Annotated in this window: 96 protein-coding genes; 39 read left to right on the plus strand and 57 right to left on the minus strand. The window is 38.6% G+C overall.

Features of this window, described 5'->3' with window-relative positions; genetic code table 11:
- A partial coding sequence (locus tag G466_RS21715; protein ID WP_034235158.1) for a transposase occupies positions 1–308 on the plus strand: 308 nt, incomplete at its 5' end.
- Positions 309–454: 146 nt separating this feature from the next.
- On the opposite strand, the gene G466_RS0109150 is transcribed toward G466_RS21715, so the two are convergent.
- Together G466_RS0109150 and hemN are read right to left on the minus strand one after the other, a co-directional pair.
- Entirely contained in the window at positions 455–1,276 is an 822-nt protein-coding gene (locus G466_RS0109150; protein ID WP_026813386.1) for a universal stress protein, read from the minus strand.
- A gap of 59 nt (positions 1,277–1,335) precedes the next feature.
- Complete coding sequence (gene hemN / locus G466_RS0109155; protein WP_026813387.1) at positions 1,336–2,697, minus strand: oxygen-independent coproporphyrinogen III oxidase; 1,362 nt, start codon at positions 2,695–2,697, stop codon at positions 1,336–1,338.
- A 240-nt stretch (positions 2,698–2,937) separates the two neighbouring features.
- Between hemN and G466_RS0109160 the strand changes: the two genes are divergently transcribed.
- Positions 2,938–3,828 (plus strand): nucleotidyltransferase family protein, encoded by an 891-nt coding sequence (locus G466_RS0109160; protein WP_026813388.1) that lies wholly within the window; start codon positions 2,938–2,940, stop codon positions 3,826–3,828.
- 12 nt (positions 3,829–3,840) lie between these two features.
- Positions 3,841–4,920 carry a phosphotransferase enzyme family protein gene (locus G466_RS0109165; RefSeq protein ID WP_026813389.1) on the plus strand — a complete coding sequence of 360 codons (1,080 nt, stop codon included), beginning with the start codon at positions 3,841–3,843 and terminating at the stop codon, positions 4,918–4,920.
- A 7-nt stretch (positions 4,921–4,927) separates the two neighbouring features.
- On the opposite strand, the gene G466_RS0109170 is transcribed toward G466_RS0109165, so the two are convergent.
- The 18 genes from G466_RS0109170 to G466_RS0109260 all read right to left on the minus strand — a co-directional run bounded on the left by G466_RS0109170 (position 4,928) and on the right by G466_RS0109260 (position 28,251).
- On the minus strand, positions 4,928–5,953 hold the full coding sequence (locus G466_RS0109170; RefSeq protein ID WP_026813390.1) for a LacI family DNA-binding transcriptional regulator: 1,026 nt from the start codon (positions 5,951–5,953) through the stop codon (positions 4,928–4,930).
- 156 nt (positions 5,954–6,109) lie between these two features.
- On the minus strand, positions 6,110–7,435 hold the full coding sequence (gene xylA / locus G466_RS0109180; protein WP_026813391.1) for a xylose isomerase: 1,326 nt from the start codon (positions 7,433–7,435) through the stop codon (positions 6,110–6,112).
- A gap of 4 nt (positions 7,436–7,439) precedes the next feature.
- Entirely contained in the window at positions 7,440–8,927 is a 1,488-nt protein-coding gene (locus G466_RS0109185) for a xylulokinase (RefSeq protein WP_026813392.1), read from the minus strand.
- A gap of 294 nt (positions 8,928–9,221) precedes the next feature.
- On the minus strand, positions 9,222–9,803 hold the full coding sequence (locus tag G466_RS0109190; RefSeq protein WP_026813393.1) for a precorrin-2 dehydrogenase/sirohydrochlorin ferrochelatase family protein: 582 nt from the start codon (positions 9,801–9,803) through the stop codon (positions 9,222–9,224).
- Between the two features lie 107 nt (positions 9,804–9,910).
- A complete protein-coding gene (locus G466_RS0109195; protein WP_026813394.1) occupies positions 9,911–10,438 on the minus strand; it encodes a hypothetical protein in 528 nt (175 codons plus the stop codon).
- A 279-nt stretch (positions 10,439–10,717) separates the two neighbouring features.
- Positions 10,718–11,917 (minus strand): glutamate-5-semialdehyde dehydrogenase, encoded by a 1,200-nt coding sequence (locus G466_RS0109200; protein WP_026813395.1) that lies wholly within the window; start codon positions 11,915–11,917, stop codon positions 10,718–10,720.
- A 40-nt stretch (positions 11,918–11,957) separates the two neighbouring features.
- Entirely contained in the window at positions 11,958–12,728 is a 771-nt protein-coding gene (proB, locus tag G466_RS23845; RefSeq protein ID WP_026813396.1) for a glutamate 5-kinase, read from the minus strand.
- A 3-nt stretch (positions 12,729–12,731) separates the two neighbouring features.
- Positions 12,732–13,535 (minus strand): pyrroline-5-carboxylate reductase, encoded by an 804-nt coding sequence (proC, locus tag G466_RS23850; protein ID WP_026813397.1) that lies wholly within the window; start codon positions 13,533–13,535, stop codon positions 12,732–12,734.
- Positions 13,536–14,003: 468 nt separating this feature from the next.
- On the minus strand, positions 14,004–15,314 hold the full coding sequence (locus G466_RS0109215; RefSeq protein ID WP_026813398.1) for a TRAP transporter large permease: 1,311 nt from the start codon (positions 15,312–15,314) through the stop codon (positions 14,004–14,006).
- Complete coding sequence (locus tag G466_RS0109220) at positions 15,304–15,792, minus strand: TRAP transporter small permease (protein ID WP_026813399.1); 489 nt, start codon at positions 15,790–15,792, stop codon at positions 15,304–15,306. Before G466_RS0109220 ends, G466_RS0109215 begins: the two co-directional genes overlap by 11 nt.
- On the minus strand, positions 15,792–16,787 hold the full coding sequence (locus tag G466_RS0109225; RefSeq protein WP_034235164.1) for a TRAP transporter substrate-binding protein: 996 nt from the start codon (positions 16,785–16,787) through the stop codon (positions 15,792–15,794). Before G466_RS0109225 ends, G466_RS0109220 begins: the two co-directional genes overlap by 1 nt.
- A gap of 146 nt (positions 16,788–16,933) precedes the next feature.
- On the minus strand, positions 16,934–18,142 hold the full coding sequence (uxuA, locus tag G466_RS0109230) for a mannonate dehydratase (protein WP_051315590.1): 1,209 nt from the start codon (positions 18,140–18,142) through the stop codon (positions 16,934–16,936).
- Between the two features lie 3 nt (positions 18,143–18,145).
- Positions 18,146–18,964 (minus strand): SDR family oxidoreductase, encoded by an 819-nt coding sequence (locus tag G466_RS0109235; protein ID WP_026813402.1) that lies wholly within the window; start codon positions 18,962–18,964, stop codon positions 18,146–18,148.
- Between the two features lie 86 nt (positions 18,965–19,050).
- Positions 19,051–20,361 carry a putative oxidoreductase C-terminal domain-containing protein gene (locus G466_RS0109240; RefSeq protein WP_229797195.1) on the minus strand — a complete coding sequence of 437 codons (1,311 nt, stop codon included), beginning with the start codon at positions 20,359–20,361 and terminating at the stop codon, positions 19,051–19,053.
- A gap of 227 nt (positions 20,362–20,588) precedes the next feature.
- Complete coding sequence (locus G466_RS0109245) at positions 20,589–21,965, minus strand: Gfo/Idh/MocA family protein (protein WP_026813404.1); 1,377 nt, start codon at positions 21,963–21,965, stop codon at positions 20,589–20,591.
- Between the two features lie 6 nt (positions 21,966–21,971).
- Positions 21,972–23,213, minus strand: a complete 1,242-nt coding sequence (locus tag G466_RS0109250) for a DUF6807 domain-containing protein (RefSeq protein WP_026813405.1) — start codon at positions 23,211–23,213, stop codon at positions 21,972–21,974.
- A 42-nt stretch (positions 23,214–23,255) separates the two neighbouring features.
- A complete protein-coding gene (locus tag G466_RS0109255; protein WP_026813406.1) occupies positions 23,256–25,106 on the minus strand; it encodes a RagB/SusD family nutrient uptake outer membrane protein in 1,851 nt (616 codons plus the stop codon).
- Positions 25,107–25,122: 16 nt separating this feature from the next.
- Positions 25,123–28,251 (minus strand): SusC/RagA family TonB-linked outer membrane protein, encoded by a 3,129-nt coding sequence (locus G466_RS0109260; RefSeq protein WP_026813407.1) that lies wholly within the window; start codon positions 28,249–28,251, stop codon positions 25,123–25,125.
- Between the two features lie 276 nt (positions 28,252–28,527).
- Here G466_RS0109260 and G466_RS0109265 point away from each other — a divergent pair, with 276 nt between their 5' ends.
- Positions 28,528–29,547, plus strand: coding sequence for a LacI family DNA-binding transcriptional regulator (locus tag G466_RS0109265; protein ID WP_026813408.1), 1,020 nt, complete (start codon positions 28,528–28,530; stop codon positions 29,545–29,547).
- A gap of 9 nt (positions 29,548–29,556) precedes the next feature.
- On the plus strand, positions 29,557–30,474 hold the full coding sequence (locus G466_RS0109270; RefSeq protein ID WP_026813409.1) for a ThuA domain-containing protein: 918 nt from the start codon (positions 29,557–29,559) through the stop codon (positions 30,472–30,474).
- 110 nt (positions 30,475–30,584) lie between these two features.
- On the opposite strand, the gene uxaC is transcribed toward G466_RS0109270, so the two are convergent.
- The 5 genes from uxaC to G466_RS0109295 all read right to left on the minus strand — a co-directional run bounded on the left by uxaC (position 30,585) and on the right by G466_RS0109295 (position 41,039).
- Positions 30,585–31,991 carry a glucuronate isomerase gene (gene uxaC / locus G466_RS0109275; protein ID WP_026813410.1) on the minus strand — a complete coding sequence of 469 codons (1,407 nt, stop codon included), beginning with the start codon at positions 31,989–31,991 and terminating at the stop codon, positions 30,585–30,587.
- Between the two features lie 92 nt (positions 31,992–32,083).
- Positions 32,084–34,339: a DUF7133 domain-containing protein gene (locus G466_RS21720; RefSeq protein ID WP_229797196.1), complete on the minus strand. Its 2,256-nt coding sequence runs from the start codon at positions 34,337–34,339 to the stop codon at positions 32,084–32,086.
- A 278-nt stretch (positions 34,340–34,617) separates the two neighbouring features.
- Positions 34,618–36,495, minus strand: a complete 1,878-nt coding sequence (locus tag G466_RS0109285) for a CocE/NonD family hydrolase (protein ID WP_026813411.1) — start codon at positions 36,493–36,495, stop codon at positions 34,618–34,620.
- Positions 36,496–36,748: 253 nt separating this feature from the next.
- Positions 36,749–38,080: a RagB/SusD family nutrient uptake outer membrane protein gene (locus G466_RS0109290; protein ID WP_026813412.1), complete on the minus strand. Its 1,332-nt coding sequence runs from the start codon at positions 38,078–38,080 to the stop codon at positions 36,749–36,751.
- A 10-nt stretch (positions 38,081–38,090) separates the two neighbouring features.
- Entirely contained in the window at positions 38,091–41,039 is a 2,949-nt protein-coding gene (locus G466_RS0109295) for a SusC/RagA family TonB-linked outer membrane protein (RefSeq protein WP_026813413.1), read from the minus strand.
- A 391-nt stretch (positions 41,040–41,430) separates the two neighbouring features.
- Here G466_RS0109295 and aspS point away from each other — a divergent pair, with 391 nt between their 5' ends.
- From aspS to G466_RS0109310, 3 genes are all read left to right on the plus strand, one after another.
- The gene (gene aspS / locus G466_RS0109300; protein ID WP_026813414.1) at positions 41,431–43,185 is read left to right on the plus strand and encodes an aspartate--tRNA ligase; all 1,755 of its coding nucleotides are present in this window, start codon (positions 41,431–41,433) and stop codon (positions 43,183–43,185) included.
- Between the two features lie 167 nt (positions 43,186–43,352).
- Entirely contained in the window at positions 43,353–45,161 is a 1,809-nt protein-coding gene (locus G466_RS0109305) for a chloride channel protein (RefSeq protein ID WP_026813415.1), read from the plus strand.
- 11 nt (positions 45,162–45,172) lie between these two features.
- Positions 45,173–45,424 (plus strand): hypothetical protein, encoded by a 252-nt coding sequence (locus G466_RS0109310; RefSeq protein WP_026813416.1) that lies wholly within the window; start codon positions 45,173–45,175, stop codon positions 45,422–45,424.
- Between the two features lie 34 nt (positions 45,425–45,458).
- Here G466_RS0109310 and G466_RS0109315 read toward each other — a convergent pair whose 3' ends face one another.
- Positions 45,459–45,908 (minus strand): nucleoside deaminase, encoded by a 450-nt coding sequence (locus G466_RS0109315; protein WP_026813417.1) that lies wholly within the window; start codon positions 45,906–45,908, stop codon positions 45,459–45,461.
- Positions 45,909–46,218: 310 nt separating this feature from the next.
- On the opposite strand from G466_RS0109315, the gene G466_RS0109320 reads away from it, so the two are divergent.
- Both G466_RS0109320 and G466_RS0109325 read left to right on the plus strand, forming a co-directional pair.
- Positions 46,219–47,997 carry a 1-deoxy-D-xylulose-5-phosphate synthase gene (locus G466_RS0109320; RefSeq protein ID WP_026813418.1) on the plus strand — a complete coding sequence of 593 codons (1,779 nt, stop codon included), beginning with the start codon at positions 46,219–46,221 and terminating at the stop codon, positions 47,995–47,997.
- Between the two features lies 1 nt (position 47,998).
- Positions 47,999–49,141, plus strand: a complete 1,143-nt coding sequence (locus tag G466_RS0109325; protein WP_034235173.1) for a DUF3078 domain-containing protein — start codon at positions 47,999–48,001, stop codon at positions 49,139–49,141.
- Positions 49,142–49,148: 7 nt separating this feature from the next.
- On the opposite strand, the gene dgt is transcribed toward G466_RS0109325, so the two are convergent.
- Positions 49,149–50,492 carry a dGTP triphosphohydrolase gene (dgt, locus tag G466_RS0109330; protein WP_026813420.1) on the minus strand — a complete coding sequence of 448 codons (1,344 nt, stop codon included), beginning with the start codon at positions 50,490–50,492 and terminating at the stop codon, positions 49,149–49,151.
- Positions 50,493–50,814: 322 nt separating this feature from the next.
- Between dgt and G466_RS0109335 the strand changes: the two genes are divergently transcribed.
- Positions 50,815–52,011 (plus strand): porin, encoded by a 1,197-nt coding sequence (locus tag G466_RS0109335; RefSeq protein WP_026813421.1) that lies wholly within the window; start codon positions 50,815–50,817, stop codon positions 52,009–52,011.
- Between the two features lie 74 nt (positions 52,012–52,085).
- Positions 52,086–54,353, plus strand: coding sequence for an inorganic phosphate transporter (locus tag G466_RS0109340; RefSeq protein ID WP_026813422.1), 2,268 nt, complete (start codon positions 52,086–52,088; stop codon positions 54,351–54,353).
- 194 nt (positions 54,354–54,547) lie between these two features.
- Here G466_RS0109340 and nadD read toward each other — a convergent pair whose 3' ends face one another.
- The 7 genes from nadD to G466_RS0109375 all read right to left on the minus strand — a co-directional run bounded on the left by nadD (position 54,548) and on the right by G466_RS0109375 (position 59,845).
- Positions 54,548–55,135 (minus strand): nicotinate (nicotinamide) nucleotide adenylyltransferase, encoded by a 588-nt coding sequence (gene nadD / locus G466_RS0109345; protein ID WP_026813423.1) that lies wholly within the window; start codon positions 55,133–55,135, stop codon positions 54,548–54,550.
- A gap of 79 nt (positions 55,136–55,214) precedes the next feature.
- Complete coding sequence (gene gmk / locus G466_RS0109350) at positions 55,215–55,799, minus strand: guanylate kinase (protein WP_026813424.1); 585 nt, start codon at positions 55,797–55,799, stop codon at positions 55,215–55,217.
- The gene (locus G466_RS0109355) at positions 55,799–56,656 is read right to left on the minus strand and encodes a YicC/YloC family endoribonuclease (protein WP_026813425.1); all 858 of its coding nucleotides are present in this window, start codon (positions 56,654–56,656) and stop codon (positions 55,799–55,801) included. Before G466_RS0109355 ends, gmk begins: the two co-directional genes overlap by 1 nt.
- A 94-nt stretch (positions 56,657–56,750) precedes the next feature.
- Positions 56,751–57,011 (minus strand): SdpI family protein, encoded by a 261-nt coding sequence (locus G466_RS23110; protein WP_189356676.1) that lies wholly within the window; start codon positions 57,009–57,011, stop codon positions 56,751–56,753.
- A 131-nt stretch (positions 57,012–57,142) separates the two neighbouring features.
- On the minus strand, positions 57,143–57,973 hold the full coding sequence (locus G466_RS0109365) for a 3-keto-disaccharide hydrolase (protein ID WP_026813426.1): 831 nt from the start codon (positions 57,971–57,973) through the stop codon (positions 57,143–57,145).
- An 18-nt stretch (positions 57,974–57,991) separates the two neighbouring features.
- A complete protein-coding gene (locus tag G466_RS0109370) occupies positions 57,992–58,774 on the minus strand; it encodes a 3-keto-disaccharide hydrolase (RefSeq protein WP_026813427.1) in 783 nt (260 codons plus the stop codon).
- An 18-nt stretch (positions 58,775–58,792) separates the two neighbouring features.
- Positions 58,793–59,845, minus strand: a complete 1,053-nt coding sequence (locus tag G466_RS0109375) for a sugar phosphate isomerase/epimerase family protein (protein WP_026813428.1) — start codon at positions 59,843–59,845, stop codon at positions 58,793–58,795.
- 502 nt (positions 59,846–60,347) lie between these two features.
- Between G466_RS0109375 and G466_RS0109385 the strand changes: the two genes are divergently transcribed.
- Positions 60,348–60,803, plus strand: a complete 456-nt coding sequence (locus G466_RS0109385) for an ASCH domain-containing protein (RefSeq protein WP_026813429.1) — start codon at positions 60,348–60,350, stop codon at positions 60,801–60,803.
- Between the two features lie 70 nt (positions 60,804–60,873).
- Here G466_RS0109385 and G466_RS0109390 read toward each other — a convergent pair whose 3' ends face one another.
- From G466_RS0109390 to G466_RS0109400, 3 genes are all read right to left on the minus strand, one after another.
- Entirely contained in the window at positions 60,874–62,010 is a 1,137-nt protein-coding gene (locus G466_RS0109390) for a Gfo/Idh/MocA family protein (RefSeq protein WP_026813430.1), read from the minus strand.
- A 20-nt stretch (positions 62,011–62,030) separates the two neighbouring features.
- Positions 62,031–63,260 (minus strand): nucleoside permease, encoded by a 1,230-nt coding sequence (locus tag G466_RS0109395; RefSeq protein WP_026813431.1) that lies wholly within the window; start codon positions 63,258–63,260, stop codon positions 62,031–62,033.
- A 424-nt stretch (positions 63,261–63,684) separates the two neighbouring features.
- The gene (locus G466_RS0109400) at positions 63,685–64,680 is read right to left on the minus strand and encodes a sugar phosphate isomerase/epimerase family protein (protein WP_026813432.1); all 996 of its coding nucleotides are present in this window, start codon (positions 64,678–64,680) and stop codon (positions 63,685–63,687) included.
- A 134-nt stretch (positions 64,681–64,814) separates the two neighbouring features.
- Here G466_RS0109400 and G466_RS0109405 point away from each other — a divergent pair, with 134 nt between their 5' ends.
- From G466_RS0109405 to G466_RS0109415, 3 genes are read left to right on the plus strand one after another with little or no spacing between them, the layout of a single operon-like run.
- A complete protein-coding gene (locus G466_RS0109405; RefSeq protein ID WP_026813433.1) occupies positions 64,815–66,527 on the plus strand; it encodes a GMC oxidoreductase in 1,713 nt (570 codons plus the stop codon).
- Positions 66,527–67,174 carry a gluconate 2-dehydrogenase subunit 3 family protein gene (locus G466_RS0109410; RefSeq protein ID WP_026813434.1) on the plus strand — a complete coding sequence of 216 codons (648 nt, stop codon included), beginning with the start codon at positions 66,527–66,529 and terminating at the stop codon, positions 67,172–67,174. Before G466_RS0109405 ends, G466_RS0109410 begins: the two co-directional genes overlap by 1 nt.
- A gap of 19 nt (positions 67,175–67,193) precedes the next feature.
- Positions 67,194–68,108 (plus strand): hydroxypyruvate isomerase family protein, encoded by a 915-nt coding sequence (locus G466_RS0109415; protein ID WP_026813435.1) that lies wholly within the window; start codon positions 67,194–67,196, stop codon positions 68,106–68,108.
- 1,118 nt (positions 68,109–69,226) lie between these two features.
- Here the strand turns inward: G466_RS0109415 and G466_RS23855 are convergent.
- The gene (locus G466_RS23855; protein ID WP_157373849.1) at positions 69,227–69,403 is read right to left on the minus strand and encodes a hypothetical protein; all 177 of its coding nucleotides are present in this window, start codon (positions 69,401–69,403) and stop codon (positions 69,227–69,229) included.
- A 312-nt stretch (positions 69,404–69,715) separates the two neighbouring features.
- Here G466_RS23855 and G466_RS0109430 point away from each other — a divergent pair, with 312 nt between their 5' ends.
- The gene (locus tag G466_RS0109430; RefSeq protein WP_026813436.1) at positions 69,716–70,450 is read left to right on the plus strand and encodes a LytR/AlgR family response regulator transcription factor; all 735 of its coding nucleotides are present in this window, start codon (positions 69,716–69,718) and stop codon (positions 70,448–70,450) included.
- 28 nt (positions 70,451–70,478) lie between these two features.
- The gene (locus tag G466_RS0109435) at positions 70,479–72,443 is read left to right on the plus strand and encodes a tetratricopeptide repeat-containing sensor histidine kinase (protein ID WP_026813437.1); all 1,965 of its coding nucleotides are present in this window, start codon (positions 70,479–70,481) and stop codon (positions 72,441–72,443) included.
- Here the strand turns inward: G466_RS0109435 and G466_RS0109440 are convergent.
- Positions 72,433–73,005, minus strand: a complete 573-nt coding sequence (locus G466_RS0109440; RefSeq protein WP_026813438.1) for a DUF3109 family protein — start codon at positions 73,003–73,005, stop codon at positions 72,433–72,435. The genes G466_RS0109435 and G466_RS0109440 overlap by 11 nt on opposite strands.
- Positions 73,006–73,124: 119 nt before the next feature.
- Here G466_RS0109440 and G466_RS0109445 point away from each other — a divergent pair, with 119 nt between their 5' ends.
- On the plus strand, positions 73,125–73,703 hold the full coding sequence (locus G466_RS0109445; protein WP_034235179.1) for a MarC family protein: 579 nt from the start codon (positions 73,125–73,127) through the stop codon (positions 73,701–73,703).
- Between the two features lie 22 nt (positions 73,704–73,725).
- Positions 73,726–73,926, plus strand: coding sequence for a hypothetical protein (locus G466_RS0109450; protein WP_026813440.1), 201 nt, complete (start codon positions 73,726–73,728; stop codon positions 73,924–73,926).
- A 78-nt stretch (positions 73,927–74,004) separates the two neighbouring features.
- Here G466_RS0109450 and G466_RS0109455 read toward each other — a convergent pair whose 3' ends face one another.
- From G466_RS0109455 to G466_RS0109465, 3 genes are all read right to left on the minus strand, one after another.
- Complete coding sequence (locus tag G466_RS0109455; RefSeq protein ID WP_026813441.1) at positions 74,005–75,633, minus strand: S41 family peptidase; 1,629 nt, start codon at positions 75,631–75,633, stop codon at positions 74,005–74,007.
- 16 nt (positions 75,634–75,649) lie between these two features.
- A complete protein-coding gene (locus G466_RS0109460; protein ID WP_026813442.1) occupies positions 75,650–76,087 on the minus strand; it encodes a deoxycytidylate deaminase in 438 nt (145 codons plus the stop codon).
- A 477-nt stretch (positions 76,088–76,564) separates the two neighbouring features.
- The gene (locus G466_RS0109465) at positions 76,565–77,302 is read right to left on the minus strand and encodes a TerB family tellurite resistance protein (protein ID WP_026813443.1); all 738 of its coding nucleotides are present in this window, start codon (positions 77,300–77,302) and stop codon (positions 76,565–76,567) included.
- Between the two features lie 136 nt (positions 77,303–77,438).
- Between G466_RS0109465 and G466_RS0109470 the strand changes: the two genes are divergently transcribed.
- The 5 genes from G466_RS0109470 to G466_RS0109490 all read left to right on the plus strand — a co-directional run bounded on the left by G466_RS0109470 (position 77,439) and on the right by G466_RS0109490 (position 82,152).
- Positions 77,439–77,849, plus strand: coding sequence for a BrxA/BrxB family bacilliredoxin (locus G466_RS0109470; protein WP_026813444.1), 411 nt, complete (start codon positions 77,439–77,441; stop codon positions 77,847–77,849).
- A gap of 82 nt (positions 77,850–77,931) precedes the next feature.
- The gene (locus G466_RS0109475) at positions 77,932–78,660 is read left to right on the plus strand and encodes a lysophospholipid acyltransferase family protein (RefSeq protein WP_026813445.1); all 729 of its coding nucleotides are present in this window, start codon (positions 77,932–77,934) and stop codon (positions 78,658–78,660) included.
- Positions 78,661–78,665: 5 nt separating this feature from the next.
- Entirely contained in the window at positions 78,666–79,322 is a 657-nt protein-coding gene (locus G466_RS0109480) for an HD domain-containing protein (RefSeq protein ID WP_026813446.1), read from the plus strand.
- Positions 79,323–79,411: 89 nt separating this feature from the next.
- Positions 79,412–80,836, plus strand: a complete 1,425-nt coding sequence (locus G466_RS0109485) for a Gfo/Idh/MocA family protein (protein ID WP_026813447.1) — start codon at positions 79,412–79,414, stop codon at positions 80,834–80,836.
- 41 nt (positions 80,837–80,877) lie between these two features.
- Entirely contained in the window at positions 80,878–82,152 is a 1,275-nt protein-coding gene (locus tag G466_RS0109490; RefSeq protein WP_026813448.1) for an MgtC/SapB family protein, read from the plus strand.
- A gap of 121 nt (positions 82,153–82,273) precedes the next feature.
- Here the strand turns inward: G466_RS0109490 and G466_RS0109495 are convergent, their stop codons facing one another.
- The 8 genes from G466_RS0109495 to hemH all read right to left on the minus strand — a co-directional run bounded on the left by G466_RS0109495 (position 82,274) and on the right by hemH (position 91,423).
- Positions 82,274–82,966, minus strand: coding sequence for a DsbA family oxidoreductase (locus G466_RS0109495; protein ID WP_026813449.1), 693 nt, complete (start codon positions 82,964–82,966; stop codon positions 82,274–82,276).
- 214 nt (positions 82,967–83,180) lie between these two features.
- Positions 83,181–84,263 carry a PA0069 family radical SAM protein gene (locus G466_RS0109500; protein WP_026813450.1) on the minus strand — a complete coding sequence of 361 codons (1,083 nt, stop codon included), beginning with the start codon at positions 84,261–84,263 and terminating at the stop codon, positions 83,181–83,183.
- 90 nt (positions 84,264–84,353) lie between these two features.
- On the minus strand, positions 84,354–85,925 hold the full coding sequence (locus tag G466_RS0109505; RefSeq protein WP_026813451.1) for a hypothetical protein: 1,572 nt from the start codon (positions 85,923–85,925) through the stop codon (positions 84,354–84,356).
- Positions 85,926–85,942: 17 nt separating this feature from the next.
- Positions 85,943–86,725 carry an enoyl-CoA hydratase/isomerase family protein gene (locus G466_RS0109510; RefSeq protein ID WP_026813452.1) on the minus strand — a complete coding sequence of 261 codons (783 nt, stop codon included), beginning with the start codon at positions 86,723–86,725 and terminating at the stop codon, positions 85,943–85,945.
- 105 nt (positions 86,726–86,830) lie between these two features.
- Complete coding sequence (locus G466_RS0109515) at positions 86,831–88,243, minus strand: sensor histidine kinase (RefSeq protein WP_026813453.1); 1,413 nt, start codon at positions 88,241–88,243, stop codon at positions 86,831–86,833.
- 111 nt (positions 88,244–88,354) lie between these two features.
- A complete protein-coding gene (locus G466_RS0109520) occupies positions 88,355–88,906 on the minus strand; it encodes a CopD family protein (protein ID WP_026813454.1) in 552 nt (183 codons plus the stop codon).
- A gap of 77 nt (positions 88,907–88,983) precedes the next feature.
- Positions 88,984–90,390 carry an MATE family efflux transporter gene (locus tag G466_RS0109525; RefSeq protein ID WP_026813455.1) on the minus strand — a complete coding sequence of 469 codons (1,407 nt, stop codon included), beginning with the start codon at positions 90,388–90,390 and terminating at the stop codon, positions 88,984–88,986.
- A 1-nt stretch (position 90,391) separates the two neighbouring features.
- The gene (hemH, locus tag G466_RS0109530) at positions 90,392–91,423 is read right to left on the minus strand and encodes a ferrochelatase (RefSeq protein ID WP_026813456.1); all 1,032 of its coding nucleotides are present in this window, start codon (positions 91,421–91,423) and stop codon (positions 90,392–90,394) included.
- 548 nt (positions 91,424–91,971) lie between these two features.
- Between hemH and G466_RS0109535 the strand changes: the two genes are divergently transcribed.
- Positions 91,972–92,853: an N-acetylmuramoyl-L-alanine amidase-like domain-containing protein gene (locus tag G466_RS0109535; protein WP_051315595.1), complete on the plus strand. Its 882-nt coding sequence runs from the start codon at positions 91,972–91,974 to the stop codon at positions 92,851–92,853.
- 72 nt (positions 92,854–92,925) lie between these two features.
- On the opposite strand, the gene G466_RS0109540 is transcribed toward G466_RS0109535, so the two are convergent.
- The 6 genes from G466_RS0109540 to G466_RS0109565 form a co-directional block, all read right to left on the minus strand.
- Entirely contained in the window at positions 92,926–94,719 is a 1,794-nt protein-coding gene (locus tag G466_RS0109540; protein WP_051315593.1) for an SGNH/GDSL hydrolase family protein, read from the minus strand.
- A gap of 363 nt (positions 94,720–95,082) precedes the next feature.
- A complete protein-coding gene (locus tag G466_RS0109545) occupies positions 95,083–95,541 on the minus strand; it encodes an FKBP-type peptidyl-prolyl cis-trans isomerase (RefSeq protein ID WP_026813459.1) in 459 nt (152 codons plus the stop codon).
- A gap of 143 nt (positions 95,542–95,684) precedes the next feature.
- Entirely contained in the window at positions 95,685–97,151 is a 1,467-nt protein-coding gene (locus tag G466_RS0109550; protein WP_026813460.1) for a Gfo/Idh/MocA family protein, read from the minus strand.
- Positions 97,152–97,606: 455 nt separating this feature from the next.
- Positions 97,607–98,035 carry a GNAT family N-acetyltransferase gene (locus tag G466_RS0109555; protein ID WP_026813461.1) on the minus strand — a complete coding sequence of 143 codons (429 nt, stop codon included), beginning with the start codon at positions 98,033–98,035 and terminating at the stop codon, positions 97,607–97,609.
- A 262-nt stretch (positions 98,036–98,297) separates the two neighbouring features.
- Positions 98,298–99,119: a ThuA domain-containing protein gene (locus G466_RS0109560; RefSeq protein WP_034235187.1), complete on the minus strand. Its 822-nt coding sequence runs from the start codon at positions 99,117–99,119 to the stop codon at positions 98,298–98,300.
- A 183-nt stretch (positions 99,120–99,302) separates the two neighbouring features.
- A complete protein-coding gene (locus G466_RS0109565; protein WP_026813463.1) occupies positions 99,303–100,193 on the minus strand; it encodes a helix-turn-helix transcriptional regulator in 891 nt (296 codons plus the stop codon).
- A gap of 202 nt (positions 100,194–100,395) precedes the next feature.
- On the opposite strand from G466_RS0109565, the gene hemA reads away from it, so the two are divergent.
- The 12 genes from hemA (at position 100,396) to G466_RS0109625 (ending at position 111,023) form a co-directional block, all read left to right on the plus strand.
- Complete coding sequence (hemA, locus tag G466_RS0109570) at positions 100,396–101,652, plus strand: glutamyl-tRNA reductase (RefSeq protein ID WP_026813464.1); 1,257 nt, start codon at positions 100,396–100,398, stop codon at positions 101,650–101,652.
- Complete coding sequence (gene hemC, locus G466_RS0109575) at positions 101,643–102,557, plus strand: hydroxymethylbilane synthase (RefSeq protein WP_026813465.1); 915 nt, start codon at positions 101,643–101,645, stop codon at positions 102,555–102,557. Before hemA ends, hemC begins: the two co-directional genes overlap by 10 nt.
- Positions 102,558–102,583: 26 nt before the next feature.
- Positions 102,584–103,288 carry a uroporphyrinogen-III synthase gene (locus tag G466_RS0109580; protein ID WP_034235196.1) on the plus strand — a complete coding sequence of 235 codons (705 nt, stop codon included), beginning with the start codon at positions 102,584–102,586 and terminating at the stop codon, positions 103,286–103,288.
- 90 nt (positions 103,289–103,378) lie between these two features.
- On the plus strand, positions 103,379–104,407 hold the full coding sequence (gene hemE, locus G466_RS0109585) for a uroporphyrinogen decarboxylase (protein ID WP_026813467.1): 1,029 nt from the start codon (positions 103,379–103,381) through the stop codon (positions 104,405–104,407).
- Positions 104,408–104,590: 183 nt separating this feature from the next.
- Positions 104,591–105,367: an EI24 domain-containing protein gene (locus G466_RS0109590; RefSeq protein ID WP_026813468.1), complete on the plus strand. Its 777-nt coding sequence runs from the start codon at positions 104,591–104,593 to the stop codon at positions 105,365–105,367.
- A 64-nt stretch (positions 105,368–105,431) separates the two neighbouring features.
- The gene (gene hemF / locus G466_RS0109595; RefSeq protein ID WP_026813469.1) at positions 105,432–106,334 is read left to right on the plus strand and encodes an oxygen-dependent coproporphyrinogen oxidase; all 903 of its coding nucleotides are present in this window, start codon (positions 105,432–105,434) and stop codon (positions 106,332–106,334) included.
- 16 nt (positions 106,335–106,350) lie between these two features.
- Entirely contained in the window at positions 106,351–106,527 is a 177-nt protein-coding gene (locus tag G466_RS24110) for a hypothetical protein (RefSeq protein ID WP_169720748.1), read from the plus strand.
- A gap of 29 nt (positions 106,528–106,556) precedes the next feature.
- Entirely contained in the window at positions 106,557–106,967 is a 411-nt protein-coding gene (locus tag G466_RS0109605; protein WP_308427533.1) for a YchJ family protein, read from the plus strand.
- A 65-nt stretch (positions 106,968–107,032) separates the two neighbouring features.
- The gene (hemB, locus tag G466_RS0109610) at positions 107,033–108,007 is read left to right on the plus strand and encodes a porphobilinogen synthase (RefSeq protein WP_026813471.1); all 975 of its coding nucleotides are present in this window, start codon (positions 107,033–107,035) and stop codon (positions 108,005–108,007) included.
- Between the two features lie 253 nt (positions 108,008–108,260).
- Positions 108,261–109,382, plus strand: coding sequence for a CNNM domain-containing protein (locus G466_RS0109615; RefSeq protein ID WP_026813472.1), 1,122 nt, complete (start codon positions 108,261–108,263; stop codon positions 109,380–109,382).
- Positions 109,382–109,855: a methylated-DNA--[protein]-cysteine S-methyltransferase gene (locus G466_RS0109620; protein ID WP_026813473.1), complete on the plus strand. Its 474-nt coding sequence runs from the start codon at positions 109,382–109,384 to the stop codon at positions 109,853–109,855. Before G466_RS0109615 ends, G466_RS0109620 begins: the two co-directional genes overlap by 1 nt.
- A gap of 454 nt (positions 109,856–110,309) precedes the next feature.
- Positions 110,310–111,023, plus strand: a complete 714-nt coding sequence (locus G466_RS0109625) for a 3'-5' exonuclease (protein WP_026813474.1) — start codon at positions 110,310–110,312, stop codon at positions 111,021–111,023.
- A gap of 67 nt (positions 111,024–111,090) precedes the next feature.
- Here G466_RS0109625 and G466_RS0109630 read toward each other — a convergent pair whose 3' ends face one another.
- On the minus strand, positions 111,091–112,059 hold the full coding sequence (locus G466_RS0109630; RefSeq protein ID WP_026813475.1) for an endonuclease/exonuclease/phosphatase family protein: 969 nt from the start codon (positions 112,057–112,059) through the stop codon (positions 111,091–111,093).
- A 77-nt stretch (positions 112,060–112,136) separates the two neighbouring features.
- Between G466_RS0109630 and hflX the strand changes: the two genes are divergently transcribed.
- On the plus strand, positions 112,137–113,348 hold the full coding sequence (hflX, locus tag G466_RS0109635; RefSeq protein WP_026813476.1) for a GTPase HflX: 1,212 nt from the start codon (positions 112,137–112,139) through the stop codon (positions 113,346–113,348).
- The last annotated feature ends 480 nt before the right edge of the window (positions 113,349–113,828 follow it).

The raw sequence follows: 113,828 nt of genomic DNA on the forward strand, positions 1-113,828 counted from the left end.
AATGGAACGACAAGTACTCCTATGCCATAAAGAGCTGGAGGGACAACTGGGAAGAGCTCACGGTATTCTTTGAGTTCCCCATAGAGATCAGGAAAATAATCTATACTACGAACCTTATCGAGAACCTGAACGGGAAGATAAGAAAGTATACCAAGAACAAACTTTCCTTCCCTACGGACGATGCGGTGATGAAATCCGTATATTTGGCAGTGAGGGAAGCGACCAAAAAATGGTCCATGCCAGTAAGGAACTGGGGAATCATCCTAAATCAGTTCCTGACGATATATGAAAAAAGGGTCAGACTTTAGATAAAAGTCAAACCCCTGTTATTTTAAACTTACACAGTTTACGGGATAGTGTCAAAAAATCCCGTGAATACTATCTTCACGGGATTTGTTCTGTTTAGGTTATATGAAAAACAAACCTATTCTTAAATATGCCAAAGTAGAATTACCTACAATTTAAAGGTCATAACCGGAGTTTTGGAACGGTTGGCAATATCTTCGCCTATACTGCCCATAAAAAAATGGTTAATTCCTTTTCTACCGTGGGTGGGCAGGCCTATAATATCGGCACTTCTACTTTCTCCAAAAGATAATATCCCTCTTTCTACAGAATAATCATTAAATATCTCTACCTCCAAACTGGCTTTAGCCTTGTGTAAAAACAGATTTATCTTTTTAAATGCATCCTTTGTGCTTAAGAAATTGTCTCCAGGAGTATTAACATACACCATTATCATCTCTGCTGCCAACTTATCCGTTAACGCTTTCGCCTTATGGAACGCGGGGAGGTTCTCCAGCCCAAAGTCACATGCAAAAACAAATCTTCTTACCTCAAAATCCACAATCTCATCTTTAATCACCAGTACTGGAACATGGGCATTCCTCACCATTTTCTCCGCATTGGATCCCACAAATACGCCTTTTATTCCAGACGTTCCATGGGAACCCATAATTATTAAATCGGCTTGGTGTTTTTCTGCAATGGCATTTACCTCGCTATATACCTTATGCCGTTTTACAATGGGGGTTACCTTTACCCCGTTTAAGTACGGCTTATCTAGAAATTCCCCGAATTTCATTTCGGCATACCTCATTAAGAAAACAGCCTGTTGCTGAACAACATCTTCATTACTGGTCATCCACGAATCGGACATTTCTAACATGTGTAGTACAAAAATCTCTGATCCAAATTTCTTAGCTATGGATGCCGCTGTTTTAAGGGCAACTTCAGAAGTTTCAGAAAAATCAACCGGTACAATAATTTTTTTCATAATGGCATATTTTTAAAATTTACTAATCCTATATTTTTATGATATCTCTTAGGGCTTCCCTAAATCGTCATGGAAAATAATCTAGTTTCCGGTGCTTTCCTGTGTAATAACAAATCAAAAGCCATACAAATATTCCGCACAAATGGCCTCCCCTTCTCGGTAACCACAATTTGGTTATCCTCTATTTTAACGAGCCCATCTTTCTCCATTTCAATTAATCTTTCCCGAACCTGAGGCTGTTCTGGAAATACCTGCTCCTTAATTTCCATGGCAGTATTAAATCTACACATTAAATCTAAGATATGCTTACGAATCATCTTATCTTCCTCCGTTAAGATATGTCCCTTAAAGATGGGGATGATATTATTTTCTATTAGATGGTCGTATTCCTCTATATTTTTTACGTTTTGAGCAAAACTATCCCAGCTATCGCTGATACTAGAAACTCCCAACCCAATCATCACCTGGGTTTTAGAAGCGGTATAGCCCATAAAATTTCTATGAAGGCTCCCCTTCTCCATGGCTTTGTACAAGCTATCGGAAGTTAATGCAAAGTGGTCCATACCAATCTCGCAATACCCCACTTCCGCCAGCAGTTCTTTCCCTGTCTCATATTGATTCCGTTTTTCATCTGCCGTAGGCAGATCGGCATCTTGGAAGCCCCGTTGACCGTTTCCTTTTAACCAAGGCACATGGGCATAACTATAAAATGCCAAACGATCTGGCATTAATTCCTTGGTTCGCATAATAGTCTCCTCTACATGGGCCTGCGTCTGAAAAGGCAATCCAAATATAATATCGTGACCTACGGAAGTGTACCCTATTTCCCTAGCCCATTCCGTAACGTTTTTTACATTCTCGAAAGGCTGTATCCTATGAATTGCAATCTGCACCTTCATATTATAATCTTGCACCCCATAGCTTACCCGCCTAAAACCAACATCATATAACGCCTGCAGATGCTCCTTGGTCGTGTTATTGGGATGTCCCTCAAAACTAAACTCATAATTATCAGCTCTCTCGGCAGTCCTAAATATCCCCTTTATTAATCGGGTTAGATTTTCGGGCGAGAAAAATGTTGGGGTCCCCCCTCCCAAATGAAGTTCTTTGATCTTTGGTTTTTCCGGTAGTAAATCACAATAAAGTTGCCATTCCTTTAAGACATTGCTTATATATGGATTTTCTACTTCATGCCTTTTGGTAATCCGCTTATGGCACCCACAAAAAGTACATAGACTTTCACAAAAGGGCAAATGGATATAAAGACTAATTCCTTCGGATTCATTGCTCTTTATAAAACTATTGATTAGTGTAGATTTCCACTGCTTTCCCGAAAAGCTTCCTAAGTCCCAATAGGGAACAGTAGGATAACTAGTGTAACGAGGTCCTGGTATATTGTATTTCTGAATTAAATTCGCCATTGCTCAATAATTATGAATGATTTATCAAAATTACCATCCTATCCTCACTTAAAATATGATGCTTATCAGGTTTATCCATCTCAGGCCCTCCATAGAAGCAAAAAGATTCAGTTTCCAAAAATTTAGATCAGAATTGAACGTCATAAAAGGGGTTTTGCTGCTGAAATTTCGTATATAAACTTTTCCCCTCTTCGATTTATATTATAATCCATATTTTTGCAGTCTTAAAAACAACTGATTATGACATTACTTTTAATGGCCGCGGGAAGTGGCAGCCGATACGGGAAACTTAAACAATTTGATGACTTGGGGCCAAAAGGCGAGTTCCTAATGGAATTTAGTATCTATGATGCCATAAAAAATGGCTTTGAGCATATTGTTGCCATAACAAAAAAAGAAAATGTAGATTTCCTAAAAGAACATCTTTCTCAGAGATTACCTAAAAACATTAAGATAGATGTCCTTGCACAAGAATTAAGCGACCTTCCTGAAGGAGTAACTTATACTGGAGAGCGCGCAAAACCATGGGGAACCGCACATGCCGTGTGGACAGCCAGAAATGTAATTGATGGTCCATTTGCTATTATAAATGCAGATGATTATTACGGTCAAAACGCCTTTAAAAGTGCAGCTGATTTTATAAAATCTAATAAGAGTGAATCTACTTACGGATTGGTGGCTTATACGCTAAAAAATACATTATCAGAACACGGTTCGGTATCCAGAGGCGTTTGTAATTCAGAAAACAATAAACTGACTTCCATTCACGAGTATATCCAAATAGAGAAAACCGGGGATACTATTAAAGATTTGGATAGTGGAACCGAATTTACCGGTGAAGAACTGGCTAGTATGAACTTTTGGGTTTGTCAACCTTCCATATTCCCTTTTATCACAGGATATCTAACAGATTTTATAGAGAATAATGACAATATAGCTAAAGGAGAAATATACCTTCCCTTCGCTATTAAGGAAATGATAGATCAAGAACTTGTTGATGTCGATGTACTTCCATCTAAAAGTCAGTGGTTTGGCGTTACTTATGCAAGCGACAAAGATACTGCCGTTGCCGAATTAGAGAGAATGACAGACAAAAATGAATATCCTTCCCCAGTATGGGAGACCCTCTAGAACTTTTAATTGATGATCGCAGACAAGGCTAGCATGCTCAACAAAATATTGGGCAATTTTAAAATAGACCAAAAAACCTATCAATTTCAAGAAATAACCCAAGGATATATCAATGATACCTATCTGGTACTAGACCAGAGCGGTCCACTGTACATTCTACAGCGGGTAAACCGGAATGTCTTTAAGGATATAAAGGGGTTGATGGGAAATATTGCAAGCGCCTTTAATTTCCTCATTGATACGGAATATACCCCTATTGCCCTGATAAGGACCCAAGAGGATGCCACCTATTTTGAGGAAGAAGAGAAGGGGTATTGGAGATTAATGACCTATATTGATAACACCACCGCCTATGATAATGCCACCAACGTTAGCATAGCTCATGAGGCCGGTAAGGTGGTTGGTAAGTTCCATCAACTCCTAGCCAAAGCGCCTTTAGAGAATTATGTGGATACTATTCCACAGTTTCATGATCTTTCTCTGCGGGAAGCTCAGTTTAATGACTCTTTAGAAACTGCACATCCCGAGAAACTAGAAATTTCTAAATCCGCTATAGCTTTCGCTAAAGCTACCTTGGAGAAATTAAAAGTAATTAACAACTCCAAATTACCCTTGCGTGTCTGTCATAACGACACAAAGTTAAACAACATCCTTTTTTCCAAGGAAAGTAATAAGGCCTTGTGCCTAATTGATTTGGATACCGTGATGAAGGGATACTTTTATTATGATTTTGGCGATGCTATACGAACTGTTGCCAACCAGGCCATTGAAGATGAGCAGGATCATAGTAAAATTACTTTTAAGCGTCCACTGTTTGAAGCATTTGTTGATGGTCTAGAGGCAAATGGTCCCTTCTTGTATCAGGAAGAGCTGGACACCCTGGCTTGGGGCGCCGTTTTTATGCCCTTTATCCACGGACTTAGAGCGCTTACAGATTACCTGAACAATAATATATATTACAAGGTATCCTATGAAAATCAAAACCTGGATCGCTGCCTTAGTTTGTTCCATTTTACAAATATGGCATTGCAGGAGATAGATTTTATGGAAACAGTGATCAAGCAAAAGCTAACACCATTAAGTAAGTCATAATCAATCCTTACTGGTCTAACCTTTTTTTGGTTGAATCGCGCATAACTAAACTTGTTTTGATAGTTAGGGTGGAGAAATCCCTATTGGAATTATCTTCCATCCTTTCTATCAATATATTTGCCGCAGCTTCCCCAATATAGGTTCCATGCTGACTTACAGAGGTAAGCGCAGGGGTTACGTAACGTGATAATTTGCCGTTGGTAAAACCAATAATAGAGATATCCTCTGGCACCTTGTAGCCTTTATTCTTCACTATTCTTAAAACCTCCACCGCGGTCATCTCGTCCAGTGCCATTATCGCATCTACCTTTTTATAATTCAATAAAAAAGATATCCTAAGTTCCAAGTCGTCCTTCTTATCAAGACGCACCACCAATTTGTCGTCATAGGGAATATTGGCTTCATCCAACGCCTTTTTATATCCTTCTACTCGGAGTCTACCCACACTAGAATGATCAATTGCTGTAACCACTGCTACGGTAGAGCACCCTGTGCTTAAAAAATAATTAGTAGTCTTATATCCGGCTTCATAATCGTCTACCACCACCTTATCACATGCCACCTCATTGGAAACCCTATCGAACATTACTAAGGGAATCCGCTCATCAACCAAATTTTGAAAATGGTCCATTTTATTTTTAAACTGCGTTTCCTCTGCCATGGATATGATGATGCCATCTACCGTATTACCCCCTAAAAACTCCAAGGTTTTCACCTCTTTATCATAAGACTCGTCACTGATACAACTCAACAGATTATATCCTTTTTCATTAGCCACTTTTTCTATTCCTGAAAAGACTTGAGTGAAAAAATAATTTAGGATATTGGGCACTACTACTCCAATAGTCTTTGTTTTCTTCTGCCGTAAATTTAAAGCTAGTTTATTGGGCCTGTATTTATTTTCTTTGGCGTATTGCTGAATCTTCCCCTTTAGATCATCACTTATTTCATGACTATCATTTATGGCCTTGGAAACTGTAGATACAGAAACATTAAATACCTGGGCTATCTTTTTTAAGGTTATTTTCTTCATAGTCCTACAATATAGCCCTAATTAAAATTAACACTAATCATAGATATCATATAGATTATGGTACGGATTCAATCCCTCCATCTTCGCTATGGCGAAGCCACCTCCCTTTGGCCAAAGGGAGGTGGCAAGGTCCATAATAATTTTAAGTACTAATCTTTATATATGCTGGTTGATGATGTTTTCAAACAATTCTTGCTTTCCACTGACTAACGGTAATTCCCCATTCTCCTGGGCAATTTGGTACAAGTCGGTAAGGCTGAGTTTCCCATTCTCAAAATCCTTGCCTTTGCCAGAATCAAAAGAACTGTATCGCTCTTGGCGCAACTTATCATAAGCAGAGGATGAAATAATTTTATCTGCTGTTAACAAGGCCCGTGCAAAAGTGTCTGCGCCTCCAATATGTGCATGGAAAACATCATCTAAATCAGTGGAGTTTCTTCTTATCTTGGCATCAAAATTTACGCCCCCACCTTGTAGTCCGCCTGCCTTTAAAAACACTAGCATGGCCTCTGTAGTTTCTTGGATATTATTTGGAAACTGATCGGTATCCCATCCATTTTGATAATCTCCCCTGTTAGCATCTATACTCCCTAACATCCCCGCTTTGGCAGCCACTGCCAACTCGTGCTGAAAAGTGTGCTGGGCCAAGGTAGCGTGATTGACCTCAACATTAATTTTAAAATCTTTCTCCAATCCATATTCTCGCAAGAATCCTATTGCAGTGGCGGTATCAAAATCGTATTGGTGCTTAGTGGGCTCCATGGGCTTGGGCTCTATAAAGAAAGTGCCTTTAAAACCCTGGGAACGAGCATAATCCCTAGCCATCCCTAAAAACTGGGCCATATGATCCAATTCCCTTCCCATATCCGTATTTAATAGGGACATATATCCTTCTCTTCCGCCCCAGAAAACATAATTCTCACCATCTAGGGCAATAGTGGCGTCCAACGCCAATTTTATCTGCCCGCCTGCTCTTGCCACCACATTAAATTCTGGATTAGTAGCAGCCCCGTTCATATACCTAGGGTTGGAAAAACAATTGGCTGTTCCCCAAAGCAGTTTAATACCCGAAGCGGCTTTCTTTTCCTTAATATAATCGGTAATGGCACGCAATCGTTTTTCGGATTCTGCAAAAGTGGCCCCTTCCTGAATTAGATCGAAATCGTGAAAACAGAAGTAGTCAAATCCCATTTTACTGATAAATTCAAAAGCCGCATCCGCTTTATCCTTAGCGGCCTGTAACGGATCAGCTGCTTGGTCCCACTCAAAACTTTGCGTTCCAGGCCCAAAGGGATCGCCCCCTTGTCCGCAGAAGGTATGCCAATAGGCAATAGCAAATTTAAAATGTTCGCGCATGGTTTTCCCTGCAACTACCTGCTCTGGATTATAGTATTTAAACGCCAAGGGATTATCAGACTCCTTACCTTCAAATTTAATTTCCCCAATACCCTTAAAATATTCCTTGTTTCCGATCAATGCCATTTTCTTATTTTTTGCTGTTAATAATTAACTCCAATTCTTTTTTCCACTTCTCAAACGCGCTTCTGTAACCCGATGTATCCCCACTTGGTTTAAATGTGTGTACGTGGTCATTATTAGTGATATAGGTGCTTAATTTTTCAAATCCGCCCTCGTAAATTCCAGCAGCACGTGCCGCTCCTATTGCACCAGTGGTATTATAGATCTCAATTTCCTGATCTATTAAACTTGCCAAGGTGTTGGAAAATATTTCCGATCGAAATAAATTATCATTCCCAGCACGCATGGTTTGAATGCTAATTCCGTCAGATTTTAATATTTCCATCCCGTAGGCAAACGAAAATGCAATACCTTCTAAAGCAGCTCTACAAATATGCCCTTTATGGTGATTATTTAGGTTTACATTCAGTAATCTAGACCCTACATCCATGTTGTTCAACATTCTTTCCGCGCCATTACCAAAGGGAATTAAACAGACCCCATCCGCTCCTACTGGAATTTCATTTGCTAGCGCATTCATTTCTTCATAGGATCCCACACCCAAATTTTTCAATAACCATCTGTATTGTATCCCTGCTCCATTAATATTCAATAATTTGCCAATCCTAGGTGTTTCCTTGCTGTAGTTAACATGGGCAAAGTTATTTACGCGAGTACTTTCCTTACCAGAAAGATTATCCGTAACCGCATACACCACACCAGATGTTCCCCCTGTGGCCGCCACTTCCCCAGGGTTAAATACATTGAGCGACAAGGCATTGTTAGGCTGGTCTCCTGCCCTGTAGAAGATGGGGGTTCCTTGGGCCAACCCACTTTCCTTGGCTCCTTGAGCATCTACTCTAGATTGTAAACCAAAGGTATCTACTAGGTCCGGAATAAAAGATTCTAAAAGACCATAATGCTCCAGCACTAAGTTAGCTACCGAATCTTCCTTAAAATCCCATAGGATTCCTTCCGACAAACCAGAAATAGTAGTATTCATCACATTGGAAAAGCAATAGGCAATATAATCTCCGGGAAGCATAAGTTTATGGGCCTTTTGGAAAACATTCGCTTCATTTTCTTTCACCCATTTTAGTTTTGAAGCGGTAAAATTAGCGGGGGAGTTTAGTAAGTGCGACTTACATTTTTCTTCTCCTATTGTAGCATACGCTTCCCTACCTATCACTACCGCCCTGCTATCGCACCAAATAATGGCATTACGGACAGGATTACCCTCTTTATCCAACAATACCAAGCCGTGCATTTGATACGCAATACCTATCCCCTTAATTTGATCTGGGTGGATATTAAACTTTTCCTTAATTTCCTTAATTCCCTTACATACATACCTCCACCAATCTTTTGGATCCTGCTCTGCCCATCCGTTTTTTAGAGCAATCATATCCATTTCAGACTCTGGCTCCTGCACTAACCCAACTAATTTGCCAGTAGCTATTTCAACTAAAGCTACTTTTATTGATGAACTCCCAATATCCAATCCCAAATAATACATACTCCACTTATTATAAAGGACAACGTCCTAATTTGAAACAGCCATAGAGGCCTCTCTCAAATATATTAAAATATAGGTCAATGACTACTATATACCCGAATGGGAAAAAGTAAGCGAAGTAAATTTGCTTGTTCCAAGAAATAAAAAATAATCACAAAAAGCTGTAAATCAGCCAACTACAACCAATCTTGTTCAAAATAAAATTTTCGAAAACGGTTTCGTAAAATATTTAAAAAGGAGTTCCACTTTACTTGGTATTCACGGATCCATAAAGCTAAAAGAAAGTAGCTGCGTTTATTCCTTTTTTTTGATCAGTCCTTTGGTGAATTCATTTAGCGTTTCCACCTTTTCCTCAAAATCTCCTTTAATTGTTTTTCGGAATTCGCTAAGATTTTTCACTAGGTCATCTATATTTTCTGGGATTACATCCTCAAAAAACTGCCGTAAACGCTTAGCTGTTGTTGGAGATTTTCCATTGGTAGAAATAGCCACTTTTACATTTCCTTTGGTAACTATACTCCCCATATAAAAATCACAGAAGGGAGGGTTATCCGCAACGTTCACCAGTATCTGTCGGGCCCTACAATCATGGTACACCCGCTGATTAACTTCAGTATTATCCGTTGCAGCAATCACCATATGGCGCCCTTCCAAATATCTACTATGGTAAGCATCTTTAATAATTTTAACGTGATGCTCTTTGGCAAGTGCTAAGGTATCTTCCAAATAATGAATTGCAATCATTTCTACCGTTGCCTTTGGGCTCGATTTCAACAAAAAGGTCAGTTTTTCTAACCCTACATTTCCACCGCCAATAATAAGTATATTAAGTTGGGAAACTTTTAAAAAAATAGGGTACAATTCATTCCTTTCCATAACACTGCAATGAGTTAAAATATAGATGTTCTGTTTAGAATTATAAATGGGATGGCTATTTCACAAACCTCAACATCAAATCCCTTTTATGGCATTAGTCGATAACTTTATAAACGCAATGCAACCCCTATACTTACATTCGCCACTCCAAACCCTAATTCAGTAAAGGCTCCAAAATTTTCTGTAAAGTACCATCTACCACCCACAAATGCACTTATAGCGAGCTCGTTTCCATACGTACCGGCCGCATAGTACGTATTATCATAGGACAACATATTGTATGCAAGCATGACACCTCCGTATACATCCAAATTGTCTATTTCCAAACCATTATAATGATATGCACCCCGTACTCCTAAAATAGTATAGTTCCATTTATCATTATTGTCAAATCTATATGATTTATGACCTAGATAACCTCCTAAGCTAACCACTCCCGGACCAGGAACATCCCACATCCCATATTCGTAACTAGCGCTAATGGAGGGTTTTTGGCTAAGGGATCCTACGGTATTAAAACTACCTCCTAGCCCAAATCCGACATTTACGACACTGGTTCCTTGGTTAAACTCTTGCCCAATAGCAAATGAGGTCAAAAAAAAGGCTATAACTACATAAAAAAATGACTTCTTCATTATTCTCTTCTAAGATTAATATCCAGCATTCGCTGGCTTTTCGGAGCGAAGATAATGAATAATTAGGTCGATGGTATTACATCCTATATTCATTTCAGCACTAAAATAGTGCAAGGCGGGTTTAAAAATAACCTGTAGAAAAACGTGATTTTCAATTGTAGTTGGCCGAAAATACGCTTCTATCCTTCTAGAGAAAGACCAAAGTAAAAACGGCAGTCCACAACACTTCTGCCTGTGAAACCGCCGTTTTAATACTAAAACATGACAACTAATGGATTCTTATTCCCTTATTTGCCCATTTCCGTACACGTAGTACTTATTGGTCACCAATTGCTCCAAGCCCAATGGCCCTCTATGATGTAATTTATCAGTACTAATCGCTAATTCTGCTCCAACACCCATTTGTCCCCCATCAGTAAACCTTGTGGAGGCGTTGTGGTATACCGCAGCACTATCCACTTGGTCCATAAATTCGCCGGCCGTATTCTCATCCTTGGACATGATAGTTGCAGAATGCCCTCCAGAATATTTGTTGATGCGATCAATGGCATCGTCCAAACTTTCTACTGGAGAAACCACACATTTCATAGCCAAGAACTCTTCATACCAGATGGATTCATCCACAACCCTCTCATTGTCTTTAAGTACTTTAGCAGCATCATTATCTACCAAGACGGAAACTCCTTGAGAGGAAAGCACCTCATTCAATTCCTTCATTTTATTAGGATAATCCTCTATATTGGCATTGATGAGGATTTTATCCAATGCATTACATGCCGAGATCTTATCGGTCTTAGCGTTGATGATTACTTTTAGACTTTGCGCCCAATCTGCTGTTTCGTCTACGTAAATAAAGTTGTTTCCACGACCACTTACCAAGACTGCACATTTAGCATGCTCCTTAACAAAGGCGATTAAACGTTCACCACCACGGGGAACAATTAAATCTAGCTTCTCGGTAGGGTTCCTAAGAAACTCTTGTGTTTCCTCACGGTTCATATGGAGTAACTTAATCCAGTCAGTGCCCAATCCGTTTTCTTTTAAAGCTTGGTGCCAACATGCTTCCAAGGCTATATTACTGTTAATAGCTTCTTTACCCCCTTTCAACAAAATTTTATTATTGGCCTTAAACGCAAGAACCGCTGCTTCTATAGTAACATCTGGTCTAGATTCATAGATGATCATAATGGTCCCAAAGGGAGCTGTTTTATTCTGAATCTTAAGCCCATTTTCTAGTTTTCTCTCCGATTTTATTTTCCCTACAGGGTCCTCCTGATTGAGGATTTCATCTATAGCCCCAATCATTCCATCTACTTTCTTTTCGTCTACAATGAGTCTATCGTACATTGCTCTATCGGATTCATCAAAGAGATCTAGATCTTTTTTATTCGCAGCTATAATCTCCTTTTTATTACGGTCCAAAATCTGCATCATGGACTGCAGTACTTTGTTCTTTATATCTGTATTTAATAGTTTCATATTTAAATTTTATCTTCTATTCTACTTCTTATCTTATTACTTATACGGTTACCTTGGTTCCAACACTTTTTCCTTCTACAATATCCAGGATCACCCGTTTACTTTTCCCATTTGCTATAAAGGTCGGAATATTTTTTGAGGCGGTCTGCTTTGCTATATTTATTTTAGAGCCCATACCTCCTCTTCCTTCAGCTTCACCTTTAACGATGGTCTTCACATACTTTTCTACGTTCTCATCTACACTTACATTTTTTATAACCTCGGTCCCTTTTTCATCGGGATGACCTGTGTAAAGTCCGTCTGTATCCGTCAATATAATCAGCTTATCGGCATTTATTAGTTCCGCTACAAGACTGGCCAATTCATCGTTATCGGAAAACATAGATTTAGTAAGTGAAACGGCATCATCTTCATTTGCGATAGGCACAACTCCCTCAGACATTAAACCTTCATAACAATTCACCATATTATCTCTGTGGCTCCCAGGATTAAAATCTCTTTTAGTCGCTAATACCTGGGCGCATTTCATTCCATAATCTTGAAAAATATTATAGTAATGACGCATCATTCGGGGTTGACCTATAGCTGAATAAACCTGACGCCGAGTTGCCTTATCTGTAATCTGGCTTTCTCCCATTACTTCCATTCCCGCTATTACGGAACCAGAAGATACCAAAACGGTCATAATATTACGTTCGTATAATTCTGCAATCTGTTGCACCAAATGATCAAGAACAGGCTTCACTATCCTATTGTCCTTATTGGTCATTACATTGGTACCTACTTTTATAACTACTCTTTCTTTATACATATCTTACTTTTCTTTACCTAGCTCAACTGCTCTGTTAAATGCAGAATATGCTGCTTCCTTTATAAGTTCCTTTACATTATTATCTTCCATAGAGTCCAAAGCTGCCCTTGTTGTGCCCCCTTTAGAAGCTACTCTATCCATCCACGAATTAGGAGAAAGATCGGACTGGTTAAACAAATCTACCGCCCCTTCAAAGGTCTTGCTTACTAAAACCTTGCTATCATTAGCGGTAAAGCCCATTTTTAAGGCTGCCTCCATCATACTTTGCATAAAGTAAAACACATATGCAGGACCACTACCGGATATTCCAGTAGAGGCATCAATAAACTTTTCGGTACTCACAAAAATGGATTTCCCTGTTGTATCCAATAAACTTTCAATGGTCAACAGCTCTATTCTAGACACTTCCGTAGACGCTGTGTACGAAGTTACCCCCTTGCCTATCTGTGCTGGCAAGTTAGGCATTGCCCTAACAATCTTCTGAATCCCCAAAGCCTCCTGCATAGTTCCTATGGTAACACCTGCCATAATGGAGATTATTATTTGATCCTCACTTAAAAAGGTTTTAATTTTCTTAAAAAGACCTTCGCAATGGTATGGTTTTACAGCAATGAAGATTAAATCTGCCTTAGGAAGGGCCTCCTCCAAATTGTCGTAAACATCAAAATGTGAAATCTTTTTTAAGGAGGTGGTCTTTTCAGAGGAATTGTCGAAGATCATTAACTTCTTCTTTAAAAGATTTGATTTCGACATAGACTCTGCATAGGTTAATCCCATGTTACCCGCTCCAATTACTAATACTCTCATGTAAAATTTTTAGTTAATACTTAATTTACACTACCATAATGCGCAAAAACAATGCGAAACCCCCTATTAAACAATAGAGTTTATCTGTTGCTAATAAATTATCATAGTAAAAGCTTATAGTCATCGTGCATCAACCACTATAGCTAAGATAAGGAGTTTGGATATATATAAAAGATTTGGTCAGATACCCTTCTAATGCCATTTTTCACCTGACAAAATGCGATAAAGGCGGAAAGCACTTATCATCAAATCACAATTTGGCACACACCTCTTGTTTTGACTTTTGATATATGAGATTTAAGTGTTACAAATTAGGCATACCAATGTATTCCTATTCCATTTTAAGAAGCTAAAACTATTACTCGTTGGGTATCGATTGGATTTAATCACCCATAAGTAAGTTTAACCTTATCCTTCTCTCAAAAAATATTTTATTGTTAATCGATTAGGGTATGGGCTGATAGCAGCCTATTCTATCAATCCAAATGCTCTTGGCAACCATAGGGATAACTCCGGAAAATAGGTGAGTAGCATTAAAACACCTGCCATCGCCCCCAACAGGGGCAATAATGGCTTTATTACTTTGGTCACCGGTACTTTGGCCACTCCACTACCAACAAATAGTAAAGTTCCTACAGGTGGAGTACATACCCCAATACAAAGATTTAGCACTATAACCATTCCAAATTGCACTGGATGCATCCCTAATGCCATTACCACAGGCAGAAAAATTGGAGTGAAAATAAGTACCGCTGGAGTCATATCCATAAAGGTGCCTACTACCAATAAGGTTATATTGATAAAAAGCAGAACCAATAACGGATTTTTCACAGATTCTAATAAGAATCCCGTTAAGGATTGGGGAATAGATTCAAATGAAAACAACCAGGACATAGCCATGGAAGTAGCTATTAGAAACATAACTATAGCTGTGGTCTTGGCACTTCGCAATATAACTGGCCTAAAATCGGAAAACTTTAACTCTCTATTTACAAAACCAAGTAATATAGCATATACTACCGCAATGGCGGCTGCTTCTGTAGCCGTGAAAATTCCCGCTACAATACCGCCCACCACAATAACCAAAAGGGTTAAACTTAATAGGGCATGCTTAAAATCTTGGAACAGCTTTTTAAAACTGACTCGTTTCTCTTTTGGTAATCCTTTTCTTAAGGCATAAACATAGACAACACCCATGATAGCCAACCCTACCAAAATACCAGGAATATAACCAGCAATAAATAGAGCTGCTACTGAAGCGGTCCCGCCACTGGCCAATGCAAAAATGATTAAAACATTGCTAGGCGGAATCAATAGTCCGGTAGTAGAGGAACTAATATTAACGGCAGCACTAAACTCCCTTGGGTAACCGTCTTTTTCCATTTTATCTGTTAACGTACTTCCTATAGCAGAGGCAGCAGCAATGGCAGATCCCGAAATTGCTCCAAATAACATGGCAGAAATAATATTTACATAGGCTAAACCTCCAGGCAAACTTCCTATTAAGGATTTAGCAAATTCAATTAACCGATTCGCAATCCCTCCCCTATTCATAATTTCCCCCGCCAAAATAAAAAACGGAATAGCCAAAAGAGAAAAATTATCTATACCTATTGTCATTCTTTGACTCACCGTAGTAGTCGCCGGCAGATAGGAAATATTAACCAATAAGGTTATGGTTGTAGAAATTCCAATGGCATAGGCCACAGGCACCCCATAGGCCAATAGTCCCAGAAAACTAACGAACAATACAAAAATACTTATAGTTTCAATGCTCATTGCTATTGGGGTTAAAGGTTATTTTGATATGATATATGGAAAAGAATATAATGATGAGACCACAAAGAGGCACTATAGCGTAGACATAGCCTAAAGGCACTAACAAAGCTGGTGACAACTGCCCTAATTTTAGGGTGATATACACCAAATTCCCACCGCCGATAACCATAACCACCAAGGCGAATATGGCCATTATGACTTGAATAACCCTATGTCTTTTAAACTGCTTTTTGGGAGGGAGTTTGGCCAGTAGAAAATCCATGGAAAGATGCCCTTCTTTTTGGCCGTTTATATAAGCAGCACCCAAAACCGTTAACCAGATTAGGGAAAAACGTGCAAATTCTTCCGTGAAAGAACTAGATTGTCCTACCACATACCTAGAAACTACCTGCCATACCACATCTAATACCAACAAACTAAATATAAGTACAAGCATTCCTTCAATGATCTTATTTAATGTATTATATATGGTTTGCATTAGTAGTCGTTAATTTGATCGATTATTTTTTTCATAGTTGGGTCTTTCAATAACGCTTCCATGATCGGTTTGGTTTTAGCTATAAACGGACTTTTATCCGGGTTATAGATTTTTACATTGGCCTTTTTCAAGACTTCCATATTTTCTTTAACCGTTTCGCTCCAAAATACCTTTTGTTTTGCAACGCTCTCATCAGCAGCGGCCTGGAGCCATTCTTTTTCTTCTTCATTTAAAGTGTCCCAAAACTTTGTACCAACTACCACAACATCAGGAGTCATGGTATGCTCATCTACGGTATAAAACTTACAAATCTCATAGTGGTTAGAGGTTACAAAAGAAGGTACATTATTCTCAGCTCCATCCACTACCCGTTGCTGTAACGCTGTGTATAGTTCCCCGTAAGCCATAGGCGTGGCAGACCCTCCTAGATCATTCACCATGTTTACGGCCATTTGATCGTTCATTACCCTAATCTTTTTACCTTTTAAATCTTCCGGTGTCTTTATAAACCCATCCAAGGTGTAAAAACTCCTAGCGCCAGCATCATAGAAACAAAGTCCCCGTAGCAGGTACTCACTACCGCCCTCTAAAATTTTCTTGCCTACCTCCCCTTCCAAAACACCAAACATATGTTTAGAATCCCTAAACAAATAAGGAATTCCCAACACCTTATATTCTGGTGCAAAACTAGACATGGAGGCAGCACTTACCTTGGTCATAGCAACACTTCCTATTTGTAAAAGCTCTAACATCTCCCTTTCCGATCCCAATTGGCCATCTGGAAAGATTTTAATCTGTAATTTTCCTCCAGACTTCTCGTTAAGTATCTCTTGCATGGATAGAATTCCCTTATGTACAGGATGCGTAATAGGTAAGGAATGCGCAAATAACAATGTTTTATGTGAGGTATTCTCGGAACAAGACATAATAAAAAGGCAAACTACAGCCCCTATTAATCCACACAATTTAAGTTTTACGATTTTAAATTCCCACATATTTTTTATATTACGTTGCTAAAGATAACATCCTTAGCCTTTTAATTCTATAAAAACACTAAAACCCTTTTTTTAGAAGAGCTAGCCCCTTTAAAAAACTGATAATATTTTCCTCCCCTTCAATTACAGTTTTATTTGAAATTTAATTACACCTCACCATCTGTCAACAACACCTCTCTAAGTCCCATTTCCAAACCATATAGCTGCGCCATTCCGATTCCACGACCTACAAGGGAGTACCCAGGATAAAAATCATCCATTCTTTTTTTATCATCCAATAATACGTGGCCGTGATCTGGTCTAACTGGTATGGCCACTTCACCAATTCCGCTTAGGTACCTTCTTTGCTGCTCTTTAATAAGTGCCCTCATAATCTTCCCCATAGGTATAGAACCATCCAAATGGGCTGCTTCATAAAATTGACCACCTGCTTCACGGGTGACGTTTCTTAGATGTAAAAAGTGAATTTTTGGTCCAAAATCCTCAATAATTTTCAACAAATCGTTAGAATCGGTTGCCCCTAAAGAACCAGAACAAAAAGTTAGTCCGTTACTGGGCGATGAAACACAATTCAAAATAAATTTTAAGTCTTCATAGGTAGAAGCGATTCTTGGAATCCCAAAAACAGAGAACGGAGGATCATCTGGATGTAACGCCATTTTTATGCCCAATTTTTCTGCCTCTGGGATTATAGCTTTTAAAAAATAAGCCAAATTATCCTTTAATTCATTTTTATTTATTCCACTTACCTCTTCCAAAGTAGACTTAAATAAAGAGATTGGAATTGCTTTTTTAGAGCCGGGCATTCCGGCTAAAATAGAATTTTTTAGCAAGGACAATTCCTGAGTTTCTAAACCGTTAAAATAGACCTCAGCGGCATTACATACTTCCTCACTGTACATCTCTTTGGCATTTTCACGTTTTAAGATAAATAGATCAAAGGCCGCAATAGCAATGGGATCGTACAATAAGCTTATAGCCCCATTGGGAAGCTTATAACTTAAATTAGTACGTGTCCAATCTATAAGTTGCATAAAATTATAGCAGACAATCTTAATTTCTTGAGCAGCTAAATGCTCAAGAGTTTCTATATAGTTCTGAATGTATTTATCTCTTTCCGGCAACCCAAATTTAATGGCCTTATGAATATTTACACTTTCTACCACCGCCCATTTCAGTCCATGGGACGCTATCTCGCTTTTAATGGCTTGGATTGTTTCGATAGGCCAAACTTCCCCCACTGGAATATTATGGCAGGCGGTTACCACTCCTTCGGCTCCAAGTTCTCGGATATCTTGCAAAGACACCCCAAAATCAGGACCGAACCATCGCAATGTTTTTTTCAGATATTCCATAGATTACACCCCGGAGAAGGAACTAAAACCACCATCAATATCATATACGGTACCCGTAACAAAGGAAGAAGCATCACTAAGTAGATAATGGACCATTCCATTAAGTTCCGAGGCATCTCCAAAGCGACCCATAGGTGTATTGCCAATTATTTTATTGCCCCTATCTGTGAAGGAACCGTCCTCGTTAGTTAAGAGGCGTCTATTTTGATTTCCAATAAAAAATCCTGGAGCGATAGCATTTACTCGGATCTTATCACTAAACTTAGAAGAAAGCTCGTTCGCCATCCATTTGGTAAATATATCTACACCTGCTTTGGCCAATGAATATCCTAGTACCCTGGAGATTGTCTGTTTGGCAGCCATGGAAGATATGTTTATAATGGATCCATGACCTTGGTCGGCCATGATCTTACTGAGCACTATTGTAGGCATAACCGTTCCCATAAGGTTAATATCGACTACTTTTTGTGTATCCCCAATTTCTATATCGTAGATAGTTTGATCAGGTTTTAAAGTGGCTCCTGGTATATTACCACCTGCAAGATTTATTAACCCGTCTAATTTCCCAAACTGGGATAGAATCTTATCCCGCAAATCGGTCAATTCTTTTTCGCTCATCACATCAACAACAAAATAATGGGCATTATCGGAACCTTGACTATTCAATTCCTTACATTTTTCTTCCAATTTATCTTGGGACCGACCTAATAATATCACTTTTGCCCCATTCTCTACCAAGTAGGTAGAAATGGATCCTCCTAAAGTTCCCGTTCCTCCGGATAACGCATAAATCTTATCTTTTATATTAAATAAATGACTCATTGAATGTTGTTTTAGTTTGCTATTCCATATCTAAATGGAAAATAATTTTTTCTTAAAGTTAATTCCTATTCTAGAGCTATAGACACCTATTTATCCTTTGCCATTTTATACCCTTCTATAGTGGTGTAATATTTTGCCAACATATTAGGTACTTCCCATTTTGGCAGCTGATCTTCTTTTAAATAGCGCAAATAATTTTGGGTCACCTGGGCGAAATGAGCCTCATGCCCAATTTTAAATTTTTGAGGAATGTTGATCCTCCAATACCCATCGCTTATTTTTTCCGATGTAGTTCCTGGATATAAAACTGCAATATTCCCCTGTAAAGCTGCTGTAATGTCTGACTCAATATCTCCTTTTTCTTTTTGTTTGATATATAATGTTGGCTTATAATCTTCTTCTTCTCCCTGCTTTATTATAAGATCACTCTTTGTTCCTCTCATGATACTATAATGCGTATCCCCGGTACCTTCGGGAGCCTGGTAATTCCATATCACTGAAACTTTGGCATATTTCCCTTTAATCTTATAAATCATCTCCCCATTGCAATACACCTTCAACTTATCTCCCGCGATATCCTTTTTAAGGTAATCGGGAAATGAATCCAAACCTGTAACCTTACTAAACTCTTCCAATGACAGATCTGTAGCCCATCGTTTAGCACTGATCATTTCAATATCCGACTGGTTTATTATCTGTTCAGGAAAAAGCTCCCATTGCACCAGATCTACCAAATGGGTAGTTACGTCCACAATTCCCTCCCCCTCCTCATTAACATCAAAAAACCAGGCAGGCCTTACCAAAGGCTCTCCTGATACATATTTAAAAAAGTGATGCACACTTTCCTTGCTAATAGCGGGCTCCTCACTACTCCCTTCCTTTATCTCTCCAAACACATTAGGCACGGCAGACAATAGACGTTGCATATCTGTAGTTACCTCAAAGCGTTCAGTCATGATATCATAGATCAATACTCCTTTTTCTTCTGCTATTTTAAAAGCTTCCTCCAATTTTTGAAATCCCTCCGGATTTATAACTAAGGGTTTATCGGCATATACATTTATACCCGCTTTTACTGCTTCAAGGATATAGTCTATTTTTTGGGAATTTTTTCCTGCTACTATCATTACATTCCCCGGTCTTTTGGCAATCATCTGTTCCAAATAGTCCTTCCCAAAAGAAGTTGCTACCTTCCAATGTGTAGGTGACTCAACTCTTGAATTATAAGATTCAATTTTATTTAGAAAGTCTTTTACCTCTGGCCCTTCAGGTGCAAAAACATAAATGGTAGAATCTACTTCCGGATACATGGTCTTTTGAACCAACGCTGCATGAAAATGCCCTGGATCTAAGGTCATTAAGGTTATTTGCGCATCCTCCTTCTGATTGTTTTTCATTTTTTTTGAACTTTCGGAACACGAGATACATAAAGAAAGTAAAAGTATGGTGGTTATTTTATTCATTATCATCCACTTATTAACGACTCTAATTTAACATTTTATTGATTAATAGCCTTCTAAATCAATGGGCTCTACTATCTTTCATTTTACTTAACCCACTAACAGTTATTCTATTGACCGTCTATCACAGAACGATCAATCGATTCTAAAATAGTTTAAAGTCCCTAAACCTTAACATAATTGGTACCATAAGGTGCTCTTTGCTCTCTTTGCAGTAACGCATTGGCTTCATCATCATTGATAAACATTTCTTTTTCATTGTCCCATTCCAGTTTTCTATCAAATTGCATGGCGATGTCACTGATTAAACAGATTACGCAGGCTTTATGTCCTTTTTCAACTGGTGAAATTGGAGCTTTTCTAGACTTGATACAATCCAGCCAATTCCCGTGTTGGTCGTCTATTTTATATAAATGAGTTTCGTTCGCGCCAATCACCGATTCTAAAATCTTTGGATCGGATGCGTTTAAAGCCTTACTGCTCTTTTCTTTATCCACAGGGTCTGATGCGGAGGCCTGATATGATCCACGAGATACAAATATCCAACCATCTTCACCAATATATTTTATCCCATTAGGATATCCACCACTGGTATAGACCGTAATATCATTGTCGTATTGATGTTTTACAAAAAAATCGCCGTGAACATTCCAGAGACCCGATTTTGGAAATTCTGCCAAGGCCTCTACAGAAATAGGACCGGAAAGTTCCGTATTCATTCCCCATGCTGCTGAATCGTAATGGTGTTGTCCCCAACCAGTAATCATCCCTGCTCCATAGCTTCTAAGTCTAAGCCATCCAGGGCGACCATAACCCTGTTGTGGGTGCACGCCGATCTCTGTATAAGGCACTTCTGGCGTTGACCCCAACCACATGTCAAAATTTAAATTGTTAGGAACTGGCATTGCAGCGGCTTCTGGTCCTGAAGGGTCTCCAGGGAGTCCAACTTTCACAGTATGCAATTTCCCAATCCTACCATTCCTAACCAATTCTGCAGCAATCCTAAATTGCGGCATTGCCCTTTGTTGGGTCCCCACTTGAAGAATAGCTCCTGTTTTCTGTATTACTTCTCGTAGCTGCTGTCCCTCTCTAACCGTTAGAGATGTAGGTTTTTGTAGGTAGATATCCTTCCCTGCCAAAGCGGCCTCCATTGCGGGTTGGGAATGCCAATGATCAGGAGTACTTATCACTACGGCATCTATGTCCTTGTTAAGGAGCATTTCACGATAATCATCATAAACCTTGGTATTCACATAGTTGTCTTTCCCTGTTTTCTCTTTGTAGAATTTATCTACCAACACTTTGGCATCGGCAGCTCTATTGGCATCTACATCACACACCCCTACAAAACGAGTCTGATCATAACGGATGGTATCACGGATATCATGGTCCCGTGCTATTCTTCCACAACCAATCTGCCCTATATTTATCATGTTACTCGGAGCATTTTTCCCGAATACACTAGCCGGCACAATTGTTGGGAAGGCTATTGCAGCAGCAGTACCCAACGATGTTTTTTTAATAAAATTTCTTCTTTGCATCTGTATTTATAATTTAGTTTTAGTTAGTTTAATTTGTGGCGGATTCGCAAAGGATTGCCAATACCCTTCTGCTTCTTCTTTGGTCAGTTTCCCTTCAAAGACCACCATTCTATATTTTAACTGATATTCTTTATTGGGTTCTATCTGCCATTCTTCATGACGAATAGGAGAAAACTCAAAAAACATATCACCTCTACCCCCGTTACCATCAATAGGCCAAACCCGCATTGGTTCTGGGTGCGCCTTATTTTCCGGATAGCTTAAAAATAAAATACCATTGGTTCCGTTGCCATCAGCAGTTTCCCCGGATACCATACACCAACGTGCATTGGTCCCGTCCGCTGTAAGTCGGTCATTGCCCTCTGAAGTAAGTACGGTGCAATTGTCCTTATGCCAACGTTCCGTAAAACGCATCCCTAATCCACCACCATAACGATAAGCTTCAAATAGAATCCCGGATTGCAGAGGCGTATTAAAAGTTGTAGTATAATCTACCATATATCGATCAGGCCTACCTAAATCCCACACCTTAACCTGCAGATCCTCGTTCAAGGCAATGCGTTTATCATCTTCGGTAGCTTTTAAGTTAATGTGCTCTTGATGCGCATTGAAGCCACCGTAAACTGCTCCTGAAAAAGCATTATTAAATTCTTTAAAATGCACGGTCCCTTGACCATCCCCTAAATTCCAAAAATCTACCTGCTCCCCCTCTATCTGTGTGCGCGTCCAGGGCCCCCATATACCATAATGGTGGTAATGGTCTTCTGGTTGAATTCTAGTAAGGGTATCCCCGGATGGGGAAAGCAAAGGGTGAATATATCCTGATTTTCCAAAGAGGGAATCTATTCCTTTTGGAGCATAGGTCATTCCGTATCTATAGGTAAGCACTGGCACGGATTCTTTTTCTAATTTAAGATCTCCATTACTTTGGCTCATGGTTATTCCCGAAAGGTCCCCGTTCCTAGCCTCGCCTTTTTCAAGTTTATAGTTCCCCGTGTTTTCTGGTGAATGTACAAACCACAATTTATTCTGACTTGAATCAATCTGAACAGGAATTTTCATTTTCTCATAGGATAGCATCAGTTCTCCGGGGTTATCCAAATTAACATTGTCAAAATTTTCCAATTCCACTTCTATAGGCAAGGCTTGGACTATCCTATCATTATCGGCTACTGTAAAAAGGTATCCTCCGTTATCATTACAGGATAGGGCAATAATCATAAAACAACCAAGGAAGATATATTTCATTTGTTTAGGTTTGTGTGATCGAATTTAAGAAAAAGCCGTTAATTATTGTTGCTCCGGAATAGTTGTCAGCGGCGGAATATTATTTTCCGCTCCTGGATATCCTATATTTTGGTTTATTATTCCTTGGGTATTAGCATTGATTGCGGAGGCGGGAATAGGCCAAAGTACGTGATATGGACTCATTGTATACTCATCACCGTGAATTGTTTTCACTCCTTTATTATAAAAATCTGTAACCTCCATAATTCTATCATACCAAAAATTACTGGTGGAGAAATTATCCAAAGTATAGGTTTTACCATTATATGCTGTTTTTCCTGTTTTCGCAAAAATGTAAGCAATACGCGTCAGTTCTGTTTTCCTTCCCTCTTCGTAATACAATTCCCGAGCACGCTCATCCAAAATATAGGAAATGTTTACATCTGCAGCAGTAATCTCATCGGCCTCTGCTCTTCTTCTCACCACATTAATATCTTCTGCAGCAGCCCCTAAATTACCTTTCCAGAAGTACGCCTCAGCCCGCAGCAAATACGTCTCAGCTATCCGGTAAACGTACCAATCACCATGACCTCCCTGCGGTTTAACATTAAGAGGGTCTGGAACAAAAAACTTATAATGCGGAAAGCCATACCAATTTCTGATTGTATCTGAACAAAGTGCGGTGCCATCGGGCAAATACAACTCTAAATTCTTTCCATAATATGAATTTCCGGAGCTTTGCAAACTAGGGGCATTGTAAACCAAATCTTCCATATCGTACCAGTTACCCACCTTATGACGTTGATCGTTATTTGAATTTTTCCAAATGGCCTTGGTACTATAATGTGTACCTCTATTTCTACCAATTCCCCGGCCTATTGTAGTAACTTGATCTATATGAATTCCTGGAGTATCAGACATGCCATTCTGACCGTCTGGGGTATTGATAAAACGCCACCATAAAGGCACTGCTTGCCTTTGAATACTTGTGCCGCCATTATAGTCGCCATTGTCCTCATAGCCTAACCTATCTACCACAATCAATATTCCCTCTGTATTCCCCGGGATACTTTTGTTCTCTACTCGGTGCAAATCCCAAGTAACATCTTTCTCCGGCTTAGCGGCGTCAATACCAAATCTATTAGTGACAAGAGAATGTGTACCTCCATTTATTATTTGTGTGGATGAGGCTATAGCCGCGTCAAAGTCGCCCAAAGCAAGATTAACTTTGGTTAATAGATGCAATACCGCATCCTTATTGACATCCCCGTTATTGGCTACTGCATTTACCATGGGAACTGCCATATTTAAATCTTCTTGCATTTTTCTTAAAATAGTTTCCCTGCTGGTGGATACAAAATTTAATCGAGGGGTTGTAATCTCCTCCAGTATCAGCGGGATATCTCCAAATTGTTGTGTTAACCTATAATACCTATATGCCCTGTGAAAAATGGCACGCCCTAAAATATCATTTTTCTGGGCATCACTTTCAAATTCAGCATCATCCAATCTTCCAATTATAGTATTTGCATATTTAATGCCTTTATAGAATTCCTCCCAAAACCAACCAATTCTATTTGCGTCCGCACTATTGAGTCTGGCATCGGGCAAAATCAATAAATTTAAGTCCTGGGCAGGACCTGATTTATCAGTTGTACCTTCTACAGCGACTTCAGAAAAGATATTCTCCGTAATCATAGGTGCACCATCTCCGTAGAATTCGGCTCTTAAGTTTCTCATGGCCTGAGACAAAAGACTGTTTAATCCCTCTGGTGTATTCAGGGCATTACTCGGTGTAAAAAAAGATTGCGGTTCTGCATCCAAAAATTCTTCCTCACAACCAATAAAGGTCATGGAAACAATAATGGCAAAGCCCATGAAGACTTTTCGAAAGTTATATATTATATTTCTCATCGCTAAAATTTTATTATTAAAGACTTAAATCTATTCCGAATGTGAAAAACCTCGGCGTAGGTAAACTTGGATCGGTTGACCCATTGGAATTTCTTCCATCTATATTGGTAGGCTCTGGATCATAAAAGTCCCAATGTGGTGCATAAACCGCAATATTCCTAGCATTTGCATAAACCCGTAAGCTCTGCAGGGACAACTTTTCTAGAATTGGTTTTGGAAATCTATACGCCACAGTAATATTACTTAACCTAATAAAAGAAGCATCTCTCCAAATAGCAAAATTGGAACCACCATCGCTTGAAAACAATCTGGCATAATCGTTTATTGGATTATCAGGTGTCCAGTAAGGAGTTTGAACAGAATTAGTCCTATCTATAAACCCATTTCTGTTTTTAGCTTCATTAAAAACTCTTTTTTGACCCCAATTGGAATATACCTCAAAGGAAAAATCAATATTCTTTAGCAGCGTAAATTTATTGGACATTGCCCAACTGAATCGCGGTGACCTATGCCCTTGGAAAACGTTATCATCCACGGTAAAATCCCCACTATTATCTACGTCTCTTATTTTCCAGTCACCTGGGAAAACACCATACTCTGCAGCTTGCGCAGCTTCATTGATTTGCCAAATTCCAATTGCTTCCTGTCCCCAAATAACGTCGGAGGCTTGTCCTATAAAACGCTGATTTGTAATATCATCCAACTCCTTCCCATCTTCACCAATATCGCCATATAGTTTCCTTATTTTATTTCTGTTCAATGAGAAATTAAAACTGGTGTTCCATACAAAATTTTCCCTATTGTAATTTTGGGTCGTTAATGTAAATTCTAGACCTTTATTTTCTATTTCCCCAAGATTTGTTACTACATTATTAAAACCAATAATATTTGGCAATTGTCTCGTAACAATTAAATCGTTGGTGATATTTTGATACGCTTCAATAGAACCTTCAAAAACGCCGTTAGCCAAACTAAAGTCCAATCCAAGATTGGTCGCTTTTGTTCGCTCCCATCTCAACTCCGTGTTTTCTTGGGTCTGATTATCAAATGTTGGGACAGTAATAACATTTCCTCCAGCGTCAACATTTAAATATTTGTCAGCACCAAGTCGCGATAAAGCGGTAAACCTACCAATATCCCTATTTCCATTTTCTCCATAAGACAATCTAAATTTTAAGAAATCCACAAATTCGGAATTAAAGAAAGATTCATTGGAAATGGTCCAAGCTGCAGCTACCGAAGGGAAATATGCTCTTTTATTATTGGCGCCAAAAGCAGAGTAACCATCCCTACGAGTGGTTAAAGTTAAGAGATAGCGGGAATCATAATTATAATTTAACCTTGTCATTATGGCATCACCTGTACTTGTTACATCTTCACTGTCCACTGTTTGCACAGTGCCAAGCTCCAATGCACTATACCCCAGTGCATCGCTAGGCTCAAAGGTATTTGCCTTAGCACGGGTAAAGTAACTCTGGTACTTCTCGCCATATACTAGTAACATTACATTAAAAGAATGCTTATCTATCGACTTTTCCCAACGTAGAATGTTATCTAATTGCCATTCATTTATTTTGGTCGTTTGCCTTTCAGCCGAACCTACTACATTTGCGGGACTGGAGGCAGAAGCGTGGTTGTAATATTCTTGAAACTCCAAACGATTGGTGTATCCTATTTCATAAGAAAACCCCAAAGGCAACTCTAATTTTGCATAAACTCTGGAATTAAAGGTATGATCTAAGTCTATCCGATCGTTAAATTTTTGGCCTAAAAATGCGTTAACAGCACCCGCACCATTATCATCCTGTGGACTTAAGCGGATATTGCCCTTATCATCAAATTCTGAACCCCATGGTGAAGACCTTTCAATTTGAATACGGTCTGCTGCAATGAAACCTTCATCGCGTTTCGCAAACTGGGTATTCATTCCAACGGTTAACCAATCTGTAATTTTGGCATCTAAGTTTAATCGCGATCGTAAAGCCTCAAATTTTTCCCCATTAACAATACCTTCATTAGAGGTTCGCCCAATAGACCAATAGTAGTTTAACCCTCCGTTCCGCCCAGAGATACTAGTATTTATATCATTACGAAAACCAGTCTGCATTATCCTGTCGTACCAGTTAATACTTTTCCCCTCTAAATAATTCTGTATTTCCACATCTTGAAATCCAATTCTATTCAGCCAGGCCCTAGTGGGATCACCCGCAGAACCGTCATAGGCTAACCACTGATCCAAGGTTACACCAGATGGCAAATTGTTAGGATTATTATATCTTCCTGGATTATCTATCGTATTCTGGGGATTTATACTTTTAAAAACCTCAGTTCTCCAACTTGCATATCCCTGAGCATCATAAGGTCTTTCCTTATAGGCATCCGTTGCCAACCCCACACTCGTATTTATGTTAATGGTTGGTTTATCACTAGTACCTCTTTTTGTGGTTACCAAAATTACCCCACTAGCTCCCCTTGCTCCATAAACCGCCGCAGAACTTGCATCTTTCATTACGTCAAGCTTATCAATATCCGATGGCGCTATATCGGATAAATCTCCATTATAAATCATCCCGTCCACTACAATTAATGGACTGGAACCGGCAGAAAGGCTGTTGTTACCACGTATCCTAATCTGACTTGTACCTTTTGGAGAGGAAGACAACCCTATACTCAGTCCAGCTACATTACCGCGCAACACATCAGTTACAGAGTTAGTGGACTGATCGGAGAGTGTAGCCGCATCCACCTGTGAAATGGCGCCAGTAAGATCCTTCTTTCTTACTGCACCATATCCCACTAAAACAACCTCATCCAAGGTAGATGCGGTAGAATGCATAATAACCTTAATCTCAGATTTGCCATTTATTGGTATTTCTTGGGTTTCGAAGCCTATATAACTAATAGTTAAAGTGGCATTTCTATTTGCCACCTCAAAGCTAAAATTACCATCAAAATCAGCTACTACACCATTGGAAGTGTTATTTTCAATAATTGATGCTCCTGAAAGAGGCACACCAGATTCATCCACTACAGAACCTGAAACCATAAAACCATCTTGCCCTAAAACGGACATTGAAAATAGTGTACACAGCAGTGTCGTAATAATTAGGGGCCTGCACCTAACTTTTTTTAATAAATTTCTCATATATAAATGTTTAAAGTTGGTTGGTTATTGATATGTAGTTAGTCCATGATGGGTCAAATCATACTTGCATACTAAACAAATCTAATTAATCGCACCCTAATACGCAACCGATTGCTCACAATAACTTATATAATTTAACCAATAAATCAATTATTACTAATAAAAATGGCGATGTATTCGCATATTACAATATATTTTCCTTAAAATTTACTCACAACTTTATTAAATACATATAATTGCGTAATATTGTTTCGGGGATTATGCAACAAAAACCACATGAGTAAAAAAATTACGATTTATGATTTAGCTAAAACTCTTGGCGTTTCGGCTGGTACCATAAGTAGAAGCCTAAACGACCATCCATCCATTAGCCAAAAAACAAAGGATCGGGTAGTTGCCAAAGCAAATGAACTTGGCTATAAGACCAATAAATTTGCCGCCAACCTCAGCAAGCAGCAGACCAATACCATAGGCGTAATTGTGCCTAGATTAAACTCCAACTTTATGTCCACTATACTAGCTGGGATAGAGAAAATAGTAAACGAGGCCGGCTATAATTTAATTATAAACCAATCCTTGGAATCCATGGAAAAAGAGAAATTAAATGCCAAGACCCTTTTTAATAATAGTGTTGATGCCTTAATCGTATCACTAGCATACGACACATCTAGTTTTGACCATTTTACTCCTTTTATCCAACATAAAGTCCCGCTGCTTTTTTTAGACAGAGTGCACAATCTACCCAATTGCGCAACTTTAATCATAAACAATAGGCTAGCCGGATATGAGGCAACGGAACATTTAATCCAACAAGGCTGTAAGAACCTCCTTTATGTGGGTGGCAACCAAAAAAGAAATGTATATTCAGACCGATTTAAAGGCTTTAAAGACGCTCTTGCCAATTACGAATTAGTGTTTAAAGAAGCTAATATTTTAGAATCTGACCTCAACCCAACTTCTATTGGTGAGGTAATTAATCACATAAAAAAATCAGCAAAACAAATTGATGGGGTTTTTGTAGCTAACGATACGCTTGCTGCACACCTTATAAAAAATTTAATCATAGAAGGCTATAATATTCCAGAAGACCTTAAAATAATCGGCTTTAATAACGATCCAGTTTCAGAATTAGTTACCCCTAGCCTTAGCACCATAGACTACCCTGGATATGAGATGGGAGTTTTGGCAGGCCAAAGTGTTATAAGTCATTTAAATGGTAGCATCAATTTTCAATCTGCCAACACTATCACGCTAAGACACCAATTAATAATACGAGAATCTACTCAAAAACAATAAATACCAATTATGAAAAAAACAATCTTAACTAGCTTAACCCTTCTTTTTATCGGCTCACTATGGGCGCAAAGCTTGGAGTCTTTTCCTATAACCGACCAATGGCTAGCCAATATAGAACGTATGGCTCCTACCGCTCCCCGCGTTAAAGCAAGTACAAAAAAAGTGCTTGTCTTTTCACAACATACCGGCTTTTATCATTGGACTACCCCACACAACAATGAAATGCTAAAAATTTTAGCAAATAAAACAGGCGCCTTTGAGATTACCATTGCATACGACATTGATAGCTTTGACAAAAGAAACCTTAAAAAATATGATGCCATCGTCCTAAACAATTCCAATCCTGCCGGTCCTAAGCGCGATTTGTTCTGGGACCTTTTAAAAAAGAACAGTAGCCTTTCCGAGCCAGTGATAGCAAAATTGGCGGCTGATTACGAGAAAAACCTAATAGATTTTGTAGCAAAAGGAGGTGGACTAATGATTCTACATGGAGCAATCACAGTTCAGAACAACTCTGAAGAATTTAGCGCAATGACAGGAGGAAGTTTTGATTATCACCCCAAACAACAGGAAATGCACCTAAAAGAAGTAGACCCCAACCACGTATTGGTACAAGCTTTCAAAGGAAAGGGATTTATCCACGAAGACGAACCTTATTTTTTTAAGAATGCCTATTTTGATTATAACTTTCGACCGCTTTTATATATAGAAGCAGATAAATTGGAAGATGTAAGACATGAAGTAAAACATAATAAAGTATATGTTTCTTGGATAAAGCGACATGGAAAGGGAAGGGTATTTTATAGCTCTCCTTCCCATAATGCGCAGAGCATGGACAATCCCGAACTACTCCAATTCTTTCTGGATGGCCTGCAATATGTTGTTGGAGACCTAAAAGCTGATGACAGCCCAATTGGCAAACCTTGATGATTTAACTAAAAATAGCTATTTCAAAAAAAATGCGCATCTAATTTGGATGCGCATTTTTTATACTACCCTAACATACAGTGCCCTATTAGAGACCACAGTAGTTAGGTCTATTTATTAAATTCGAAATAGGACTTTGCATTATAATAAGAGATATCCGAAACAATCTTGCCCAGCCACTTTTCATCCGCAGGCAATTCGCCGTTTACCACATCCTTGGCAATAAGATTACACAATATCCTTCTAAAATATTCGTGTCTAGTGAACGATAAGAAGCTGCGTGAATCGGTTAACATCCCCACAAAACAGCTTAGCAGCCCCATGTTAGACAAGGTATTCATTTGGTCTTCCATGCCGTCTTTTTGGTCCAAAAACCACCAGCCCGATCCAAATTGCACTTTTCCCTTTACGGATCCATCGTTAAAATTACCTATCATGGTTGCAATAACCGGATTATCGGCAGGATTAAGATTATAAATGATGGTCTTCCCCAATTGATCAGTACTATCCAAAGCATTTAAAAATCCACTTAAAGCCCTCGCTTGGGAAAAATCCCCAATGGAATCAAACCCAGTATCGGGCCCCAATTTTGTTAAGAGTCTTTTATTATTATCACGAATGGCCCCGAGATGAAACTGTTGCACCCATCCCATTTTATGATATGTTCTTCCTAAGAATAACAATACCTGGGCTTTAAAATAATGCACCTCTTCTTGAGAAATAGTTTGTGCATTCTTAACCTTTAGAAAAATATCTTTTAAATTATAGCTTCCTTCTTTAAAGAAGTACAATTGTTCCAAACCGTGGTCTGCCAATCTGCAGCCATGATCATGAAAATATTGAATCCTATTATCCAAAACAGATAGCAAATCCTCATAGCTATTAATCGCTATCCCAGAAGCTTCAGTCAACTGCTCCAAGTACTGCAAAAAAGCTTTTCCTCCTTCTATTGCAAAAGCCTTATCCGGTCTAAAGGTAGGATAGACCTTTGGTGAAACTCCCTGCTCCTGAATACTTTTATGGTATTCCAAGGTAGCTATTGGTTCATCCGTAGTGCAAAGCGACTCTACCTGCTGTTGTTGCAATAAGCCTTGTGTGAAATGGGATTTATTTACTAATTGCGCATTGGTTTTTTCATAAATACCTTCTGCTGTATTAGGTCCCAACAATTCCTGGACACCAAAATACCGCTTCAACTCCAGATGTGTCCAATGATACAATGGATTTCTAACCGTAAAAGGAACGGTAGCGGCCCAATGCACAAATTTCTCCTTGTCAGAAGCGCTTCCTGTAATATATTTTTCATCTACACCTATTGTACGCATGGCCCTCCATTTATAGTGATCACCAGCCAACCACGCCTCACTTATAGTCTGAAACTGATGATTATCCGCTATTTCCTTAGGCGACAAATGGTTGTGATAATCTATAATAGGTAAGTCTTTGGCATAATCGTGATATAGTCTTTTAGCGAAATCACTCTGCAATAAAAAATCATCATCCAAAAAATTCTTCATTTCATAAGGGCGTTAAATGTGTTTTATACTATCTTATAATACGCTATCTCATAACTATCTTGCAGAACAGCAGTAGATCTATCAATATTTTGCTAATGATCAGCATCGATCAAATCTCTTAATTCTGCCTCCGTAAACTCCATACCACTTTTTGATTTTTGGTCACGAAGTGATTTTATGTTAGAAGCCTTCAAAGATCTAGGCCTATTAGAAAAAGCATTGGTTACGTACGAAATCATATCTGCAATATCCTGATCAGAAATATCCCGATTGTTAACTAGGCCAGGCATTTGATGCCCCTCATCATAGGTTTCACCATTTATTAATAATGGTCCTTTTAGACCATGTAGCATTATTAATCCCAATTGCTCCAAATGCGTAGAAATATATTCGGAACCCAATAAAGGAGGTGCTAATCCGGCAATACCCTCCCCACTAGGAGAGTGGCAAGAAGCACATATTTGCCTAAAAAGGGTTGCTCCCTTGGTTCTAGAATCCGTTTGCGGTAATTTTTTAGAATAAATAAAATTAGGCTTGTCATTAATTTTCCGCTCCCTTGTCACAGCTATCATTGAACTCATATCCGACTCCTCATTAACACCTTTCTCCCCTAAATAAACCTCTAATGGATCTATCACAGCTTCGGCACCACTTATTATAGCTTCATGAACTATTTTATTTTCCTGGTATTTTTTTATTAATTCATCAATAATTGGGAAAAACAGCTCTTTATTTTCCTTAGCCCAAATACCTACAGTGGAGGCCAGGTACATGTCCAAAGCAACCTCATCCCTTTTTAAAAGTTCTTTAAAAAGATCATAAGCCACAGGTAGATTTCTCTCCTCTACAAAATTCTCCATCAACACCAAACCATGTGCCGCTACCTCAGCACTAGAACTTAACACCACTTCGTGCAACACATCAAAATTAAGCGCATCCAAACCTTCCAAGGTATATAGTGCGTGTATCTGACTCAGAGGGTTGCTGCTATCCTCTATCAGTTTCTTAAGTTCAGGAACAAGAGCTAAGTTGCGCCTATGAATCAATAATTGTTGGGCACGGTCTCGGATCCATCCATTACTACTGCCCAATAAATTCACTAGATCTTTCTCCGATAATGTACTGAGGTCCACAGTTTTGGTTTCTGGCGCATTGGAATTTTTAATCCTAAGAATCCTACCGTAATCCAAAATCGTATCCAACTGTTTTTCTGCCGATATTTTTTTAAGGTAGGGGGTTAAAAATGCATAGTGTTGTATTACTCCCCGATGCATATCTACCACATACATATTTCCATCTGGCCCATTGGAGAGGTTTACGGGTCGAAACCCTTCATCAACTGAAGCTAAAAACTCCTTTCCCTCCCATGCCTGTTTAGCCTCTACCATGCCATCTTTAAAGGTAGTAATATTTCTTTTGATGGCATTTATTTCTGGGATACACACAAAAACATTTTGGTCATAACCATCGGGAAACAACCCCCCTCTATACACCAAGGGGCCACAAGCAGCTGTCACATGCATCAGCAGACTATCTTGGTTTAGCACCCCTTTCTCATAACCCCTGTTTACCGATGCAGCATGTAGCGGATATACACGCTGGTCTTTGGTAAGCACTTGATTTACACCATGTCTTGGCACCATATACTTATTACGCACCAATCTATTTGGCAGAACATGATCTCCCATTAATTGGGTAGAATTATTGTTGTAATAGAGTCGGCCAAAATTATCATGGGTAATTCCCCACTGTCCCCTTTGGGTAGTAGGTTCTTTCTTCCAAACTCCGTTTTTTCGCTGATATCTGAAGTTAGATTTAGCATTATATATCCAATTGTCCACGTTCATCATTAACCCATTGGGTTGATGCTCTGGATTCCCTACGGTTGCATATAGTGAATCTACTAATACCCTGTTAGTAGGTTTATCCTCTTCAATTTCCACGAACCATAGATTGGGCGACTCTACATATAATAGCCCCCCATAAACCAAAGCCAAAGCCCGCGGCATAACTAGACTGTCTAAAAAGGGTTTGGCATGATCCATAATCCCGTCCTTATCCAAATCCTCTAATATCGTAATAGACCCTGTAGGCAACTCTTCTCCGGTACCATCCAAATTTTGCATAAAACCAGGCATCTCTGCTACCCAAATTCGACCTTTATCATCAAAATCCAAGGCCACAGGTGCAACTAGGAGTGGCTCTGAGGCTACAACCTCCAACGAAAAACCATCTTCCAGAGTATAATCGTCAAGAGAAATGACAGGCTCTTTAAATGAGGGTTTACAAGAAATTATGACAAGAAAAAGTAAAAAATATCGTGCTAAACCCATGAATTGTGATGACATTGTAATTTGAATATTTGTACTGCTTGAGCAATGAACTTTTTAGTAATAGCAAATTAGGGTCATTAAAAATTCCTGACAATTCACTATTAATTTTAAAATCATTAAAAATAGCACAGTACCTCTTAAATTACTAACCTAACAAAACATTTTTAAATAGATTTAAAAAATGAGGTAAGTTATAAATGTTAAATTTAGGCCCCTATTTATATTTCATATAAGCTTAAGCACCAATATTCATCAAAAAAAACTAATTCTGAATAATACTATTATTGATTAAATCATCTGATAGGCAACCGTATTTGCGAAGGATATTTTTTAGAGTGATGCACTTTATTTTTGGCTATAACGCCTTCGGATTCATCATAATTATTTCCACCGGTGTTTAGATTGCGTGCAAAACGCGGAAAATTACTACTTGAAATCTCAATTCTAATACGATGGCCTTTTTTAAAATAGTTACTTGTGGACATTGGTGTTAAATCTACTTTATATACTTTTCCTTCTTCCATGAATACTTCTTTATCATAGCCTTCCCTATACCGCACACGCTGTATAGTTTCGTCAAGGTTGTACGCCGTACCGTCGGGGTATACATCTATTAGCTTAATAGTAAAATCTGTATCCTTAGCATCCGAAGAAACGTAGAGGGTAGATTCAATAAAACCGGTCACTTCTGTCCCTTCTTTAAGAACGTCGGTTGTATACACAAGGATATCGGAGCGTTCTTCCAACTTCTGCTGATCAAAAGCACCACCTTCCACGGCATTTCCAGTGCAACAAACATTGCCGCCCAAAGAACTCACTGGGTCCATGGGATCATAAATAAAGGCATCGGGGTTATCATTGGAAGCCCGCTTCCTTGTTAGGGTGCCATTGCCATTAACGGTATTGGCATCCCCGTTGCTATTTAGATAATACGTAACCATTTTAGAGTCTGCCGGCGGCCATTCATCTGCCGACTTCCATTCGTTAGCACCCATTGTATAATATTGCACTCGAGGAGTTTTTGCCTTAAAATCGTTCTTTTCTCCTTTAAGCCAAAGATCCCACCACCCATAGATCTGTTCCTCATAATTTAAACGCGCATCACCTACACTGCGTTGTCCTACTATAGTGTTTTCAGTTGCACGGGTAAAGGCACAATGCAAAGTGGGTGCAATTACTAAATATTGATTTTCACGGATCTCGGCGTCTTTTGAATTATTGCGAACATGGTTAAACAATGCCAAATTTGGGGTAATGGAAACATCGTACCAAGAGGCGAACCAAAAACTTGGGGCGCCTATTTCCATAGTATCGTGATAAAGGCCCCCTTCATACCAGGCTGGATCGTTTGGTTTCCGAACCACCATTCTATCAAAAATTTCGCGTTTCCCATTCATGTTTTTTACGATATCCTGAAGAGGCAAATGCTTAAGTGCCTCTTCCATGTCTATCACTGGGTTTTTAGGAGCTAGGTCATAAAATCTAGAAATTCGGATTAAATCTTCCTGGGTAGCCCCCTCGGGTATCCTAGGTTTAAATTTATCATGCTCTACACCGTATAACCAAGAGAAAAACAGAAGCTGTTCTACACCCCCACGATACCAGTTCCCCTGTTCCTGGATGTTACCGACAGTGCCAATTCCTGCTCCAAATCCCTGTGGTACCATAGCGGCATGTGATGGATGATCAAGAGCAGAAACTGCCATTTGCCATTCAGCTGTTGAAGAACAGCCATAAGTTCCTATTTTTCCATTAGACCAAGACTGATCTGCCATCCAAGAAAAAGCATCATATCCATCTGTGAGCGGCAGTCCCAAAATATCCCATTCCCCTTCGGAGAAAAACCTTCCACGTTCATTTTGTACCACATAGGCATAACCACGTTTAACCGCTTCATAAGCTTGTTCGGCAGTTCGGGTCCGGCGTTCGCCATCTACCCAAGTATTAAAATTGTACGGGGTACGCGAAAAAATAACAGGCACTTTTTCATTCATTTTAGGTCTGTAAATATCAGTTGCCAGACGAACACCGTCTCGCATGGGCATCATTACCTTTTGTTCAACAATTGCGATTTCATCCAGTTTTTTAAAAATATCGGAAGCCTCTTGTCCATAGAATATTTGCAAAGAAAATATGAGGAATAATACGAAAGGAATTCGGTAAAGTTTCATTAATCAAAGTTTTATTTATGGTTTTACCTTTTTCCTCTCTTCTAGTGGAATAGGGCGTAATTAAAATTTCTTGAGCTAAAAAATTTATGACTACAAAAGTGAATTGCCTTTTTAAAGAGACAGACTAATTTAAAGAAATTAATTATATCCTAAGCGCTTATACTTCTGAAAGTCAATAAAAAAACCCGATAATAAATCATCGGGCTTTAATTAGGGTCTGTTTATCCCTATGCTATATAAAATTGATAGTACTTTAATTGTTCTCAGGTAAAGGTATTGGCATAACATTGAACACCTGATCCCCAGCTCTATCGATAGGCAATGTATTTGATAAACCATATCGTCTTAAATCGAACAGTCTATGGTTTTCTGCCCATAATGAATACCTCCGTTGTTTTAAAAGTTCCGCAGTCAATGCAGCTACGGTTTGGGCACCTGTATAATCTGGAAGACTAGCTGAGTTCCGAATAACGTTTAAGGCATCCTCCGCATCCTGAAGGTTATTGGCAAGAATATTTGCTTCGGCATACACCAAAATTAATTCTTCGTTCCGAAGGAAATCTATAGGGCTAGTATCAGATTCATATAATAATGCTTCATGAGTTCCACTAAGATCATCTTGGGTTGTTGGGTTTGGTCTTAAAGCTGTTTTCTCCGCTACCCTTGTATCCCCATTCTCTGCATCCGCTATCCAAGAATTATGGACTATTATCTGGTCTCCATTATTTGGCTTATCAACGGTTGAAGGAACTCTAAATACGGGGTTGCTTTGATCTCCACCGCCCAAACCAAAAATATGCTTAGGCCCAATTTCTAAATCTCCAGCTAAATCGAAATAAGAGTTAGTTAATGCAGTCAAGGCAGCATCGCCCTCACCAGCATATACCGCTGCTACACCTGCCAGTGCCCTATTAAACTCAGAAAAAGTAGAAGGAGTATCAAAGCCCTCAAAACCAGTACTTAATTCAAAAACAAAATTGTTCCCAGCATTGGAGAGGTGCTGTTCACCTTCATCTAATAGGGTGCGGACTCTCGCTAAACCTTCGTCAAACTCTACTATTGGCCCCATATTATCTGGATCGGATACATCTAAACGCGCTTTTCCATACGATTTAAGCACTTGTATTAATTCTTCTGCCATCATGGTCTTGGCAAATCCGAGATAGCCATTCATTTCTGTTTCGGTTACGGCATCAGTATTCATAACAGCTTCTAACAAGAGACTTACGTTCTTGATACATCTATAATTCCCGTTCCATGATCCCGTGCTATAGAAAGAGTTATTATCCAAGGTAAGACCTCCCTTACCCAGCATATCTCCAGTATACCTAGGCTCTGCATTAAAAAGATAAAGTTCTCTGGCCATGGTGCCATTGGCCATCACCTCTGTAGCCATACCATTACGAGAAGTAGATTCAATGCCCACCACTAGTTCGTTCAATTGACCTTTGGATGCCCCCTTTAGTACACCATCCACACTGGGTCCGTTGGGGTCTATCACTTCATCAAAAGTACAAGAAACCATAAGGAAGACTATTGGGATCATGAAGGTCTTGATCACTATAATTTTTATATTATTTTTCATGTTATATATTTTAGAAATTTACATTTAGGCTAAAGAAAAACTGCCGTGCACTTGGGAAAGGACCTACTTCAATACCTGTAGATAATCCAGAACCACCATTAACGGACACCTCTGGATCGTAACTACTGTAGTCCGTAATGGTGAAAATATTTTTTCCCGAAAATCCAAATTTAACACCCTCTACGGTACTTCCAAATAGGTTCTCTACCGCATTCCTAGATAAAGAATAGTGAATTGCAGCTTCGCGTAATCTTAAATACCCTGCAGGTTCCACAAAACGAACGGCATTTGCAGTGGACACAAGTCGCGCTTGGCCATCTGGAGTATCCAAGTCTGGAGTAACTTGTCCCAAATCACTAAGATATGTAGATAAGTTTAGGTTTTCCCCTCCCTTCTTCCATTGGAAGAGGAAAGAAACGTCAAATTGCTTAAAAAAGGTAAGGTTATTGCTCCAAGCCATTTGAAAGTCGGGCTCTACATCCCCTACCTTCGTAGGTTTTGTTCCAGTACCATCTAGGTTTAAATTACCTACCAATTGAGTGGCCGACTGTCCTTCTTGGATAAAGAAAGTCCCAAGTCCTAGACCAAATCCTGCACCTGGCTGCGGAAAAGCGGGTACCTCTAAACGCGTGACTTCAGATCGGTTTCTATACCATTGTACGGCAGAGTTCCAACTAAAATTTTCATTATCAAACACAAAAGCTTTTAACGCCAATTCTACCCCAGAATTCTTAAGGTCCCCAAGATTAGTGGTTTCTTGGGTAAAACCAGAAGAAGAGGGCAGTGCCCTGGTTAAGATTAAATCTTTTACTTTCTTATCATAATAGGTAGCTTCCAAAGAAAGTTTATTATCAAAAATTCCCACATCAAAACCAAATTCCAGCTCACTGGCTGTTTCTGGCTTTACTAAGGCATCACCTTTACTTCCTACTACGCTTTGACCAATATTACCTCCAATATTATTAGCACCTAAACTTGTAAAAGTAGAACCATAATTAGCAGGACTTCCCGTCTCTCCATATGCGGCCCTTAATTTTAGTTGGGATACAGATTCCAAACTCCAGAAATCAAAATTTGCGATGTTAAGAGCTAAGGAAGCCTTTGGAAAACCATAAAACTTGTTGGGATCACCATTTCTGGTAGATTTATCAACTCTATATCCAACAGTAGCAATAATTTGATCTTTATAATTTCCTTCTACCTGTCCGAAATATCCAAAATCCTTTTCTTCCGAACGGAATTGATCGATAACTTGGTTCACGGATTGATCCACACTGGTCTGACCAGCTGCCAAAAGGGAGCCTCGGCTGTTCACCAAGTTGGATTCTTGATAAAGGTAGGCAATACCCAATTGTGTGGTTAGGCCTAAATTACCCTCCATAGCCTCGCGGTTCCAAACTCCAATCAATTGAGTATTCAATTGGGTAAAATTGTTCTTCCCAACAGATATAAAACCTCCTGGTCCAGGTTGTACTTGAGACTGATGGGTTTCGGGAACATATACATAAGTTTGATTTGCCAAATAGTCTAAACCACCACTTGTTACTATTTTAACCCTATCCATATCCGTTTTTAAAATATTAGTATTTAAAGTGATTCCCTGAACAAGTCGGTCATTGGAATCATCGTTTAAAGCTTTATCCCTTACAAAGATTGGATTTCCAGAATAGTTGGGATTAACAGGATAGTTGCCATTGGCATCTGGAAAAAGATTTACCCATGGCCGGGTAAATGCCAAAGTATATCCATAGCTCAATCCCCCATCGTTTTCATTTCCCGTAAAACTTCTGCTGGCATTACTCCTACTATAACTTGTGGTAGAAGTAAAATCAAAAACATCAGAAATACGATGATCGATATTGGTCCGTAATGAGAATCTATCAAAACCTGTATTTTTTATGATTCCTCCCTCATCCCTATAGGAACCACCCAAATAAAATTTCGTTTTATCGTTACCTCCGGTAGCACTTAATCGAGTTTCTGTTATAAATCCAGTGTCACCGTAAATGATATCCTCAAAATCATAAAGCGCACCATTTTCCGCTATAGTTGCCTCATATTTAGCTCTTTCGGCAGCATTGAAAACACTTTCTACCTTATCTGCCGTCCATGGTCGTATTCCTAAACGATTTGCGATCTTGTTCATTCCTACATCCTGACTAAAACTAATTTTGGTTTTTCCTGTTTTACCACGTTTTGTGGTAATCAAAACTACCCCCGCATTACCCCTTTGTCCATATATTGCAGCAGCAGAAGATCCTTTTAACACTTCAATGTTTTGAATATCGTTCGGATCTAGATCCGCTAATCGGTTTCCAGAATTCTCTTCATTCCCACGGTTTGCACCCGAAGCAAAACGAAGTCCACTCGGTATCTCCACATTATTATAATACACGCCATCCACAATTATTAGAGGCTGGTTATTTCCATTAATCGACGATATTCCACGCAATCTTAGTGCAAATCCACCTCCCGGTGCACCCGATGTTGAGGTAATATTTACTCCAGGAATTTTACCGTATAGCGCCCCATCAACTGTAGATTGACTTGTAGTACCTACTAATTCATCAGCAGAAACTGTGGCAACTGCATTTGCAAGATTTTCCCGCTTCACGGAACTAGCCAACCCTGTAACCACCACCTCCTCTAGTCCGGTTGCCGACTCCTCCATAGTAACATTAAGACTAGTTACCCCGGTGACCCTAACTTCCGTATTGGCATACCCAAGAGAAGAAAACACTAAGGTTGCAGGGAAAGAGCCAACCGTGATTTCAAAATTACCATCAAAATCCGTTGTAGTCCCTGTTGTTGTTCCTTTTACAACTACGTTTACGCCTGGTAGGGGCAGTCCCTCCGATGCTTCAGTTACATTTCCTGTTACGCCTCCTTGCGCCGCCAGTAAGAACGGAATGGCAAAAAACGTAATGAAAAGCACACTTTTCCAATAAGATTGTTTCATTTCCATATGGTTTGAGTTAATTATTTCAAGGTCAAGTTAATGAAGATTTTAAGCTTTTAAAATTTTATTTTAAATTTTAAACACAAATAATTAACACATCCACAATTTCATGAGCATTTTCTGCACATATCCATAAATTTAAATCCAATAAACTGCGCAATACATATCTAACTACCACAAAGACAAACTCGAAAAAGAGCTAAAAAAGAATCATTATTTTGGACAATTTAATATTGACCGCATCACTAGAATGTTCAAACAATTTAAAGCTTTTCCAAAAATGTGTTCTAACAGCATCATAGTTACCCCCTATTATAAAATTCACTCTAATTATTTTTAGCCGTTAACCCCATATCTTCTTACATTTGCGTTTTCATAGATCAAGTATAAAATGTATAGAAGTCATAATTGCGGTGAATTAAGGGAAACCCATCAGAATTCAGAGGTTACCCTATCAGGTTGGGTACAAACGGTAAGGGATAAAGGATTTGTAATTTGGGCCGATTTAAGGGACCGGTACGGAATTACTCAGTTAATCTTTGACGAGGAGCGCTCTTCCGAAGAGATTATGGATATTGCAAGATCTCTTGGGCGCGAATTTGTAGTACAAATAAAAGGTACAGTTTTAGACCGTAGCTCCAAAAACCCCAATATCCCCACCGGGAATGTGGAGGTTTTGGTCTCCGAAATAAAAATCCTAAATAAATCCATTACCCCTCCATTCACCATAGAAGATCAGACCGACGGAGGAGAGGACATCAGGATGAAATACCGCTATTTGGATATTCGTAGAAATCCAGTAAAGAACAATCTTATTTTTAGACATAAGGTTGCTATGGAAGTACGGAAATATCTATCCGATCAGGACTTTATAGAGGTAGAAACCCCATATTTAATAAAATCCACTCCCGAAGGTGCAAGGGACTTTGTAGTTCCTAGCAGAATGAACCAAGGACAATTTTATGCCTTACCACAATCCCCACAAACTTTTAAGCAGTTATTGATGGTGGGAGGAATGGATAAGTATTTCCAAATTGTTAAATGCTTTAGGGACGAAGATTTACGGGCAGACAGACAGCCAGAATTTACCCAAATAGATTGCGAGATGGCATTTGTTGAACAAGAAGATATATTGAATGTCTTTGAAGGCCTTACCAGACATCTATTACAAGAAATTAAAGGGATAACTTTGGAGAAATTCCCTAGGATGACCTATGACGATGCCATGAGAAAATATGGCAATGACAAACCAGATATCCGCTTTGGAATGGAATTTGGTGAGCTAAACGCCGTTGCACAACACAAAGATTTTGGGATTTTTAACGATGCAGAATTAGTAGTAGGTATTGCAGTACCAGGTGCTGCTGCATACACTAGAAAAGAAATTGACGCCCTCGTAAATTGGGTACGCCGCCCGCAGGTTGGAGCTAAAGGTATGGTTTATGCAAAATATAATGAAGATGGGTCCTTTAAGTCTTCTGTAGATAAATTCTTTGACCAAGAAGATCTTGCCAAATGGGCCATCGCTACAGGAGCAAAACCAGGTGATCTTATATGTGTGCTATCTGGTGATGCCAACAAAACTAGAACCCAATTGAGTGCACTAAGAATGGAATTGGCAGAGCGATTGGGGCTCAGAAACAAAGAAGAGTTTGCCCCACTTTGGGTAATAGATTTCCCATTATTGGAATTGGATGAGGAAACTGGTCGTTTCCATGCCATGCACCACCCTTTTACCTCACCAAAACCAGGACAAATGGCCCTTTTAGATACCGATCCGGGAGCTGTAAAGGCCAACGCCTACGACCTAGTGCTAAACGGAAATGAAATTGGTGGTGGATCTATACGTATACATGACAAGCAAATGCAATCTACCATGTTTAAGCATCTTGGCTTTACCCCAGAGGAGGCCAAAGCGCAGTTTGGCTTCTTAATGGACGCTTTTCAGTACGGAGCGCCTCCACACGGTGGCTTGGCATTTGGATTAGATAGATTGGTTGCTATTTTAGGAGGACAAGAAACTATTAGGGACTTTATAGCCTTCCCAAAAAATAATAGTGGTAGGGATGTTATGATCGATGCTCCTGCAGCAATAGATCCCGAACAGCTAAAGGAATTGAACTTAAAGTTAGCTATAAAATCCTAGAATTCTAAGACCATTTGGGATTTTGGACTTTATCTTTATCACAGGCTACTATAAAAAGGTTGGAAGCAAGTATTGTGCTTCCAACCTTTTTACTATCTTAACCAATAGGATGCAAATGTGATGTTTCCCTTCTTTACTAATGGTCAAAAAAAGCGTTGTTGACAATTATGGTTTCCCATAAAAATACTTTTTTCAGAAAATTCTTAAAATGGAGGTATAAAAATATATCCGAAAAGAATTTTATAATTATTCTGGGGGTTATTGTCGGGTTGCTAGCGGGGTTAGCCTCTGTTACCATAAAAAACTTAACCTATAGTGTAGCATCCATATTGGAAGAAGGAATTATTTTCTCCGAAAACCAGCTTTATTTTATTTTGCCTTTTATAGGCCTCCTTCTTGTTTTTATAGCCAAGAAATTACTTTTTAGGAGTGGGTTTCGCCCTGCCATTCCCTCGTTTCTTAAAAGAGCCATCCCCTCTTTGCTGTACTCCTTACTTAGGCAGAACGGAATGCTATCTTATAAGCTTATTTACCATCCCTTAATCATGGCTCCTTTAACGGTAGGGTTCGGGGGATCTGTGGGACTATTGGGACCGGCCATAACTTCTGGATCGGCTATAAGCTCCAATCTAGGTCGCTTATTACATGTAGATAGTAAAACACGAACCCTGCTAATTGCCTGTGCCACATCTGGAGCTGTAGCCTCCATGTTTAAAACACCCATAGCCGCAGTAGTGCTGGCTATAGAACTTTTTAGCTTAGACCTTACCTTTGCCTCATTATTGCCCCTTTTAATGGCCTCGATCTCCTCGGTGCTTACCTCCTATTTTTTTCTAGGCGATGAAACACTATTTAGTTTCAACGTAGTGGATAAATTCACCATAAACGATGCAGCTCCATATATTTTGCTTGGTTTAGGCACCAGTATTGGATCTATCTACTTCACAAAAATATATTTTGCCGTATATTCTTTTTTTGATCGATTTAAAACGCCCTTTCTTAAAGTTCTGGTAGGCGGACTCACTATTGGAGTGATGCTATACTTCATTCCGCCCTTATATGGGGAGGGACTAAGTTTTACCAAAGATTTATTTGAAGGCGACCACCTACAAGCATTGGGAGCCACTCCTTTTGATGATTTTATAGATAATATCTGGGTGGTTATTGCGCTTCTGGTAGGCTTCACCATCTTTAAGACTTTTGCCATGACCATCACCTTTGCCGCAGGGGGTGTGGGCGGGGTTATTATCCCTACCATGGTAATGGGTAGCGCATTAGGAAATGTAGTTGCTAAAGTCCTAAATAATTTGGGGTTGGGCCTACAGGTTTCGGAAGCTAACTTTACTTTGGTGGGTATGGCCGGACTAATTGCCGGTGTAATTCATGCACCTTTAACGGCCATATTCCTAATTGCAGAAATAACTGGTGGTTATGAGCTGTTTATACCCCTGATGATTACCGTTGCCATCTCTTTCCTTATAACAAAACAATCTATGGAACACACCATATACACTCGGGAATTAGCAGAAAGAGGCGACTTGCTAACCCATGATAGGGACCAAAATGTGCTCACTCTAATGACTTTGGAAAGCGTAATAGAGAAAAATTTTAAACCCATTCACCCTGAAATGACCCTAGGAGATATGTTACATGAAGGCGTTTCCAAATCTACTAGAAACCTCTTTCCCGTAATTGACGACAACCGGATTTTAGTTGGAATTGTGCTCTTGGACGATATACGGGAATTTATGTTTGACACTTCCCTATACGAAACGATGAAAGTTCAAAATTTCATGCACAATCCTCCAGAGCATATTATTTTTGAAAAGGATAATATGAAAGCGGTGATGCAAAAGTTCCAAAATACCGAAGCTTGGAACCTACCTGTAATAAAAGATGGAAAATACCTAGGCTTTGTTTCAAAATCAAAGCTCTTAACCGCTTACCGAAGAAAATTAATTAATTTTACAAGATAGTTACCCAAATCATGAAGTATTTAATTTCTATCATTTTAATCGCATCTATTACCTCCATCATTTATGGCTTTACCATACAGGAGACCGATGTGGTCTTTGCCCATAAATGTATTGGTTTTGGTACCGTAGGCATTTTTCTAATTGCCATGCCCCTATTCCTTATAACAGTCAGCAAGGGCAAAAACATGAAAGATTATATGCTGAACGAGGAAAACATAAGAAGAATGCAAGGGAAGGATAGTAGGTCCAAGAAGAAAGAGTAACCGATCCCTTACTTCGGTTTTTAACTTCAATTTGCTAATTAAGATTTCTTCTTTGGATAAAGAATCTTTTTAATATTTCGGAAGCTTCCCCTGCTAATACACCCCCTACCACCTCAGTCTTTGGGTGCAGTTTGGTGTTCATATTAATAAAACCCCTCTCCTTGTCCCTGGCCCCGTATACTATTTTGGAAATCTGACTCCAATACAAAGCGCCCGCGCACATCTGACATGGCTCTAACGTTACATACATGGTGCAGTTCTGAAGGTATTTCCCACCTAGAAAGTTAGAGGCCGAGGTAATTGCTTGCATTTCCGCATGTGCGGTAACATCTACGAGCTGCTCCGTTAGGTTATGCCCACGGGCAATTATCCTATTTTCCACTACCACTATTGCCCCAACGGGAATCTCTCCTTTTTCATAGGCAACCTCTGCCTCTTGCAAGGCCTTTTTCATAAAATAAGTATCGTCAAATGGCTCAATCATAGTCCGGATTTTATACTACAATAGTAATCAATAAATAAGTTTAAAGTTCTGTCCAACCCAAAATTTTCAATTGAACCATCACTTCTTTTCTATTAAATTCTCACGAAAAAACCACACTATACCCAAGCTTAAAATAGATTATATTTGTTTCTCTGACATGGAAGTTAATACATAGTTTTATTTGGATCTTAAATCGAGATAAAAAAACCTAATTCAGTTATAACTATAAATACAAAAAGCACTAATCATATCTTAGGTAATGTACCATTCAACCTCTAAATACCTTAGTTTTGTATTTTATCTATAATACATGTTACAAGGTATCCTACAACATATTGACTCCCCTTCGGATATTCGCCAGTTAACTCAGGTAGAACTAACCCAACTGACTAAAGAATTACGCGCCTTTATCATTGATATTGTGGCTACCAAAGAAGGACATCTAGGCGCAAGTTTAGGTGTTGTGGAATTAACCATAGCACTACATTATGTATTTAATACACCATATGACAACCTTATTTGGGATGTTGGTCACCAGGCCTATGGACATAAGATACTAACGGGACGCAGAGATGTTTTCCATACGAATAGGCAACTAAATGGTATCAGTGGATTTCCTAACAGGGAAGAAAGCAAATACGATACTTTTGGAACTGGACATAGTTCTACTTCCATCTCTGCCATATTAGGAATGGCAATAGCCTCACACTTGAAAGGCCAAACAGACAAGCGACATATTGCCGTAATTGGAGATGCTTCCATTGCCAGCGGAATGGCTTTTGAAGGACTAAACCACGCAGGAGATACCAATCCAAACATCTTGATAGTTTTAAACGATAATGCCATTGGCATAGATCCTAGTGTTGGAGCATTAAAGAAGTATTTGACCAATGTAAAGAAGGGAACAGCAAAGGATGAAAATATTTTTGAATGTCTAAATTTTAATTATACGGGGCCCATAGACGGCCATGACCTACCCTTACTAATAAAAGAGCTGGTCAGACTAAAGTCTATCCCGGGTCCAAAACTATTACACCTTATTACAACAAAGGGTAAGGGCCTAAAAAAGGCCGAAGAGAATCAGGTGGTTTACCATGCTCCTGGAAAATTTGATAGTACAACAGGTGATCTATTGCCAAAACCCTATAGAGATGAACCACCAAAATATCAGGATGTATTTGGGCATACCATAGTAGAATTGGCAATGTTAAATCCCCGAATAGTTGGGATTACTCCCGCGATGCCTACGGGAAGCTCCTTAAAATATATGATGGACCGTATACCGGAAAGAGCATTTGATGTGGGTATTGCCGAGCAACATGCAGTAACTATGGCGGCCGGAATGGCAGCAGAGGGGATGGTCCCATTTTGCAATATCTATTCCACCTTTCTCCAACGTGCCTATGATCAGGTAATCCACGATGTGGCCTTGCAGAACCTTCCTGTTATTTTTTGCCTGGACCGCGCAGGAATAGTTGGACAGGACGGCGCTACCCATCACGGATTATTTGATATAGCCCAGTTACGATGTATCCCAAATCTTATTATTTTTGCACCGATGAACGAAATGGAATTGAGAGACATCATGTATACCGCTCAATTGGGTTTAGATCATCCTATTGCTATTAGATACCCCAGAGGGAGAGGAGTTATTTTGGATTGGAAACAAAAATTTTCCAAAATCCCCATCGGAAAAGCACAAGAATTACAAAAAGGTACGGAAATTGCTGTACTATCGATTGGTCATATTGGAAATATGGTATCGGAACTGTTACATGAAATAAATAATGAACATCTAATTGGCCATATCAATATGAGATTTGTAAAGCCATTGGACAGAAAAATGTTGCTAAATGTTTTTAATGAGTATTCCAATATCATCACTATAGAGGACGGGTGTAGCACCGGTGGATTTGGGAGTGCAATATTGGAATTTGCCAATGAAATAAATTCTAGGAAACCAATAAGTATAATTGGAGTTCCAGATACATTTTTAGAGCACGGAACTGTAGAAGAATTACATAGTATTGCCCAAATAGACAAAATAACCTTAAGAAAACAGATTAATAATATATTGAATAAAGACTAATATGAGTAGTAAAATTATCTTCATTACCCTTTTATATCTATGCATTGCTCCCCTAAACGCACAGATAAATCCTTCTCATAAATCAGAATCTGATACTCTTAGAGTAACGCCCATCTCGGTAGATACCATGAGAATAGATACAATGCGTGTAGACACCATAGTTATCCGTACGCTACAAAATAAAATTAAAAACATTTCTAGAGGCGCTAATTTAACAGGGCCAACTATCAACTTCAATAAAACAAAGGCCCTGGATGAAGAATACCGGCCCTTTAGAATTCCATCCTTTTGGGATAAAGAAAATAAATTAAGCATTAATTTAAATGAGGTAGCCTTTGTTAACTGGAATGCAGGGGGAAATAACTCTATCTCTGCACTAGCCAATATAAAATTTCTCCGAAATTATAAATTTAGATATGTTCAATGGGAAAATTTATTGGAACTCCGATACGGCCTCAATTCCCAGGAAAATCAAAAGTTGCGAAAAGCGGACGATGCAATTCGTTTTAGTTCAACATTTGCTTATAGACGAGATACTATTAGCAATTGGTACTATAGTGTTAGAGCTAATTTTAACACCCAATTCTCTAATGGATACAAGTACCCTAACAGAGAAGCTCCTGTTTCTAGATTTATGTCCCCTGGGTATGGTTTTATTGGTGCGGGTACCTCGTATATTCCTGAAGGAAAAAAGTTTAACCTCTATTTATCGCCCTTTACTCAAAAAGTAACTTTTGTATTGGACCAAGATCTAGCAGATAAAGGTGCATTTGGCGTAGAAAAAGCAAAGTACGATGCCAATAAGAATAAAATTAAGGATGGAGAGAATTCAGTTATAGAATTTGGAGTGTTGATCACCAATACTTGGCAAGGTGAAATTTTTGAGAATGTTGGAGTAAGGCATCGTTTAAGCTTGTATTCGGATTATTTAGAAAGCTTTGGAAATATTGATGTGGAATGGGAGCTTAATTTTGCTCTAAAGGTCAATAAATACATAAGTACGACCTTTGGGACGCATATACTCTATGACGATGATATTAAGTTTGATCCAATTAAAGCCGATGACGGATCCATTATAAGTGACGGTAGCCCAAAAATTCAGTTTAAACAACTCTTTGGGGTAGGTGTCAACTATAATTTCTAATTAACTTTTACAGGGACTTACCCATAATTTTATTGTGAATATGTACTGCAGCACTATCCGATAGACTAGCCACATAACAACAAGCGTTAAGTAAGATAGAATAAATAGACCCATTGGTATCCGTATAGAATTTGGGCAGGGTAGAGATTATTAATTCATCATAATTGGAGGCCTTATTATCTTTCTTTCTTATTAAAGCGGTAGTATAGACTTCCAAAATATCCGAGATTATCTTATACCCGGCAATTTCTTTTTCTATAACTTCTTGAGATTGATATACGTTCTTAACACTAATCGATAAAATATCTTGGATCTGAGCTTTAAACTTACTTTTCTCCATCAGGGAAACATTAAACTCCCCTTTTAAAATAGCCTCCTCATTCGCTACAAAAGTTGCTATAGCGTCAGAAATAAGGGTGTTGATAGCTAGGGCTCGTAGATAACTCATCCGGTCCTCCATATACACCAACGCGTTATATTTTTTAATATTGATGCTATCCTTTACCAATTTTATTAGGTATTCCAAAGCAAAATCCTCCGATATAAGCCCTAAATTAATCCCATCTTCAAAGTCGATTATCGTATAGCAAATATCATCTGCAGCTTCTACCAAAAATGTTAGTGGATGCCTACAATAACCCACATCCGTTCCCTTAGCAGTAGCAATCAATCCCAATTCATCTGCAATTTCCCTAAAGGAATCCACATCGGATTGAAAGACACCAAATTTCTTATCCGCAATATGTTGCGTAGGACGCTTAGGAAGAGATTCTTTAGGATACTTCATAAATGCTCCCAAAGTTGCATAACTAAGTCGTAGACCCCTCTCTACACCTTTCTTGGATTCAGTCAATAATTTATACCCATTGGCGTTTCCTTCGAAATCTAGGATATCCTGATATTCCTTATTGGTCAACAGATTCTTAAAGCGCTGTCCGTTCCCGTTCTTAAAATACTCACCAATAGCTTTTTCGCCACTATGTCCAAATGGAGGGTTGCCTATATCATGTGCCAAAGCCGCCGCAGCTACTATAGCTCCAAAATCATTAAACTTATAGCCGTGAATTTCACTTAAGTAGGGGTGTTTCTCTAATATCTGCCTGCCAGCAATCCGCCCCAAGCTTCTTCCTACTACGGAAACTTCCAAACTGTGGGTTAATCGGGTATGTACAAAATCTGTCTTAGACAAAGGTATAACTTGCGTCTTGTCCTGTAGACTTCTAAAAGCAGCGGAAAAAATAATCCGATCATAATCTACCTCAAAACCCAAACGGGTTTCATCCTGTTCTTTTCGCAATCTTTTCTTAGCATCTCCAAAGCGTCTTAAGGAGAGTAATTGTTCCCATTCCATAGTAACTAATTAAAGCTTGCAAGATACATTATTCACGGATGGGCAACCTATAAAATCCATTTCAAAATCCTCATTGTTTGCTTAAGTTTAACGATAATTTAATTCAATTTTTACATCCCTATGGCAGCCACATACTACTTTTGCTGCTCTTATATTAAAAACAGTTTCATTGATTTTATTAGTTTTTGTCGACTATTTACGTGAAACTCAGCTACCTTTAACCAAGGTAGCTTTTTTATTTAAAGTAAATTTGTTTGTTTCTTTACATTAAGTTAACAATCATTTCAGAAATTTGCAGCCGACAAAAACTAATACTTTATCTATGAAACAAATAGCGCTATTGCTATTCATTTTCTCCTGCACCCAATCTTTTTCCCAAACCCCAGCCCCAGAATTTGGTAAAGGATTATTAAATCTCGTTGGCAAGGATAGCACGTGGACAATGAAACTTGCAACACGAATGCAGTTTTTATCCGCTACAACCTGGGACCAAAACAGTGATGATAAATGGGTAGACCCCCACAGCACGGCATTGGTCCGTAGAGCACGATTTAAATTTGATGGATTTGCCTATTCCCAAAAATTAAAATATAAAATAGAACTAGGATTATCTAACCGCGATATGTCAGGGGCTTCCGAATACACAAGCAATGCCCCTAGATATATTTTAGATGCGGTGGTTATGTGGAACTTTTACGAAAACTTTGAATTATGGATCGGACAGGCTAAATTGCCTGGCAATATGGAGCGCGTTATCTCTTCTGGAAACCTACAACAGGTAGACCGATCAATGCTAAATAGCAAATTTACTTTAGACCGTGAGACAGGACTTCAGCTTAGGCACCATTTTTATCTCCACAATAATTTCTTAATTCGTGAAAAGTTTGCCTTATCTCAAGGGGAAGGTAGAAATGTTACCAACGGAAATATTGGCGGCGCACAGTTTACCGGTAGAATAGAATTACTCCCTTTCGGTGAGTTTTCCGGTGAGGGCGAATATAAGGGAAGCGACCTAGCACGCGAAGAACAACCTAAACTTATGCTCTCTGCTACCTATGACTATAATAGCAATGCCGTTAAAACCAGGAGCAATCAAGGCACCTACATGGTAAATGATATAGGCTTTCATAAAACCGACATAAATACTTTATTTTTGGATGCCATGTTTAAATATAGGGGCTTTTCCTTTATGGGCGAATATGCACATAGAAATGCACAAGATCCTATAGCAAAAAACGCAGATGGCAGCCCTACTGGAGATAAAGTAGCGGTTGGCGATGGCCTAAATTTACAATCAGGCTATCTTTTAAAGAATAATTGGGAGGTTTCTGGAAGGTATACCCATATTTCCTTAGATGAAGCCATAACTGGCAACCCACCCGAAAATCAATATACTTTAGGTCTTTCTAAATACATAGTAGGCCACAAATTAAAAATTCAAACGGATCTAAGTTATTTATCCGTTAATGGCGGAACCAACGAATTAATGTATAGATTACAATTCGATATTCATTTTTAAGCAATAAGATAACATTAAGATAACATTAGCAACCAACGGACTTCAGATATTTGCAAACATTTTTCTTAGCTACTATGGATAATATATACTTTTTAATGATCATTGCCCTAGTCTTTTTGGCAGTAGCCGATTTGATAGTGGGCGTTAGTAACGATGCAGTTAATTTTTTAAACTCAGCTATTGGCTCCAAAGCCATCTCTTTTAGGACTATTATGGTCGTAGCGAGTCTAGGTATTGCTATAGGTGCCATTTTTTCGAGTGGGATGATGGAAGTAGCCCGAAAAGGGATATTTAATCCCAGTGAGTTTATGTTCAGTGAGATCATGATTATTTTTATGGCGGTAATGATTACCGACATCCTGCTTCTAGACTTCTTTAACACTATAGGAATGCCCACCTCTACTACCGTCTCCATTGTATTTGAACTTCTGGGAGCATCAGTAGCAATGGCATTTATAAAAGTAGGGGCAGATTCTGGAAGTTATATAGATGTATACAACTATATTAACACCTCCAAAGCGACCGAAATTATCATGGGTATTCTCCTCTCCGTGGTAATCGCATTTTCTGTAGGAGCTTTTGTTCAGTACATATCCCGACTATTACTCACCTTCGAATTTAGAAAAAAAGCGAAATGGATGGGAGCACTTTTTAGTGGAATAGCACTTACTGCAATTACCTATTTTATCTTGATAAAAGGATTAAATGGAGCCTCTTTTGTCAGCGAAAATTTTTTAGCAATTATCCAGGCAAATACATTGGCAATTGTTGTTGGTAGTCTTTTCCTTTGGTTCCTAATTTCCTATATCATATCAACCGTTTTAAACTACGACATTTACAAGCTTATTATTATTGTAGGAACCTTTGCATTGGCACTTGCATTTGCCGGTAATGATTTGGTGAACTTTATAGGTGTGCCTATAGCCGCTTGGGAATCTTTTGAGGCCTGGAATAGCTCCGGAGTAGCTGCCAATGAATTTAACATGGGGATGCTTTCGGCAAAAGTAGCCACCAATCCATATATCTTGTTTGGGGCGGGAATGATCATGGTGCTTACCTTATGGTTTTCCAAAAAAGCGCGCTACGTAACACAGACCGAAATTAACCTATCCCGAGAGGGGGAATCGAAAGAGCGATTTCAACCAAATTTTTTATCCAGGACCATCGTTAGGGTCGCCATGCTCATATCGTCTGGAACAAACGCATTGATCCCGGCATCCCTTAAGAAAAAAATTGACATTAAATTTGAGAAGCCCGTAATAGCCCTATCAAAAGATAAAACTTTTGAAATGCCCGCTTTTGATATTATTAGAGCAGCGGTAAACCTTATGGTAGCCGGGGTATTAATATCTTTAGCTACCTCATACAAACTACCATTATCTACCACCTATGTTACCTTCATGGTAGCCATGGGATCTTCTCTTGCAGATAGGGCATGGGGTGCAGAAAGCGCTGTTTACCGAGTTGCCGGAGTATTAAATGTTATTGGAGGATGGTTTTTCACCGCATTTATGGCATTTACTTCTGCTGCAGTAATTGCATATCTGATCAATATACATGTACCTTCCATGGTTGCAATCCTTCTATTGGTAGCGGTATTTCTTTTAGTACGTAATTATATTTCCCACAGCAAAAAATCTAAAGAAATTAGTGCAGAAGATAGCTTGAGAAAAGCAGAAAGCAGTTCTATACAAGGTGTAATTGAAGAAAGTGCCAACAACATTTCTAACGTGGCCAAAAGAAGCAACAAGATATACACTAACACCATAAACGGATTGGCAAAACAAGATTTGGACATGCTTAAGAAAAATAAAAAGCAAGTGACAAAACTTTCTGCCGAGGTAGATGATCTTAGAGATCATATCTTTTTCTTCATTAAAAACCTGGACGAAGCCAGTGTCGGGGCAAGTAATTTCTACATTAATATCCTAGGATATTTGCAGGATATGGCTCAATCACTAGAGTATTTATCCAAAATAAGTCACAAGCACATTAATAATAATCATAAGAAATTAAAATACAATCAAATAAAAGAGATCAAGGAAATAGATCAAAAGCTAGATCTGTTACTTAGCGAGACCAAGGAAGCTTTCGAGACCCGTAATTTCACCAAAATAGGGACTATACTAGGCAGTAAACAAACTTTGCTCGATATGGTCTCCCAGAAAATTGAAAAACAGATTGAACGGACCCGTACAGAGGAATCCAGTCCAAAGAATACTACCCTGTATTTCACCATTCTATTGGAAACTAAAGATTTTATAAACGCCACTATGAATCTATTGGAACTATACTATCAAGAACATGATAGTACGGTAAAACCTGCCAAGGTAGAAGTGTAGGCCAATTCATTGATTAAAATCCGAAAAGGCAAACCGTAGCTTTATAGCACAGTTTGCCTTTTTTAGTTTTTTAATAATAGAAGGAATCTCATTGATGGTTACAGTACGACTCACTGCCACCAATTTAGGCGCATTAGAACTAATATCTCCCTAGAATCACAGCATCGAAACAGTTAACTACTATTAGCCTCGTCTTAACCATAGAAGTTCATATGATCTATATATTCCCATACTGCATCGGGAAGTAAAGGCCGTATATTTTTCTTTAATTTAATTTGGTCGCGAATAAAAGTGGAAGATATTTCCATAATTGGAGCCGCAACATGATGTATGCTCTCATGACCTTCAAATCTATTTTCTATTTTCCCTTCAGAAATCCTAGGGTACACATAGATATCGTGATGCTCCAGTATAACCTCATAGTTCTTCCATTTATGGAAACCCTTTAGGTTATCCTCACCCATGATAAGGGAAAAATCGTATTTACCCTTGTATTTTTCATTGATATGAGCCAACGTATGTATCGTATAATTGGGCTGTGGCAAATTAAATTCTATATCACTTGCTTTTAATTTGGGATAGTTTTTTACCGCCTCAAAGACCAGTTGATATCTATCATTGTTATCCAACAAGGTTTTTTTGGTTTTAAAGGGACTTTGTGGTGTTATTACAAACCACACCTCATCTAAATCCGAGAACTCCACCATATGATTGGCAAGTACCAAATGACCAATATGTATGGGATTGAACGTCCCAAAAAACAGTCCTATTTTTTTCTTCATGCCTTTACAAAGTCCGTTATCACTTTAAAAAAACTTTATTTGATCAGCTAGAGAGAACAAACTGCAAATTAAAGTTGGCTTAAGCTTTAGCTTCTGCACCTATAAATTCTGCCACCAGTTTATGCGCTTCATCTAGCGCTACCTCTAGATCATAATTCTTTATAATCTTATCAAATTGGGGTGCAGTTGCCAATTCTACCGAGGCCTTGGCAATACGCATATTAATTTTGTCCTCAGATTCAGTACTTCGTTTTTTTAACCTAATTTTTAGCTCATCCACGCTTGGTGGCTTCACAAAAACAGCAAGCGTCCGTTCCGGAAACTTCTTCTTGATCCGTAAGCCTCCTGCAACATCTATATCAAAGATTACATTTTTCCCTTCGGCCCACAGTCGCTCTACTTCACTTTTTAGGGTTCCATAGAAATTATCCCGATATACCTCTTCCCATTCTAAAAAGTCATCTGCTTTTATATGTTTCTTAAACTCGGACAAACGCATAAAATAATAATGTTCCCCGTGTTTTTCCTTGCCCCGCCTTGGCCTAGATGTGGCAGATATGGAAAACGCCAAATTAAGTTCTGGTTGCTCCAGAAGGTGCCTTACTATGGTTGTTTTACCACTTCCTGAAGGCGCTGAAAATATAATTAATTTACCTCCTTTCATTATAATACATTGAGCATTTGTTCTTTAATCTTCTCCAACTCATCCTTCATCTGCACTACCAATTGTTGCATGGGCGCAAAGTTTGCCTTAGAACCAATGGTATTTATCTCCCTACCGATTTCCTGCCCTATAAAAGCCAGTTTCTTTCCGTTAGAATCTTCAGAGCCCAAGGTAGATGTGAAATAATCCAAATGGTTTTGTAATCTTACTTTCTCCTCTGTTATATCGTATTTCTCTAGATAGTAGATCAATTCCTGCTCAAACCGATTCTCATCTAAATCCACCTTTAAATCGGATACGGCCTTTTCTAATCGCTCTCTTATGGTTTGCAACCTATCCTTATCCATAATAGCTACTTTGGACAATAACGCTTTTAAAGTAGCTATCCTAGCCTTAAAATCATCCTCCAAGACTTTTCCTTCCTCGGTTCGGAAATTATTGATTTCCTTTAAAGCTTCGGTAAGTGTATCCTTTATAACTAAAAACTCCTCTTCATCTATATCCTCTCTTTCAGTTTTCATGGTATCCGGAATACGCATTGCTATTTCTAGTAACGCCATATCATTTCCTGGTACAATCTTTCCCAATTGCTGCATATACTGTCGTACTACGGTCTCATTCACCATTGAAGAGGTCTCCTCACCTGTATTTTCAATATATAAACCAAAATCTACCTTCCCCCTTACAAGAGAACTGGCAATGGTCTTGCGCAATTCCAATTCCTTTTCCCTGTATGCAGATGGTATCCTAGCATTTAGATCTAGACTTTTGCTGTTAAGGGATTTTATCTCTATGGTGATTTTTTTTGATGGAAGCTGTATTACATGCTTCCCAAAACCCGTCATGGATTGAATCATAAATTAATTTTAAGTTTTGACAAATGTAATCAAAATAGATTTTTTTAGCTTCAATCTATGTTACATTCAAGAAATTACAGCCCAGAAGAAATTACTAGCTTTGGAAATTACATAAAATTACTGTACGAGGGGTTAAGGGCTTTCCATCTTTATCGAAGTGAACTATTAGTTGGTTTTCGCACCACCAAAGTCCAATAATGACACCTATTACAAGTGAAAAAGCAGAAATAACAACTACCCAAGAAGGTGATATAGTATATGTAACAGCACCTATAGCCGTGGTGGAAACACCTAAATAAAATAGCATTTTTGCGCCAATTATATGGGCAAAATCCCATGTTTCCTTGGTCTTCATACTCCTGCGAGTGCGATAACCATAGAAGTAACTGATATTTTTAGGAGGGAATTTTTTATAAAACCAAGCTATCGGTAGTAATATACCACCTGGAGTCAAGGCTAATATAAAAAATTCCCATTCCAACTATATCATAATTCCCTTACCCAAATATTCCTAAAACTCACCCTGCTATTATCTCCATGGTCTTGAAGCTTTAGAGGGCCTTTTCCGTGTGGCGGGTTCTTGGGCCAACCTACATAAGGTGTAGTTCCCTTTATCTCTACATTATCCTGAATCAAGATGCCATTATGGATTACCGTCATGGTTCCCGATTTAGTTTTGTCCCCTTTTTCATTAAACTCCGGGGCATGATAAATTATATCATAACTATTCCATTCCCCACTGGGCACAGAAGCCATGGCCAGAGGAGTGTGTTGCTTGTAGATGGAGCCTACTTGGCCGTTTACATAGGTTTCATTATCGTTATTATCCAATATCTGAACCTCGTAAAGCCCTTGTAAAAAAACACCACTATTACCCCTACTCTGTCCTTTTCCTTGAATATCGGCGGGAGATTTCCACTCCAAGTGCAATTGCACGCTACCAAACTTCTGTACGGTCTGTATATCACCGGTCTTATTGGCAACAGTCATACTTCCATCCGAATTTACGAGCCACTTGGCATTGGTACTATCCTTAGCACTCACCCAATTATCCAAATTATCACCGCCAAATAGCACAATGGCGTCACTTGGGGGGGCAATAAAATTAACGTTCGATTTTATAACCGGAGGGACAGGCTTGTACACCTCAGTTTCTTCGGGCTTGGTAGGCTCGGCTCCATTATACTCTTCATGAACTACGATAGTATTTGTATTTGAAGCGATCTCTTTTGGCTGTAATGGATCTACTTCTACTTTCTCCTTACAAGCCACAGTAAGCAACAATATTAGGAGGACATAACTAAATTTCAATTTCATAAGTTTTAGATTTATAAATTAATCCAAGGATTTGATTTTTATATTTCTAAACGCTACTATATCCCCATGATCTTGAAGACCGATTCTACCAGTTGGATACTTCCCAAAATGCTCAGATCCCTTAAATTTGGATTTGTCTACCATAGCCTCCCAATCTGCTCCATTAACGGGGAAACTAGCAATTTCAGTTCCGTTTAACACTACACTACCTTCATTGGTTTTATGGTTTACTGTGAGCACACAGGTATTCCATTCCCCAACAGGTTTGGTAACATCCTCACTTGGCCCAACCATATCGTACAATGCCCCGGCCTGACGAATAGGTCCGTTTTTGGCATCCGGGTGCTTTTCATTATCCAAAACTTGGATCTCCGGCCCAGAAAGATACGCTTCGTGCAAACTTTCTACTTCCTTTACTCCCCAAAAGATACCGCTATTACCACCTTCGGATATTCTCCACTCCATAGAAAGTACAAAATTGGTAAAATCATCTTTGGTCACTAGATTATACTTCTCTCCTTTTTTGCGGTCTTTGGGTGGGTAGAATACCATAGCGTCATCCTCTATCTTCCAAGCATCTCCTACACCGTCTTCCAAATACCTTTTCCAAGCGTCAAAATTCGTCCCATCAAAAAGCACCTGCCATTCTCCATCTGTTGCAGAGAGCGGTGATGGAGGCGTTCCCTTCTTTTCTGTGTTTGCCATTGGATCTGAATCTACATCCATGTTCTTTTTATCTGATTTATCCTTACAGCCGATCATTAAAACAGCGATCAAGGCAGTGTATACTAAATTTTTCATCAATGTGTAGTTATATAATTAAAGTCCTAATATTTTTTTTAGCATTTTTTCATCAGTCTTGGCGCCTGCGAAATCATCAAACGTTTTTTCAGTTGCCTCTATGATATGGTCTTGAATAAACTTGGCACCTTCCCTAGCCCCTTGCTCAGGACTTTTTATACAGCATTCCCATTCCATTACTGCCCAAACATCACACCCGTACTGCGTTAATTTTGAAAATATGGTTTTAAAATCGATTTGTCCATCTCCAAGTGAGCGATATCTTCCTGCACGGTCTCCCCAATCATTATACCCCCCAAACATCCCTTTTTTCCCAGTTGGATTAAATTCAGAGTCCTTTACATGAAACGATTTAATAAACTCGTGATAGTGATCTATATAGGAAATATAATCTAGTTGCTGAAGCACAAAATGACTTGGATCGTACAAAATATTCACCCTTTTATGGTTCCCGGTCGCTTCCAAAAAGCGCTCAAAAGTATCGCCATCATGAAGGTCTTCTCCGGGATGAATTTCATAACAAACATCTACCCCCTCCTTATCATAATGATTTAGAATTGGCAGCCATCTCTTTGCCAATTCCTCAAAACCCATCTCTACCAATCCCGCAGGACGCTGTGGCCAAGGGTGCATGGTATGCCATAAAAGGGATCCAGAAAAAGTGGCATGGGCTTTTAATCCCAACCTACGGCTAGCAGTAGCTGCCTTTTTAACCACCTCTACGGCCCATTCTGTACGTGCCTTAGGATTATTCCTAACCTTCTCTGGCGCAAAACTATCGAACATAAGATCGTACGCCGGATGCACAGCTACTAATTGGCCTTGCAAATGGGTAGAAAGCTCCGTGATTTCCAATCCATAAGAGTTTACCTTTGCTTTAAGTTCATCACAGTAGGTCTGACTCTCCGCTGCCTTATCTAGGTCGATCAGGAAATCTACCCAAGTAGGAATTTGAATCCCTTTATACCCTAGATCAGACGCCCATTTACATATCCCGTCCAAAGAATTGAACGGCGCTTTTTCATCTATAAACTGTGCCAAAAATACGGCTGGCCCCTTAATTGTTTTCATATGTAACTATTTATTGTTTTTAACGGTCATATGTAATTCGCATATCTTCATTCCTGTTCGCGACCAGATTTCAGTCATGCTCATTTCATATAGGTATCTAATAATTTATTATTTCCAACTGTTAATAAAAGGCATTACCATGAAAAAATAGAAAAATAAAAAGTTGGCAATTGATAATTGGCCACTTTTACTCCCCATTAAACTGGACAACTATTTAAATGCCTTATCGTTTAAAAAATTTAATAATTTAGTTCTATATTTAAAAAATGGTAGACTTTTTACCATTCTAAAAAGTGAAGTCATAAATATAAGGAAACCAAAAGAATTATCAGAATAATATAACATGGAATAACCTTAGAATTTAAGGCAGCGTTTTGGATAGCAAAAGAACAACAAATCCTTTACTCAGATAAGACGCCAATTAATCTGTCCAACAAGGCTTTTAAACGGTAAAGACATGAGCAATTTGGTGATTATGGAAAAATAATCTTAGATTACATTAATGGAAAATAGATCAGCTAAACATATGTGGGGTGACTTCTTAGAAGCTCATCCTGAATTCGCCAGTACGAAAGACCCGGACACTATTCAATTTTTTGAGAATGAAAACGATGCCGACCGGCATTCACAATTGGCGCTCAACAGAACCAAAACAGCAACTTCCTTCTCCTTGTTAGGCATACAGCACAGGAAGGAATCGCTACCAAAGATCGGGTCTTTTTTAATTATTGTGGACGGGAGAGGGAATGCACAATGCGTGGTACGCATACTATCTTCTGCTTTAAAGCCGTGGTTCAGCATCACCGAAGAATATAGTAGGCGGGATGGCTTTGATAACCTTACTCAATGGAAAAACACCTATTGGGATTATTTCTCCAAACAATTATCTCCTTTTGGCCGCACTCCCCAGGAAAGCATGATTGTGATTTGTGTTTCCTTTGAGAAAGTATATGGCTAATGCACTTCAAGCAAATAAAAAAAGAGGCTGCCCTTATGGACAGCCTCTTTTTGGTTTTGGTCGCTAGCGTTTAATCAAGCTCCACCCAAACGTTACCTTTCTTATTAGATTCTACCGTACTTTCAATAAAATCCATTCCACGGACAGCATCCAACATAGTTGGGAATTCCCCGTCGTTATATTCTTGTCCTCGGATAGCTCTAGCTACTCCCTTATAGATGTTCGCCATGGCATCAAAAATTCCTTCTGGATGTCCTGGAGGTAATTTAGTACCGTCCAATGACAGTTCTGAATTATAGGCATGTCCTGGCTTAAATATCTGCAATGGTTCTGTATCGCTTTGAACTTGTAGATAATTTGGATTCTCTTGCTCCCATCTTAGTCCGCCTTTATCGCCATAAATAGCAATGGCAAGACCATTTTCTTCTCCGGTGGCCACCTGGCTGGCACGGACCACTCCCTTTACATGCGAATCCATGCGTATCAACACAGTTCCATCCACATCCATTTGGTTATCATCATACAAGTAGTTAAAATCGGCCAAAATAGATTTTATCCTTAATCCAGTAGTAAATTCTACCATATTAAATGCATGTACCCCAATATCGGCCATACAGGAACTTATTCCTGCTTTTTTAGGATCCAGTCTCCACACAGTGGAACGCTTTTCCTTGTCGTGGATAATGGAGTTGATCCACCCTTGGTAATAGCGCACATCTACCTTATGAACTTTTCCAATAGCTCCAGCCTTTATCATTTCCCTCATTTGACGCACCATGGGATAGCCGGTATACGTATGGGTAATAGCAAATATAGTATTCGTCTTTTCTTGAGCCGCCTGCAATATTTTTGCCTCCTCATAAGTGGTGGTCATCGGTTTCTCACAGATGACATGAAATCCGTTATCCAATAACTTTTTAGCCATTGGAAAATGCAGGAAGTTGGGTGTAAGGATAGAACATACTTGAATACGCTCTTCCTTTGGTAACTTCAACTCCTCTTCTACCAAGGTATCAAAATCCTTATAGATCCTATTTGTTGGGATATCTATTTCCTTGGCAAAAGCAATGCTTTCTTCGTAGTTAGGGTTGAACACCGCACCTACAATTTCATAATTATCATTTATTTGGGAGGCTACCCGGTGTAATATTCCGATAAGGGAATCACCCCCGCCACCTAAAATTCCTAATCTAATTTTTTTAGCCATATGATTAATTTTAAACTTAATTATTCTTTATACTCTACTTCCTCGTTCTTAAAAAATATAGTGAACAATATCATAACCCCAAATGCAAAAATAGCAGGGAAAGTCCAAATATCTACCCAGCTGTGTATTCCATCGCTCACAATATAACTATCTGTAATCACTCCTGCAACCCAGAATCCTATTAACATTCCTACTCCATAAGTAGCTAATGTAATTAGACCTTGTGCTGCACTCTTATATCTCTCCCCTGCTTTGGAATCTGTATAAATTTGTCCAGAAACAAAGAAAAAGTCGTAACAGATACCATGAAGTGCAATCCCTATTATTAGCATATAGGCTTGGTCTCCCGCATCGCCAAATGCAAACAAAAAGTACCTCACAGTCCAAGCTAGCATTCCTGCCATTAGAGTTTTCTTAAATCCAAACTTTCTAAAGAAGTAGGGTAGCAACAACATAAAAAGCACTTCCGATCCCTGGCCAATAGTCATTTTCCCTGTTGGATTTTCCATTCCTATTTCTGATAAAAAAGGATTTGCATTTTGATAATAAAATGCTAGTGGAATACATATTAAGATTGAAGAAACAAAGAATATTAAAAAGTTTCTATCCTTTAAAAGTGTAAGGGCATCCAAGCCCAGGATTTCCGAGATGGACGGTTTTTCGCTATTGCTTACTTTTGGCGGAGTTTTTGGAAGTGTAAAACTGAACAGCCCCAAAACCGCAGAAGCAATAGCCACCATTAGAAAAGTGTTCCTTAACAATCCACCTGCTCTAGCGGCTTCAGAATCCCATACAAACACAAAACTGATAACCAATCCTGCAACAATCCATCCTATAGTACCAAAAACACGCACAAATGAAAATTCCTTGGCCGGATTTTTCATCTGGTGAAAAGATATGGAGTTCACCAATGCCAATGTAGGCATATAAACGATCATATATCCCAATACATAAGGATAGAAAGCGGCAAAATCTACCGCTGTATACATTTGATACATCAATACCGCACCCAATAAATGCAGGATACCCAAAATACGTTCCGCATTAAAATACCTGTCAGCAATTAAGCCTATAATAAAAGGAGCTATAATGGCTCCCCAACTCTGAGTGGAAAATGCCATTGCTGTTTCTGCTCCGGTGGCATTGAGGTTATTGCCTAAAAAGGTACCTAAGGTAACAAACCAGCCTCCCCAAATAAAAAACTCGAGGAACATCATTGTAGAGAGCTGTGTCTTAATTTTTAAATTCATATTACTATATGTCGTTGTTTTTTGAGTAGTCTATCTGGTTAAAAGCAAAATTATCCAAGACTTATGCTTCTATCGCACAATCCTTAAAATAGACCGAAATATATAGCATCCCTAATTAGTATGATTAATGATATTAACAGTATCTCCTATTATATATAGCCCTAAGCTAATACGCTACTGGAGATGCTATTCCAATTACTCCAGTTGTTACTTATCTGCAATAACATATTGGTATTACATCTATTACATCATTAAAAAACTCCATTCTAACTATGGTGGCCACTACTATAAAACTAAAGAGCGCAATAGCCGGTCTGAAAAAATATTTTTTCAAGCTATTGCACTCTTCGATCCTCTTTTTATAGTCATTAAAATTGTAGTTAAAAGATTTACTTAAAGAATCATTCTACAATTTTAACTTTGATTAATTTAATTTACTACCTTCTTTTATTAGTAGGTCTCTAGTGGCTAAAATACCCTCTTCTTCACTTAATTCACCACCTTCATATTCTACCCCAATATATCCTGTATACCCAGCATCCTTAACGATCTTAAGAATTCTGCCATAATCTAAATTTCTTTCATTCCCATTTTCATCAAAAACGTTGGACTTGGCACTTACTGCTAAGGCATGTGGCATTAGCTCACTAAGTCCTTGGTAAGGATCGTAGCTCTCATCACACCCATTTGGAGTACGCTTTATACAGAAATTACCAAAGTCTGGAAGTGTACCACAGTTTTCCATATCCACTTTTGTCATTACCTCGGCCAACAAAGCGGCATTGGAAGACAACCCACCGTGGTTCTCCACCAATACATTAATATTTTTATCCTTCGCATAGGTAGCCAATTGGGTCAGTCCATCTACGGAGCTGGCAATCCACTCTTCTTGATTATTACTTCCAGATAGGTTTACCCTTATAGCGTGGCATCCCATTGCGGCAGCAGCATCTACCCATTTGTAGTGATTCTCAACAGCTGCTTTTCTTTTTGCAGCATCGGGTGTAGCCAAATCTCCCTGACCATCTATCATGATTAATAAGTTTTTTAAACCGTACTTCTCACTTTCAGCATTGCTCTTTGCTACAAAAGCATCCATGGCCTCTTTAGAAAAATTTGCTGCTTTTAATTCATCGTAATACAGACCACTTACATATTCCAAACCAGAGAAACCCCATTCTGAAGCTTTCTGCGCAAATGAATAAGGATCAACTCCTTCATTCCTGATCATTCTATGCATAGACCACTGTGCTAAGGAAAGTTTAAAAAACGGCTCTTCGGAAGCAGCAGTTACTGCAACGCTATCCTTATCCTTATCATTAGCTTGTTCTTTGGGAGCATCCTTGCAAGACAGCATACCTACAAACAATAATGCCATTACGAACTTAAACCCATTGACCTTCAAATTTTTACGTCTCATCTTCTTTTAAAATATTAATTTAAGGATTATCGAGTACTATAACGTTATAGTATCGCTGTATTCACAAATACAAGGTTTAAATGTAGAAAATTAATTCTATATTTAATAAATATATCAAACAAACAATTTTCCAGATGAGCAAATTTTATTATAACGAAGAACAAGAGTCTTACGATGCCATCGTAGTAGGCACGGGGATTAGCGGAGGTTGGGCCGCCAAAGAACTGTGCGAAAATGGGCTTAAAACACTGGTTTTGGAAAGAGGGAGAATGGTGAATCATATTGATGATTATACCACCGCAAATAAGGATGATTGGGATTTTCCGAACAATGGTGAACTAACCCCCGAAGAAAAGGCCAAGCAATTAAAACAGGCCAGAACGGGTTATACCGTAAAAGCACAACATAATAAGTGGTTCGTAAACGACTTAGAACATCCCTATAATGAAACCAAACGTTTCGATTGGATGCGGGGGTACCACGTAGGAGGTCGCTCCCTTACATGGGGAAGACACAGCTATCGATGGTCTGATATTGATTTTGAAGCCAATAGGAAGGACGGCATCGCAGTAGATTGGCCAGTAAGATATAAGGACATTGCACCATGGTATGATAAAGTAGAATCCTATATAGGGGTATGTGGGGAACATTTAGGATTGCCCCAATTACCAGATGGACAATTTTTACCCATGATGGAACTAAACTGCGTTGAACAGCACATTAGAGAAAAAGTGGCCGAAAATTTTGATGGTAGAGTAGTAACCGCAGGTAGAGTAGCACACATTACCGGAGATAAAGAATTTGAAGGACGTACCAAATGTCAATATAGAAATAGATGTATCAGAGGATGTCCTTTTGGAGCTTACTTTAGCAGTAACTCATCTACCCTTCCCGCAGCGGAACGCACGGGCAACCTTACTTTAAGACCAGATTCCATTGTAACGGAAGTTATTTACGACCCCAACACCAAAAAGGCCAGTGGAGTAAAAGTTATAGATAGGATAACAAAGGAGACCTTTGAATTTAAGTCTAAAGTTATCTTCTTATGTGCTTCTGCAATTGCCTCTACCTCTATATTAATGCAGTCTAAATCTGACCGTTTCCCTAACGGTATGGGCAATGACTCCGACCAATTGGGAAGAAACATCATGGACCACCATTTAGGTGTAGGAGCAAGTGGTAAGTTTGATGGATTTGAAGATAAATACTATAAAGGAAGAAAACCGAACGGTATATATGTTCCTAGATTTAAGAATCTAGGGGGCAACACCAATTCTAAAGATTATATCCGTGGATTTGGCTACCAAGGTGGGGCTAGTAGAGGCGATTGGGAAGAAACCATAGCCGAGCTTTCCCATGGTAAAGATCTTAAAGAAGCAATCTTGAAGCCAGGAGGGTGGACCTTTGGTATGATGGGCTTTGGCGAAGTATTACCCTATGAAGATAACCGCATGACCCTTGATTATGACAAATTAGATAGCTGGGGCTTACCAACCGTTACTTTTGATGCCGAATTCAAAGAAAACGAATGGAAGATGCGTGAAGATATGAGAGAACAAGCTGTAGAGATGTTGACCAAAGCAGGCCTACGCGACGTACAATCTTATGACAATCCAGGAGCTTTAGGCCTTGGAATACATGAAATGGGAACTGCCCGAATGGGAAGAAACCCAAAAACCTCTGTATTGAACGGTAACAACCAAGTGCACGCAGTCCCTAATGTGTATGTTACCGATGGATCATTTATGACATCGGCAAGTTGCGTAAATCCGTCGTTGACCTATATGGCCTTTACGGCTAGAGCTGCCAATCATGCCGCAAACGAACTTAAAAAAGGAAACTTATAATGGATAGGAGAAAAGCATTACGAAATATGGGCCTGTCACTAGGATATGTAGTGGCTACCCCAACGTTATTGAGCTTGATGCAAAGCTGCAAACAGGATGCCGAATTAGTATGGACACCCGATTTCTTAAATAAGGAGGAAGGAACTGTATTGACCACTCTAGTAGATATTATCCTTCCCAAAACAGATACTCCTTCCGCTTCCGAAGTGCAAGTTCATCTATTTATAGACCGCTTTGCAAATGAAATAATGGATAAGGAGCAGAAAGCGCTCTTTAAAATGGGCATGGGCAAGTTTATGGAAAAAGCCCTGGCAGATTCTGGCAAAAAGAAAATGGACGATCTAAAGGCGGAGGACCTTGAGCCTGTACTGGCCAATGCACTTAAAACCTCCAAGCCAGACCAAACAAAGCATTTTAAATTGATTTCCGAATATACCGAAGCCATTCGAGAAGAAAAAACGGCAACTTTGAGCGATGAAGTCTCTAGGTTTTCCTTTACCAACACGCTACGCGGACTCACCATATGGAGCTATAAGACCTCAGAATATGTAGGAGAAAATGTGCTAGCCTATTTGCCAGTCCCAGGAGAATATATTGGGTGTGGCGATCTACAAGAATTAACTGGTGGCAAGGCTTGGTCCATCTAAAATATAATTTGATTCAATAATGAGAAGAAGAGATTTTATACAAAAAACCGCCCTCACCAGCGGGGCGGTAACTTTAGGCGGAACTATGGCTTACAGCGCTCCGTTAACTATGGTTGCTAAACACAAGTTCAACCTAAAATATGCTCCACATTTTGGAATGTTCAAAAATATGTCTAGTAATGACCTTATAGACCAGCTAAACTTTATGGCCGATCAAGGTTTTACAGCCTTTGAGGATAATGGAATGATGGGAAGAGATGTAGCCATGCAAACAAAAATTGGCGAAACTCTAGCTAAGCACAATATGACCATGGGCGTTTTTGTTGTAGACAAAGGCGGTAACATGGCCAATACTTTAGCAGCTGGAAAAAAGGAAAATGTAGCTATATTTTTAGAAGGCTGTAGAAAGGCAGTGGATGTTGCCAAACGGGTAAATGCAAAATGGATGACGGTAGTACCAGGTGCATACGATAGAAGTCTTCCCATAGGGATACAGAATGCTAACGTAATAGAAGCCCTAAGAAGAGGTGCCGAAATATTTGAGCCACATGGCTTAGTGATGGTTTTGGAACCTCTTTCCGATTCTCCTGATCTTCATTTACAGACCTCAGAGCAAACCTATTTAATTTGCAAAGGAGTTAACAGTCCATCATGTAAAATTTTGTACGATATATATCATATGCAAAAAAACGAAGGACACCTGATTCACAATATGAACCTCACTTGGGATGAAATTGCCTACATACAAGTAGGAGACAATCCAGGGAGAAATGAACCTACCACTGGTGAAATTAATTACAAAAATATTTTCAAGTATCTACACGAAAAAGGATTTGATGGGGTAGTTGGAATGGAACACGGCAACTCTAGACCTCACAAGGAAGGTGAATTGGCCGTAATAAACGCCTATAAAGAAGTAGATAACTTCTTATAATAAGGACTTCTACATCTTTTAACGTTCCTTTTAGAAAGGTTCCTCCCCATTTGCCCGTCCAAAGGCAACGGATGGAACCTTATCTTTATCTTATCGGTATTTACATTACACTATTCTTTATCGCTAGAATAGTGTACTTCCATTATTTAAAAAAATGACCTAGGAAAAACTACTACTAGGAGCGCTAATGAGGCAAGGGACCGAAACCCCTAAGACCATTTGTGCCAAAGCTTCGTAGTAATCAATTTTAAGCTTGGGACGAAACATAAGAGACCATCCTTTAAAACCTAATACGGATTTAAATTAACGCATATAATAAGATTCTAATCTAAGGTTTTATCCACCTCAATTCCACAATATCGCACTAAGCTACACTCCTTGCCAGCTAGGTTTAATATAATTCGCTCCCTTACCTAATTTAGACAGAAAATGCAGTTAATAACATAATTATAGAAAGTACGAGCATTGCAATAAAGATCAATTTAATGCCATTTGTATATTTAAGTGTCATAAAAATTGGTTTTTGTGTTGTTGCTATTGTATAATGAAAAAACAAACTGGATTCAGAACCAACAAAAGATATTGAAAACCCAGAGTCAAGGCGATTCGCCTCCAAAAAACCGAAGCCCAGAACATAAAGGTATGCTTACTTTACTCCATAAGATCTTAGATATGTAACAGAACATAACACGTATGTAACATCACTTTACCAACTGATAACACATTACATTTCGGAAACAATATAGGAAGACGAAATACAATAAAAAAGGGGCACAAAATACATTAAGCGTATTTTATGCCCCTTTTTAAGTTGGAATTAAAACCACTCCAACTTATTTAATTACTACCGCCAACTGGCACGACCCATTTAATACAAGGTAATTCTGAATCCCTAGAATGGACCTTATTTGTTTTTAGGTAGTTCCCCCGAAACCCAATTGCAAATTAATTTCCATAACCATTAAATGGTCCAGCTCTTCAATCCTACTCCGCATCTCCGATATTGCACTAAACAATAGCAAGTTCAAATTAATGAACAAGGTCGAATTGGATCGCACCTTATTTGACAGTATTTTATTCTATTTCAATATTTATTTTTCTAGCTTTTGTGCCATCAGTTATCGTTTCCATACCTTTAGATCTGGTGCTGCCCTGTTTTCCGCAAAATTCTTATCTCCTTCTACTTTCTTGTTAACAAAATTATCTTCTTCCCCACGCGACCTACTATCATCCGTAATAATGGAAACAAGAAGGATAAAAATCAATCCAATAAAAAAAAGTATACATTTTTTCATCACCTAAGTTTTTGTCATATAGGTTAAACACCTTGGTTTTTGGAGGACTTAGGGGAGTATCAAATTTATACGACAATCCCCGTAGAAAAATAATAAGTTGTATAATTGGTAAACTATTCTGTATAATTGGCAAGTGTTTAAAATACGGTTACTACCTCTAAATCAGCAAGTAAAAAAGTGTTCCGACCTAGATTCACTTAAAATCACCCAATCTTAAACCTTTTCCAGCAATTTACACTTGAATCAATTCCATTAATACAAAATGTGATAAGCATGTGGACAATGGGTTTAAATTTGATTATCTTTCCTACTATGTTAGAAGCCGTACTAGTAGATGACGAAATTAAAGCGCTCCAAAGTCTTTCTTGGGAGCTGACCAACTTTAGCGATGAGATTAAAGTAGTAGCTTCCTTTACGGATCCTTTTGAGGCTTTGGAATATTTACTGACAAATACACCTGACTGCTTGTTTTTGGATATTGAGATGCCCACAATGGACGGATTTCAATTTATACAGAAACTACAGAATAAAGACTTCCCTGTCGTTATCACTACTGCTTATAACCAATATGCTATTAAAGCACTTAAACATGAAGCTATAGACTATTTACTAAAGCCTATCGATACGGATGACTTAAACTTAACCATTGCCAAAATAAGAAAGTTTAATAGCAAGCATAACACTTATGAAAAGTTAGAGAATATCCTATTAAAGTTTAATTCTGATTCCAAACACAAAAAAATCACCATCAATACAGATGGTAAACTGTTGTTTCTGGAAAGTAATGAGATTTTATATGCAGAATCAGACGGAAATTACAGCACTTTATACCTCACCGATGGTCAGAAAATATTATTGACAAAAAAACTGAAAGAAGTGAATGAGCTCTTACCAAAGGATATCTTTTTCAGAATTCACAATTCTTTTATCATCAATATGCAAAAGATAAAGGAATTTATAAAAACCGATGGTTATGTTATTTTAGAGTCCAACCATAAAATTCCAGTTTCAAGACAAAAAAAGTCAGATTTCCTGGATTTAATTTAGTTAAATCCTTAATTAAACCATCAATTACTTGAAGTTAGCCATTTTCCATAGCTACGGGCAATTAAAACCAAGGCCAAATTTACCTATGGTTTTCTTCTTTTGTTTAATTTTTACGCTTTCCCATTCCCAAATAGTCCCAGAATCTTTTAAACAACTAAGCGACAGCCTTATTCATGCCAGACCTAAAACCTACCGAGAACTCGATTCGGTGCTTAGGAATAAAAGAGCCGACACCGTGTACATGCACTACTTTAACCAAACGTCTGCAAGGAACGGGTATTATGATGGTCAAGCCTATGCCCTTAATCAATTAGGTAGAAAATACAGGGACATATCCCAATTCCCCAAAGCTATTTCCTTACACCAGTTAGCGCTAAAAGCAGCCGAAGAAGCAGACAATCTAGAATTTAGGATATACAGCCTTAATATGCTTGGGGTTATATACAGAAAAAGCGATGCTATTAAAACTGCCCTAGATTACCATCAAGAAGCCCTAGATTTAGCCAGCACGGAAAAAAACCCCTCTAATGGCATTAAAAGAAGCATTAATGTCTCCTTAAACAGCATTGGCAACCTTTACCAGACCCTAAGGCAATACGATATTGCCATAGCTCAGTATAAAAAATCCATGGCTCTAGAAAAGGAACTGGATAATAAGCTGGGATTAGCCATAAATTATCAAAACATTGGGGAATGCTTAGAACATAAGGGGCAGCTTACCGAAGCCCTCCACCATTACAGAACCTCATTGGAATATAATAATGAAATTAACAATCATAAGGGATTAATCATTTGTAAGAACAGTATTGCACAAATCTACATTAAACAAAATAAAGTAAAGGAAGCTTTAGAAATTTTAGAGCCCAATTTATTGGCCGCCGAAGAGATTGGGAATATGTATATTGCCACATCCATTAACCTCAATATAGGCTGGGCGCTTATGGAACTAGAAGAATATCAGAATGCTGAGAAATACCTGAATCGAGGATTGGCATTAGCCAATACACACCATTTACCCAGTTTTATATCGGAAGCGTATAGTTTATTATCAAAATTGGCTACCCATAAAGAAAGTTATAAAAATGCACTTCTGTATTACCAGAAAGCAGAAAGCTTAAACGTGGCAATAAATAGCGAGGTGAATCGAAAATATATTTACGACCTCATCATTAAATATGAAACGGAGAAACAGCACAATGAGATTGCAAACTTGGCCAATGAAAATCTCTTGATAAACTTAAAGCTTAAAAGAAACAAAAACATGCTGTTCATTGGGGCTTTAGGAATGGCACTGCTTACCTTTCTATTATATATCCTGTATAGACAGAAAGAGCTGAAAAATGACAAAAAAATATTAACCCTGGAACAAAGCATGCTGCGTAGTCAGATGAACCCCCACTTCTTATTCAATTCTTTAAACTCCATTAAGCTTTACATTATAAACAACGACAAAAAAAACGCAGTTCATTATCTTAACAAGTTCTCCAAATTGGTACGTAAAATACTTGAAGCCTCCTCTTTAAAGGAAATTTCACTTTTTGATGAGTTGGAAACCATTGAACTTTATATGAACATAGAGAACATTCGCTTTTCCAACGAAATAAATTTCGTTATACTAATAGATGAACCTATTGACCCACATAATGTTAAGATTCCTTCTTTAATACTTCAACCCTTTCTAGAAAATGCCTTATGGCATGGTCTCTCCACTAAGGAGGGGGAGAAAAATATAGAATTAAGGGTGAGTAGGGAAAATAGCAATTATATAAAAATAACTATTACTGATAATGGTGTTGGACGAAAGGCCTCAGAAAGACTAAAGAGAAACAAGGTCTTAAAAAGAAAATCCGTCGGCATAGATATCACCAAAGAACGATTGGCAAATTTCTCTAAAGATTTTGAACATTCTTTTCAGGTAGAAATAATAGATCTTTACAGCTCGGAAAAAGAATCCCTAGGCACTCAGGTAATCCTTCACATTCCTACTTCTTAGTATGCTCTTTAGCAATTTCCTCCAATTCTGCGTACCATTTTTCACCAAATTTCCTAATCAATCCATCCTTAACAAACTTATAAATGGGCACTTGTAGCTCGCTTCCTAAGGAACATGCTGGATCACAGATTTCCCATCTATGGTAGTTTACTGCAGTTAGTTCAGAATATTCCCTTACCCTAACGGGATACAAATGACAGGAAACCGGTTTTTTAAATTTAGTTGCACCTTCCTCATAAGCCTTTTCTATACCACATTTAGCAGTACCTTTTTCCGTAAATATTGCATAAGCACACTCACTACCATTTACAAGAGGCGTCTCCCATTCTCCATCCTCGCCCCTTATAAAGGCTCCCTGCTTTTCTATTTCAGCAATTCCTTCCGGTCTTAAAAATGGCTTTACATCCCTATAAATGTCCACTAATATTTCTGTCTCCTTATCCACTAAAGGTGCACCTGCCTCACCATCTACACAACAGGTTCCTTTACAAGCAGTAAGATTGCACACAAAATCATTCTCTATGATCTCTTCCGATACTATTGTTTTACCTAATTGGAACATACCTAAAAATTAAGCCACAAATATACCTCTTTACATGGATAATTTCGCCTGAATTAAATGTAGATTTGCATCGTCCAAATCCCATAAGGTTTTGCGAACTAAATAGCACTCAGTTTTTTATGGATATAAGTTTTAACCTTAGAGAGATTATAACAGCCAGTATGGTCCTATTTGCCGTTATCGATATTGTAGGAAGCATCCCCATAATCATCAACTTACGTAATAAGGTGGGCCATATTGAATCTGGCAAAGCCTCCTTGGTTTCTGCCTTGATTATGATTGCTTTTCTATTTGTTGGGGAAGAAATATTAAAATTAATTGGAATTGACGTCAACTCTTTTGCGGTAGCCGGGGCTTTTGTAATTTTCTTTCTGGCTATAGAAATGATTTTGGGAATCACCCTTTATAGAGATGATCATCCAGAAAGCGCCTCTATTGTTCCCATAGCATTTCCTTTAATCGCTGGAGCAGGAACGGTTACCACCCTTTTATCCCTTAGAGCGGAGTATAGAGTAGAAAATATAATAATCGCCATTGTAATAAATGTTATTTTTGTTTACTTTGTGTTGAAGTCTTCTCAAAGAATAGAAAATATTTTAGGTAAAAATGGACTTAATGTAATCCGTAAAATATTTGGTGTGATTTTATTGGCCATTGCCGTAAAACTATTTACCACAAATATTAATGAATTATTTTAGGGATAGCTAGAAAACTGATCTGATGAACAAAATATTGCTTGTAGTACTTATCGTCTTGGGATTGGCCCTTACTGTTTACAACATTACATTGGTGAATTTTGAATCACCTCTTGATGGAAATAGCATTATAGCATTAATTGGTGTAGTGGCATCACTTTGTGCTGTTGCCTTGCTCCTTATTTACGCTACATCTAAGAAGATAGAGAAGAAAATGAAAGAATAATAAGCCCTTTCTCCAAAATTCAAAACTGCTCTAAGTTGGGAGCTTGCCTTCCTGTTTACGGTATGCCCATCATTTTTTCTACAATGGTTCCTGGCCTAGCACCCTAGTACTCAAATCGATTCGATTACTGTTTTCCTGATCCAGTTCTAATACTTTTTGTATCATATCATCGGCGCCACTTTTAATTTGAGCATGGGCATTGGCGTCGAACAATTGTTCTGCAAGAGCAGCTTTTAGATAGAGCTTAATCTTATCCTCAAAAGCATAAAAATTCAATCTAATTTTATTGGAGGAATACTTTACGAAACTCTCAAAAAGGATATCATCTACGGTATAATTTTCAATAAAATCTTTCTTATCAAATTGTTCGTAATAAGCCCTTTGATCATCCAAATAGGTAAACACAAAATGAGGTATAAAGCGAAGATTCATAGCCTCAATCGCCTCGGACTCATTGGAACCAATGGGTACAAAAACATCTGGGATAATTCCCCCGCCACCATAGACAATTTTACCTTTTGGCGTCCTAAATTTTAGCGAATCGGCCACCTTTATACTATCTACGGACAGCAGCTCACCATTATGGTAACGGTCCATAAATTTCTGGTAGTAATCCCTATTCCCATTTTCATACGATTTTTGAATAGACCTACCAGTAGGTGTGTAATACCTAGATACCGTTAACCTCACTGCAGATCCATCGCCAAGATCCATCTCTCGTTGCACTAGGCCTTTCCCAAAAGACCTCCGCCCCACAATGGTCCCTAAATCGTTGTCTTGCAAAGAGCCCGCAATAATTTCACTGGCCGACGCAGATTTTTCATTGATCAACACGTACACTGGTTTATTTTCAAAATCCCCTTTCTTGGTGGCAAATACCTTGTCTACTTTACCCCTTTTATTTTTGGTGTACAATATCATTTTGCCGTCGGACAGAAATTCATCCGCCATTTGTTCTGCAATTCCCAAATAGCCACCTGGATTATCCCTAAGATCTAGCGTTAATTTTGTGGCCCCCAATGATTCCAACTTTCGTAGGGCCTTTTTAAATTCTTTATAGGTTGACTCTGCAAACCGATTTACCTTTATATAGCCCATATCCGGAGTAAGCATACAGTAGGATTCAACACTCTTTATAGGCACTACATCCCGATTTACTACCACATTGAAGAGTTTGTTTCCATTTTTTCTATACACCTGTAGCTTTACCGCACTCCCCTTTTCTCCTTTCAGTTTTTTAATCACCTCATCATTAGGAATGTCCGAACCAAATAAGGTATCTCCATCAGCCATTAAAATCCGGTCTCCTTGCTTTAATCCCTTAAGATAGCTTGGGCCATTCTCAATGGTCCTTATCACGGAAATAGTATCCTTATACATATAAAAATTCACTCCAATGCCTACAAAGTCCCCCTTCATACTCTCTGAAACCTTTTCCATTTCACTTTTGGGGATATAGACAGAATGGGGATCCAATTTTTCTAGAATATTGTTCACCGTAACATCTACAATGCTATCGGTATTAATTTCATCCACATACTCATAATCTATATAATCTATCAGTCTGTTGAGCTTTTCCTTCTTGGAATTTTTGGTGAAAAGCTTATTCTCCGAATCTTTAAAGTGCAGTTTTCCACCAATAAAAATACCAATGGCCAAAGCCAAGGCAATTACTGTAGGCCATATGTAGGTGTATTTGCTCTTCATTATTTTTTTATAAGCCTTACTCTATATTTACGATCTCTGGCATTTGAATAAGATCTACCCCCGCTTTTTCTAAAAATTGGAGCCCGGAATCGTCTTTGTAGTCCTTCTGATATACTACACGTTTTATGCCAGATTGATGAATTAATTTACTGCATTCCTTACAAGGAGATAAAGTAATATATAAGGTAGCCCCTTCGCAAGATTGCGTAGAGGAGGCAACCTTAGAGATAGCATTAGCTTCGGCATGCAGTACATACCATTTAGTATACCCCGCTTCATCCTCACATGTATTCTCAAACCCTGTGGGTGTACCATTATATCCATCGGAAATAATCATCCTATCCTTAACAATAATCGCACCCACTTGTTTTCGTTTGCAATAGGAGAGTTTCCCCCATTCACTCGCCATACGCAAATACGCTCTATCGTATTTTTCTTGCTTGCGTTCCTTCATCTGTTATTTTATCGACTTAAATTAAATTCCTTAAAATTAGGGTTCAGAAACTAAAATTTCCATATTTATTGCAAATGCAGTGAAAATTAAGGAAATCCCCTGAGTTACTGGACGTACTAATCTTTACCACAATCAAAATTAATACAATTTATGAATTCCAGATTTTTATTACCGTTAAGTTTAATACAATTACCACCAAGGAAACGTAGTGGTGGGCAGTAGTATTGCAGGGTACCGTATAAGATTAGGTAATATTCGGATGAAATGGCCTAAAATGGTATTATTTCCATTCAATTACCTTATTGCAGGCCCTTAAAGTAGTTAAGGGCAAATGTCGTTTTTAGAACGACTCATGCTTCATTACCTTTAAAACTCACTTTGCAAGTAAAAATACTCCAACAGCAGCAATAGGTAAATAACCCGCAGTATTTTATATAGACAAATAAAATTTGACCATGATGGTGGGCTAGGAATTAATTACAAGCCTCTTTCCTTTTGCACGGCCTCATAAGCCTTCTGCACCTCCTTAAATTTCTCCTCGGCTCCTCTTTTAATAGCTTCGTTCTCCGTATTCACCCTGTCTGGATGATATTTCTTTGCCATTCTCCTGTAGGCTTTTTTAATTTCCTCGTCTGTGGCTGACCTATCAATTTCTAAGATCTTATAGGCATTGTCAGCCGATTTGATAAACATAGCCTTAATGCTTTCAAAATCGATCTTGCTCACCCTAAAATAACCAGCTATTTCCCTTATTTTATCAATTTCTGCCTGACGGACAGTCCCATCGGCTTGAGCAATTCCAAAAAGGAAATGCAATAATTGTAATCTCACCTCATAACGGGTACGCTGGTTTAAATAAGTACAAATCTTTTCCGCAGAAACTTCCCTTTTCTTAACTACTTCATTAAAAGTTCTAAAAATAGCATTGGCTTTCTCTTTTCCATAAGTACCCACAAAGTACTGTTGAACATATTCCATTTCCCGTGGACTAACAACACCATCGGCTTTGATTACAATAGAACAGAGCGATAATAAATTTAGCTCAAAATCTGCTGGGGATACAGATTGGTTGGTGATATCCCTAAAGACAGAACCAGCACCTGTGCCACCTCTACTTTTAGCGCCATCTATAAAACTTCCTATAAAAAATCCTAGTATGGCTCCGGGGAACCTAAACAAATAATACCCCAATATAGCGGCAAACCATTTTATCATCTTCTATCAAATTTGAGCAAAGATATAATTTTAACATAGAAAAGAAGGTCTAATGAAAAGTTAAGGTGTTCTATTGGAATGCACTAAATTGGTTATCTTTGGAAAACTTATTAATAATTACACAAAAATAATATATATGTATCCTGCAGAATTAGTAAAACCGATGAGACAAGACCTGGCAAGTGCCGGTTTTGAAGAACTATATACAGCTGAGGCAGTAGAAGACGCAATAAAGAAAGAGGGCACTATTTTAGTAGTAGTGAATTCTGTTTGTGGTTGCGCCGCGGCCAATGCTAGACCAGCAGCAAAAATGAGCCTTAAGAATGCTAAAAAACCTAGCCAATTGGTTACCGTATTTGCTGGTGTAGACACTGAAGCAGTAGATGCTGCCAGAGATTTAATGATTCCATTTCCTCCTTCTTCGCCTAGTATGGCTTTGTTTAAGGATGGGGAATTGGTCCACATGATAGAGCGTCACCATATTGAAGGTCGCCCTGCAGAAGTAATCGCAGAGAACTTAATGGAAGCGTATAACGAATTTTGTTAATCCAATAGGTCTTTCTTGAGTCCCAAAAAAGATTTTTGATTTAAAACCGCTTTGTAATAAGGCGGTTTTTTATTTTTGTCAGATGCAAAAGATAGTCGCATATCCCTTATCCATCCTCTATTTAGTCCTTTTTGGAGCTACACTATTAGTGTTTCATCCAATTCAGTGGATCTGTTTTAATTGGTTTGGTTATGAGGCCCATAGAAAAAGCGTGGCGCTGTTAAACCTGTGTCTACTTAGATGTACCCACATCCTAGGCACTACCTATTCTTTTAAAAACACCCATAGTGGTGATACTAACAGACCTGCCATTTTTGTTTTAAACCACCAGAGCATGCACGATATTCCTCCCATCATCTGGTTTATGAGAAAACACCACCCCAAGTTTGTCAGTAAAATGGAATTGGGCAAGGGTATCCCCAGTGTATCCTATAATTTAAGACATGGTGGCTCTGTCCTTATCAACAGAAAAGATAGTAGACAATCCATAACGCAAATTGCAAAACTGGGTAGCTATATTGAAGAAACTAACCGTTCAGCTGTAATTTTTCCAGAAGGCACTAGAAGCAAAACGGGCGTACCCAAAAAGTTTCATACCACCGGTTTAAAAATGCTTATGAAAAAAGCACCCTCTGCGTTAATTGTACCAATCAGTATTAACAACTCCTGGAAGATGTTGAAATATGGAAAATTCCCTTATGGCCTTGGAAACCATATTACCATAGAAGTGCACAAACCTATGGAGATTACTAACAATATAGATGACCTTATTGAAGAGGTAGAGCACACTATAACCCAACATATATCTTGACTGAAATGACCAATACCGAAATTGTTAAGGAAACTATTGCCTTTGTAAAAGAAACTCTTCATGGCGCTGAGGGAGGTCACGATTGGTTCCATATACAGCGGGTCTTTAGAAATTCTTTACTAATAGCAAAGGAGGAGGAAGCAGATGCATTAGTAGTCAGCTTAGCCGCGTTATTGCACGATATTGCCGATGCCAAGTTTAATGATGGGGACGAATCTATAGGACCAACACTGGCAAAAGAATTTCTAAAATCCTTATCTGTGGAGGAAAAGGTTATTGATCATGTAGTAAAAATTATTCTGAATATATCCTTCTCTTCTAGCCTAGATCCTGAAAAGTCTTTTTCCTCTAAGGAATTGATGATTGTACAGGATGCCGACCGGCTAGATGCCATTGGGGCTATAGGTATTGCCCGCGCTTTTAATTATGGCGGTTTTAAAAACAGGGAAATGTACAATCCCGAACTTGCTCCCAACCTGAAAATGAGTAAAGAGGAGTACAAAAAATCCAATGCTCCTACCCTAAACCACTTTTACGAAAAACTACTGCTATTAAAAGACAAAATGAATACTGCTAGCGGAAAGCGATTAGCAGAAGAAAGACACCAATTTATGCTCCAATATTTAGAGCAGTTTTATATGGAATGGAACGGTAACGCCTAATCCATTAAATAAGATAACTTCATAATCGTAAGGATTTTAGGGCCATTTTTTTTGTACCTTATACTTCAATTCCCTAAAACCGACGAAAAATGCAAAGAAGAAAATTTATTAAGAACGTTGCAGCTACTTCAGCTGCCTTTTCAATTGTTCCTAGCTTTGTTTTAGGGAAAAACCATATCCCTCCCAGTGATACCCTATATATAGGAGCTTTTGGTGTTGGTGGTAGAGGTTTTGATGTAATAAAAGGATTGCATAATACCAAAAAGGTGAAATTTGTTACCTTTTGTGATGTGGATGATAGAAGTGCAGCCATTTCCTACAAGGAATATCCCGAAGCAAAACGTTTTAAAGATTACAGAAAGGTCTATGAGGAGCATCTGAACCAAATTGATGCCATTATGGTAGCCACTCCAGACCACATGCATGCCAGTATTGCTCTGCCGTTTATGAGGGCCAAAAAACATGCGTACATAGAAAAACCACTTACCCATAATATTAATGAAGCCCGACTTTTAACTCGGGTGGCAAAGGAAAATGGCATTGTTACCCAAATGGGGAATCAAGGAGCATCTAGTGATGGAAGTAGGGAAGCTAGAGAGTGGGTAGATTCTGGAATTATAGGGAAAGTATACAAGGTAGATTGTTGGACCAACCGCCCTGTATGGCCACAAGGGATTCCCGCTCCCATAGTGAAAAATAAAATCCCAAAAGAGTTGGATTGGGACCTCTGGATAGGTGTTGCTGCCATGCGTGATTACAATCATACCTATTTACCTTTTAAATGGCGCGGATGGTGGGATTTTGGCACAGGTGCACTAGGTGATATGGGATGCCACATAATGGAAACCCCCTTTAGCGTACTAGACTTAGGCTACCCAACAGAAGCAGAGGCCAGCTGTACTACTAATTGGGTAGATGATTTTGTGGAGGCCGACTATAATCAGTCCTGCCCCTCCTCTTCTATAGTACGACTCAAATTTAAAACTCAAGAACACGGAGAGATAGCACTGAACTGGTATGATGGAGGCCTCCTGCCCGATTTGCCAGATAGTCTAAAAGACGGCGAACGTATTGGGGATACGGGAGGAGGATCTATTTTTTATGGCACGCGTGGCGTATTAATATGCGATACCTATTCTAGAAACCCTAGATTGGTTCCTTCCTCTACCATGGAATTATTAAATGCTCCAAAACCCTATTTAAAACGAATAGAAGACGATATAAACGGTCACCAGCGTAATTTTGTAGAAGCTTGTTTAAACGGCACTGAAACTTCATCCGATTTTAAACGCGCTGGACCACTTACTGAAGCCGTATTGATGGGCAACTTAGCTATCAGGGCTTTTCAGTTTAAAAATTACAAGCCCGGTAAAAAAGCTGGAGATTGGGATCCCTTTGAATATCCAGGACGAAGAAAAATACTTTGGGACGGAGAAAACATGAGGGTAACCAATTTTGATAAAGCAAATGAGTGGGTAAAAGGAACCTATAGGCAAGGTTGGGAGTTAGGGTAGAAAAGTATATTTTAGTACGTACTATTCGCAATAGATAAAAAATGCAAACAGAAGCGTATTTAAATGAGCTAATAGGGCCTTATATGTTGGGCGTTCTGATCAGTTTGGCCATTGGTTTAATTCTAGGTTTAGAACGCGAATATGACAAAATTAAAGATGAAGCCGGCTTTGCCGGTATTAGAACTTTTCCAATAGTTACTCTACTAGGCTTCGTACTAGGCAATTTAACGGAAGCCTTCTCACTATGGTTGCCCATTGTAGGTTTTGGGTCTTTAATCTTATTTCTTGGCATTGGCCAAGTAATTAAATCAAGAGTAGAAGTTGCCTTGGGAGTTACTACGAATCTTGCATTGATTACAGCCTTTGTACTAGGGTTAATGGTCTCTGAAGAATTATATAGGGATTCTGTTGCAACAGCGGTCATTGTGGTTACGCTACTCTCTTTAAAAACAACCTTTAGAACTATTATAAAAAATATTACTCACCAAGAACTTTTCGCTTTTATAAAATTTGTTATTCTCGCCCTGCTTATATTGCCTTTCTTACCCAATATAAATTATGGAGCCAATGATTTACTGAATCCGTTTGAGATTGGTTCTATTGTCGTAATCGTTTCCTTCTTAAACTTTATAGGGTATTTTCTAGTAAAATTTGTAGGGTCAAGAAAGGGAATCCTGTTAACTGCAATTTTAGGCGGACTCATTTCCAGCACTGCAGTAACTTGGGACTATGCCGCCAGAAGTAAGGAAAACCGCAATCTGTCCCGAGAGTATAGTGCGGGTATTATCATCGCATCGGCTATTATGTTTCCTCGTTTAGCCTTGCTTGCGACCATCTTTAATTCAGAAATTATTAATTATCTGATCTTTCCTTTAACCCTTCTCACTTTAATTTGCCTTATCCCCAGCATACTATTAATTAAAAAAGGGGCACAAAAGGCAGATACGGAAATTGATTTAGGAAATCCATTAGACATTTTAAACGCGCTTAGTTTTGCTGTTATTTATGTTATTATTCTATATGCCGTTCATTATGGTAATATGTATTTTGGCGAAAGCGGACTTTACTACTCTGCCCTAATTGCGGGATTGGCAGATACCACTGCAATCACTATAAGCATGGCAAAATTTGGTTTGGATGGAAATGCGTTACAACTTTCTACCCTTGTCATTATTGCTTCCACCCTAAGCAACACCTTGGTGAAACTAGTCATTACCTTCTTTAGGGGTTCCAAAGCTACGGGAAGATGGGTTGGGTATATTTTTGGTGCTTTAATAGTAGTGGGTACCCTCTATATTGCAATTCTAGGTTGGTAGATGATCATTGGCTGACACAAAAGATTTAGAAATAAGATAAACACCTATAATGTTCCACAAAAAAACCCCCATTCTAAAACTTTAGAATGGGGATTAATAACTTTAGAACAGGTCGCAACTTTTAGCAGTTCCCGTCTATATCACAAGAACCACCAGTTTCCACTTGTTGTACTTCCTCCAAATGATTCTCCCATGCTTTTTCCAAGGTATCTAAAAACACTTCAGTAGGTTGGGCTCCCGATACTCCATACTTACTGTTCAATACAAAAAAGGGCACCCCACTTACACCCAAGTTACGTGCCTCCATTTGGTCTTGCCTTACCTCATAGGTGAAATCTTCAGATTGTAACATGGTACGTACTTCTTCTCCATTTAGTCCATTAGCACTGGCCAACTCTACCAAGAAATCTATATCATCTATATTTTTTCCAGCTACCAAATGAGCATTAAACAAAGCTTCCTTTATGTCGCCGCTTTTGTCTTTAGATTGCGCATAATGCATCAGTCTATGTGCTTTTAAGGAATTTGCAGGTACCGATTGGTCCAATTTAAAATCAATTCCTACTTCTTTAGCCATTTGTGCCGCTCCGTTAAACATTTGCATCGCTTGCTCCCGGCCAACGCCCTTGGACTCGCAAAAATGATCAATAGCACCAATATCGGTACGCGTCTGCAAATTAGGATCTAGTTCAAAGCTCTTCCAAACCACATTTACCTTATCTGCATGTTCGAATTTGCCTAAAGCTTCCTCAAACCTTCTTTTTCCAATATAACAAAACGGACATCTTATGTCCGACCAAATACTAATCTCCATATTCACTTATTTTATAATTATACCAACAAGTATACTTGTCGATCTTAAAATTCATCACAACCCTATGAGTCGGCATTTTTAAACAAACCTTACAAAGGTCCATATAAAAGTTGATTAATGTCTTCTTTCACTGTAATGTGACCTAATACAATAGCTTAGAAAGATAAAGCGGATTAAGATTTGAGCCTTGTACTTAATAACGAAAAGGGAGGCATCAAAATTGATCAAACAAATCTAATTGGCCGTCTTTATATTGGTGATGAAGGGACGTGTTCAGCTTTGGGAAAACTTTATCCTTAAAATACCTTCTCTTGGCCAAATGCATCATCTCATGAATCTGTTGTGCAATTTTACCTTCCCCGCGACTCCGGATACCAAACCTACTGTCATTTAAGGATCCGCCATGGCACTCCTTAATCTGATTAAGCACCTTGTCTGCCCTGTCGGGTAGCGTCTTACGTATCCAATCTTCAAAAAGGCCTCCTATGGCGCCGTTCAGACGGACTACAGTAAAACCTATGGAAAGCGCACCGTTATCAGCAACGGCTTTTGCTAATGGTAGTATCTCATGACTATTTATACCCGGGATAATGGGGGCAAGCATCGCATTCACGGGAATATGGTGTTCAGATAAAATTCGAATGGTCTCCAAGCGCTTTTTTATGGAAGCCGTCCTCGGTTCCAAGATTCTTCTAGTGTTTTCAGATAGGGTGGTTACGGACACATTTACCCCGATCAGATTGTCCTTTGCAAGCTGGGTAAGGATATCCAAATCCCTCAAGACCAAGGCATTTTTAGTTATGATACCTACAGGGTGCCGGTATTTTAAGAAGACTTCCAAACAGGCCCTGGTTATTTCAAATTTCCGTTCTGCAGGTTGGTAACAGTCCGTATTGCCCGAAAGTACGATAGTGGTTGCCTTCCAGTTCTTACTTTTCAGTTTTGCCTCCAATAATTTTGGGGCTTCTTTTTTAATCAAAATCTTTCTTTCAAAATCAAGTCCAGCACTATATCCCCAATACTCATGGGAATTACGGGCATAGCAATAGATACAGCCATGTTCACAACCCTGATACGGGTTTAGGGAATAGGTCATTCCCACATCTGGGCTATCTACCTTATTAACAATGGTTTTGGGAAATATGGGGAGGTATAGGGTCTTATTGGAATCGGCCTCATCTTCCTCTAGGCGACAGAATTCAAGGAAATCATCCCGTAGTTCACTGGAAAATTCTGAAAAGCGATTAGTGGTGTTTTGTTGGGCCCCACGCCCTTTAATAATATCCTTAGTGTTCACGAATTTGGATTTATTCCAAATTTATGGAATTTCACCCTGTATCGTATGGAAATTATGTTAAACTTATTTTTGATTTTTTAAGGCGCAATGTTAAGGTAAAGCGCCAACCCCCACCTGCACCTTTACCAATTGTTTCCTAGATCCGCTCTTAGCATAATATAGCATGCTCTTATCGTTGTTATCAATAAGTGGCATAGACACCATTAAGGGGAGTCGGGCTTCATAACCGTCTATCATCTTCTCGTAACTGATCTTACCATCCTTGTCCAACATGATCATAAAAACATTTCTATTTCTACTAAATCCCTGTTTAAAAAAGAGTCGTTCTCCACTTATTAATTGGGGAGTTTCTGCAGCCGTGCTAATTAGATAGTACGTATTATCCCCTTTGGTTACGGAACTATAGGAAGCATAGGCTCCATCTCCTTGGGTTACTTCCGTTTTATTTATGTTTCTTGCCCAAACCATATCTCCGGCTACGCTTAGTTTAGCACTTACAATATCATTATAATGATACCTATTGGTTTTTATTCTTGTTCCAGAAGGATCTGCCGTTACTCCAGAGGTTACAAAATACTCCTCTGCGTTAAAAAGAATGGCATTATCCGGTGTGAGGCTAAGGTCTTTAAATACTAGGTTTTTTATTTCGCTATTATCTCTCTTCCCAAACTTATCTTCCATAAACTGCTGGGAAAAAGGATTGTACTTCTTGGTATTGATGGCTAAGTTATTCGGATCTAGGTCAAAATAAGCCAGGCCATTGTACCTATTGTCTTTTCTATCGGCATAAAAACCTACACAAATCAGTTTATCTTGTATAATTATCGGTTTTAAAGATTCCGGAAACCTATCGCTATCATCAAAAACCTGGAGCATTGCTCCATCTTTGGACATCTTTAAAAGTTCATACTGAAACTTTCGGTCCGTTGCTGCAAAACGTTTCTTTTTAAAGTAGGCTTTCCCAACCAAATACACCTCTGCTAATTTTTTAGTAGTAACCAGGTTTTCAAAAGCATAGTTCTTCTCCTCCAACTCCATAGAAAAATCGTGCTCCATCAATTTATTTAAAGTAGAATTAAATATATAAAGCATATGTTTTTCCTGTTTCCCCTCTTTAAAATGGGTACTGATCACAAAAGCAGATTCATCCGAATTAAAAAATGTAGCAGTTGTAAACCCCTGGTTGAAATTTCTATTGTAATAATTATGATCTAAAGGATCGGAAACACGATGTGAGGGAATGGAAAGAATGGTTTGGGAGGTAAATGTATAGTTTTCAATGGGACTCCGGTGCACCTCATAATCATATGCGCCCTTGGACAGATTGTAATTTAATAGCAACAGATTTAATTGACCATTTTTCACAAACGCATTTATAAAATCGAGACCCTTTAATTTGTAATTATATTCGGCAATTAACTCTAGGTCTTTATTGTAATGCTCTATATAAAATCCTTTAGGCTTAAGAATTATTCCCGCGTAATAGGAGCGCACCAATATGGAACCGCCCATTCCATCCTCGGCAATATCCAAGAGATTAGAATATTTGTACCGATCATGATATTTATCACCAAAGTTGTAGTCTACTGGCAGTTTCTGTGCCTCTAATAAAAAGAATAAAGAACAAAAAACTGCTGTTAAGCAGGACTTTAGTGGAGCCATATATTTGTGTTTGATTATTACATATCTGAAAAATCTGGCTTTCTCTTTTCTAAAAATGCTGTAGTACCTTCCTTAAAATCGGAAGTGCCAAAACATTTTCCAAAAGCCTCTATCTCGGCTTCATATCCATTTTCATTATGATTAAAACCTGCATTTATCGCTTTTATTGCATAACCGATAGCTTTAGGCGAATTTTGGCACATTTCTGTTGCTAGTTTTATAGCGAGGTCCATTAGGTGTTCTTGCTCCACTACATGGTTCACCAATCCAAATTCTTGCGCCTTGGCAGCATCTATCATTCCTCCACCGAGAATCATCTCCATAGCCCGTCCTCTGCCTATTAATTGGGGTAGACGCTGTGTACCTCCATATCCGGGAATAAGCCCAAGCGAAACCTCTGGGAGCCCCATACGAGCATTATGACTGGCCACTCTATAGTGACATGCCATGGCTAGCTCGAGGCCGCCGCCCAATGCATAACCATTAACGGCCGCGATAACGGGAGTGTTCATTTTCTCTATATAGGAAAACAATTGTTTGTGCCCGTTAGATGCTAATTTACCTCCCTCTTTTGTGGAGTAATTTGCAAATTCGGCAATATCAGCACCTGCAACAAATGCTTTTTCACCGCTCCCAGTCAAAATAATTACTCTACAACTTTTATCCTTGTCCAAATCCTTTAAAGCATCGTGTAGCTCTTTTATGGTAACCTTATTTAAAGCATTTAGCTTGGAAGGTCTATTAATGGTCACCGTAGCTATGGCCAACTTTCTACTGATTAAAATGTTCTCGAATTTCATCTCTTACGTATTTAAAAGCAATTAATATTTAATTAAAATAGGTGTTATAAACCTACTGCCAAAATATTCTGGTGATCTACAACGCATAACAGCTATAAAAAAGTATTAATTGGAAGCTATAGGAAACTTTACAGTAAATATTGTTCCAGTATCTGGATGGGATTCAAACTCAATACTACCTCTATAGGTCTCCACGATATTCTTAACCATTCCAAGCCCCAGACCCATTCCACTATTCTTAGTGGTGAACTTAGGCTCAAATATCCTGTCCTTTACTTCTTCCCTAATCCCTACACCATTGTCACATATCCTAATACACACCCAATCCTTTTCTTTTGAAACGGTAACTAAGACTCGAGGTATTTCTTGTCCACTTACCGCTTGAATAGCATTCTTCACCAAGTTGGTGACCACTCTAATCAGCTGGGTCCGGTCTAAGACAGAGACAATCTCCTTTTCTTCTGAAGAGAATTCTATATAATTTTCATTAAAAATATCTACAGCCAACTTAACGATATTGACCACGTTTAAGGTTTCATTTTGTTGGGCCGGCATTTGGGCAAAACTAGAGAATGCTGAAGCTATATTACTCAAGGTATCTATTTGCTGGATAAGCGTTTTGGAGTATTCTGCCACCTTATTGGCAATATCGGGATCAGTGGGATCAAATTTTCTTTCAAAACTTTGAACTCCTAGCCTCATGGGGGTCAATGGATTCTTAATTTCATGGGCTACCTGCTTAGCCATCTCACGCCATGCCTGCTCCCTTTCTCCTTTAGCCAATTTCGCCGCACTTATTTCAAGCTCGTCAATCATCGCATTATACGATGCTATTAATTTCCCCATCTCCTCACTGGGATTTTTTAGGATAATCTTTTCATTTCTTTTAGCAATATTCGTTTGGTTTAGTCTATCAGAGATAGTCTGCAAGGGTCTAGTAATGTATATAGATATGAAATAAGCAAGGACAATTGCCAACAATAACACCAGCAAGTAGGCACCTGTAAGTCGAATTAAAATCTCCCTTAACTCCTTGTCATTAAATGAACTATCTTCAAAATAGGGTAAATTTAATATACCGATAGGTTTAAATTTATTGTCCGTAATAAAGGTATATGAAGCTTGGTATTTAAAGCCTGCCACTGTCTTTAGCTCCACAATTCTTTTTGTAGTACTAGTTTCTAGACGATTAAGAATATCCGGATCCATGAACTTGGAGATAGAATCTACCTCAAACCTAGGTCGGGAACTTTTAAGAAGTTGCCCTTTTAGGTCATAAATATTAAAATTAATATTTTGTACAAGTGCAATTTCATAGATATCATCCTTAAAAATATTGGGTAAGTTTTCCGTTGTTACAGGATAAGTGGTTTTTTGCAGGGTAAGATCAATACTTTGTTTTATCTGATCCTCCTTACGTTCCATTCGCTCAGCATGATAATCTCTATTTTGCTCGCTGTACTGATATATGGTAACCGCGGCGATCAAGATAAAGGCAATGACCACCAAAAATATCATGGAAATGATAATACGGCTTCTCAAGGAAATGGCTCTAAGCAAGGGAAATATATTTTAGTCTTTAAATATAGCAATTATCACACCAAACGCAGACGTTTTGGGTAAGAGGAACTATGCATCGGGATTTTTTTCCCTTATTCTCTTGTACAGTCTAATTCCCAACATAAGGAGTACTCCTAGTACAATTATACCAGCTACCCCAAAAATCCAATTGAACGTGCCCTTTAAAATAACTAGAAAGACAATTGCAAAGAGGATCAATGTGGCCCCTTCATTCCATATGCGCATAAATTTGGAGGTATATTTTACCTCATCGCGTTGTAATTGCCTAAACATCTGATGGTTTTTTAGATGGTAGGCGATAAGAAGCAACACAAATACTAATTTTATATGCATCCAAGGTTGTTGCAGCCAAGTTGGAAACAAAAGCAACAACCACACGGCAAAGAGGGTAGCTAAGATTGCTGATGGCCAGGTGATTATGAACCATAAACGCTTAGTCATCAATTTCAACTGCCCAGTTAAAATCTCTCTTTCAGGTGACGACTTTTCATTAGCCTCTATATGATAGATGAATAACCGTGGAATATAGAACAAGCCTGCAAACCAGGTAATCACAAAAATAAGATGCAACGCTTTAATATAATTGTAGTAGTCGGTCATGGAGTTACATTTGCAGCGTAAAGATAAGAGACCAGGGTTTTAAAAACTAATCTTATTGATTACTGAGATTTGATTTATTATTGAGCATCTTTCTGTAGGTCTCTAGGGACTACCAATGTTTTTCTTACCTCTTTCCTTAAAAAATAACCGGTAACCAGTGTAGCCAATACATCTGCAATAGGGAAAGAGATCCAAACTCCTAATTCCCCTAAATAAGTGGGCAAAATTAAAATGAGCGGTATAAAAAAGAATCCCTGTCGGCTCAAAGTAAGCAATAATGCGGGTACGGCCTTACCAATTGCCTGAAAATAGGCAGCCCCAATTAATTGTAGGGCTATAATAGGAGTGGCAGCAAAGACCAATCTCATTGCCATAGGAGTATGTTCCAAAACAAAGGTATTCATAGCTAATTCCTCTGCGGAAATATCGGGTCTAGAGCTCAAAAAGAGTCCGGCAATTTCAGTTGGGAATATCATAAGCCCTATAAACACAATAGTAGCCAAGATGGCAGCGTATTTAATTGCGGTACTAATGGATTCTTTCACCCTATCGAATTTTTGTGCCCCATAATTAAATCCTGCAATGGGTAAAAACCCTTGCGTTACGCCAAAGACAGGGAAGAGTGCAAACATCAACATTCGCCCTATTATGGCATAGACTGCTACCATAGCCTCCCCTCCTAAGTTGAACAGAATATTGTTCATTAAAAGGTAGATTACACTAACCACTGCTTGCCTAGACAAGGTTACAAAGCCTAATGCGCCAATTTCCTTTAGAATAGCCCCATTAAAACCTAAATGAGACCAATTGAGTTTTAATTCGGAATTTTGGGAAAGAAAAAAGTAAAGTATATAAGCAAAACACAATATATACCCAATGGTAGTTGCCCAGGCAGCCCCTTCCATTCCCCAATCAAAGACATAGATAAACACATAATCCATCAGTAAGTTCCCCACCGAGGGGATAATCATGGCATTCATGGCAAACTTAGGTTTCCCTTCAGCCCGGATTACGGTGTTCCCCATCATACAAAGCGCCAAGAATGGCACTCCGTAAAGCACTATGGTATAGTATACTTTTGCTGGCTCAAAAATAGCGCCCTTCCCACCAAAAGCAGGAATAAGACTATCGGTATAATATAGCCCAAGGAATACCATGGCTACCGTTACCAGCAAGGTAAGTGCTATTTGGTTCCCAAAAGTTTTGACGGCTTTTTTATGATCATTGGATCCTAAGGCACGAGAGATTATACTAGACCCCCCTATCCCGATAGCCATCCCCAAGGCACCAATAAAGAAAGATACCGGCAGAACAACATTAATTGCGGCTATGGCGATAGAGCCTATCCAATTTCCAACAAAAATTGAATCAACAAGGACATTGAGCGACATTACCAAAATTCCAATGGAGGCTGGTACCGCTTGTTTTATAAGGAGCTTTCCTATAGGCTCATTCCCAAGTTGTTCTGCCGAAACCTTAGACATATTAAGCGGGAAGTGTTTCTTTTAGTTGCCAATTACGAATCCAATCCACCATTAATTCCACCCACTCCGGGCTGTCATTAAGACATGGAATATACTTGTAGCCTTCGCCACCGGCCGACTTAAATTGTTCTTCGCCCTCCATGGCTATTTCTTCTAAAGTTTCTAAACAATCCGCAACAAATGCAGGTGTTATCACCGCCAAACGTTTAACCCCTTCTTTTCCTAATCTCTCGAATTCGAAGTCCGTATACGGTTTTAACCAAGGATCATTAAGCAATCTGGATTGAAAGGAGATAGTTATCATAGCATCCGAAAGCCCTAGATTTTGTTTAACTTTTTCTGTCATAGCAAAGCATTGGTGTCTATAACAAGTGGTATGAGCAACAGAATTGGTGGTACAACACTGCTCATCCAATTTACAATGAAATTGTGTTGGATCCTTTTTAAATATCTGTCTTTCAGGAATACCGTGATAGGAAAATAGGAGATGATCATAGTCAAAGTCCTTTAATCCATTCGTAATACTTTTACTCAATAAATTTATATAGTCCGGATTCCCGTAAAAAGCAGGAAGGGTAGTTATCTTCATTTCAGGAAAATACTGATCCTTATCCTCCATTGCCTTTACCACCACAGTTTCATAAGAAGACATGGCGTAATGAGGATACAAAGGCACTAATAAAACATCGGTTACCTCTTGTTCTTTTAATTCTTGAAGTCCATTTTTAATACTCATTTTTCCATATCGCATCCCCAAAGCCACTGGAATTTCAGCTAATTCCTTTACCTTTTCGGTAAACCGCTCCGAAATTACCACCAATGGCGATCCTTCTTCCCACCATATTTTCTGATAGGCCTCTGCAGATTTTTTAGGTCTAGTCCTCAATATTATCCCACGCACAAGGATTGTCCGCCACCATAAAGGGACATCGATAACCCGTTCATCCATTAAAAATTCATCCAGATACGGCTTAACATCTTTTGGGGTGGGACTATCGGGAGATCCCAGGTTCACCAACAAAACTCCTTTCATTATAAAAACTGCTAATAATTTATAGTTTTACAAAAATAACCTTTGTAAAGGAATTAGAATTTAAAACACCGTAATTCTTCTCAATTCGACTATAGAGGAAGTTGATTCTATAATCCTTCACTCAGCAATTTCTTCATTATTTTATTCTTCTTGAAAAGACCTTTTACGCCTATTTGCACATAAAACAATATGACCATTTAATTTGAAGCATATGTTTTTCAAAAAAAAAGCGCAAATACCACTTCACGTATTACTGCCAACTTAGAATGCATAGTCCTATTTTCCAGTCACTTATACCAATTTATGCAATCTATAAACCAATTGGCATTTATTTAATTCATTCCAACTATGGAAAATCGATAATCAACTCACAAACACACCACTCCTTAGACATGAGGAGCACTATTAGATCTGCACTTCCAACTTTAGGAATTAAAAATATGAACTAAGCCAATTGATTTTGTATTTTTGAACTACCCCTATTCTAAGTAATGCCATCTACCAATACAGCGAATAGGCAGAATAAAAACGAATTTCGTAAAAAACATATGTTATTTTTAAATTTTAAGAAGCTTGTCCAAATCAGAGGGTTTTTATTATTGGCAACCCTATTCCATGTTTCACAAGTAGGATTTGCTCAGGACATTATTTGTTCCCTGCAGGATCGGAAGGCTTTTGAGTCTAAAATAAAGCGCATTTCCAATCTTAAATCCAATGACCTTGGGAAAACTGTAGTGGCCGTAGGAAAATCATTTATAGGAATACCTTATGTTGCAAAGACATTAGAAATAGGAGAAAAAGAATCTCTTGTAATTAACCTACAAGGCCTAGATTGCACCACCTTTGTAGAAAACGTATTGGCGTTTAGTCGCATGCTAGAGCTGGGCCAGTCCGACTTCAATACTTATATAGAACAATTAGAGACCATTCGGTATAGAGATGGCGTATTAGACGGATATGCCTCTAGGCTGCACTACTATTCTGAATGGTTCGCCAATAATGAGGCTAAGGGAATAATAAAAGATATTACCTCGGAGATTGGAGGAGCAGAAAGCAGTAAAGAGATTAATTTTATGAGTACAAACCGCCATCTTTACCCTTTTTTAAAAGATGCCGAAAACTTTAAGAAAATTAAAGAATCCGAACAGTTTTTAAAAGACCAACCTATTTGTATTCTTCCCCAAGATAACATTGAAGAAAACGAACATTTAATCAAGACTGGGGATATCATTGCCATGACTACTTCAATAAAAGGGTTAGATATTACCCATACGGGAATTGCCACTAGGGAAGCGGATGGAAGGATACATTTGCTGCACGCTTCCACTGGGTCTATGGAGGTAGAAGTTACCACACTTCCCTTGACTGACTATTTAAAGGGCGTAAAAAACAATACTGGGATTATGGTTGCCAGGGTAGTGCCTCAATAGATTATAGATAAGCGAGTATATACTTTTCGGTATTTTAAATAGAGTCTACTACCTCTATTAGGACGCAACAACCTATTTATTACCGTGGTCTGACGTAAGGTATTTACGGATTTCTTGGCCCAAAAGGGCATACCCTTTGGCATTTGGATGAAGACCATCAGAGAAAAGGGACGCATTTATCTTCTGATCTTTTTGTAGCAGCACTTTCCCTACGTCTGCATAGGCTAAGGCATTGGATTTCGCCATCCTAGCAACTTCTACATTTAAATTTTTAATACGCGGTTCCTTCTTTGCTCTAGGAAGTAAACCTACCAACAATAATTTTGCTTTAGGCTGTCTTTGCTGAATTGCCTTTACCAAAAACTCCAATCCAGCTATAATTTCTTCATCCGAATTAAGATGCAGGTTATTGGTGCCAATCATAAGTACAATTTGCTCAGCTTCAAAACCATCTAACTCTCCCTGATAAACTCGCCACAGCAAATTTTCTATTCTGTCCCAACCAAATCCAAAATTTCGAGTCTTTACATCTCCAAAGTTGTCTTCCCAGGAGTCGGCACCATTACTTATTGGAGCTTTTGGCTGTCCTCCCCAGTAGTGGACAATACTGTTCCCAAGAAAACATATTTTTGGTGGATTCTCCTTATTTAACCTCAGTAAGGTTTGATGCCGTTCTTCCCAAGGATACATTCCAGGCTCCCTAGCTTGCGTAACGGGCTTGGCAGTAGAATTTATACCAACTGGTTCATTCAGTATTCCACGCAACTTTTTCTCATAAGCCAGAGCATACTCCATCATCCCCAAGTCCGTAGGATGGGTACCATCCACAAAGCTTTCCATAGATAAATTAATATCATCCTTACTCAACAAATGAACGTTGCAAACTCCTGCTTCTTGTAATTGACCAATGGCTTCTTTGGCCATCTTATTTAAATTTTCATACGCTGATTTACGATCAGCATCAACAAGTCCGTCCGAATAACCACCGTGCTCAACAAGAAGAATAGGCACATTGGGTCTTTTCACTCTAATTTGTATTACCGCATCATTCATCAGTTTTAACACATCCTCTAAGTTTCGATCTTTCGTAGCCACTAAATTAGGAAGACATTCCAACACCACCACTTTAGCATCAATCTCCGTTATCATATCTATTATTTCAGGTTCTAACCTCCCATTGCCAGAAAATCCCAAATTAACTAAGGGCCTATCCATTTGACGTTCTAAAATAGATGTCCATGCCATACCCGGCCTCGAAGCACAACCTCCTTGTGCTATAGAAGTGCCATACACCACAATCGGCTGCTCTTGTCGCAGTGGCAATGGTCGTAAATAGGCTTCGGAAGGCACCCCAATTTCTAACCATTCAACATCATTATATAACGGTAGGTACAATTTATACTCCCTACCCTTATCATGATAATTTTCTTTAGGGTTTATATTGCTAAACTGGTACTGAATGGTATCCCCAAAAGAATAGCGCCCTCTGTACCAATAACGCTCCCCATCGCTGTTCTTTGCATAAAGATCTACACCGCTTACGCCAGTAGCGGGCATGTGGGGCATAGCAAGACTTCCCTTAACTCCGTACCGCACTACAATAGCTTTGGCATCGCTCCAAAACCGAATGGAGAGTCCGGCTGCATTTTTTGAAAGATTCCAAACCGCAGGTCTTACCACTCCCTCAGCTTTATTTGGTAAGCGATTATAAGTACCTATCTCATAATTGTTCCAAGCTTGACCCTCCACTACTGGAAAGTCGGAATTAGAAGGATTCCACCACACCATTTCATCCACCTCCTGAGCAGAAAGATTTCCAAAGCCAAGAAAAAATATCGTAAAAAGAAAAAGCCTAATTACATCCATATAACCTTTATTAAATGATTGGCATATACTAACTAAAAGTGCACTTTGCCATCTCTTTAATGCATACCGAGCAGACCAATTTAGAAATGAATTTTAACTATAAATTAAAATAAATCTATTATCCCTTATCGTAACCTCTCTTAAATTACCCACGCCACATATTGCAACAAACAGCACAACAGAATTGAGATTCCAATAGGTAATAATCATCCGTCTAATCTAGACCTTGTAAGTTATTAAATATACATTAAAGTATATAAGTTATCCTATTGAAGATAAAAACTGCCTAAAAACAAAAACCAACCCTAAGGGCTGGTTCTTGTAAATGGTCAGATAGTGATCTTTAATTCTAAGATCTAAATATTAATTTTCCTTATTGATGGAAATGAGATGGACATCAAAAATAAGGACGGACCCTCCGGGTATGCCATTATAATTACCACTTCCATACCCAAGATGTGAGGGCACTAATAGCATACCACTACCACCTTCCTTAAAATATTGAATACCTTCTGTCCAGCCACTAATAACTCGTTGTAGCGGAAAAGAAATTCCTTTTGCATCACTTTGATCAAATACCTTACCATTGGTATAGTAGCCTTTATAAGCAACAGTAACCGTAGAAGACGCTACAGGGCGATCCCCATTACCTTCTTCATCAATTACATAATAGAGTCCGCTAGGACTTTTTTCCGCTTGTAAATTGTTTTTGTCGATGTACGCAATGATTTCTGCATCGTTCTCGGCAACAAAATTGGATTGCTCATCCTTGCCACAGGAGATAAAAAGAATAAGCCCAAGTGCAATTAATACATATTTCATATAGTCAATTTTTTTGGGAGCAAATATAATACAATATCACTTCTAGCGATAGCATTTACCTGTTAGACTATTATAAAGAAAAACACCTACCCTGCTAAATTTTAAATAGCAGCGAAGGTGTTTCAAAGATTGAATATTTGAAATTAAACTACAAAACCGTCTCTATAGATTCTGGTTACAAACTGATTTGCCTCTTCCTGATTAGTAATTCGCATGTTTTCTCCATCCCACAATAGTTTTTTTCGGGCATAGAATTCCATTTTTCCTTTTTCATTCTCCTTTCTCAATAAGTAACTTCTTATAGCTAAATTACCCATTAATACTGTCTCTGTCATAGGTCCCGCGTAATCAAAGGAAGATGTTAGCCCTAAATGCGCTGGACTTCCAAAACCTGCCTTACATGCATCTACCCACAAACGTTGATGTCCATATTCTGGTTCATCACTGGTCTCTACTTCTGGACCAAAATCGGTAGTGCCATCATTTAAATATAACTTTGGCATTAATGGGGAGCTGTCATTGATATTGGTAGAGATAATCCCATTTTCACCAATAATCAGAACGCCATTCCGACTTCCGTCACCACCAATTTCGTGATCAGCGGGGATAATCTCGGGATGCGAAGGCCTAATTCCCCCATCGCTCCAAGTCATTTCTATGGGAGAGCCGCTTTTTTCGGTAGCAGCAAAATGCAAGGTTATAAACGAGGAAGCTGGGCATCCTTCTGGGTGATAGTCCGGATTCCACATATCTGTATACACTGCACCAACACTGCATTCTGCATCAGTTGGATATTTTAGTCCGAGGGTACGGAATGGAATATCAATTAAATGACATCCCACATCGCCAAGGGCACCAGTACCATAATCCCACCATCCACGCCATCCAAAGGGATGCATATTTGGGGTATAAGGCTTTAATGCTGCTGGACCTAACCAAAGATCCCAATTAAGGGCATTAGGCTTGGAGCTTGGATCTGGCTGTGGCATGGCACCTCCTTGCGGCCAAACCGGACGATTGGTCCATACCTGTACTTTAGCTATTTTACCCAACACTCCAGAATCTATCCATTTCTGAACCATTCCCAGAAGTGGATTAGAGCCACCCTGATTTCCCATTTGGGTCACAATCTTTTTGTCCCTAGCCATTTCGGTAAGCATCCTAGCTTCCCGAATATTATGGGTCATTGGCTTTTGCACATAAACATGGATACCACGCTGCATAGCGTACACTGCTGCCGGACCATGAACATGGTCTGGAGTAGAAATGGTCACCGCATCAATTCCCTTTTCTTTATCTAACATTTCCCTATAATCCGCATATAATTTCGCTTTTGGAAATAGCGCTACTGACCTAGTGGCCGATCCAGAGAAGTCTACATCACAAAGGGCAACTACGTTTTCCCTTCCTCCAACCGAAGCATTGCGAATATCACTAGACCCTTTTCCTCCAGAACCAATTGCAGCTAAATTTAAGCGGTCGCTAGGGGCCGTGTAGCCTACTCCACCCAGTACAAATCTGGGTACGATAAAAATTGAGGAAGCCATAGCCCCCTTTTTAATGAATGAACGACGGGAAGCGTCGGCTTTGGTTGGTTTTTTTTTCTCCATGATTACATAATTTTTAAAGTCGAAATGCTAAATACCCCAAGTGTTGGACTTAGGATTAGCTCAACAATTACCTTAACAAGATTGGCTGTGCTGATTAAGTGAATTGCGGAATATAAAACAGACCTCCTTCCAACACATATTTAAACCGTGATTGTTTCATCGCAATATTAAACTAACAGCAATATAATCCGTATAATAGAAAATAACCAACGGAATTTTATCGAATTCCAATCAAAATTTGTCTTGCTTAAGCAAAATCTCCTTTCTAATTTTTTAAGTTCCAAAACTAACCATAACAAAGACTAGGGGGTATAGAGGTAGCTTATTCTTCATAAAGGAAGAAACTGAAGAAATACCAAGTCGAGAATTATAGCTAAAATAGAAAAGCCACCGCTTACAAAAGAGCAAGTGATGACTTATATACTCAATAAAATAAATATTCTCTATGAAATGTGCTAGTTTGTCTTTAGTACATATAGACCACTTTCCTTTTTGTTAAAACCTATACTTTTATAGAGCGTAATAGCCTCCACTCGCTTATCATTACTAAAAAGTAAAATTTCTGATAGTCCTTTCTTCTTACCTTCATCCACCAATTTCTCCATCAACTTACGACCTAATCCCTGACCGCGATAGGCTTTATCCACAACTACATCTTCTACCCAGCCCTTATACCCAGACACTACCGTATATGCACACATAAGTGCCATACCCACCAACTTATCCTTGTCCATACAGTAGGCGAAGGTGATATCGTTCTCTGGTTTAAAAATTTCCGCAAGATTCACCTGCTCTATGGAAGCATTTAACTGGGAAAATAAATCTTTAGCTTGTTGTGCAATACTATCGTTTACATCGGATGGCTGTAAAATGGCAATTTTCATGTTGATTCCTTTAGATTTCCTACATTCTTTTAAAAAGGTCTGTTAAGACAAACCCCTTTATTGGGTAAGCTCCATGCTTAGCAATATGTAAAGATATGAAAGGTTTTGGGATTGTTGACTGACATCTTAATCGTATAAAAAAATCCCATCCAAAAGAAGACTAAAACTATTTAGTATTCTTTAGTGGATAGGACTATTTTAAAAGATTGGTGGTTATTTAAAAAAAAGGAAAGAACAAGTCCTACCTATTCCTTTTCTACAATTAGTTAGGCACCTGTTTTCTACCTAAGCAGTATTCTATACCACCCACAAGGTGCTGCCTGAAGTTTAAGTCATCGTATGCTTCATCAGTGTGGCCTAAGCCCGTATAAAAAGCCCTTCCCCCATCATATTCATGGTACCAGGCTATAGGGTGATTGTCCCCATTTTCACCTCCTGTATAACTACTCTCGTCCAACTTCATCAATACATTTATGTCTGGATTAATATCCTTAAAATTATACCATTCGTCAAAATGAGTCCAAGTCTCCGCCAAATGCTCGGTAGCTGGATGGTTCTGATCTACTACCTCAATTACTGCATCTTGCTGTTTGGGGTGACTAATAAAATAAGCACCTACTAGCTTGCCATACCACGGCCACTCATATTCTGTATCAGCAGCAGCGTGAATACCCATGTAATTTCCCCCGCTACGAATATATCCTTCAAAGGCAGCCTCCTCGGCATCGCCCAAAACATCCATTGTAGTGTTCAAAAATATGACCAATTGATATTTTTTAAGATTAGCAGTATTAAATTGAAGGGAATCTTCTGTCTGTGTTACTTGGAAATTATTGGCTACTCCCAATTTTACCAAGGTAGCTACCCCTTTTTCAATGGAGCCATGCCGAAAACCGTTGGTCTTTGTAAAAACCAAAACTTGATCCTTATTCATTTTTGTCGCAGGAACCAAACGCTGTGGCTTAACTTCCGAATTAGTATGTAAATGGGGATTTAAAATCACCTCTTCTTCAATTTTGGCGCTACCGCATCCGATAACAAATGCCAAGACGATAAACGCCAAAGCAGGTTTAAAAACTTTCATATAGTTCTACATTTTACTTAATGAATGATAAATATCGATAAATAAATCGAAATTAAGGTTACTTTTTTACTCAATTAAAAAGACAATTGGTTGTAAAAAACCATAAATCAACTTAAATAACACAAAATCCCTCGCAAGACGTCCCAAGAAAATCCCATTGCACACTTCTTGAACGAGAATAGCTTAAACGTTGGACATAGACATCAGGTATTTTTTTGGAGTTGTACCGTACTTTTTCTTAAAGGCAGAAATAAAATGACTAGCCGTACTATACCCTACTTTTAGCCCTACTTCATTTACGTTATACTTCCCTGTTTCCAACATATTACGGGCATACTCCATCTTATAATCGAACAAAAAACTAAAAACAGTATCTCCATAAATTTGTTTAAAACCATCCTTCAACTTCTTTAAACTAAGCCCTATTTCTTCGGAAAGCTCCACTAAGGTTGGAGGTTCGGCCATACGGGAAATCATTATTTCTTTCGCTTTGCGAATTCGTCTTACATTGTCCTCGTCTACCAAAAACGGACATTGCTCCATATCGGTATCCCCAGTTTTATTAAAGTACAAGGAAATAAGTTCATATACCTTACCCTTTACATAAAGCTCTTTAATAGATTTATGTAAATTGTAATTCATAACCTGACTTAAAACTACAGCAATGGCTGGCGAGACAGGATCTTGAGAATAATACTTCTTATCCTTGTTCTCCGCACTTAGGAATGGGATATAATCGGCCTCCTTAGAAAATAGGGAGTGAAATTTACGAATGGTCATCACTACGGAAACCATCCAAGAATTAGGGTTTAATTCCAAATTAAGAGGCAAATCTATCTGGGTATTATAAAGTAACAAAGAATTTTCTTCGGTTACCTCCAAAGCATACCTCCCTTCATTAAAGATAAACTTGGCACCTCCTTTTAAACAGAAGTGAAATTGAATATGCGTACTGTCTATCTCTCGTGTAACTGTCTGACTATCAATACTATCGTTCTGGATTTTTAACAAGTAAAAACCTTCTTCAACAAAAACCTCCTCAAAGGAACCTTCAGCGATGTTTTTCTCTTCCATAATCTGTTTTTATATACGAATCTATTTAGATGCATTCTAAATAACATGGAGTAAAAACTCCTTCATTCCCGCTAAAATATAGCATTAGCGGCATTTATATACTAAAATAAGGTTAAAATACCATAATCGACACTTATTGTTCTCCTAGCGTTATTTTATTAACTTTGTTGCCGTTAAATTTGTGGCGCTCTGAAGAGATCTTATGAAAGATTATAATATTTCCAAACACAGTTCATTTTATGCGATAGGCCTTAACTATAAAAAGGCAGACGCAGTTATTCGTGGCAAATTCAGTTTGGACGAGAATGCGATAAACCGACTTCTTGAACAAGCAAAGCTAATAGATCTAGATGATCTATTGGTCACTTCTACCTGTAATAGAACCGAACTATACGGTTTTGCCCAACATCCTTTCCAATTGATAAAATTGTTATGCGATAACACACAAGGATCATTGGAGGAGTTCCAAGAAGTAGCCTATGTATACAAAAATAACGACGCTATTAATCATATTTTCAGGATGGGAACTGGATTGGACAGTCAGATTTTGGGCGATTTTGAAATTATTAGTCAATTACGTCAAAGCTTTAACAGATCCAAAAAGCATAAAATGGCCCAACCTTTTATGGAGCGGTTGTGCAATTCTGTAATTCAGGCGAGTAGACGTATTAAGAATGAGACCGAAATTTCATCGGGTGCTACCTCGGTAGCCTTCGCCTCGGTTCATTACATAATTAATACGATTCCCGAGATTTCGGAAAAGAATATTCTCCTGTTTGGAACAGGAAAAATTGGAAGAAATACGTGTGAAAACCTTATAAAGCATACCAAAAACTCACATATTACCCTCATTAACCGCACCAAAGACAAGGCGGAGAAAATTGCTGGTAAATTTAATTTGATCGTAAAGGACTATGGGGACCTACAAACGGAGATCCGTAACACCGATGTTCTTATCGTTGCTACTGGTGCTCAAACCCCTACCATTTCCAAGGAGTTGATCCACACCAAAAAACCATTATTAATTTTGGACCTATCTATTCCCAAGAACGTAGATGAAAATGTTACCGAATTGGATAACGTTACTGTGGTACATCTAGATCATTTATCGCAAATGACAGATGAAACCTTGGAGAACAGAAGAAAATATGTCCCTCAGGCCGAAGCGATCATAGAGGAGGTAAAGGAAGATTTTATCAAATGGTTGGAAACTAGGAAATTTGCACCGGTAATTAAGGCTCTAAAGAAGAAACTTAAAACAATGAAGGACGAGGAGTTGGATTTTCAGAGCAAGAAGCTCACCAATTTTAACTCTAAGCAAGCAGATATTGTCACCGAACGTGTTATTCAGAAAATCACCACGCAATTTGCCAATCATTTAAAGGACAAAGAAATTGATTCCGATACCAGTTTAGAACTTATACAACGAGTTTTTCAACTAGAAGTGGAATCGAAATGAAAACAATAAGAATTGGCACGCGCGATAGTCAACTTGCACTATGGCAAGCCCATACCGTACAATCGGAATTAGAGGCTCTTGGTTATAAAACCGAGATTGTATCCGTAAAATCTACTGGAGATCTATTGCTTAACAGACCCCTTTATGAATTGGGGATCGTTGGCATATTCACCAAAACCCTGGACATTGCTATGTTAAATGGTCAGGTGGATATTGCAGTACATTCCATGAAAGATGTCCCAACACGCCTACCGAAGGGAATTATACAATCTGCCGTAATGCCTAGGGCCAATACACAGGATATTTTGGTCCATAAGGATTTAGATTTTCTTAACGGTGAAGGCACCGTAGCCACTGGAAGCCTAAGAAGACAAGCACAATGGCTGAACAAATACCCTAATCATAGTGTTACGGATATACGGGGCAACGTAAATACCCGACTACAAAAACTACAGGATAATACTTGGAACGCGGCCATTTTCGCAAAGGCAGGCTTAGAACGCATTCAAGTATTACCAGAAAACCATATAGACCTGGATTGGATGATACCCGCCCCGGCACAAGGAGCCATGGTAATAGTGACCATGGAAAACGATACCTTTTCTACAGAAGCAGTACGGAAACTAAACCACCATCCCACGGAAATTTGCACCCATGTGGAACGAGAATTTCTTCAGGTTTTAGAAGGGGGTTGCTCCGCACCAATTGGCGCACTAGCTATCTTAGAAAATGATAATTTGCATTTTGAAGGAGTACTGCTATCGTTAGATGGGAAAGAAAAAATAGTTGCCAAAAAAACTATTCCTAGTAAAGACTATAAGGAATTTGGAAAAGCTTGCGCTTTAGAGGTCTTGGAAAATGGCGGCAAGGAAATGATGGTAGAAATTAAAAAGACACTAGCATAATCCATGCTCGGAAAAAATAGACATCCATGAGCATACGCCTTCTATCCACTAAAATTCTCAGTACGTCCCAAAAGGCCCTACTATCTAATAATCAATTCCAGTTGGTGGAGTATGATTCGTTAAAAATAGACCTCCTACATGAGGAGATAGACACGTCTTATAAACACATCATCTTTACCAGCCAGAATACGGTAAAGGCTTATTTAAAAAACTTGCAAAATAGCAACAACCTCAACGGAGAAGAAAGTATTAGCACTATCACTTCCCAAATTACCGCCTATTGTGTGGGGGAAAAAACAAAGGCCCTTTTAGAAGAATATAGAATTAAAGTAGTAGTTGTAACCCATTATGGGGCAGATTTATCCAAAATATTGGTGGAAAAGTTCGGAAATGAGTCATTTCTGTTCCTTTGTGGCAATAAAAGACGTTATGAGATACCGACTAGATTAAAAGAAAACAACATCCATTTTAAAGAGCAGGTGGTTTATGAAAATAGCCCCAATCCAAAAGCATTTACTGCCCATTTTAACGGTATTCTTTTCTTTAGTCCAACCGGGATAGAAAGTTATCAGATAAAAAATTCTATAAAAGACAGTATTGCTTTCTGCATAGGAACCACTACTGCCGCAGAAGCTAAAAAGCATACCTCCAATATAATAATCGCTAACAAACCAACAGTAGAAAGTGTGTTAGAAAAAGTAGTTGAACATTATAAATCTAAAATAAATTAATAGTCGTTCAATCCGCGAACCGATCTGTAGATGCTTGTTAAAAGCGCAAATAGTATTGAAAATGGAGAGACGGAAATTAAATCTTATACTATGAGCATAAAGAATGATTTATTCCTAAGAGCGTTAAAAGGAGAAACAGTAGAGCGACCACCAGTGTGGATGATGCGCCAAGCAGGAAGGTATTTGCCAGAGTTTATGGCTATCAGAGATAAATACGATTTCTTCACCCGTTGCCGAACTCCGGAACTTGCGAGTGAAATTACCGTACAACCTATTCGTAGGTATGGAATGGATGCTGCCATTTTGTTCAGTGACATTCTGGTTATCCCACAGGCAATGAACATAGAAGTGGAGATGAAACCCAATTTTGGTCCTTATTTGCCCAATCCGGTAAGAGATCAAAAGGGAGTAGACAATGTAATTATCCCCGATGTAAATGTGGAATTGGATTATGTAATGCAAGCCATAAAAGCAACCAAGGAATTATTGAATGATGATATTCCATTAATCGGTTTTGCAGGATCCCCATGGACCATTTTATGCTACGTAGTACAAGGACAGGGCAGCAAAACCTTTGATAAAGCCAAGGAATTTTGCTTTACTAACCCGGTAGCAGCCCATCAGCTATTACAGAAGATTACAGACACTACCATTGCTTATCTTAAAGCTAAGGTAACGGCAGGTGTAAATGCTGTTCAGGTGTTCGATTCTTGGGGAGGCATGCTTTCCCCAGTAGACTATCAGGAATTTTCATTCCAGTACATCCAACAGATCATTGATGCGCTAAAAGACGAGACGCCTGTAATCGTATTTGGTAAGGGATGTTGGTTCGCCTTGGGAGATATGGCAAAATCTGGTGCTTCTGCACTAGGGGTAGATTGGACATGTTCTCCAAAAAATGCACGATACCTATCTGGAGGTAATATAACCCTGCAAGGGAATTTTGACCCCCACAGATTGTTGTCGCCACCAGCAGAAATCAAAAAAATGGTTACCCAAATGATCAACGAGTTTGGGAAAGATAAATATGTAGTAAACTTGGGCCACGGTATTCTTCCACATATACCTTTAGACAATGCCAAGGCCTTTATAGATGCCGTAAAAGAATACGGAAACTAATAATTTTAATGGGGCGTATCCCTTTTTTGCTACCTGCAAAAAAGGGTCGCGCTTTCCGTTATATCTTTTATTTTTATACCGGCATCACTACTTAGGCCAGCTCTATACTAAGAAATCCATATCCTAGGAAAGCGTATAAAAATAAAAGGATGCCACTTTAATCGCTTACGCAAAAAATAGCAAATGATCAAAAATATACTAAATGGTATCAAAGCCTATTCAGGTACTTTTAAGATCATTTCCCTTCTTGGGCTTTGGAAATACTTTTGGATACCCATCCTAATCAGTATTATTACAGCGGCAATTATATTTTCTGCTGCCTACGGACTTTCAGATAATGTAGGGGTATTTTTCTCCCAAACATGGCCATGGGAATGGGGTAAGCAAACCGTCTTGATTATCAGTGAGATATTTGGCGGACTAGTGATACTAGTCCTAGGTTTTATACTGTACAAGCACTTAGTAATGGCCCTTTCTGCGCCATATATGAGCCCAGTATCAGAAAAAATAGAAGCCCACCTGCTAGGAAAGGACCTACATAGCCATAGAAATACCAGTTTCCTTCAACAGCTATGGCGCGGACTTCGCATTAACATGCGGAACTTGGGAATGGAACTAGTATTCACTATTCCCATCCTATTATTTGGACTTATCCCTGTTATAGGCTTGGCATCTCCCTTTTTACTTTTATTGGTACAGGCATACTATGCCGGATTCGGAAATATGGACTACACCTTGGAACGTCATTTTAATTATCGGGACAGTGTACGGTTTGTTAAACAGAACAAAGGATTGGCAATAGGAAATGGCCTCGTTTTTATGCTCTTCCTATTCATTCCTATTATAGGAGTAATTTTAGTTTTGCCGCTTTCCGTAACAGCAGCAACCACAAGAACTGTCGCCCTTTTAAACCCAAAAGAAAGCCAAAACCTACCAGGTAATAGCGACCTAGCAGGTTAGCAGCAACAACAATACCGACCTACAAGGTTTCCAAAACCTTGTAGGTCTCAAATACAAATAGAAAATGAAAAATAAATTTTACGCTTACATAGTTCAACTTCAAGATAAAATAACCGCCAAATTAGAGGAGCTAGACGGTACCGCCGTTTTTAAAGAAGACTTATGGGAACGTCCAGAAGGAGGTGGCGGCAAGACTAGAGTTATAGAAAACGGAGCTGTTTTTGAAAAAGGGGGTGTCAATATCTCAGCGGTACATGGCGCTTTGCCAGAAAGCATGCAAAACTATTTTGGAGTACAAGATGCCAATTTTTTCGCCTGTGGTTTAAGCTTGGTTCTACATCCTAAAAATCCAATGGTGCCTACTGTACATGCTAACTGGCGCTATTTTGAAATGTATGATAAAGAAGGAAATATTGTAGACCAATGGTTTGGTGGCGGACAAGACCTTACTCCCTACTACCTGTTTGATGAAGACGCCATACATTTCCATACCATTTGCAAAAATGCCTGTGACAAACACAATACTACCTTTTATCCCGCCTATAAGAAAAAGTGCGATCAATATTTTTGGAATACCCATAGGAATGAAGCCCGCGGAGTAGGCGGACTCTTTTATGACTACCTTAAAACCACAGACCAAATGAGCATGGAAGATTGGTATAATTTTGAAACCGAGGTAGGTAATAGTTTTCTGGAGGCATACGTGCCTATCGTAGAAAGAAGAAAGGATCTGCCCTATACCGGAGAACAACGGAATTGGCAAGAAATCCGTCGTGGAAGGTATGTTGAGTTTAACCTAGTGCACGATAAAGGAACTCTTTTTGGACTAAAGACCAATGGAAGGATAGAGAGTATTTTAATGAGCTTACCCCCGCATGTACAATGGCGATATGACCATCATCCAGAAAAAGGAAGCGAAGAAGAACGCTTAATAAACGTATTGACTCAACCAAAGGAATGGGTCTAATAAACGAAATAACCTCATGGGAAAGAAAGGAAAAGAAAAGAACACCCTGAACAAGGCAAAACATACCAAACAGGTTAACCGAAAGAAAAATAAGCTAAAAAAAGAACAGGAAACGCGAAAGGAGCGCTTAAAAGCAATTCTAACAAAACATTCCGACCAGCAGAAAAAAGAAGGTTCTGATTCATCTAGATAGGATTCCAAGTCTTTAATCGCGCTAAATAAGTGAAAACCACAAATGAAAATATCATGAACTGTCCTTGCGGAACCCAGAAACCCTATTCCGAATGCTGTGAAGTGGCACACAAAAATTTATCCCAAGTAGTTACCGCTGAACAATTGATGCGCTCAAGATATTCCGCCTTTGTATTGGCCAATGGCGATTATCTTATGGAAAGCCACCACAAAAGCAGCAGATCTTTAAAGGAAAAGGATTCCATAATAGCTTGGGCAAAATCTGTTAGTTGGATCCGCTTAGAAGTTTTGGAAACCACCAAAGGAAGAAAAAATGACTCCAAGGGCACGGTTACCTTTAATGCCTTTTTCTTTGAAAATGGCAAGGTGGACGTAATACATGAGAAGTCTAACTTTATAAAGGAAAACGGCATCTGGCAGTACCTGGGATTGGCCCAATAAAGCCTTACAAACCCTTACAGATTAAAAGTAGTTCCCTTATCTTTGAATAATAAAAATATATACATATGCACCCACTAATAAGAAATAGAAGACTCCGCACCAATGAGGCAATTCGCTCTCTTGTTCGGGAAACGATTATCACTCCAAACGATTTTTTAGTGCCCCTTTTTGTAGTAGAAGGAAAGGGCGTTAAGCAAGAGATTCCCTCTATGCCCAACTACTTTCGATTAAGTCTGGACCTGTTAGAGAAAGAAGTAAAAGAACTATGGGCAATGGGATTAAAATCCGTTCTACTATTTGCCATGGTTCCGGAGAATTTAAAGGACAACAAAGGTAAGGAAGCGGTAAACCCAAAAGGGTTAATGCAACGCGCCATAAAAACAATTAAAAATGCCTGTCCGGAAATGCTGGTAATGACGGATGTGGCTTTTGACCCCTATTCCTCTTACGGTCACGATGGTATTGTAGAAGACGGGATAATTATAAATGACGATAGCGTAGAGATACTAACTGAGATGAGCCTGAGTCATGCCGAAGCAGGAGCCGATTTTGTAGCTCCTAGCGATATGATGGACGGAAGGATCTTAAGTATCCGCGAGGCCTTGGAAGATGAAGGGTACACCAATGTGGGCATCATGGCCTATAGTGCAAAATACGCAAGTGCCTTTTATGGTCCCTTCAGAGATGCTTTGGATTCCGCCCCTGGATTTGGAGACAAAAAAACCTATCAGATGGACTATGCCAATAGGTTAGAGGCCATTAGGGAAACAGAAATGGATATTGATGAAGGCGCAGATATTGTCATGGTAAAGCCAGGACTCTGTTATTTAGATATTGTTAGGGAAGTAAGAAATCACGTAGACGTGCCGGTGGCGGTATATCAAGTATCGGGCGAGTATGCCATGGTAAAAGCAGCTGCAGAAAAAGGTTGGCTAGACCACGATGCTGTAATGATGGAACAACTGACCGCTATTAAAAGAGCAGGCGCCAATATCATAGCCAGTTATTTTGCTAAGGATGCCGTAAAACTATTGGGATAGAATAGAACTTGAGTGTCACTTCTAAATGAAGAGAATTCTAAATATAAAAGCCTTGAATACGCTTCAAGGCTTTTTCCATTTTATCCGGTTATAGCTTAAGTGATACTAAATACACCAGAACTATGTTTAGAAATCATAAAAGCAAAATTTACTCACCCAATTTAAACTCATATTCAATATATTTTAATCCAAATGCTACACATTGGCATATGATTATTATTTTATTCTTACTTTAGTAATCTATCCAACTTTTATGGGCTTACTTTTCTTTTTCGCATTTATATCCATTCTCTTTTCATTCCTATGTTCCATTTTGGAAGCGGTCTTGTTGAGTGTTCCTCAAACCTTTATCAATCTGAAAAAAAAGGAGGGAAAATCATATGCCATTGATTTGGAAACCCTCAAAAATGATGTGGACAAACCCCTAATTGCCATCTTAACTTTAAACACTATAGCCCATACCGTTGGCGGTATATTAGTTGGAGTGCAGGCAAAAGTGGTGTATTCTGAACTCTATGAAGACTCAAAAATATCATTTTTCGGTATAGAATTTACCGAGGGTGCAATGGTAGGTTTGGTATCTACAATTATGACCATCTTAATTCTTGTAGCTTCTGAAATAATCCCAAAGACCATTGGAGCCACTTACTGGAAACAACTAGTAAACTTCACTACCAAAACCTTAAAAATCATGGTATGGGGACTAAAATGGACCGGCTTGTTATGGATATTGCAACTCTTCACTAAACTTGTAGGGAACAAAGGCATGGAAGGAAGCGTATTAAGCAGGGAAGATTTTACTGCTATGACGGATATTGCTCATGAGGAAGGGGTATTTCATGAATCGGAGTCTACTATTATTCGAAACCTCTTAAGCCTTAAAGAAGTCTTGGTCAAAGATATTATGACCCCTAGGGCGGTAATGAAAATTGCATCCGAAAACATCAGCATAAAAGAGTTTTATGATGCCAACCCAAAAATGGTTTTTTCACGGATTCCAGTATACAGCCAGACCATTGATAATATAAGCGGTTTTGTACTTAAGGATAATATACTGGAAGAAATTATTCGCAATAATGGGAGCGCACCACTGTCCTCCATAAAAAGGGATATCTTGGTGAGCAATCGTAGGACCCCCATCCCAGAACTTTTTAAAACCTTTATATCCAAAAATGAACATATAGCATTGGTAGTAGATGAATACGGTTCTCTTAGCGGAGTGATAAGCATGGAAGATATTTTTGAAACCTTACTGGGTTCGGAAATTATGGATGAAAACGATAGGGTTGAAGACTTACAACACCTAGCACGTAAAAACTGGAGCGAAAGGGCAAAAAAATTAGGAATAACAGAAGATAAGAATCAGGACGAATAATGGAAACCGCCTTCATAAAAACTCCACTAGGGGTTGCCAAATTGCAAGGCGATGAAAATGGCTTAACTGATATTTCCATCTTAGATGGCGATGAAAAATTGACCGATATTATACCTGAAGTTTTAGAGGATGCCGTATACCAGCTAATAGAATACTTTGAAGGCAGTAGAAAACAGTTTAGCTTGCAATTAAACCCTCTCGGCACCAAATTTCAAAAAAACGTATGGCAGGCCCTGGAGCAAATTCCCTACGGTAAGACCACCTCCTATCTGGAGCTTTCCAAAACCTTAGGTGATCCAAAAGCGATAAGGGCGGTAGCATCGGCCAATGGAAGAAACCCATTATGGATCGTAATCCCGTGCCATAGGGTTCTTGGTAGTGACGGATCACTGACCGGTTATGCAGGGGGATTATCACGAAAGAAATGGCTTTTAGAGCATGAAAGTCCGGCAAAACAACAGTCTCTCTTCTAAAATCTACCAACTACTTAGTCGGCAACCACCAAAAATAACACACCAATTTTAGGAATTATCAGTGCAATATCGGTACTATCTGCATACCATGAAATTTTCTACAAAATCCATTTCTATACCTATAGTCCAGACCGACCTGTTAGTCGGTTTTAAACTTTTAACTGTTATTAATGGATAAAGAACTAAAGCATCAAAAAATGGGGTTTTGTTAAGAGAAGTTGATTCAGTCAGAGGTTCAAAATCAGCCAGAACACATGGCACAGCCTACACCCTTAGATATGGATTTCAAAGTATATATCTCATGTGATTTAGTAAGTAAAAATCGACAAGCAAAAATATTCGAACAGAGATGGTAAGGGCATTAATTCCAAGTTTACACATTTCCAGTGTTATTCGAAGTTTTGAACCTAATTCATTTTTGTATATTACCTAACGTTATAAAATAACCCACCCTATGTTACAAAAACTAAACTTGGAACATATTCTCTTTTTGGATATTGAGACCGTTCCAGAACAGGAAAATTTCAATTTGTTAGAGGAGGCGAAACAAGAACTTTGGGAACAGAAATCCAAATACCAACGAAAGGACGATTACAGCGCGGAAGAATTTTATCACCGCGCTGGAATTTGGGCCGAGTTTGGTAAAATAATTACCATTTCCGTAGGGTATTTTAAAATTAACGGGTACCAACGGAGCTTTAGAGTAACCTCTTTCCACGGGGAAGAATGCAACATCCTAAAAGAATTTAAAATATTGTTGGACACTCATTTTAGTCACCCTACACATCTACTCTGCGGACATAATGGAAAGGAATTCGATTTTCCCTATATCGCCAGGCGAATGATCATTCATAAAATTGCATTACCTGAAAAACTAAATCTATTTGGTAAAAAACCATGGGAAATTTCACATTTAGACACCATGGAACTATGGAAATTTGGCGATTATAAACACTATACGTCCTTAAAACTTATGGCCAATGTTCTTGGTATTCCCTCCCCAAAAGAAGATATAGATGGGAGTATGGTGAAAGAGGTCTACTACCAGGAGAACGACTTGGAGCGAATCATTAAATATTGTGAGTTAGATGTTATCACCACAGCGCAGGTCTTTTTAAGGCTGCGTGGAGACAACCTATTGGAAGAAGATGAGATTAAGCGCGTTTAGGATTTAAAAATCAATAATTACCTCAGAGCAAGCCTATATTAATGGAGTTAAAGTATAAACTACTCTATCAATTTAGCTCCAACTGCACATAAACTGGAAAATGATCGCTATAACCTCCATTATATTTTTCCCCTACATAGGTTCTAAACGGCTTGCCTTTATACCTGCCCTTAGATTCCATTAAAAACGACTTGTCAAAAATATCGGCACTAGAAAAGCTGTGGGTTCCTTCTTTATAATTAAAAAAGTTATGAGAGATCAATATTTGATCAAATAGGTTCCAAGACCTTCTATAACTAACACTTCCACGGCTAGGGGAGCGCAAGGATTCCATTGGATTATATAACTTTCCTATATTCACAAGTGTCTGTATGCTGTCCGAGCCAGGCCCATCATTAAAATCACCCATTACAATGTAATTGGGATCCTTAAACTCCTCCTCAATAAACTCCATATAGGAAATAATTGTTTTGGCAGCTGCAATCCTCTTATAATCCGTTTCGTGGTTACCAGTTCTTCTGGAAGGCCAATGATTCACAAAAACATGAACCATTTCCCCATTCAAAATTCCATGAATATACAGAATATCCCTTGTAGCCTCTTTATCTCCCTTGGCAGGTATAATTAGCGGTATAGGAGCAGACTGAATAACCTTAAAATGATCCCTATGATAAATCAGAGCAGTATCCATACCTCTATCGTCGGGAGATTTGTAATGTACATAGTCGTAGTGATGTTCCTTTAAAGGCTCGGTTTCCAATAGTGCTTGTATTACGCTACCCTTTTCTATCTCCGCAACACCCACGAGCACTGGAGGCTTTCCTGTTGCATCAAACCCAATCTTAGGAATGGTCGCTGCCAATTTCTCCAATTTTCTATTATACCGTCTTGTGGTCCATTTCCTAGATCCATTAGGAGTGAAATCTAGATCCAGTGTATTTTGATCCACTGTGGTATCAAACAGATTCTCAAGGTTATAAAACGCAATAGTGTACACGTTTTGCACCGATTTCCTATTAAAAATCGAAAAATCCATCTAAATCGTTTAATGGAATGCTAAATTAGCAAAACCCTTCCCAACTATTCATTAGATTTGTATATATAAACAGATATATGCTAGAGAAAAACACTATAGATCATGAAACAGCGGTTCTTATAGGAGTAATGAATAAGGACCAAAATGAAGAAAAAGTAACTGAGTATTTAGACGAATTAGAATTTCTTACCTATACCGCAGGTGGTGAAGTCCTTAAACGTTTTGTACAACGTATAGACCTCCCCAACCCTAAAACCTTTATTGGTAGTGGGAAAATGCAGGAAGTAGAGGCCTATGTTAAAGAAAACGATATTGGATCAGTTATTTTTGACGACGAACTTACCCCTGGACAGCAACGGAATATTGAAAAACAGCTGAAGTGTAAGATATTGGACCGCACCAGTTTGATATTGGATATATTTGCCCAAAGAGCGCAGACCAGCTATGCCCGCACCCAAGTAGAACTGGCCCAATACGAATATTTACTGCCACGCTTAACAGGATTATGGACCCACTTGGATAAACAAAGAGGGGGAATTGGTATGAGAGGTCCTGGAGAGCGGGAAATTGAAACCGATAGACGAATTGTACGTGACCGTATTTCCTTATTAAAGCAAAAGCTAACCAAGGTAGATAAGCAAATGGAGACCCAGCGCGGAAATCGTGGGGCCTTAGTACGTGTAGCCTTAGTTGGATATACCAATGTTGGTAAATCTACAATAATGAATGTGGTAAGTAAAAGTGAGGTTTTTGCTGAGAATAAACTCTTTGCCACCGTAGACACCACAGTAAGGAAGGTGGTTATAGGTAACCTCCCCTTTTTACTAAGCGACACGGTAGGATTTATTAGGAAACTGCCTACACAGCTAGTAGAAAGTTTTAAAAGCACCTTGGATGAAGTTAGGGAAGCAGATCTTCTTTTACATGTTGTAGATATTTCCCATGCCAGTTTTGAAGATCATATTGAGTCTGTAAACCAAACTCTGGCGGAGATTAAAAGTAGTGATAAAAAGATCATTATGGTCTTCAATAAGATAGACAAATACAAGCATGAGACTATTGATGAGGATGATTTAGTTACTGAAAGGACAAGTAAACACTTCACCTTAGAGGAGTGGAAGAAAACTTGGATGAAACGTGTGGGGGATAATGCTATATTCATATCGGCTATTAACCAAGAAAACTTTGAGGATTTCAGAAAAAGGGTCTATGATGAGGTAAAGAATATACATATCACTCGATTCCCATACAACGATTTCTTATATCCCGAAAATTTGGATGAGTATTAACTATAATTTCTAATAAAGAATAGTTGTTGGTCGATAGATTTAGACCCTTTATTCTACTCACCACAACTTGAAGGACTTTCACAACATAAATTGATATAAGCCACAGTTAGCTGCTATCTTTACATTGTATTTATGTAGTAACATTGCCCCCAAATTGTGTTATTGCTTTAATATTCAAAAGTCCTTTTTCCCCAAATTGGCACTTAATATAAAAGAAATTAGAAATTCCAATTTCAACTGAACTCCTACTTAACCAACCAAAAAAAACCCCTCTCCAGAGGGGTTTTTTATAAGTATTTCTAGACTAAATCTCCCTCGATTTATCTAAAAATGTAACTTATCACAAAATTGATCTCAATAATTAGTTGCAATAAAAAAGCCCTCGAATAGGCGCATTCAGAATTGACGCAACTGCTTGTTTATCAGGTATTTAATTCGTATATTTAGATATAATAAAACCCCGAAAACGAGTCTCTAGCT

The organism is Arenibacter certesii DSM 19833, from assembly GCF_000429545.1.
Lineage (GTDB): Bacteria > Bacteroidota > Bacteroidia > Flavobacteriales > Flavobacteriaceae > Arenibacter > Arenibacter certesii.

What these genes read in the sequence shown, in the direction of transcription:
- G466_RS0109385 (WP_026813429.1), top strand. Translation starts at nt 60,348, where the DNA reads ATGGAAAATAGATCAGCTAAACATATGTGGGGTGACTTCTTAGAAGCT.
- hflX (WP_026813476.1), top strand. Translation starts at nt 112,137, where the DNA reads ATGCTAGAGAAAAACACTATAGATCATGAAACAGCGGTTCTTATAGGA.
- nadD (WP_026813423.1), bottom strand. Translation starts at nt 55,135, where the DNA reads ATGAAGAAAAAAATAGGACTGTTTTTTGGGACGTTCAATCCCATACAT.
- G466_RS0109460 (WP_026813442.1), bottom strand. Translation starts at nt 76,087, where the DNA reads ATGAAGGAACGCAAGCAAGAAAAATACGATAGAGCGTATTTGCGTATG.
- G466_RS0109355 (WP_026813425.1), bottom strand. Translation starts at nt 56,656, where the DNA reads ATGATTCAATCCATGACGGGTTTTGGGAAGCATGTAATACAGCTTCCA.
- G466_RS0109515 (WP_026813453.1), bottom strand. Translation starts at nt 88,243, where the DNA reads ATGATATTTTTGGTGGTCATTGCCTTTATCTTGATCGCCGCGGTTACC.
- G466_RS23855 (WP_157373849.1), bottom strand. Translation starts at nt 69,403, where the DNA reads ATGAAAAAATGTATACTTTTTTTTATTGGATTGATTTTTATCCTTCTT.
- G466_RS0109590 (WP_026813468.1), top strand. Translation starts at nt 104,591, where the DNA reads ATGATCAAAAATATACTAAATGGTATCAAAGCCTATTCAGGTACTTTT.
- G466_RS0109455 (WP_026813441.1), bottom strand. Translation starts at nt 75,633, where the DNA reads ATGAAGAGCAAATACACCTACATATGGCCTACAGTAATTGCCTTGGCT.
- hemE (WP_026813467.1), top strand. Translation starts at nt 103,379, where the DNA reads ATGAGCATAAAGAATGATTTATTCCTAAGAGCGTTAAAAGGAGAAACA.
- G466_RS0109540 (WP_051315593.1), bottom strand. Translation starts at nt 94,719, where the DNA reads ATGGATGTAATTAGGCTTTTTCTTTTTACGATATTTTTTCTTGGCTTT.
- G466_RS0109470 (WP_026813444.1), top strand. Translation starts at nt 77,439, where the DNA reads ATGTATCCTGCAGAATTAGTAAAACCGATGAGACAAGACCTGGCAAGT.
- gmk (WP_026813424.1), bottom strand. Translation starts at nt 55,799, where the DNA reads ATGAAAGGAGGTAAATTAATTATATTTTCAGCGCCTTCAGGAAGTGGT.
- G466_RS0109510 (WP_026813452.1), bottom strand. Translation starts at nt 86,725, where the DNA reads ATGAAATTCGAGAACATTTTAATCAGTAGAAAGTTGGCCATAGCTACG.
- hemA (WP_026813464.1), top strand. Translation starts at nt 100,396, where the DNA reads ATGAAAGATTATAATATTTCCAAACACAGTTCATTTTATGCGATAGGC.
- G466_RS0109265 (WP_026813408.1), top strand. Translation starts at nt 28,528, where the DNA reads ATGAGTAAAAAAATTACGATTTATGATTTAGCTAAAACTCTTGGCGTT.
- G466_RS0109325 (WP_034235173.1), top strand. Translation starts at nt 47,999, where the DNA reads ATGAGTAGTAAAATTATCTTCATTACCCTTTTATATCTATGCATTGCT.
- G466_RS0109150 (WP_026813386.1), bottom strand. Translation starts at nt 1,276, where the DNA reads ATGAAAAAAATTATTGTACCGGTTGATTTTTCTGAAACTTCTGAAGTT.
- G466_RS0109285 (WP_026813411.1), bottom strand. Translation starts at nt 36,495, where the DNA reads ATGAAACTTTACCGAATTCCTTTCGTATTATTCCTCATATTTTCTTTG.
- G466_RS0109270 (WP_026813409.1), top strand. Translation starts at nt 29,557, where the DNA reads ATGAAAAAAACAATCTTAACTAGCTTAACCCTTCTTTTTATCGGCTCA.
- G466_RS0109320 (WP_026813418.1), top strand. Translation starts at nt 46,219, where the DNA reads ATGTTACAAGGTATCCTACAACATATTGACTCCCCTTCGGATATTCGC.
- G466_RS21720 (WP_229797196.1), bottom strand. Translation starts at nt 34,339, where the DNA reads ATGTCATCACAATTCATGGGTTTAGCACGATATTTTTTACTTTTTCTT.
- G466_RS23110 (WP_189356676.1), bottom strand. Translation starts at nt 57,011, where the DNA reads ATGAAGACCAAGGAAACATGGGATTTTGCCCATATAATTGGCGCAAAA.
- G466_RS0109415 (WP_026813435.1), top strand. Translation starts at nt 67,194, where the DNA reads ATGAGAAGAAGAGATTTTATACAAAAAACCGCCCTCACCAGCGGGGCG.
- proB (WP_026813396.1), bottom strand. Translation starts at nt 12,728, where the DNA reads ATGTATAAAGAAAGAGTAGTTATAAAAGTAGGTACCAATGTAATGACC.
- G466_RS0109190 (WP_026813393.1), bottom strand. Translation starts at nt 9,803, where the DNA reads ATGGAAAGGAATGAATTGTACCCTATTTTTTTAAAAGTTTCCCAACTT.
- G466_RS0109255 (WP_026813406.1), bottom strand. Translation starts at nt 25,106, where the DNA reads ATGAGAAATATAATATATAACTTTCGAAAAGTCTTCATGGGCTTTGCC.
- G466_RS0109250 (WP_026813405.1), bottom strand. Translation starts at nt 23,213, where the DNA reads ATGAAATATATCTTCCTTGGTTGTTTTATGATTATTGCCCTATCCTGT.
- G466_RS0109310 (WP_026813416.1), top strand. Translation starts at nt 45,173, where the DNA reads ATGAAGTATTTAATTTCTATCATTTTAATCGCATCTATTACCTCCATC.
- G466_RS0109400 (WP_026813432.1), bottom strand. Translation starts at nt 64,680, where the DNA reads ATGAGACGTAAAAATTTGAAGGTCAATGGGTTTAAGTTCGTAATGGCA.
- G466_RS0109450 (WP_026813440.1), top strand. Translation starts at nt 73,726, where the DNA reads ATGAACAAAATATTGCTTGTAGTACTTATCGTCTTGGGATTGGCCCTT.
- G466_RS0109365 (WP_026813426.1), bottom strand. Translation starts at nt 57,973, where the DNA reads ATGAAATTGAAATTTAGTTATGTCCTCCTAATATTGTTGCTTACTGTG.
- G466_RS24110 (WP_169720748.1), top strand. Translation starts at nt 106,351, where the DNA reads ATGGGAAAGAAAGGAAAAGAAAAGAACACCCTGAACAAGGCAAAACAT.
- xylA (WP_026813391.1), bottom strand. Translation starts at nt 7,435, where the DNA reads ATGGCATTGATCGGAAACAAGGAATATTTTAAGGGTATTGGGGAAATT.
- G466_RS0109395 (WP_026813431.1), bottom strand. Translation starts at nt 63,260, where the DNA reads ATGAATTTAAAAATTAAGACACAGCTCTCTACAATGATGTTCCTCGAG.
- G466_RS0109520 (WP_026813454.1), bottom strand. Translation starts at nt 88,906, where the DNA reads ATGACCGACTACTACAATTATATTAAAGCGTTGCATCTTATTTTTGTG.
- G466_RS0109485 (WP_026813447.1), top strand. Translation starts at nt 79,412, where the DNA reads ATGCAAAGAAGAAAATTTATTAAGAACGTTGCAGCTACTTCAGCTGCC.
- G466_RS0109215 (WP_026813398.1), bottom strand. Translation starts at nt 15,314, where the DNA reads ATGAGCATTGAAACTATAAGTATTTTTGTATTGTTCGTTAGTTTTCTG.
- G466_RS0109335 (WP_026813421.1), top strand. Translation starts at nt 50,815, where the DNA reads ATGAAACAAATAGCGCTATTGCTATTCATTTTCTCCTGCACCCAATCT.
- G466_RS0109290 (WP_026813412.1), bottom strand. Translation starts at nt 38,080, where the DNA reads ATGAAAAATAATATAAAAATTATAGTGATCAAGACCTTCATGATCCCA.
- G466_RS0109410 (WP_026813434.1), top strand. Translation starts at nt 66,527, where the DNA reads ATGGATAGGAGAAAAGCATTACGAAATATGGGCCTGTCACTAGGATAT.
- G466_RS0109295 (WP_026813413.1), bottom strand. Translation starts at nt 41,039, where the DNA reads ATGAAACAATCTTATTGGAAAAGTGTGCTTTTCATTACGTTTTTTGCC.
- G466_RS0109405 (WP_026813433.1), top strand. Translation starts at nt 64,815, where the DNA reads ATGAGCAAATTTTATTATAACGAAGAACAAGAGTCTTACGATGCCATC.
- G466_RS0109525 (WP_026813455.1), bottom strand. Translation starts at nt 90,390, where the DNA reads ATGTCTAAGGTTTCGGCAGAACAACTTGGGAATGAGCCTATAGGAAAG.
- G466_RS0109545 (WP_026813459.1), bottom strand. Translation starts at nt 95,541, where the DNA reads ATGAAATATGTATTAATTGCACTTGGGCTTATTCTTTTTATCTCCTGT.
- G466_RS0109580 (WP_034235196.1), top strand. Translation starts at nt 102,584, where the DNA reads ATGAGCATACGCCTTCTATCCACTAAAATTCTCAGTACGTCCCAAAAG.
- G466_RS0109625 (WP_026813474.1), top strand. Translation starts at nt 110,310, where the DNA reads ATGTTACAAAAACTAAACTTGGAACATATTCTCTTTTTGGATATTGAG.
- G466_RS0109430 (WP_026813436.1), top strand. Translation starts at nt 69,716, where the DNA reads ATGTTAGAAGCCGTACTAGTAGATGACGAAATTAAAGCGCTCCAAAGT.
- G466_RS0109340 (WP_026813422.1), top strand. Translation starts at nt 52,086, where the DNA reads ATGGATAATATATACTTTTTAATGATCATTGCCCTAGTCTTTTTGGCA.
- G466_RS0109260 (WP_026813407.1), bottom strand. Translation starts at nt 28,251, where the DNA reads ATGAGAAATTTATTAAAAAAAGTTAGGTGCAGGCCCCTAATTATTACG.
- hemB (WP_026813471.1), top strand. Translation starts at nt 107,033, where the DNA reads ATGCACCCACTAATAAGAAATAGAAGACTCCGCACCAATGAGGCAATT.
- G466_RS0109235 (WP_026813402.1), bottom strand. Translation starts at nt 18,964, where the DNA reads ATGAGTCATTTATTTAATATAAAAGATAAGATTTATGCGTTATCCGGA.
- proC (WP_026813397.1), bottom strand. Translation starts at nt 13,535, where the DNA reads ATGAGAGTATTAGTAATTGGAGCGGGTAACATGGGATTAACCTATGCA.
- G466_RS0109440 (WP_026813438.1), bottom strand. Translation starts at nt 73,005, where the DNA reads ATGTTCCAATTAGGTAAAACAATAGTATCGGAAGAGATCATAGAGAAT.
- G466_RS0109480 (WP_026813446.1), top strand. Translation starts at nt 78,666, where the DNA reads ATGACCAATACCGAAATTGTTAAGGAAACTATTGCCTTTGTAAAAGAA.
- G466_RS0109220 (WP_026813399.1), bottom strand. Translation starts at nt 15,792, where the DNA reads ATGCAAACCATATATAATACATTAAATAAGATCATTGAAGGAATGCTT.
- G466_RS0109375 (WP_026813428.1), bottom strand. Translation starts at nt 59,845, where the DNA reads ATGAAAACAATTAAGGGGCCAGCCGTATTTTTGGCACAGTTTATAGAT.
- G466_RS0109615 (WP_026813472.1), top strand. Translation starts at nt 108,261, where the DNA reads ATGGGCTTACTTTTCTTTTTCGCATTTATATCCATTCTCTTTTCATTC.
- uxuA (WP_051315590.1), bottom strand. Translation starts at nt 18,142, where the DNA reads ATGGAATATCTGAAAAAAACATTGCGATGGTTCGGTCCTGATTTTGGG.
- dgt (WP_026813420.1), bottom strand. Translation starts at nt 50,492, where the DNA reads ATGGAATGGGAACAATTACTCTCCTTAAGACGCTTTGGAGATGCTAAG.
- G466_RS0109200 (WP_026813395.1), bottom strand. Translation starts at nt 11,917, where the DNA reads ATGAAACTATTAAATACAGATATAAAGAACAAAGTACTGCAGTCCATG.
- G466_RS0109550 (WP_026813460.1), bottom strand. Translation starts at nt 97,151, where the DNA reads ATGGAGAAAAAAAAACCAACCAAAGCCGACGCTTCCCGTCGTTCATTC.
- G466_RS0109630 (WP_026813475.1), bottom strand. Translation starts at nt 112,059, where the DNA reads ATGGATTTTTCGATTTTTAATAGGAAATCGGTGCAAAACGTGTACACT.
- G466_RS0109555 (WP_026813461.1), bottom strand. Translation starts at nt 98,035, where the DNA reads ATGAAAATTGCCATTTTACAGCCATCCGATGTAAACGATAGTATTGCA.
- G466_RS0109445 (WP_034235179.1), top strand. Translation starts at nt 73,125, where the DNA reads ATGGATATAAGTTTTAACCTTAGAGAGATTATAACAGCCAGTATGGTC.
- G466_RS0109160 (WP_026813388.1), top strand. Translation starts at nt 2,938, where the DNA reads ATGACATTACTTTTAATGGCCGCGGGAAGTGGCAGCCGATACGGGAAA.
- G466_RS0109165 (WP_026813389.1), top strand. Translation starts at nt 3,841, where the DNA reads ATGATCGCAGACAAGGCTAGCATGCTCAACAAAATATTGGGCAATTTT.
- G466_RS0109185 (WP_026813392.1), bottom strand. Translation starts at nt 8,927, where the DNA reads ATGTATTATTTGGGATTGGATATTGGGAGTTCATCAATAAAAGTAGCT.
- G466_RS0109305 (WP_026813415.1), top strand. Translation starts at nt 43,353, where the DNA reads ATGGTTTCCCATAAAAATACTTTTTTCAGAAAATTCTTAAAATGGAGG.
- G466_RS0109535 (WP_051315595.1), top strand. Translation starts at nt 91,972, where the DNA reads ATGTTATTTTTAAATTTTAAGAAGCTTGTCCAAATCAGAGGGTTTTTA.
- hemF (WP_026813469.1), top strand. Translation starts at nt 105,432, where the DNA reads ATGAAAAATAAATTTTACGCTTACATAGTTCAACTTCAAGATAAAATA.
- G466_RS0109465 (WP_026813443.1), bottom strand. Translation starts at nt 77,302, where the DNA reads ATGATAAAATGGTTTGCCGCTATATTGGGGTATTATTTGTTTAGGTTC.
- G466_RS0109170 (WP_026813390.1), bottom strand. Translation starts at nt 5,953, where the DNA reads ATGAAGAAAATAACCTTAAAAAAGATAGCCCAGGTATTTAATGTTTCT.
- G466_RS0109620 (WP_026813473.1), top strand. Translation starts at nt 109,382, where the DNA reads ATGGAAACCGCCTTCATAAAAACTCCACTAGGGGTTGCCAAATTGCAA.
- G466_RS0109390 (WP_026813430.1), bottom strand. Translation starts at nt 62,010, where the DNA reads ATGGCTAAAAAAATTAGATTAGGAATTTTAGGTGGCGGGGGTGATTCC.
- uxaC (WP_026813410.1), bottom strand. Translation starts at nt 31,991, where the DNA reads ATGAAGAATTTTTTGGATGATGATTTTTTATTGCAGAGTGATTTCGCT.
- G466_RS0109195 (WP_026813394.1), bottom strand. Translation starts at nt 10,438, where the DNA reads ATGAAGAAGTCATTTTTTTATGTAGTTATAGCCTTTTTTTTGACCTCA.
- G466_RS0109245 (WP_026813404.1), bottom strand. Translation starts at nt 21,965, where the DNA reads ATGCAAAGAAGAAATTTTATTAAAAAAACATCGTTGGGTACTGCTGCT.
- G466_RS0109490 (WP_026813448.1), top strand. Translation starts at nt 80,878, where the DNA reads ATGCAAACAGAAGCGTATTTAAATGAGCTAATAGGGCCTTATATGTTG.
- G466_RS0109315 (WP_026813417.1), bottom strand. Translation starts at nt 45,908, where the DNA reads ATGATTGAGCCATTTGACGATACTTATTTTATGAAAAAGGCCTTGCAA.
- G466_RS0109495 (WP_026813449.1), bottom strand. Translation starts at nt 82,966, where the DNA reads ATGGAGATTAGTATTTGGTCGGACATAAGATGTCCGTTTTGTTATATT.
- hemN (WP_026813387.1), bottom strand. Translation starts at nt 2,697, where the DNA reads ATGGCGAATTTAATTCAGAAATACAATATACCAGGACCTCGTTACACT.
- hemH (WP_026813456.1), bottom strand. Translation starts at nt 91,423, where the DNA reads ATGAAAGGAGTTTTGTTGGTGAACCTGGGATCTCCCGATAGTCCCACC.
- G466_RS0109505 (WP_026813451.1), bottom strand. Translation starts at nt 85,925, where the DNA reads ATGGCTCCACTAAAGTCCTGCTTAACAGCAGTTTTTTGTTCTTTATTC.
- aspS (WP_026813414.1), top strand. Translation starts at nt 41,431, where the DNA reads ATGTATAGAAGTCATAATTGCGGTGAATTAAGGGAAACCCATCAGAAT.
- G466_RS0109225 (WP_034235164.1), bottom strand. Translation starts at nt 16,787, where the DNA reads ATGTGGGAATTTAAAATCGTAAAACTTAAATTGTGTGGATTAATAGGG.
- G466_RS0109560 (WP_034235187.1), bottom strand. Translation starts at nt 99,119, where the DNA reads ATGAAAGTTTTTAAACCTGCTTTGGCGTTTATCGTCTTGGCATTTGTT.
- G466_RS0109475 (WP_026813445.1), top strand. Translation starts at nt 77,932, where the DNA reads ATGCAAAAGATAGTCGCATATCCCTTATCCATCCTCTATTTAGTCCTT.
- G466_RS0109370 (WP_026813427.1), bottom strand. Translation starts at nt 58,774, where the DNA reads ATGAAAAATTTAGTATACACTGCCTTGATCGCTGTTTTAATGATCGGC.
- G466_RS0109240 (WP_229797195.1), bottom strand. Translation starts at nt 20,361, where the DNA reads ATGAAAAACAATCAGAAGGAGGATGCGCAAATAACCTTAATGACCTTA.
- G466_RS0109565 (WP_026813463.1), bottom strand. Translation starts at nt 100,193, where the DNA reads ATGGAAGAGAAAAACATCGCTGAAGGTTCCTTTGAGGAGGTTTTTGTT.